The sequence below is a fragment of the Streptomyces sp. NPDC054834 genome, assembly GCF_053611185.1.
The window spans coordinates 1-111,950 of record NZ_JBSGZV010000009.1; the positions used below are offsets into that span (position 1 = coordinate 1).

Genomic DNA, 111,950 nt, shown 5'->3' on the forward strand with positions numbered 1-111,950 from the left:
GCTTCGACGGCACCCTCACCGCCTGCGTCTTCGCCTGGGAAGAGCGGGCCAAGGAGTCCTCCGTGTTCATGCGCGAAAAGATCAACGAGTACCTGGCCACCTGTTCGTGACGAGCCGCGGCTCCGTTCGGCGCACCCGATCGAGGCCGAACGTCCTTACAAACTATTGACATGACATTTAGCTCAGGGCATCGTAGGGTCCAGAGCGCGCTTAAAGCGCTTTATATCTCTCCTCACCACTCCCCGGAACCCCGGAGCGAAGGGAAACCAGCGTGATGTCGTTCGATGTGCTGACCATGGGCCGGGTGGGGGTGGATGTGTATCCGCTCCGGACGGGTGTGGGACTGGCGGAGGTCACCTCGTTCGGCAAGTACCTGGGCGGCAGCCCGACCAATGTGGCGGTGGCCGCCGCCCGTTACGGCCGTTCCGCCGCGGTGATCACGAAGACGGGCCGGGATCCGTTCGGCGACTTCGTGCGCTCGGCGCTGGAGGGGTACGGCGTCGACGCCCGGTTCGTGGGGACATCGGATGTCGCGCCGACGCCGGTGACGTTCTGCGAGATCTTCCCGCCGGACGACTTCCCGCTGTACTTCTACCGCCTGCCGAAGGCACCCGACCTGGACATCTCCCCCGCTGAGCTGGACCTGGCGGCGGTGCGCGAGGCGCGGATCTTCTGGGTGACGGGGACCGGGCTGAGCGAGGAGCCGAGCCGTGCGGCCACGCTCGCGGCGCTGGAGCACCGGGCGAAGGCGGGCACGACGGTCTTCGATCTGGACTGGCGGCCGACGTTCTGGAAAGGCACAGCCGGGGCCGACCCGGATCAGGCGCGTGCGTACTACGCCCAGGCGTTGCGGCATACGACGGTCGCGGTCGGCAATCTCGACGAGTGCGAGGTCGCCACGGGTGAGCGTGAGCCGTTGGCGGCGGCGAAGGCGCTGCTGGCCGCCGGGGTGGAACTGGCGGTGGTCAAGCAGGGGCCGAAGGGTGTGCTGGCGGTGGACCGGGACGGTTCCGCCGTCGAGATCCCGCCGGTCACGGTGGACGTGGTCAACGGACTCGGTGCCGGGGACGCGTTCGGCGGGGCGTTGTGCCACGGGCTGCTGTCCGGCTGGGACACCCGCCGCACCGTGTCCTTCGCCAACGCCGCCGGCGCGATCGTCGCGGGCCGGCTGGCCTGCTCCGACGCCATGCCGACCGAGGCCGAGGTCGACACCGAGCTCCACGAGGCGGCCCTTGCCTCTGCCGAACGAAAGGCGTGACGACGTGCTGTCCGACAACGTGAGCCGGATCGTGTCCGCCCGGGTGGGCGACCCCGGCGCCATCGCGGCCGCGGCCGCCCGCCGCGTGAAAGCCACGTCGCTGCTCGGCGAGCACGGCAAGGCGATGATCATCGCCGCGGACCACCCCGCGCGCGGCGCCAACGGCGTCGGCGGGAACCCCACCGCCATGGCCGACCGCTTCGAGCTGCTGGACCGTCTGTGCATCGCGCTGGAGCGCCCCGGCGTGACCGGTGTCCTCGGCACCGCCGACATCCTCGAAGACCTGCTGCTGCTCGGCGTCCTGGACGGCAAGAGCGTCTTCGGCTCCATGAACCGCGCCGGACTCGCGGGCTCGACCTTCGAGATCGACGACCGGTTCACCGGCTACGACGCCGAGACCATCGCCGCCATGGGCTTCGACGGCGGCAAGATGCTCACCCGCATCGCCCTCGACGACCCGGCCACCCCGTCCGCCCTGTCCGAGACGGCACGGGCCCTCAATGAACTGAACGACCGTCAGCTCATGGCCATGGTCGAGCCGTTCATCTCCGTGTGGCAGGACGGGAAGATCCGCAACGACCTCTCCACGGACGCCGTCGTCAAGTCGGTCAGCATCGCGTCGGGGCTGGGCCGCCGGAGCGCCTACACCTGGCTGAAGCTGCCGGTCGTCGAGGACATGGAGCGCGTACTGGCTTCCTCGACGCTGCCCGCGCTGCTGCTGGGCGGTGAGGTGAAGGATGCGGAGGCGGCGTTCACGTCCTGGGGCAAGGCACTGAAGCAGCCCACCGCGCAGGGCCTGGTCGTCGGCCGCTCCCTGCTCTACCCGTCCAACGGTGACGTGGCCGGTGCGGTGGACAAGGCGGTGAGCCTGCTGTGACGGACACCGGCAAGTACCACCTCCCTCACGGGACTGCCGCCGACGGCCCCTACGACCTCCTGGTCACGCCCGAGTCGGCGGGCTGGGGCTACTCCGGCCTCAGGATCCTGAACCTGAAGCCGGGCGAGGCGCACACCCTGTTCACCGGGGACTCCGAGTTCCTGGTCCTGCCCCTGGCCGGCGCGTGCACCGTCGCCGTCGACGGGCAGAGCTTCGAACTCTCCGGCCGGCCCGGAGTGTTCGCCTCGGTCACCGACTTCGCCTACCTCCCCCGCGAGTCGGAGGCCGTCATCAGCAGCGCGTCCGGGGGACGGTTCGCGCTGCCCTCCGCCCGTACCGGGCGAAGCGGCCTCCCGGCTCGGTACGGGCGCAAGGAGGACGTGCCCGTCGAGCTGCGCGGCGCGGGCGCGTGCTCCCGGCAGGTCAACAACTACTGCCTGCCCGGCACCTTCGACGCCGAGCAGCTGCTGGTGTGCGAAGTCCTCACGCCCGGCGGCAACTGGTCGTCGTATCCGCCGCACAAGCACGACGAGGCACGGCCGGGCGAAGAGTCGGAGCTGGAGGAGATCTACTACTTCCAGGTCCAGGGTGACGGCGGCTTCGCCTACCAGCGCGTGTACGGCACCTACGACCGGCCGATCGATGTGCTGGCCGAGGTCCGCTCCGGCGACACCGTCCTCATCCCGCACGGCTGGCACGGGCCCTCCATCGCCGCGCCCGGCTACGACCTGTACTACCTCAACGTCATGGCCGGCCCCGGCCAGGACCGAGCCTGGCTGATCTGCGACGACCCCGCCCACGGCTGGGTCCGCGGCAGCTGGGACTCCCAGGACGTCGACGACCGGCTGCCCTTCGGCGCCGGGGAGACCGAGTAATGGAAACGATCAGACTCACCACCGCCCAGGCCCTGGTCCGCTTCCTGGCCGGCCAGTACAGCGAGCGCGACGGCCAGGAACAGCGGCTGATCCCCGGCGTGTGGGGCATCTTCGGCCACGGCAACGTCGCCGGTATCGGCCAGGCCCTGTTGCAGGCCGCCACGACCGGCGAGGCCGACCTGCCCTACTACCTCGCCCGTAACGAGCAGGGCATGGTCCACGCCTCGGTGGCGTACGCCAAGATGCGGGACCGGCTGGCCACGTTCGCCTGCACGGCCTCGACCGGGCCGGGCTCCACCAACATGATCACCGGTGCGGCGCTGGCGACCACCAACCGGCTGCCCGTACTCCTGCTGCCCTCCGACATGTTCGCCACCCGCGCCGCCGACCCGGTGCTCCAGCAGCTGGAGGACACCCGGGGCGGGGACGTCACCGTCAACGACGCCTTCCGCGCCGTGTCGAAGTACTTCGACCGCGTCTCGCGTCCCGAACAGCTCATCCCCGCCGCGCTCGCGGCGATGCGGGTGCTGACCGACCCGGTCGAGACCGGCGCCGTCACCCTCGCCCTGCCCCAGGACGTGCAGGCCGAGGCCTACGACTGGCCCGTGTCCTTCTTCCGCCGCCGGGTCTGGCACGTGGGCCGCCCGGTGCCCGAACCAGCCGCCGTGGAGCGGGCCGCGCGACTGCTGCGCGGCGCGAGGAAGCCGCTGATCGTGGCGGGCGGGGGTGCCGTCTATTCAGGCGCCGAGACCGCGCTGCGGGCCTTCGCCGAAGCCACCGGAATCCCGGTCGCCGACACCCACGCCGGCAAGGGCGCCGTCCCCTGGGACCACCCGTACGCGGTCGGCGGGATCGGCTCGACCGGCTCCTACGCGGCCAACGAGCTGGCGAAGGACGCCGATGTCGTCCTGGGCATCGGCACCCGGTACAGCGATTTCACCACCGCCAGTCACACCGTTTTCGGCAACCCGGACGTCACCTTCGTCAATCTCAACGTCGCCCGCCTGGACGCCGTCAAGCACTCGGCGGAGCCGCTGGTGGCCGACGCCCGGCTCGGCGTCCAGGCTCTCGCCGGAGCGCTGACCGGCTGGGAGGTCGACCCGGCCCACCGGCAGCGCACGCGCGAACTGATCGCCCGGACAAGGGAGATCGAGGAGGCCTGCTTCAACGTCGGTCACGGTCCTCTGCCGGCGCAGACCGAGATCCTCGGTGCACTCAACAATGTCCTGGACGACCGGGCCGTGGTCATCAACGCGGCCGGTTCGATGCCCGGCGACCTGCAACAACTCTGGCGTGCCCGGGACCCGAAGGCCTACCACGTCGAGTACGCCTACTCCTGCATGGGCTACGAGGTCGCCGCCGGCGTCGGCGCCAAGATGGCCGACCCGAGTCGCGAGGTCGTCGTCCTCGTCGGCGACGGCTCCTACCTCATGATGGCCCAGGAGATCGTCACCATGGTCTCCGAGGGCCTGAAGGTCATCATCGTCCTGGTCCAGAACCACGGCTTCGCCTCCATCGGCGCCCTGTCGGAATCCCTCGGCTCCCAGCGCTTCGGCACCAAGTACCGCTTCCGCAACGACGACTCCGGCCTCCTCGACGGCGAGGTCCTGCCCGTCGACCTCGCCGCCAACGCCTCATCCCTCGGCGCCGACGTCCTGCACGCCACCTCCGTCGAGGAGTTCCGCGCGGCGATGGAGAAGGCCAGGGCCGCCACCCGCACCACCGTCGTCCACGTCGAGACCGACCTCTACGGACCCAACCCGCCCGGCCACGGCTGGTGGGACGTCCCCGTCAGCCAGACCTCCGCCCTCGACACCACCCAAGGCGCGTACGAGACGTACGCCGCCCACAAGCGCGCCCAGCGGCACTACCTCTGACAAGGAACCCTGACGTGACAACCATCCCCCACTGGATCAACGGCTCCCCGGTCACCGGCACCGACACCCAGCCCGTCCTCGACCCGGCCACCGGCGCCGAGCAGGCCCAGGTCGTCCTGGGCGGCAGCCCCGAAGTCGACGCCGCCGTCCAGGCCGCCGCCGCCGCGTTCGAGACCTGGTCGGAGTCGTCGCTGACGCAGCGCACCCAGGTGATGTTCGCCTTCCGCCAGTTGCTCGTGGAGCACGAGGAGGAGCTGGGCCGGATCATCTGCGCCGAGCACGGCAAGACCGTCGACGACGCCCGCGGCGAGATCACCCGCGGCCGGGAGGTCGTGGAGTTCGCCTGCGGCCTCGGCGACGTGCTCAAGGGGTCCTTCTCCGACCAGGTCTCCCGCGGCGTGGACGTGCACAACTTCCGCCAGCCCCTCGGCGTCGTCGCCGGCATCACCCCGTTCAACTTCCCCGCCATGGTCCCCCTGTGGATGCACCCGATCGCCATCGCCACCGGCAACACCTTCATCCTCAAGCCCAGCGAACGCGACCCCTCCGCCGCCAACTTCGTCGCCGGCCTCTACAAGAAGGCCGGACTCCCGGACGGCGTCTTCAACGTCGTCCACGGCGGCAAGGACGCCGTCGACGCGATCCTCACCCACCCCGGCATCGAGGCGGTCTCGTTCGTCGGCTCGACGCCGATCGCGAAGTACGTCCACGAACAGGCCACCACCCACGGCAAGCGCGTCCAGGCCCTCGGCGGCGCCAAGAACCACGCCGTCGTCCTGCCCGACGCCGACCTCGAATTCGCCGCCAACCACATCACCGCCGGCGCCTACGGCTCCGCGGGCGAACGCTGCATGGCCGTCTCCGTCGCGGTGGCCGTGGGTGCCGCGGCCGACGGTCTGGTGGAGGTGCTGGAGCGCAAGGCCCGCGAGGTGAAGGTGGGCCCCGGCGACCAGCCGGGCACGGAAATGGGCCCGCTGGTCACCAAGGCCGCCCAGGAACGGGTGGAGAACGCGGTCGGCACGGCCGCGGCACAGGGCGCCACGGTTGTCGTCGACGGCCGCGGCCTCAAGATCGACGGCCACGAAGAGGGCTTCTTCACCGGCCCCTCCCTCCTGGACCACGTCACCACCGAGATGGAGGCGTACAAGGAGGAGCTGTTCGGTCCGGTCCTGGCCATTCTCCGCGTGGACACCCTCGACGAGGCGATCGACGTGATCAACGCCAACCCCTACGGCAACGGCACCGCCCTGTTCACCGCCTCCGGCGAGGCCGCCCGCCGCTTCCAGCGGAAGATCAAGGTCGGCATGATCGGCATCAACGTGCCGGTGCCCGTCCCGATGTCCTACTACTCCTTCGGCGGCTGGAAGGACTCCCTCATCGGCGACAACCCCATCCACGGCCCCGAAGGCATCCGCTTCTACACCCGCCCCAAGGTCGTCACCAGCCGCTGGCCCGAGCCCACCCACCAGCACACCGCCGGCTTCAACTTCCCCACCTCCGACTGAACCCTGTCCCCCTCCCCGAAGGACACGTCATGGCAACGGCGCCAACTCCCCTGCGCACCACCATCGGCAACCTCTGCCTGGGCTCCGCCCCCGACTCCTGGGGCGTCTGGTTCCCCCAGGACGACCACCAAGTCCCCTTCACCAGCTTCCTCGACGAGCTCGCCGCGGCCGGCTACAAGTGGCTGGAACTCGGCCCCTACGGCTACCTCCCCACCGACCCCCAGCGGCTGAAGGAGGAACTGGACGCCCGCGGCCTACAGGTCTCCGGCGGCACCGCCTTCGGCGCCCTGCACCGCCCCGAAGCCTGGGCCGAGATGCTCGCCCACGTCCGCCAGGTCGCCACGCTCACCGCCGCCGCAGGCGCCCACCACCTCGTCCTCATCCCGCCCATGTACCGGGACGAGAAGAGCGGTGCGTTCACCGAGTCGCCGGTGCTGACGGCGGAGCAGTGGGCGGGCTTCGGCAAGGCGGCCGACCGGCTGGGCAAGCTGCTCCTGGACGAGTACGACGTACGCCTCGTCATCCACCCCCACGCCGACAGCCACATCCAGACCCAGCCCGAGATCGAGCGACTCCTCAACGAGTCCGACTCCCGCTACACCAACCTCTGTCTGGACACCGGACACGTCGCCTACGGCGGCGGCGACAACCTCGACCTCATCCGCCGCTACGGCGAACGCGTCGGCTACGTCCACATCAAGCAGATGGACCCGGCCGTACTCGCCCAAGTCGCCGCCGAAGACCTCTCCTTCGGCGAAGCCGTCAAGCGCGGCGTATGCGTGTCTCCCCCGGCCGGCGTGCCCAACCCCGCCGACGTCGTGGCCGAACTCGCCGACCTCGACGCCGAGTTGTTCGTGATCGTCGAGCAGGACCTCTACCCCTGCGCCCCCGACGTACCGCTGCCCATCGCCATCAGCACCCGCGAACACCTGGCCGGATGCGGCCTGACCGGAACCCGGCGCCCCAACGGCACCGCCTGACGGAGCCGCTTGTGTCGCCGTTGCCGGGTGCGGCTGGAGGCGACCTCGGAACCTACCCGCTCACCCTGACCGTCTCGGCCCTCGGCGCACCGGCCGAGGTGGTGGCCTCCGCGCAGCCGCACCCCGCGGGCGTCGCCGGCCAGGTCTGCGCGCTGCTCCGCGACGCCGAGGGCAACCAGGGCATCGTTCATACCACCCTGTTCAGCGACACTCCCACCACGGCCGTCATCGCCGGCACCCATGCCGCCCTGAGCCTGCCCGGGCATTTCTGCCGGCCCGGCGACATCGTCCTCACCCCGGCGGGGGACGGCACACCGCTGACGTACACCGAGCCGCGCACCGCGCACGACGCCCGCACTGCGAGGCCGCCGAGGCGGCCCGGTGCGTCGTCTCCGGCCGGCTCCGGACCCCGTACGCGAGCTCGACGCGGTGAGCGACGCAAGGGCCACGACCGGCCGGGCCGGCCTCAGGCCGCTGCGGCCGGCGGCGGCCCGCTGGTGCCCCGGACCACCAGCTTCGGATCCACGACCGCTTCCCGCGGTTCCAGGCCGGCGTCCTCCAGTCGCTGCACGGCGAACCGCACCGCGTGCTCCGCCATGAGCGCCGCGTCCTGGCGGACCGTGGTCAGGCCGATCGGCATGAGGTGGGAGAGGTGGCTGTCGTCGTATCCGACGACGGACAGGTCGCGCGGGACCTCGACACCGGCCCGGGTCAGGGACATCAACAGGCCCATCGCGCTGCGGTCGTTGCCCGCGAGGACCGCAGTCGGCAGTGGCCGCCCCTCCTCGCGCTCCGCGAGCAGGAGACGGCCGGTGTCGATGCCGGACTCCTCCGTGTGATCGCCGGGGATCACCCGGGCCTCGGATTCCAGTGCGTGGCGGCGCATGGCCGCGCGGTAGGCGCGCCGTCGCTCGGCCGAGCCGGGGCCGTGCCCGCCGTCGATGTGCACGATCCGGCGGTGCCCGAGCTCGACGAGGTGGTCCATCGCCTGCCGTACGCCCTTGCCCTCGGCGGAGTGCACGAAGTCCACGTGGGCGTGGGGGACGCGGCGGCTGACCGAGACGGCGACCGTGCGGCCTCCCAGTTCGTGGAGGAAGGCGGGCTCGGCGAAGGAGCCGAGCAGGATCACCGCCTCGCAGCGGTGGCTGAGCAGCGCCTCGACGGCCTTCTCCTCGCTGCGCCCCTGGGTGGCGCCGGACAGCAGGACCTCGTAGCCGAGCCGTTCGGCCTCCGGGTAGATGCCCTCGATGAGGTTGGTGTGGAAGGTCTGCTGCACGGTGAACATCACGCCCAGCGTGCGGCTGCGCCCGCGGGCCAGCAGCCGGGCCGCGCTGTCGGGACGGTATCCGATTTCGTCGGCGACCCGCAGGACCCGTTCCCGGGTCTCCTCGCTCGCCCCCGGCTGGTTGCGGAAGACGATCGAGACGAGCGCCCGGGAGACGCCCGCCTTCGCGGCGACGTCCGCCATCGTGGGCCGCTGCTTGCCCGATGCATCCACCTGTGGAACCCACCCTCCGAAGCGCCCGCCCTGACGGGCTCGCGAAACCGTCCGGCGACAGGCCAGGCCATTGACATGGCATTTCGACAGGGATCATCGTACTCGTACTGGAGCGCGGCAGTAGAGCGCGGAAGTCGTCACACTCCCGACAGACCGGTCAGCACCCGGTCCGGTGTGAGGGGCAGTTCGCGGAAGCGGATGCCGGTGGCGTGGTGGACGGCGTTGCCGATGGCCGCGGCGGTGCCGACGATGCCGATCTCGCCGATGCCCTTGCTGCCCATGGGGTTGAGGTGGGGGTCGTCCTCCTCGATCCAGTGCGCCTCGATGTCGGGGACGTCGGCGTGCGCGGGCACATGGTAGGAGGCGAGGTCGGACTCGGTGAAGTCGCCGAAGGCGGCGTCCATGGTGCTGCCCTCGGTGAGCGCCATGCCGAGTCCCATGGTCATGCCGCCGACGAACTGGGAGCGTGCGGTACGGGGGTTGAGGATCCGCCCGGCCGCGTACACGCCGAGCAGCCGGCGCACCCGGACCTCGCCGGTGACGGTGTCGACGGCCACCTCGGCGAAGTGGGCGCCGAAAGCGTGGCGCGCGTACCCCTCGTCCACGTCGACGCGTCCGGTGGTGTCCGCCCGTTCCACGAGGCCGGTGTCGGGCAGCGGCCCGGTATGACCGGCCAGGCGGTCGGCGAGCCGCGCGCACGCGGCATGCACGGCCCAGCCCCAGGAGGCGGTGCCGGAGGAGCCGCCGGCGAGCGAGGCGGACGGCAGGTCGCTGTTGCCGACCTCGGTCCGTACCCGCTCCAGCGGTACGCCGAGCGCGTCGGCCGCCACCTGCGCGAGCACGGTACGGGCGCCGGTGCCGATGTCGGCGGCGTTCACCCGCACCAGGAAGGTGCCGTCCGGCAGCGCGTGGGCCGCCGCGGTGGACGGAAAGACCAGGACGGGGTAGGTCGCCGAGGCCACGCCGGTGCCGATCAGCAGGGCCCCCTCGGAGCGGGCGTGGGGGCGCGGGGCGTGGTGCGCCCAGTCGAAGCGGCGGGCGCCCTCGCGCAGGCACTCCACGAGGTGGCGGCTGCTGAACGGCTTGCCGCTGTCGGGCTCGCTGTCGGGTTCGTTGAGGATCCGCAGCTCCACCGGGTCCTCGCCGAGCGCGTGGGCGAGTTCGTCCATCGCGGACTCCAGGGCGTACATGCCGGGCGCCTCGCCGGGGGCGCGCATCCAGGACGGGCTGGGCACGTCCAGCGGGACGACCCGGTGGACGGTCAGCAGGTGCGGGGCGGCGTACATGACCCGCGCCGGGACCGCCGCCTGCTCCACGAACTCCCGGACGTGGGAGGTGTGGGTGGTCACCTCGTGCATGAGGGTGGTCAGGCGGCCGTCGGCGGTGGCGCCGAGGCGCAGCCGGTGCAGGGTGGGGGCGCGGTGGCCGACCACCGCGGCCAGGTACTTGCGCGGCAGGTTGACGGTCACCGGCCGGCCGGTGTGGCGTGCGGCCATGGCGGCGAGGACGACGTCGGGGCGCGGGGTGCCCTTGGAGCCGAAGCCGCCGCCGACGTGTTCGGCGACGACGGTGACGTGGTCCTCGGGCATGTCGAACAGCCCGGCGAGCACGGAGCGGACGGTGGTGCCGCCCTGGCTGGAGGTGTGGAGGGTGAGCTTGTCGCGGGCCCGGTCCCAGTGCGCGGTGCTGGCGTGCGGCTCCATGGGGTGGTTGTGCAGGGGCGGCACCCGGTACTCGGTGTCGACGCGGACGGGTGCGGCGGCGAAGGCGCCGTCCGGGTGGCCGCGTTCGGTGCGGCCGGGGTAGCCGCCGTTGGCCTCCTCGGGTTCGTAGGCGTGGGGGTGTTCCGGCCGGAGCGTGACGTCGTGCTCCTCGGTGTCGTACGTGACCAGGACGGCCCGGGCGCCCGCGCGGGCCGCCTCGAGGGTGTCGGCGACGACCAGGGCGACGAACCAGCCCCGGTGCGGCACCCGGGGGTTCTGGAGCACGGCGAGGGTGGCGTCCTCCGGTTCGGTGAGCCGGGGGGCGTTCTCGTGGGTGAGCACGTCCAGGACGCCGGGGACCTCCCGGGCGGCGACCGTGTCGATCGCGATGATCCGGCCGCGGGCGACCGTGGCGGGCACGGGCCAGGCGTGGGCGCGGCCCGGCAGGGGGTGCTCGGCGGCGTAGCGGGCCTGGCCGGTGACTTTCTCCCGGCCTTCCCGGCGCTCGGCCGGGGCACCCAGAGCGGGGCCGGTGCGGGCCATGGTGTCCTCCTGTGGCATACCGTTCAGCTCCCCACGGGCGTCGGCGCGAGGCGGCCCAGGACCTCCAGGGCGAGGTTGTGGGCGAGCGGCACCTTGTAGGCGTTGTCGCGCAGAGGCTCGGCGGCGTCGAGTTCGAGGTCGACGGCGCCCTCGAAGGCGGGCGGGGTTGCGGCCGCGCCGAGCAGGGCCTCCTCCGCCAGCCGGGCCCGCCAGGGCCGGTGCGCCAGCCCGCCGAAGGCCAGGCCGATCTGGCTGACCTTGCCGTCCGCCACCCGCAGCAGCACGGCGACGGAGGCGAGCGCGAAGGCGTACGAGGCGCGGTCGCGGGCCTTGCGATAGGCGGAGGGCACTCCGGCGGTGGCGGCCGGGAGCACGACGGCGGTGATCAGTTCGCCGGGCCGGATCTCGGTGTCCCGCTCCGGGTGGTCACCGGGCAGCCGGTGGAAGTCGGCCACCGGCACGCTCCGGGCGCCGTCGGTGCCGTACAGCTCGACGCGGGCGTCGAGGGCGGACAGGGCGACGGCCATGTCGGAGGGGTTGGTGGCGATGCACTGCGGCGAGTGGCCGAGGACGGCGTGGTCGCGGTGCACGCCGTCGCGGGCGCCGCAGCCGGAGCCGGGGTCGCGTTTGTTGCACGGTTTGGACAGGTCCTGGAAGTAGGGGCAGCGGGTGCGCTGGAGCAGGTTGCCGCCGGTGGTGGCGGCGTTGCGCAGCTGGCCGGAGGCGCCCGCGAGCAGGGCCTGGGACAGGGCGGGGTAGCGGTCGCGGACCAGCGGGTGGGCGGCGAGGTCGCTGTTGCGGACCGTGGCGCCGACGCGCAGTGAGCCGTCGTCGAGCTCCTCCACCGTGTCCAGGGGCAGGCGGCCGACGTCGACGAGGGTGGCGGGCCGGGCCACGCCGAGTTTCATCAGGTCGACGAGGTTGGTGCCGCCGCCGAGGTACTGGGCGCCCGGGTGCGCGGCGTACGCCTCGACCGCCTCCTCGACGCTGCGGGCCCGTACGTAGGCGAAGGGCTTCACTGGTTCACGTCCTCCACGGCGTCGACGATGCGCGGATAGGCCCCGCAGCGGCAGAGGTTGCCGCTGAGCCGCTCACGGATCTCGGGCCGGTCCAGTGGCACGGGCCGGCCGGAGGGGGCCGACGGGTCGGTGACGTGCGAGGGATGGCCGGCGCCGGCCTCGGCCAGGACACCCACGGCCGAGCAGATCTGCCCCGGTGTGCAGTACCCGCACTGGAAGGCGTCGCGGTCCAGGAAGGCCCGCTGGAGGGGGTGCGGTTCCTCGCCGTCGCCGGCGAGGCCCTCGACGGTGGTGACCTCGCTGCCGTCGAGGGCCACGGCGAGCAGCAGGCAGCTGTTGACCCGGCGCCCGTCGACCAGGACCGTGCAGGCCCCGCACTGGCCGTGGTCGCAGCCCTTCTTGGCGCCGGTGAGGTCGAGGTCCTCGCGCAGCAGGTCGAGCAGGGCGCGCCGGTGGTCGACGAGGAGGGTGTGGGGTTTCCCGTTGACGCGGAGGGTGACTTCCGAGCGGTACGGGGCCGGGGGCGCGGGGCCCGTCCCGGCGTCGGGGGTCTCGCCGTGACCCGTGTCCTGCTTCTCGACTTGTTCGTCGCCGTACGTGTCGCTGCCCATGGCGTGGATGACCTTCCGGACGCGCCGTGCTGCCGTGGTTGACCGCGTATCCAGGCTGCGGCAGCTGACACGTTCCGGCACCCCGGGGACGCCCGGGCCGGGGTCAGCCGCTCTGCGCGGACCCGCCGGACTTCGTCAGCCGGCCGGTGACGTCCGCGGTGTCCGAGGCGGGCGGCGCCGCGACGTCCACCTTCGTACCGAAGTCGGCGAACTTCAGGACGGTGCTGCTCACCACCTGGGTGTCGCGCTGCCCGGGCGCCCGGTCCTTGAGCGGGTGCAGGGCGAGGCGGACGCTCTCCTGGCGCAGACGGCCCTGCCCGTCGACCCACGCGTCCACCGGCAGGGAGGACGTGCCCAGCTGGCGGCGGAGTTCGGCGGCCTGGCCGGCGTTGCCGGACGCCAGTGCCGACACGGGCACCGCCACGCGGTAGTGGGTGGTGGCGGTGCCGTCGACGGTCTCGGTGCCGACGCGGGTGACGTTGTCGGAGCCGACGCCCTTGAGGTAGCGCAGCGGCTGGGCGGGGTCGCTGAACCGGGACCCGCCGGCGGATCCGGACCGGGCCAGCCGGGCGAGGTCGATCTTCATCCAGGTCTTGCCGTCCGGCACCGTGCCCTTCCGCGCGCCGGACGGCTTCTGGTAGACGACCCCGTCGACGACGCGCTGCTCGATCTCGGTGCCCTGTGAGGTGAGCGTCATCCGGCTGGCGCCCTCCCCCAGTTTGACCAGTCCGGTGCCGTGCGCGGTGACGGCCTGCCCGTCGGCGACCGCCTTGGTGCTCACCGTCATCCGCGCGGTGTCCGCGGCCACGGTCTTGCGGTAGGCGTCCCGGACTGCCTCGGCCCTGGGCGTCGCGCTCGCGCCGCCCTTGGCGTCGCCGCCCGCCGCGGAGCCGTCGTCGCTGCCGCAGGCCGCCAATCCGGCGGCCAGGACGAGCGTGGCCACGGCACTTCCGATCTGCGCTTTCGACACGGTCTCTGCCTCCCGGGCGGGGTCGTTCCGCAGGTACTGGACGCCTCCTCGGGTGCCCTGCCGGCCGCCGGTCACGCCCCGGCTGCCACCTCGGTGGCCGCCTCGGTCGCGGTCGCGGTCGCCGTCCCGGTCGCGGTGTGGGCGTCCCGCTTCTCGAACTGGGTGCGGTACAGCTGCGCGTATCGCCCGCCGGCCGCCAGGAGTTCGTCGTGCGTGCCCCGTTCCACGATGCCGCCGGCCTCGACGACGAGGATCAGGTCGGCGGCGCGGACGGTGGACAGGCGGTGGGCGATCACGAGCGCGGTGCGGTCCCTGAGTGCTTCCGTCAGGGCCTCCTGCACGGCGGCCTCGGAGGTGTTGTCCAGGTGGGCGGTGGCCTCGTCGAGGATGACGACGCGCTGCCGGGCCAGCAGCAGCCGGGCGATGGTCATCCGCTGCCGCTCGCCGCCGGAGAGGCGGTAGCCGCGCTCGCCGACCACGGTGTCCAGGCCGTCGGGCAGGGACCGTACGACGTCGTCGAGGCGGGCGCGGCCGAGCGCGTCCCACAGTTCGTCGTCGCTCGCCCCGGGGCGGGCCAGCAGCAGGTTGGCCCGGACGGTGTCGTGGAAGAGGTGGCCGTCCTGGGTGACCATGCCGAGGGCGGCCCTGAGGGAGGCCGCGGTCAGATCCCGTACGTCGACGCCGCCGACCCGGACGGCGCCCTCGTCGACGTCGTACAGGCGCGGCAGCAGCTGGGCGATGGTCGACTTGCCGGCGCCGGAGGAGCCGACGAGGGCGACGGTCTGCCCCGGTTCGGCGCGGAAGGTGACGCCGCGCAGGACCTCACCGCCGCCGCGGCCGTCGAGGGCGGCGACCTCCTCCAGGGAGGCGAGGGAGACCTTGTCGGCGGAGGGGTAGCCGAAGCGGACGCCGTCGAACTCGACCGCCACCGGGCCCTCGGGCAGCTCACGGGCGTCCGGCTTCTCCTGGATGAGCGGCTCGAGGTCGAGCACCTCGAAGACCCGTTCGAAGCTGACGAGTGCGCTCATCACCTCGACACGGGCCCCGGCGAGCGCGGTGAGCGGGGCGTACAGCCGGGTCAGCAGCAGCGCCAGCGACACGACCGCGCCGGGCTCCATGTGGCCGCGCAGCGCGAACCAGCCGCCGAGGCCGTAGACCAGGGCGAGGGCCAGGGACGACACCAGCGTCAGGGCGGTGATGAACGCCGACTGGGCGGTCGCCGTGCGGACACCGATGTCCCGCACCCGGGCGGCGCGGGCCGTGAACTCCGCCGACTCCTCCTCCGGCCGGCCGAACAGCTTGACCAGGGTGGCGCCGGGGGCGGAGAAACGCTCGGTCATCCGGGTGCCCATCGCCGCGTTGAGGGCGGCCGCCTCCCGCTGCATCCGGGCCATCCGGCTGCCCATGCGGCGGGCGGGCACCACGAACACCGGCAGCAGCACCAGTGCGAGCAGGGTGATCTGCCAGGACAGGGTGAGCATGACGGCGAGGGTGAGCAGCAGCGTGACGATGTTGCTGACGACGCCGGACAGGGTGTTGCTGAAGGCCCGCTGGGCGCCGATGACGTCGTTGTTGAGTCGGGAGACGAGCGCTCCCGTACGAGTACGTGTGAAGAACGCGACCGGCATGCGCTGCACATGATCAAACACAGCCGTTCTCAGATCGAGGATGAGCGCTTCCCCGAGCGTCGACGAGAGCCGTCTGCCGAGGATCCCGAGGGCGGCCTCGGCGACGGCGATCAGCGCGATGAGCACGGCCAGGCGTACGACCGTGCCCTCGTCGCCGTGCGACACGATCGCGTCGACGACGCGGCCGGCGAGCACGGGGGTCGCGACGGCGAGCAGCGCGGTCACCACCCCGAGCAGCACGAACCAGACGATGCGGCGGCGGTGCGGGCGGGCGAAGGCGGCGATGCGGCGCAGTGTCCTACGGTCGAAGGGGCGACGCTCCGCTTGCGCGTTCATCACGCTGTGCAACTGTGTCCACGCTGTGGTCTCCATGCTCATGGGAGAGAACGTAGAACCTCAAGCATCGTTGAGGTCAATACCCGCCCGCCGTCCCCTCGCACGAAGGACCCGATGAGCCCTCCCCCGCGCCTTCTCCCTCACCCGCTTCCCGTCCGTAAGCCGCCGGTCCCGATTCCGCCACTCGCCGTTGGCACGGCGCGGAAAGCCTCTTGCGATGTGACAGCGGTACAACTCCCCGAACTCCGCCAGGGACGACTCCCCCGACGCGTCCCCGTCCGCCAGGCCCTGTGCCTGGTCCCGCTCCTGCTCGTCACCGTGGCCGCGGTGCGGCACCGCTCCGTGCTCGCCGCGGGCTTCGGTCATCTGCGCACGGCGTCCTGGCCGTGGCTGCTGGCGGCGGCCGGCGCCACCTGTCTGACCTGGGTCGCCGCCGCCTTCACCCGGCAGGGTGCCGTCGTGCAGCCGCTGCCCAGACGGCGGCTGCTGGCCACCCAGTTCGCGGCCGGAGCGGCCAATCACCTGCTGCCGACCGGGCTCGGCGCGAGCGCCGTCAACCTGCGCTTCATGACCATGTGCGGGGTGCCGCTCGCCCGCTCCTCGGCGGCCCTCGCGCTGTACCTGCTCGCGGAGTGCGTGGGCCGGCTGGTCCTGCTCACCGCGCTGCTGATCGCCTTCCCGGACGCGCTGCGGCTCGGCAGCCTGCTGCCCGGCGGTGCGCTGGGCCCGCTGCTGCTGGGCATCGGTGCCGTGCTGCTGCCGGCGGTGGCCGCGCTGCTGCTCGTACGACGGCTGCGCACGGCAGCGTTCTCCTTCCTGCGGACCGCGCTGGGCGAGGCGCGGTCGGTGCACGCCCGCCCGGCCCGGGCGCTGGCCCTGTGGGGTGGATCGCTGGCGTTCCCCGCGCTCCAGGCGGCCGGGCTGGCCGCGGTGGGCCAGTCGCTGGGGCTGCCGGTGCCGGCCGCGTACATGGCTCTGGCCTACCTGGCGGCGACGGTAGCGGTGGCGCTCGTGCCGACGCCGGGCGGGCTCGGCTCCGTGGAGGCGGCGCTGATCGTGGCCCTGGTCGCGGTGGGCGGCCCGGCGGCCGTCGCCACCGCGGTCGTCCTCGCCTACCGGATCATCACGGTATGGGTGCCGCTGGTGCCCGGCGCGCTGACGCTGGGCGCGCTGGTGCGGCTGAAGGTGATCTGAGGCGGGCGCCCGACCACAGTCGCCGGGACCCGCCTGAGTCCCCCGGACGCCACCGGGGCCGTGCCCGCTCCCGGCCCACCCGCGCGATCACTCCCGTGGCAAGCCCCACCTGATGCCCGGTGCTCCGACGCTGACGGCGCTGTCGCCGCTGACGGTGATCCGAGGGGCGGATCCCCAACGGGCCCTGGGACCGGGCATGCTGGGCTGCCGGTGCACCCCCGGTCAGCGAAGGAGTCCCCGTGTCGGTCCGCGTGGAACGCCAGGAACACGTCACCACCGTCGTCCTCTCCCGCCCGGAGGTCCGCAACGCCGTCGACGGTCCCACCGCGGCCGGGCTCGTGGCGGCGTTCCGGGCGTTCGAGGCCGACGACGAGGCGCGGGTGGCCGTGCTGTGGGGCGAGGGCGGCACCTTCTGCGCGGGTGCGGACCTGAAGGCGATGGGTACGGAGCGCGGCAACCGGGTCGCCGAGGACGGGGACGGCCCGATGGGCCCGACCAGGCTGCGGCTGTCCAAGCCGGTGATCGCCGCGGTCGCCGGACACGCCGTCGCCGGAGGCCTGGAGCTCGCCCTGTGGTGCGATCTCAGGGTCGCCGAGGAGGATGCCGTCTTCGGCGTGTTCTGCCGCCGCTGGGGCGTTCCGCTCGTGGACGGCGGCACGGTGCGGCTGCCCCGGCTGATCGGCACGAGCCGCGCCCTGGACATGATCCTCACCGGCCGCCCGGTGCCGGCCCGCGAGGCCTACGAGACGGGCCTGGCCAACCGCCTGGTCCCCACGGGCCGGGCCCGCGCGGAGGCGGAGGAACTCGCGGCGGCCATCGCCCGTTTCCCGCAGGCCTGCCTGCGCGCCGACCGGGCGTCGGCGCTGGAGCAGGAGGGGCTGGACGAGGAGAGCGCGCTGCGCGGTGAACTCCGGCACGGGGTGGGCGTGCTGACGGAGGCACTCCAGGGCGCGGCGCGGTTCGCCGGAGGTGAGGGACGACACGGCTCGTTCTCGCGCTGAGGGGCCGCAGGCGTGCGAACTGCCGTTCCCGATACGGCAGGATGAAAAGTCGCGCCGACCGCCGGCGTCCGACCGGCCGGCGCGACCGCACATCCCTGAAACGAGCAGGTGACAACGTGACGATTCTTCACACCGGTGTTCACACTGGGCCGTCGGCGACGCCGTTCGCCGCAGCCTCCCGCCCCGGAGGTGACCGGTGAACCGCGCGCTGACCCTGGACGACCTGATCCTCGCGGGCATCGCCCTGGCGGCGGGCCTGCTGGTGGCCTTCTCCTCCCGCACCCTGCTGCGCTGGCTGGCCAAGCACGCCAAGCGCACCAAGTGGAGCGGCGACGACGTGATCGTGGACGCGCTGCGCACGGTGGTGCCGTGGGCGGCGATCGCGGCCGGCGCGGCCGGTGCGGGGGCGGCGCTGCCGCTGACCCGGTCCGTCCAGCACCACACCAACCAGAGCCTCAAGGTGCTGCTCATCTTCGTGGTGACCCTGTCCGCGGCCCGGGTGATCGCCGGGCTGGTGCAGAGCGTCACCCAGTCCCGCTCCGGTGTCGCCGGGTCGGCCACCATCTTCGTCAACATCACCCGGGTGCTGGTCCTGGCGATCGGCTTCCTGGTGGTGCTCCAGACGCTGGGCATCTCGATAGCGCCCCTGCTCACCGCCCTCGGCGTGGGCGGTCTGGCGGTCGCCCTGGCCCTCCAGGACACCCTCGCCAACCTCTTCGCGGGCATCCACATCCTCGCCTCCAAGACCGTGCAGCCCGGCGACTACATCCGGTTGAGCACCGGCGAGGAGGGCTATGTCGTCGACATCAACTGGCGCCAGACGACGGTCCGCCAGCTCTCCAACAACCTGGTCGTCGTCCCCAACGGGGAGCTGGCGAAGAGCAACATGACCAACTACACCCGTCCCGAGCAGCAGCTGACCATCCTGGTGCAGGTGGGGGTGAGCTACGACAGCGACCTCGACCACGTCGAGCGCGTCACCACGGAGGTCATCGCCGAGACGATGACCGAGATCACCGGCGCCGTCCCGGACCACGAGCCCGCCATCCGCTTCCACACCTTCGGCGACTCCCGCATCGGCTTCACGGTCATCCTGGGCGTCGGCGAGTTCAGCGACCAGTACCGGATCAAGCACGAGTTCATCAAGCGTCTGCACCGCCGCTACCGCGAGGAGGGCATCCGCATCCCCGCGCCCGCCCGCACGGTCGCGCTCCAGCAGGGCTCGGTGGTGATCCCGCAGCAGCGCAGCGCCGAGGACGTGCCGTCGGGCCCCGGCATCGTCGGCTGACACGTCCGGCGGGTACCGGCACCCGCCGAGGCACCTGGCAGGCGTTTCCCGCCCGCACCACCGGACCGCGCACCCCGGCCGGGTGACCGGGGTGCGCGGCGGGGCCGGACGGCGTCCCGGCGGCCACCGGCACGGCCGCCGTATGCTCGACGCAACATGGCCTCTCCCACGGACTCACCGATTCCCGATCCGCCGGCCCGCGTGCTCGACCAGCGGCTCGACGCGATCGCGCGGCAGCCGTTCCGCGCCAAGTTCCGCCTGCGCGGGCGGGACCGGGCCACCGCGGAGCTGGGTGGCCCGGCCACGATGCGGTGGCACGCCTACGACCTGATCGCCAAGCGGCTGGCGCCGGCCGAGCCGTACAAGGACGGCAAGCAGACGCCGTACCGCGGTCACCCGGTCTTCGTCGCCCAGCACGCCACCGCGACCTGCTGCCGCGGCTGTCTCCAGCGCTGGCACCAGATCCCCAAGGGGCGGGAGCTGAGCCGCGCGGAGCGCGCCTACGTGGTGGCCGTCGTCTGCCGCTGGATCGAGCGGGAGCTGACCGGCTAGAGCGTCGCCGAGTTGTCGTGGTGGTGGCCGCCGCGCAGGCTGTGCGGGGTCGCGAGGGACGGGGTCACCGGGGAGACCGCCCAGTCCGGGTGGCCGGGCATGCGCGGCGTCGTCGTGCCGTACAGCCAGTCGCGCAGGAAGCCGGACTGGTCCTGCCCGGAGACCTCCGAGGCGACGGCGATGTAGTCCTCCGTGGAGGCGGAGGAGTTCCGGAAGCAGGTGAGGAAGGTGCGCTCCACGGCGCGGAAGACGTCCTCGCCGACCAGCTGCCGGAAGGCGTACAGGACGAGGACGCCGCCCAGGTAACGCTGGCTGTCGAAGAGATTGACGGCGTTCGGGGCGGCGACCGGGCCGGAGTCGTGGCGCCACTGGTCGCCGCGGGCGTAGGTGTCCTTCATCCGGGCCTCCATGGTGGTGAGGCCGAGGGAGTCGGGCCAGCCGCGCTCGTAGCGGTACAGCAGCCCGTAGAAGTCGGCGTGGCCCTCGTTCAGCCACAGATCGGCCCAGGTGGCGGGGCTGACCAGGTTGCCGAACCAGGAGTGGACCAGCTCGTGCATCATGTGCGAGCCGATCTTCTTCTCCTCCTGGAGCAGGAAGTTCGGCTTGTACAGGGTGAGGGTCTGGGTCTCCAGGCCGGTGAAGTCGAAGGCGTTCGGGTCGTCGGAGTTGCAGGGCAGCAGGCCGTACGTCTCGAAGGGGTAGGCGCCGAGTCGGGCCTCCAGCCACTCCACCAGGCCGGGGGTGAGGGAGAGGGCCGGTTCCAGGGCGGCGGCGCGGGCGGTCGGTACGACGTCGCGCAGGGGCAGCCCGTGCGGGCCCTGCCGGTCCTTGACGACGTAGTCGCCGACGCTGATCTGGACCAGCTCGGTCGCCATCGGGGAGCGGGAGCGGTACGAGTACGCCGTGCGGCCGTCGGCCAGGGTCTCCGTGCGGGTGAGCATGCCGTTCGCCACGCCGCGCAGGCCGCTCGGGACCGTGATGCGGAAGGTGAAGTCCGCCTTGTCCGAGGGGTGGTCGTTGCAGGGGAGGACGGTGTGCGCCGAGTTCGGCTGGCCGCACACCGCGAACCCGTCAGGGGTGACGACCCAGCCGGTGTGCGGCAGGGCGCGGTGCGGGTCGGCGGAGTAGGCCACGCACACCGTGACCCGGTCCTCGGCCCGCAGGGCCTCGGCGGGGGTGATCCGCAGCTTTTCGTCCGCCTGCTCGAAGTCGGCCTTGCGGCCGTCGACGTGTATGGAGCGTATGTCCAGGCCGAGGCAGTCGAGGGAGAACCGGGTGAGGCGCCGGTCGGTGCGGAGTGTCAGGGCCGCGGTCGCCTCGACCAGCCCGGTCGCGGGGTCGTACGCGAGGTCGAGGTCGTACGAGGAGACGCGGTAGCCGTTGTTGCCGAGGGCCGGGAAGACCGGGTCGCCGAGGGTCTCCGGGCCCGGGGTCCCCGGGTCGCCGCCGGTGCGGGGGGCGGCGTGGGCGGCGGAGCCCACGGTCAGTGCGGTCGCCGTGCCGATCAGGGCGGCCGCGGGGGCCGTCACTCTGGTGCGATATCTCATGGTCCGCTTTCGCTCGGGCGGCCGGGGTGGTCGGGCCCGGCCGTCGGTGAATGGGCGATCTACTTGCTGGACCGCAGAATCGAGCCCCTCGGTTGCCCCCGGACGACACCGATGTGGTCCGGGCCTGAGGGCGGACCCCTGTCGAGTGGACGGCGGTCACGAGATATCTTGATGTCGAGCAATGTTGCAGACGTGGAGCGGAGCACCCGGTGACTGACTCGACCATCATCTACACCTACACAGACGAGGCCCCGGCCCTGGCGACGCATTCGTTCCTGCCGGTGATCCAGGCCTACGCCTCGCAGGCCGGTGTCGACGTGGAGACTCGCGACATCTCGCTGGCCGGGCGCATCATCGCCCACTTCCCGGAGTACCTGAACGATGACCAGCGCGTCCCGGACGCGCTGGCCGAGCTCGGCGAGCTGGCCAAGACGCCCGAGGCCAACATCGTCAAGCTGCCGAACATCTCGGCGTCGATCCCGCAGCTCAAGGCCGCGGTGGCCGAGCTCCAGGGCAAGGGCTACGCGCTGCCGGACTACCCGGACGACCCCAAGACCGACGAGGAGCGCGAGATCCGCTCCCGCTACGACAAGGTCAAGGGCTCCGCCGTGAACCCGGTGCTGCGCGAGGGCAACTCCGACCGCCGCGCCCCGGCCTCGGTGAAGAACTACGCCAAGACCCACCCGCACCGCATGGGCGCCTGGAGCCCCGAGTCCAAGACCAACGTCGCGACGATGGGCGTCGACGACTTCCGTTCCACGGAGAAGTCCGTGGTGATCTCCGAGGCCGGTTCGCTGCGCATCGAGCTCAAGGGTGACGACGGCTCCACCACCGTCCTGCGCGAGTCCGTGCCGGTCCTCGAGGGCGAGGTCGTCGACGCCTCCGTGATGCGCGTCGCCGCCCTGCGCGAGTTCCTGACCGCCCAGGTCGCCCGCGCCAAGGAGGAGGGCGTGCTCTTCTCCGTGCACCTGAAGGCCACGATGATGAAGGTCTCCGACCCGATCGTCTTCGGGCACGTGGTGCGCGCCTTCTTCCCGAAGACGTTCGCGAAGTACGGCGAGACGTTCGCCGCGGCCGGCCTGACCCCGAACGACGGTCTGGGCGGCATCCTCAAGGGCATCGAGTCGCTGCCCGAGGGCGCGGAGATCAAGGCCTCCTTCGACGCCGAGCTCGCCGAGGGCCCGGCGCTGGCCATGGTCGACTCCGACAAGGGCATCACCAACCTGCACGTCCCGTCCGACGTCATCGTCGACGCGTCCATGCCGGCCATGATCCGCACCTCCGGCCACATGTGGGGGCCGGACGGCCAGGAGGCCGACACCCTCGCGGTCCTGCCGGACTCCTCGTACGCCGGCGTCTACCAGGCCGTCCTCGACGACTGCCGCGCCCACGGCGCCTACGACCCGGCGACCATGGGCTCCGTCCCGAACGTCGGTCTCATGGCGCAGAAGGCCGAGGAGTACGGCAGCCACGACAAGACCTTCGAGATCCCGGTCACCGGCACGGTCCGCCTGGTCGACCAGGCCGGCAACGCCGTGATCGAGCAGACGGTCTCCGCCGGCGACATCTTCCGCGCCTGCCAGACCAAGGACGCGCCGATCAAGGACTGGGTGAAGCTCGCCGTCACCCGCGCCCGCGCCACCGGCGACCCGGCCGTGTTCTGGCTGGACGCCACCCGCGCCCACGACGCCAACCTGATCGCCAAGGTCGAGCAGTACCTGCCGGAGCACGACACCGAGGGCCTGGACATCAGGGTCCTCTCCCCCATCGAGGCGACCAAGCTGTCGGTGGAGCGCATCCGCCGCGGCGAGAACACCATCTCGGTCACCGGCAACGTGCTGCGCGACTACCTCACCGACCTCTTCCCCATCCTGGAGCTGGGCACCAGCGCCAAGATGCTGTCGGTCGTCCCGCTGATGGCGGGCGGCGGTCTGTTCGAGACCGGCGCCGGCGGCTCCGCGCCGAAGCACGTCCAGCAGCTGGTCAAGGAGAACTACCTGCGCTGGGACTCGCTCGGTGAGTTCTTCGCGCTCGTCCCCGCCTTCGAGCAGTACGCGGCGGCCACCGGCAACACCCGCGCCAAGGTCCTCGCCGACACCCTCGACCGGGCCACGGCGACCTTCCTCAACGAGGACAAGTCCCCGACCCGCCGCGTCGGCGGCATCGACAACCGCGGCAGCCACTTCTACCTCTCCCTGTACTGGGCGCAGGAGCTGGCCAAGCAGACCGACGACGCCGACCTGGCCAAGGCGTTCGCCCCGCTCGCCGAGACGCTCTCCGCGGGCGAGCAGCGCATCGTCGACGAGCTGAACGCCGTCCAGGGCTCCCCCGCCGACATCGGCGGCTACTACCAGCCCGACAAGGCCAAGGCGGACGCGGTCATGCGCCCGTCGGCCACCTGGAACGAGGCCCTCGCGTCCCTGAGCTGACGCAACACGGCCCGAGCGCCGTCCAGCTGACCGACTCCGCCCCGTCCGGCACCGCCCGGCCGGGGCGCAGTCGTGCCGGGCGGCGACCGGAACACGCACCCTGCCCACCCACGACAACGCCCTTGGAGCCGCCCGTGTCCCGTCCCCTGCCCTCCTACGAGCTCCTGCCCGGTGCCGAGGACTCGCCCGTGATCCTGCATGTGCCGCACTCCGCGCGGGAGATACCGGAATCCGTGCGGGCCGGGATCGTGCTGGACGACGCCGCGCTGGAGCGGGAGCTGGACCACATCACCGACGCGCACACGGCCGAGATCACCGAGGCCGCGGCCGGGCTGGCCGGGGTGACGCCCTGGCGGTTCGTCAACCGGCTGTCGCGGCTGGTCGTCGACCCGGAGCGGTTCCCGGACGAGCGGGAGGAGATGCTCGCCGTGGGGATGGGCGCGGTGTACACGCGGACCACGCACCGGGCCGAGCTGCGGCCCGCCGGCACCGACCCGGAGCCGTTGGTCGAGCGGTACTTCCGGCCGTACGCCCACGCCATGACGCGGGCGGTGGCCGACCGGCTGGCCGCGACCGGGCGGGCCGTCGTGATCGACGTGCACTCCTATCCCACCGAGGCGCTGCCCTACGAGCTGCACGGAACGGGGCCCCGCCCGCCGGTCTGCGTGGGCACCGACGCCTTCCACACGCCGCCCGAACTGGCGGAGCTGGCCCGGAAGGTGTTCGCGCGGTGCGGGGAGACGGGGCTGGACAGCCCGTTCAGCGGTGCGTACGTACCGCTCGAGTTCTACGGCACGGACCGGCGCGTCGGCGCCCTGATGGTGGAGATCCGCCGGGACACCTACATGACCGAGCCCGGCGGACCCACCGTGGAACCGGGACTGTCCCGGCTGGCCTCGGCCCTGGCCACCCTCGTGGACGGCGCCTCCCGCTAGGGCTCGGAACAGGCCCTAAAGCCCGCGGTCAGGCCCGCAGCCACTCCGTGACGATCACGTCCCCGCCGGTCCGCAGCCGCAGCGCGAACGGGCCCCTGGGCAGCGCCGCACTGGTGAAGCGGCCCAGGGCGTCCGCCGCGACCGGGACCGCCGTCTGCGGGCCGCCGAGCACCTCGACGCGCGCCGACTGCGGGGGCAGCACCTGCCCCATCAGCCCGTCCTCGCCGACCTCGACGTCCACGGTCAGCCCGCCCGCGCGAAAGGTCAGCATCCGGGGCGGGTCCGGCGCGCCCCGGACCGGGAGGGCATCGACCAGGGAGTCGAAGGTCAGCTCGGCGACGCGAGCCTCCAGATCGTGCAACGCGTAGGCGTCGACCGCCAGTTGGCGCAGCTCGGCGGGAACGGGGTCGAGGATGGCGGCGGCCTGGCGCAGTTCCTCCTCCAGGAACCCGGCGCCGAAGTCCTCGCCGAACGCGTCCCGGTCGCGGAAGTCGTCCTCGTGCATCGCGCTCACACCGCCCCTCGTGCGTCCAGCCGCGCCCGCAGCCTGCGCAGACATCGCTGGCGCAGCGGTCCGATGCTGCCCACCGCGATACCGAGGGCGGCGGACACCTCCAGATAGCTGGGCGGCGGCGAGGCCATCAGGACGCGCAGCAACTGGCGGCAGCGGTCGCCCAGTTCCTCGAACTCCTGCCACAGCCGCCGGATCCGCTCGGCCTCGGCGGCCGCCTCCTCCGAGTCGAGCAGCGACTGCTCGGGCGTACGGTCCTCACTGACCCGGTCCAGGACCTGCGGATCGTCCGTCGGCATCAGCCGGGTCAGGCCCTTGATCACCTTCAGGCACTCGTGCCGGGCCGTGCTCGCCAGCCAGGACCCCGCCTTCTCCGGCTCGCGGATGCGGCCGAGGTGCTGGGCGAATCGGAACCACACGGTCTGGTAGACCTCCGAGCCGTCGGCGTCGGAGAGCCGGTGCGCGCGCACGACGGACCACACCAGCGGACTCAGCCCTTCCACGAGCGCCTTCCAGGCCGCCGCGTCGCCTTCGACGGCCGACCGGACCAGCGCCCCGACATCTGCTCGGTCCACGGTCCCACCCCTCGTGTACGGCAAGTCATCGTACGCCGCGGAGGGGACGCATCCGGTCCTCATGCGCCGGGAACCAGTCGCACGACGGGGACCGGGCGCCAGGTGGGTGGCTTCAGCGCCGGTACGTGCGCCCCGCGTACTTCGGCGTACTCGGTGTTGGAGTCGAGCAACTGCCTGCGTGCGGCGCGCGGGTCGCGCTCCTTGTGCGCGGTCATGTGGGCGGCGACCAGTCCGGCGGCGACCGGGGTGGCGAACGAGGTCCCGCTCCACTGCGCGAACCCTTCGAACATGACCTGGTCCGCCTTGACCGAGGTGCCCTGCCGTTCCTCGCTCAGCACGCCGGTGTGGCGCGGGTACTGGCAGGTGCAGGCGTACGCGAAGCCGAACCGGCAGGAGTCGTACGTGGAGTGCTGGTAGGCGTACGGCACGGGCCGGTCGAAGCCGGTCAGGGCGCTGGTGAGTCGCTCGCCGGGCGCGTACGCCCGTACCCAGGAACCGTGGTTGGTGAAGCAGGCGCCGAACTCGCCGTCGCCGCGCAGCGCGCCGACCGACAGCACGGCGTCCTCGTAGTCGGGCAGCGAGGCGTAGGCGGCGGGCCAGAAGGGTGTGGCGCTGGCGTTGTTGCCGGCCGCCGCGACCAGCAGGGTGTGCTGCTCGCGCAGTTCGCGCATGAAGGCGTCCACGCCGAGCAGGCCGTCGGTGCGGCCGTTGGGGGTGCCGGCGGAGAGGCTGATGATGTCGGGCCAGCCGCCCCGGTCCACGGCCTCGAAGAGCCTGGCGCCGAAATCGGACTCCAGGATCGCGCCCGCGTCGTCGAGCGTGTTGCGAACGGTGAGGTCGGTGTTGGGCGCGACGGCGGCGAGCAGTCCGGCGATGAACGTGCCGTGGCCGACGTACTGCCTGAGGACACCGTCGTCGCCGGTCTCCTTGAGCTGCGCGTCCCCCTCGGTGCGGGCGAGCAGCGGGTAGGACCGGTAGTCGTGCATGAGGCCGTTGTCGATGACGAGGACGGCGACGGCGGTGTCCACGTCGTACGGCGTCCCGTCCGCCGCCGGGTTGCACGGCCCGGTGAGAGGGGCCGGCACGGGCTCGTCGCCGGGGCAGGCGTTGACCGACGCGATCGACACCACATGGTTGCGGCTGACCAGCCGGCGGCCCTGGCGGCCCTCGTGCTCGCGCATCGCCCGCAGCGCGTGGGCCACGGAGCGGTCGCCGCTGCGGTCGCCGTGGCCCGGGTCGCCGACCCGGATGCGGGTGACGCCGGTCCGGTTCGTCTCCGGGCTCTCCCGGCGCACGTGGTCGGCGACCAGCCCGGTGGCTTCGGCGAAGTGGCCGCGGACCGTGTCCTCGACGAGCCGGGCCTCCTCGCCGTCGCGGGCGAGGACGACGCCCTTCTCGTAGAAGAACTCGGCGGAGTCGTCCGGTCCCATCGCCAGCGGGACGTCCGGCATCGACCGCTGGACCTGTTCGAACTGTTCATGGAAGCGCTGAGGTGCCATGGCGTGTCCTCCCCCTGAGGCCGGTTTCGTCAGTCTGAGCCCGCAGGCCGCCGATTGATACAGGCCCGGACCATGACGGGTCGTGACGGGACCACTACCATCCGAGGAGTGACAGCGACAGACGCGTCGGTCCTTCAGTTGCTGCCGATGGTGTTCGCCGCCCCCAACGAGGCCCTCGCCGGGGCGCAGCGGGTGCTGGACGCCGATCCGCCGCCGTTGCACGCCTCGGTCGCCCACCAGGTCATCGGCATCTGGCACCGGGACTTCGGCGACATCCGGATCGCCCTCGGTCATCTGCGGCGCGCCCGCGACCTCGCGGCCCGGGCCGAGTCCGCCGACCGGGAGGCGGACGTCCTGGCCACGCTCGGGGTCGCGTTGGTGCACGCGGGGCGCACGCGGCAGGGGCTCACTTCATTCGAGCGTGGGGTCGCGCGGGGCACCGGGCACACCCGGGCGCGGGTGCTGTTCCGCCGGGCCTACGTCTGGTGGGTGCTGGGCCGGCACCGGGAGGCACTGGGGGACGTGCGCCGGGCGATACCGGTGCTGCGGCAGGCCGACGACGTGATCTGGACGGCCCGGGCGCTGACCCTGCGGGCGACCGTGCACCTGGCGCTGGGCGCGGTGGACCGCGCGGACGCCGACTTCACGGCGGCCGAGCGGCTGTGGGAGACGACCGGCCAGGAGCACGACAAGGCAGACGCGGTGGAGAGCCGGGGCCTGGCCGCGTTCCGCTCCGGTGACATCCCGGCGGCGCTCAGGCTGCTCGACGAGGCCGAGGAGCGGTACGCCAAGCTCGGCACACCCACGTTCATGCTGTGCGTCCGGCGCTGCGAGGTGCTGATGGCCGCCGGGCTCGCCCCGGAGGCCCTCGCCGAGGCGGACGCGGCGATCGCGGCGCTCGACGAGATCGGCGGGCAGTCCACCCGCAAGGCCGAACTGCTGCTGGCCGCCGCCCGTGCGGCCCGCTCGGCCGGGGACCCGCACACGGCGATCGCGCGGGCCGCCGTCGCCGTACGGCTGTTCGCCGGTCAGCGGCGCTCCTGGTGGGAGACGCATGCCCGGCTGGTGCTGATCGAAGCGCGGGTGGCGGCGGGGCGCCGGTCGGGGCGGATGGTCGCGGACGCGGCCCGGGTGGCGGAGCGGCTGGCCTCGTTCGGCTCGCCGGCCGCGCCGGAGGCCTCGCTGCTCGCGGGCCGGATCGCGCTCGCCCTGGGCTGGACGGCGGACGCGGAACGGCATCTGGCGGTGGCCGCCCGCAGCAGACGGGCCGGGCCGCCGCTGGCCCGGATGACGGGCTGGGCGGCGCAGGCGCTCAGGGCGCGGGCGGCAGGTTCGGGACGGGGCGTGCTGGAGGCGTGCCGGCGCGGTCTGGACGTGCTCGACGACCACCGGATGACGCTGGGCGCCTCGGAACTGCGGGCCCGGGCCACCGCGCAGGGCGCGGAACTCGCGGCGCTGGCCCAGGAGGCCGGCCTCGCCCGGGGCGGGCCGCGGCGGCTGCTGGAGTGGAGCGAGCGGTGGCGGGCCACGATACTGTCCGCGCCGCCCACCCGGCCGCCCGCCGATCCCGCGCTGCTCAGCGGCCTGACCGCGTTCCGGGAGATCGCCGCCCGCGCGGAGGCCGCCCGGACGGACGGCCGCCCGGTGCCCGCCCTGGAGCGCGAACAGCGGCGCCTGGAGCGGGAGATCCGCTCCCGCACCCTGCACATGCGCGGCGCCGCCCCCGGATACGGGGACCGCTTCGACCCAAGGCGGCTGCTGGACCGGCTCGGTGACACGCGGCTCGTCGAACTGGCCGTACTGGACGGGCGGGTGCACGTGCTGCTGTGCGGGCAGGGGCGGGTGCGGCGGTTCGAGGGCGGGGCACTGGCGGAGGCGGTGGCCGAGGCGGAACACGTCCAGGCCGGGTTGCGGCGGCTCGCCCACCCGGGGGCGGAAGCCAGGCTGCCGGTGGTGGAGGCCGCGGGCCACCGGCTTCAGGAGCTGCTGCTCGCCGGGGCGGTACGGCACCTGGGGTCCGGGCCGGTCGTGGTGGTGCCGCCGGGCGCGCTGCACCGGGTGCCGTGGGCGCTGCTGCCGTCGCTCGGGGAGCGGGTGCTGAGTGTGTCGCCGTCGGCGGGCAGCTGGCTGCGGGCCCGGGACACCGAGCCGCCGCCGGGCGGCCGGCAGGTGCTGGTGCGCGGCCCGGGGCTGGCGACGGGCGGCGCCGAAGTGCCGGAACTCGCGGGCCGCTACGGCACGGCGACGGTCCTGGAGGGCGACGACGCGCAGGTCCCCCGGGTGCTGGACGAACTCGACGGCGCCACGCTCGCCCATCTGGCGGCGCACGGCACGTTCCGCGCGGACAGCCCCTTGTTCTCGTCGCTGCGGATGGCCGACGGACCGCTCATCGTGCACGACTTCGAACGCCTGGACCGCAGCCCGTACCGGATCATCCTCTCCAGCTGCGACACCGCCCGGCTCGCCTCGGTCGGCGCCGACGAGCTGCTGGGCCTGGTGACCGCGCTGCTGCCGCTGGGCACCGCCGGGGTGGTGGCGAGCAGCGCGCCGGTCAGCGACGCGGCCGTGGTGCCGCTGATGCTCGCGCTGCACAAGGGCCTGGACGCGGGCCTGTCCCTCGCCGAGGCGCTCCGCGACGCCCGGGCCGCGCTGCCCGGGGACGCGGTGCACCAGGCGACCGGGTGGGCGTTCGCGGCGTTCGGGGCGGCCTGACGTCGCATCACGCCGGCTGCTCGACCGGCGGTTCCGCCAGCCCCGGCAGCTGCGCCCGGTCACTCGCCCCGAGCCGCGTGTAGGCGCTGTACAGGTGGTTGCCGACGGTACGCACCGACAGCGTGAGCCGCTCCGCGATCTGCCGGTTGCTCAGCCCGGTCGCCGCGAGGGCGACGATCTGCCGTTGCCGGGCGGTGAGTTCGCCCAGGACAAGACCGGACAGGGCCGGGGTGCGGGCGCCCTGGCAGCGGCGGGCCAGGGCGAGCGCGCGGGTGCGGGAGGTGCGGGCGGCGCCCGGGTCGCGATGCGCGTGGGCGGCCTGTGCGTACGCCTCGGCCGCGAACAGCAGGAAGCCGCGCTGCCGCAGCGCCTCGGCCGCCCGGTCCAGCGCGGGTCCGTCGCCGCGGGCGAGCGCGTCGGTGTGCCGGGCGAACACGCCCCCTGCCGGGAGGTCCCCGGCGGCCTGCTCGGGAGTACCGAGGCGTACGGCCTCGTAGCGGGCGTACATGTCGCCGTCACCGCACCCGCCCGCGAACTCGCTTTGGGCAACGGCTAGTTCCTTCCGGCAGGCCGGGTCGTCCGGTACGTCCCGCAGCCCTTCGCGCGCCCAGGCCGCCGCCTCGCGCACCTCGCCGCGCAGCCGCGCGAACCGGGCGCGTACGGCGGCGTACCCGGCCGGTACCCGGGCGCCCTCCGCCACCAGCCACTCCCCCACCGGTGCCGGCACGGCCCGGACGTCCGCGGCCGCGATCCGGCGGGCCAGGGTGTCCCGTTCGGCCGCCAGGGCGGGGCCGCGGCCGTCCGGTGTGCGGGCCGTCCGCCGGGCCCGCAGCTTCCCGGCGGTGGCCCGCAGCGCCGGGCCGTGCAGCGGGTGGGTGAGGCGGACGCCGCCCTGGTCGTCGGCGTGGACGAGACCGTCGGCCTCGAGGCGTTCGAGGGCGTCCAGGTGGAGATCGTCCGGGTCGAGCTCGTCCAGGTGCAGGGGCAGCGGCTCGGCGAAGGCGAGGCGCTGAAGGATCTCGCGCTCACCGGGGCCCGGGCGGTCCAGGACGTGGGCGACGCGTTCGCGTACGGCGGCGGTCACCGGCACCGGGCCGCGCCAGGCCCATTCGCCGCCGCCCGCCACGGGGGTGAGCAGGCCGCCCTCGCGCAGGGCTCCCACCAGTTCGCGCAGCAGCCTCAGGTCGCCCCCGCACAGCCGGTGCAGCCGGCCCACGGTGAGCGGTTCCAGGGTGCGGCCCGCGCCCGCGGTGAGCAGCCTCGCGGTGTCCTCGCGCGGCAGCGGCTCCAGGGCCAGGCGGGGCAGCAGCTCCCCGGTCCACAGCCGGGACACGGCGGCGGGCACCTGTGCGCCGTCGTCCGCCGCGATCACCACGAGGCGGGTACGCCCGTGCACGGCGAGCTGGTGGACCAGGGCGGCGGAGGCGTCGTCGAGGAGGTGCGCGTCGTCGACCACGAGCAGGCGCACGGCGGACAGCAGCCGCAGCGCGCGGTGCAGCGAGACCGCCCCGGGCAGCAGGTGCGCGAACGCGGCGAAGTCGAGCCGGCGTGTCTCGGGCGTCCCGGTCACCCGGGCGCGGTCGGTGCCCCGGACGGCCTCGGTGACCAGCCGCGTCTTGCCGCGGCCGGACGGTCCGGTCACGACGACGCCGTGCCGGGCGCCGGTCAGGGACCGGCGGATCAGGTCCAGTTCGTCCTCCCGGCCGGTGAACGGCCAGGGCGGTTCGAGTGTCCGCGCGTCCGGTTCGTAGGTCGTCACATCAGTGAGAGGCGAGATACTCACGTCTGATACAGGGGGACTTGAGTAGGCCTCGACTCAGGCGCCCGGCGGGGGGGCGGCGGCAGGCTGGGCCCATGACCGCTCGCTACTGCTCGCTCCCGCAGCAGTCGGCCCCCTCGTTCGCACCGGGGCTGACCGCCGAGCGGCTGAGCGCGCTGACCGGCGGGCGGCGGATGTGGGTCAACGGCACGGTCCTGCACTACCACTTCTTCGACGCCGACACCGACGCGTCGGTGATCCCCGTCCCGGGGACCGGGGAGACCCGCCGGGTGTCGTGGGTCGGGGCCGGAGAGCAGCGGGACGCGGTGCGCGAGGGCTTCCGGCGGTGGCAGGACCTCGGCATCGGTGTGACCTTCGCCGAGGTCGGCGACCGCCGGGAGGCGGAACTGCGCATCGGCTTCCAGGCCGGTGACGGCTCGTGGTCGGCGGTCGGCCGGGAAGCGCTGACGGTCGGCCGGGGCGAACGCACCATGAACTTCGGCTGGGACCTGACCGTGCCCGGGGAGCGTGGGACGGCGCTGCACGAGATCGGGCACGCGCTCGGCATGCTGCACGAGCACCAGAGCCCGGTCGCCGGGATCCACTGGGACGACGAGGCCGTGTACGCCGATCTGGCGGGCCCGCCGAACTTCTGGAGCCGGGACACGACGTACACCAGCGTCCTGCGCAGGCTGGACCCGTCCGAGGCCAACGGGTCCGTGTGGGACCCGCAGTCGGTCATGGAGTTCCCCTTCGGGCCGGGGCTGGTCCTGGAGCCTGAGCAGTACCGCGCGGGCCTGCACCCGCCGGGTTCCCTGTCCCCGGCGGACAAGGAGTTCGTGCTCCGCTGGTATCCGCCCGCCGAGCCGTCCCGGCCGCCCGCGCTGGTGCCGTTCCGCTCGGCGCCGCTCGGCCTCGGCCCGGGCGGACAGGCCGACTTCACCGTCGAGCCGCCGGAGACCCGCGCGTACACCGTGGGCACCTTCGGGGACGCCGACAGTGTGCTCGTGGTCTTCGAGGAACGCGACGGGGAGCCGCGTTACCTCGCCGGCCGGGACGACGGGGGCACACCGCTCAACGCCACCGTCCAGGTCCGGCTCGTCAAGGGCCGCCGCTACTTCGTCCGCGTCCGCCTGTACTCCACCTGGGGTTCGGGCGAGACGGCCGTCATGTGCTGGTGACAGCACAGGCCGCGACGCGGGCGCCCGGACCACGGTCCGGCACCGGGGGAGCGGCCGCGGACGTCACCTTCGGGGGAGGGAGACGTCCGCGGCCACGCCGATCGGCTCGACCGCCAGGAGTGACCCCACCGCGCCCGGTTCACCTCCGGCGCCACTCCTCGGCCAGCAGTTCGTAGGAGCGGACCCGGTCGGCGTGGTCGTGGGTGATCGTCGTGATGAGCAACTCGTCGGCGCCCGTGGCTTCCTGGAGTTGTTCCAGCTGGTCGGCGACCCGGCCGGGCGAGCCGACGAACTGGGTGTCGACGCGGTCCTGGACGAGGGTCCGGTCCTCGTCGGTCCAGGTGTGCGCCCGGGCCTCGTCCGGTGCCGGGAACGCGATGGCGCCCTCCGCGGTGCGGATGCTGCGCACCCACAGGCCGTAGCCGGTGGCGAGTTCCCGGGCCGTCGCGTCGTCCTCGGCGACCACGACGTCCGCGGAGACGCTGACGTACGGCTTGTCGAGGGCGTCCGAGGGCTGGAAGAAGGACCGGTAGCCGTCCACCGCCTCCAGGACGGTGGCCGGGCTGACGTGGTAGTTCGCCGCGAACCGCAGGCCACGGGCGCCCGCCGCCTCGGCGCTCTGCCCGCCGCTGCTGCCCAGGATCCACACCTCGACGTCGGCCCCCTCGCCCGGCACCACGTGCGCCTCGGCGCCCTCGGGGGAGCGGTAGGTGCCGGCCAGCAGGGCGAGGATGTCGTCGATCTGCTCGGCGTAGTCCTGGGATTCGGCGCCCGGCAGCAGGAGCAGCCTGCGCTGGAGGGCGATGCGGGGTGAGCCGAGGAGGTGGGTGAAGGAGAACCGGGGCGGGATCCGCAGGCCGTTCGGGGCTCGGCCGTCGACGACCGGGGTGGCCGTGGCCGGCGCGGCGGCCTTCTCGCCGGGCGGCCCGCCGCCGGAGCGGCCGAGGCCCAGGTCGAAGCGGCCGGGGTGCAGCGCGTCGAGCAGGCCGAACTCCTCGACCGTGCTCAGCGCGGTGCGGTGCCCGAGCTGGACGGCACCCGAGCCGAGCCGGATGGTGGAGGTGGCGTCGGCCGTCAGCGCGAGCAGCACCGCCGGGGACGTACCCGCGACGCCCGGGTTGAGATGGTGCTCGGCGAACCAGTGGCGGGCGTAGCCGAAGCGCTCGGCCTGCCGGGCCAGGTCGATGGAGTTGCGCAGGGCGTCGGCGGCCGTCGATCCGGAGGAGACCGGGACCAGGTCGAGGACGCCGAGCGGGATGTCAGACATGGGCAGGTTCCTCGCCGGCCGACGGTGCCGCAAGGACCGGGGCCCAGTCGAAGGGCGGGTCGGGGATGTCCCTCCGCAGCACCGGGGCCACCGCCGACTGGAAGAGCTCCAGCGAGTCGCGGTGCTGGGTGTCGGTGAGGCCGCTCGCGTCCGCGGGCACATGGATCAGGGTGTGCCCGAACTGCTCGTGGTAGCGGTGCACCTTGTCGATGACCTGCTGCGGGCTGCCGATCAGGGCCGAGCTGCGCTCGACGTAGTCCTCCAGGGTCTCGAAAACCACGGGGAGGCCCGCCTGTCTGAAGAAGGCCAGGTTGGCCTCGAAGATCGGCCGGTACACCGCCAGCGCCTCCTGGGAGGTGGGAGCGACGTAGAGCCCCGCCGTACCGGCGCCGATCGCGATGTCGGCCGGGTCATGGCCGTAGTACTCCCAGCGTTCACGGTAGTAGCGGATCAATGCGGCGTAGGGCTCCATGGGGTTGGTGACGTTCGCCGAGACCAGCGGGTCGCCGTAACGGGCGGCCAGATCCACCGACTCCTTGCTGGTGGCGCTGCCGTGCCAGACCCGGATCGGCTGCTGGTACGGCCTCGGCCACACCTCCGCGTCCTTCAGCTCCGGCCGGAAACGGGTCGCCGCGGTGACCTTGTCCTGCCGCCAGATCCGCCGGAACACCTCGTAGCTCTCGGCGTTGCGGTCCCACTGGTCCTCGGGCGTGACGTGGAACAGCTCCCGCTGGGCGGCTCCGTTGCCCTTGCCGATGATCAGGTCGAGGCGGCCGCCGGAGAGGTGGTCGAGGGTGGCGTAGTCCTCGTAGGCGCGCACCGGGTCCAGCAGACTGAGGGTGGTGACGCCGGTGAACAGCCGTATCCGCTTGGTCAGCGCGGCGATGTGGCTGAGCACGACGGGCGGCGAGGAGGAGATGAACGGCCGCTCGTGCCGCTCCCCCACGCCGAAGCCGTCGAAGCCCAGCTCCTCGGCGAGCAACGCGTTGTCGAGCACCTCACGGAACCGGTCGTGCGTCGGCTTCTGGACGCCGGTCACCGGGTCCGGGCGGTGCACGATCAGCGTGAGGGCGATGAACCTCACGACGCCACCCGCTCGCCGGGCACCTCGTCGATGGGGGTCCCCCCGCTCGAGCGAAGCCGAGGGTGGGGGAGGGCGAGCCCGAGGTGGTCGCGCAGGGTGGTGCCCTCGTAGTCGGTACGGAAGACGCCCTGTTCCTGGAGGAGCGGGACGACCTTGTCGGCGAACGGGTCGAGGCCGCCCGGGGTGATGTGCGGTACGAGGATGAAGCCGTCGGACGCGTCGGCCTGGACGAAGTCGTTGATGGTCCGGGCGACGGTCTCCGGTGAGCCGACGAAGGTCTGCCGGTTGCCGGTGTTGATGACCAGGTCGCGGATGGACCAGTTGTTGGCCTCGGCGAGCTCGCGCCACTCGCGGGCGATGGCGATCGGGTCGCGGTACATCCGCACCTGGGCGCGGCCGCGGGAGATGTGCTCCTCACTGACCAGCGGGGCGACGTCGGGCAGCGGGCCCTCCGGGTCGTACGCCGACAGGTCCCGGTTCCAGACGAACTCCAGGTGCTTGATGGCGGTGGCCCCGCTGACCTGCTGCCGGCGCACCTCGCGCGCCAGTTCCTCGGCCTCGGCGTCGGTGTCGCCGAGGACGAAGGTCGCGGCGGGCAGGATGAGCAACTGGTCGTGGCGCCGGCCGTACTTGGCGAGGCGGCCCTTGACGTCGGTGTAGAAGGCCTGCCCCTGCTCCAGGGTGGCGTGCCGGCTGAAGATCGCGTCGGCGGTGGAGGCGGCGAACTCCCGGCCTTCCTCCGAGTCGCCCGCCTGGAAGATCACCGGGCGGCCCTGCGGGGAGCGCGGGACGTTGAAGCGGCCGTGGATGTCGAACTGCTCGCCCCGGTGCACGAAGGCACCGGCCTTCGCGTCGCTCAGGAAGGTACCGGTGGCCTGGTCGGCGAGGATCTCGTCGCCGTGCCAGGAGTCGAACAGTTCGTTCGCGGTGGCCAGGAACTCCTTGGCCCGGGAGTAGCGCTCCCCCTGCGGCAGGAAGCCGCCGCGGCGGAAGTTCTCGCCGGTGAAGGCGTCCCAGGAGGTGACGACGTTCCAGGCGGAGCGGCCGCCGGAGAGGTGGTCGAGGCTGGCGAACTGGCGGGCCACCTCGTAGGGCTCGTTGAAGGTGGAGTTGATGGTGCCGGTCAGGCCGAGCCGGTCGGTGACGGCGGCGAGCGCGGCCAGCACCGTGAAGGTGTCGGGGCGGCCGACCACGTCCAAGTCGTAGATCTGCCCGCCCTGTTCGCGCAGCCTGAGGCCCTCGGCGAGGAACAGGAAGTCGAACTTGGCGCGTTCGGCGGTGCGTGCGAAGTGCGCGAAGGAACTGAACTCGATGTGGCTGCCGGCGGCCGGGTCGCTCCACACGGTGGTGTTGTTGACGCCGGGGAAGTGGGCGGCGAGGTGGATCTGCTTCAGCGGCTTGCTCATGATCGTGGGTTCCTCCGGCTCAGGCGGTGGCTGCGGCGAAGCGGTTGGCGGGGCGGGCGAGCCCGAGGAGGCCGCGCAGGGTTCCGGCCTCGTAGGCGCTGCGGAACAGGCCCCGGCGCTGGAGTTCGGGCACGAGCCCGCGCGTGATGCCTGGCAGGTCGTGGCCGAGCACGGCCGGCCGCAGCCGGAAGCCGGTCAGCCCGGCGCCCTGCAACTCCTCAAGGAGGTTGGCGAGTTGGCCGGGGGTGCCGGTGAAGATCCGGGCGTCGCTGGTGTACGGGGTGCCCGCGAGGGCGTCGAGGCGTTCGCGGCGGGCCGCGGCCTGCGCCGGGTCCTCGTCCAGGAAGACCACCAGGTCGCCGAAGACGTGCAGGGGGTCCTCGGCGCGCCCGGCCGCCTCCTGCTCGGCGCGGATCTCGGCGACGATGGCACGGGCCTGGGCGGCGTCGTGCGGGGTGACGTAGCCGACGTCGGCCTGCCGGGCCACGAGCCGGTACGGCACCGTCTGGTGGGCGAGCGCGGTGACCAGCGGCTGTCCCTGGGGCGGACGGGGCGTGATCGACGGGCCCTTGACGCTGAAGCGGCGGCCCTCGAAGTCGATGTAGTGCAGCTTGTCGCGGTCGATGAACCGGCCGGTGGCCGCGTCCCGGATCTCCGCGTCGTCCTCCCAGCTGTCCCAGAGGCGGCGGACGACCTCCACGTAGTCGGCGGCCTCGTCGAACAGGTCCGTGACCAGTTCCTGCGCGGCCGGACTGTCATAGGCGTCGATCAGGGGAACGGTGCGGCGGCCGAAGTGCGCGGCCTCGTCCGGCCGGGCGGTGATCTGCACGCGCAGGCCCGCGCGGCCGGTGCTGACGTAGTCGAGGGTGGCGATCGCCTTGGAGATGTGGAACGGCTCCGTGTGGGTGGCCACCACGGTCGGCACCAGGCCGATGTGCCGGGTGAGCGGGGCGATCCGGGAGGCGATGAGCACGGCGTCGAGCCGGCCGCGTACCTGGTCGGTGCGTTCGTCCGGCTCCAGGAAGTGCGAGGACTGCGGGCCGAGGCCGTCCTCGATGGTCACGAAGTCGAGGAGACCGGCCTCCGCCTCGGCGACCAGGTCGGCCCAGTAACCGGCGGTCAGCAGGTCCCGGGGCCGGGCCACCGGCTCGCGCCAGGACGCCGGGTGCCAGCCGGTGCCGTCGAGGGCGACGGCGAGGTGCAGGGGGGAAACGGGGGTCGATGACACGAGTGGGTGCCTTCCTGGAGGTCCGTTCGAGGGCGCCGGCCCGCACGGGAGCGGGGCTCCGGCGAGGAGGGTGAGGACGGGTCAGGAGCAACAGAGGGCGCCGGCCACGCGCTGGAGGTCGATGTGGGGCCGGGAGTGCAGCACGACGGAGCGGTTCGGCTTCAGAGCTCGGGGGCGGACGACACGTGTCATGTCCGCCACCTCCGTACGCCGGGGCTCGGCGGGCCGTGCGTGCGGCGCCGAGCGCATCTCGTCCTCAGTCGCAACAGCCGGCTCCCGCGCGGTGTTCCCGAAGCTGCGGACCTGGACGATCGGCGACCGGCGGCGCAGCGTGAAGCCGATCGACTCGTACAGCCGGATCGCCCGCGCGCTGTCCGCGGCGGCGTGCAGGAACGGGACGTCCCCGCGCTCCCGGATGCCGGCGGCCACCGCGCGCACCAGCCGGGTGGTCGGCCCCCGGCCCCGGTGCGCCAGCTCGGTGCACACCGCGCTGGTCTCGGTCCAGCCGGGCAGCCGCAACCTCTCGCCCGCCATGGCGATCAGCCGTCCCCGGTGCCGGATGCCGAGACAGGTGCCCATCTCCACGGTCCGCTCGAGGAACGGACCGGGCCGGGTACGGGCGACCAGGCCGAGGATCTCGGGGACGTCGGCGGCTCCCAGCCGTACCGCCTCCGGGGCGGGCTCGGCGCGCAGCGCCGTGTCGACGAGCTGGACGCCCTCCCCGCCGCCGAGGACCTCCCATCCCTCGGGAACACGCTCGACGGGCTTGATCCGTACGGTGGTTCCCGGGCCGACGAGCGTGTGCGGGTCGGCCCAGGCGCCCGGGTCCGCGGGGTCGGCGAGGGCGGCGAAGGCGTAGACGCCGACCTGGTAACGGGCGGCACGGCCCACCCTCCCCCAGCCTCCGGCCGGGGGGACCCCCGTCTCGCTTCGCTCGGCGAGGTGGGCGTGCGGGCCGTCGAGGGCGGCAGGCCGAGCGCGGCCGCCGCCTCGTGCTGGCCCTGGTCGACGGAGAGGATCCCGCCACGCACCACCTCGGCCGCGTACGCCGCCTCGTTGAGGCTCAGACCGATGACGGCGACCGTCATGTCGGTGGCGAGTTTCGACTCGTCGAAGGTGACGAAGGCCGGCCCGAAGGGGACGCCGAGGCTCAACGTCTTGTACAGGGCGCTGAAGTTGTAGAGGAAGATCAGGACGACGATCAGCGGGACCGAGCGGAACAGCCAGGTGTAGGTCCAGCTCACCGCCCGCAGCACCGGGCTGCCGGAGAGCCGGCCGAGGGCCAGCAGGATGCCGCCGAGCAGTCCCAGCACCGCGCTGAACGCGGTCACTTCGAGGGTGACGCCGAGCCCGTCGAGGATGGTGGGGCGCAGGAACCAGTAGCGGAAGCGGTCCCACTGGTAGAAGGGGTTGGTGGCCAGTCCGTGCAGGATCTGCGCGACGAACACGAGGACGACGGCGGTGACGATCCACCGGCCGGGCCGGCGCAGTGGCTGAACACGCTGCGCTCTGAAGGACCTTGACGGGATGTCGGCGGGCGGTGCCTCGGCGAGGGACACGGCGGCGCCTGGGGGTTCACTCATTGACGGGCTCCAGCGAAGTCGGACACCCCGGGGGCGGCGGTCCGGCGCGGCTACGGTGCTACGGCGGCAGGGCGGGAACCGCACTGCGACACGGCGGGCAGCGGCACACGGCGACGTACGGGGCGGGCGGGGCCTGGACGGACGACGGCACGGCGGGCGTGCGAGAGGCGTCGGGGCTGACGCGGGGCCGCGCGGCGGGGGAAGGAGAGGAAGCGGTCAGCCCCGGCGGCGGGCACGGCCCGGCGCGGTACACAGTGCGCTGTTGACGCGGAGCAGATCGACGGCACGGTCGGCGACCAAGGGGTTCGCGTACGGCTGCACGCAGCTCAGGGGGCGGGAGGCCGCCGTCCTGAAAGCTGCGTACATGTCCGTCACCTGTCGCCGTGCCGGCCCGGACGGGCCGTGCGCTTGCCAGAGCCGTAAGTAAGGCAGTCGGGCCGGAAGGATGTCAACGCCCGTCCACGTACTGGACTTGCTCAGGCGCCGCTGACCTGCGCACCGGCACCCGATGAGTCCGCGGCATGACCCCTCCAGTCCAGGATCTGGACGGCGGCTCCGGCGGCCTCGAGGCCATGGCAGCGGCCGTGGTGGCGGCGGGCGATGCCGTCGAGGTCGAGGTGGGCCCCGAAGGCGGGGTGGGCGGCCAGGCGCCGGGCGTAGGCCCACAGCACCGGGTGGCCGGCGATGCGGTGCACGGCGGAGGCGTCGAGGTGGCAGCGGTGCACGGTGTCCAACTGCACCAGCGCGGCCCACAGTTCGACGTCGGCGGCGGTGAGCCGGCCGCCGACGAGGTACTCCTCGCCGTCCAGGTACCGCTCCAGCCTGCCCAGCGTGTCCAGCAGCGACTCCAGTGCGGCGGCGCGCTCGGCGGGGCCGGCGTCGGCCTGTCCGGCGTGCTGCGCGGCCTCCTGGATGCCCTCGGCGCAGAGCCGTTCGACGGCCTCGATCTCGCTCTCGGCGCCGCACGGGTACAGCGAGGCGCGTCCGTCCCGGGGGAAGCGGTCCAGGTCGCGCAGTATGTCCGGGGCGTGAGTGCTGACGATGCGTCCGGACCAGTCGTCGCTGAGCACCGGCGCGAGGGCCGGCCCGGCGTAGTGGTGTGCGCTCGCCTCGTACAGCGGGCGCAGGGCCGAGTGGCCGCCGCCGGGACAGTCCGGTTCGGCGGGCAGGAAGGTGACCCGACAGCTGCTGTCGAGGCCCAGCAGGCTGTGCCCGATGGCGAGGCGCAGGCCGTCGGGGCAGGCGGTCGAGAGATGGATCCGGTAGCGGTGCGGCACGGCGTGGTGGCCGCTGCGCGCGTCCTGGCCGAGGCGGCCCCGGAAGGCGGGGGCGGTCCGGCGGGCGGACGGGACGGCGGCGAGCGGAGTGATGGACATGCGTCTCCCCGGATACGGGCGCGCGGACGTACGCGCGGCGGAAGCGTCGTCGGACAGTGGGCGCCGGACAGTGGGCGCCGAGGCGTGCCGGACAGGTCCGGGGTTCCCGGATCGGCTCAGACCGGCCAGGAGGCTGATCGTGCGCTGCAGACGCGCAGCAGGTCGATGTGCCGGCGGGAGGTGAGCAGGGGTGAGGCCGGTGTACGGCTCACGCGGCCGGTGACCGTCCCGAGGCGCCTCATGTTTCCCTACCTGTTCACTAGGATTCCCATGGCGAGTGTCGATCCGGCTCGCGGCGGCGTCAAGTGGGCGTCCACGCCTGGGACACCCGGGGGCCGCGGCATGGCGGGCCGGGCGTTCGAGTTGCCGGGCGGCGGTCGGCGCGGTGGTCTGGAAGCAGGCCCTGGGACTGGCCGGGTCTGTGGGACCGGGCGGGCCTGGTGGAAGGGGGCCGGATGCGATGGCCGAGGAGCCGCGCCGCGTGACCGGGGAGGTTCCCGGAGCCGTGCCCGAGACGTTCGTGTTCGTGTGCGCCGGCTGCGGTCACGTCTGGCAGGCCGTCTTCCAGGTGGTGTTCTTCACCGACCCGGTCTCCGTGTACACCCAGGAGTACGTGGACGAGGCCGGGCGGGCCCTGCGGTCGCCCCTCGCCGACGCGGTTTGCCCCCGCTGCGGCGGACGGCAGGTCCGCGTGACCACACCTGAACGCGCCGCCCGAGCCTCGCACCCGCCCCGGGCGGGCGGCGGCTCCGGATGAGCGCGGCGCGGCCTTACTCGCCCGAACGGCGCCGCGCGGATGCCGGGACCGCGGTGCAGCAGGGCCCCCAGCACCTGAAGGACGTCCTGGCCGGGAAGACGCCGGCCGCCACGCCGAGCCTGTCCCGCTGACCGCCACCCCGAGCCCGTCCGGCTGACCGCCGCCCGGACGGCCCCGCCGAACCCTCCCCAGCAGCTGCGGTATGTGACATAGTACTGACGTGGCGAAGCGACTGACCTGCGATGTCGTGGTGGTCGGCGCGGGGATGACGGGCGCGGCCTGTGCCCTGTACGCGGCACGGGCGGGCCTGGACGTCCTCCTCGTCGACCGGGGCCCGGTGGCCGGCGGCACCACCGGAGCGGGCGAGGGCAACCTGCTCGTCTCCGACAAGGAGCCCGGCCCGGAGCTCGCGCTCGCCCTGCTCTCCGCCCGGTTGTGGTCGGACCTGGCCGGCGAGGACGGCGCGGCGTACGAGTACGAGCCCAAGGGCGGCGTCGTGGTGGCCACCACCCCCGAGGACCTCGCCGCCCTGGCAGGCTTCGCCGCCGGTCAGCGGGCCGCCGGGGTCACCGCGGCGCCCGTGGACGCGGACCGGCTCGCCGACCTCGAACCGCATCTGGCGCCCGGCCTGGCGGGCGCCGTGCACTATCCGCAGGACGCCCAGGTCATGCCGGCGCTGGCCGCCGCCCGCCTGATCCACGCCTCGGGCGCCCGCCTGTGCACGGGCTGGACGGTGACCGGTGTGCTGCGCACGGCCGGCGGCGCGGTGCGCGGCGTACGCACCGACCGCGGCGACGTCCACGCGCCGGCCGTGGTGAACGCCGCCGGGACCTGGGGCGGCGACCTGGCCCGTCTGGCCGGCGTGCGCCTTCCCGTCCGGCCGAGGCGCGGCTTCGTCCTGGTGACCGAGCCGCTGCCCCGGCTGGTGCGGCACAAGGTGTACGCCGCGGACTACGTGGCCGACGTGGCCAGCGACTCGGCCGCGCTCCAGACCTCACCGGTCGTCGAGGGCACGGCCGCCGGACCCGTGCTCATCGGCGCCAGCCGCGAACGGGTCGGCTTCGACCGCTCGTTCTCGCTGCCCGTCGTACGGGCCCTGGCAGCCGGGGCGACACGGCTGTTCCCGTTCCTGGAGCGGGTCCGCGCGATGCGGACGTACCTGGGCTTCCGGCCGTACCTGCCCGATCACCTGCCCGCGATCGGCCCCGATGCGCGCGTGCCCGGGCTGCTGCACGCCTGCGGGCACGAGGGCGCGGGCATCGGACTGGCCACCGGAACAGGCCACTTGATCGCCCAGGCATTGACCGGGACACCGCCGGAACTGGACCTCGCGCCCTTCCGGCCGGAGCGGTTCGCGACGAACGGGGTGAACACCGCGTGAATCCACTGGAGTTGGCCGGGGCACGGCCCGGCCCCGCGTTCACGGTCACCTTCGACGGCCGCCCGGTCGAGGCGCTCCCCGGCCAGACGGTAGCCGCCATGCTCTGGGCGGCGGGCGTGACCGCGTGGCGCACCACCCGGCGCGAGGGCCGCCCCCGCGGCGTCTTCTGCGGCATCGGGGTCTGCTTCGACTGCCTGGTGACGGTCAACGGCAGCCCGAACCAACGGGCTTGCCTGGTGCCCGTACGGCCGGGCGACGTCATCCGCACGCAGGAGGGGACGGGGCACGATGGCCACGACGGCTGAGCGGGTGCGCCTCGCCGTGATCGGCGCGGGCCCGGCGGGGCTCGCCGCGACCCTGGCCGCGGCGGCACGCGGGGTGCACGTCGCCCTCGTGGACGCCGGTCCGGAGGCGGGCGGCCAGTTCTACCGGCAGCCCGCCACCGCCCTCGGCGCGCGCCGCGCCCGCGCGCTGCACCACCAGTGGCGCACCTGGGAGCGGCTGCGGGACGGACTCGACGGGCATCGCACGGCGGGACGCGTCATCCACCTGACGGATCATCATGTCTGGTGCGTTGAGCGGCAGTCGGCCGGCTTCATCGTGCACGCGCTGCGCGGCCCCGCGCAGGAGGAACCCGCGGCGGTGCGCGCCGAAGCGGTGCTCCTGGCCACCGGCGGTTACGAGGTCGCACTGCCCTTCCCCGGCTGGACGCTGCCCGGCGTCGTCACCGCGGGCGGTGCGCAGGCCATGCTCAAGGGCGGGCTGGTGCTGCCGGGGCGGACGGCCGTGGTCGCCGGGACCGGGCCGCTGCTGCTGCCGGTCGCCACCGGCCTCGCGGCGGCGGGCGCGCGCGTCACCGCGCTCGTGGAGTCGGCCGACCCGAAGGCCCTGGCCCGCCGCCCGGCGGCGCTGGCCGCGCAGCCCGGCAAGCTCGCCGAGGGCGCCGGGTACGCGGTACGGCTCCTGCGGCACCGCACACGCCTCCTGTCCCGCCACGCGATCGTCGAGGCGCACGGCACGGACCGGCTGGAGGCGGTGACCGTCGCCGCCCTGGACGCCTCCGGCCGGGTCAGGCCCGGCAGTGCGCGCCGCCTGACCTGCGACGCCCTCGCGGTCGGCCACGGCATGCTGCCGCACACCGACCTCGCCGAGACGCTGGGCTGCGCCCTGGACGGGCAGCGGGTGCACGTCGACGACGAGCAGCGCACCGACGTCCCCGGCGTCTGGGCGGCCGGCGAGGCAACCGGCATCGGCGGCGCGGCCCTCGCCCTCGCCGAGGGGCACATCGCCGGCCGCTCCATCGCCGCCCGGCTGCACGGCCGGGATCCCGACCCCGCGGCCTGGTCGGCGGCGGCCCGGGCCCGTACGCGCCTGAGGGCGTTCTTCACGGCCGTCGACGCGGTGTACGCGCCCGACGCCCGCTGGCCGGACCGCGTCCCGGACGACACCGTGGCCTGCCGCTGCGAGGAGGTCACCGCCGGTGAGGTCCGCGCGGCCGTGCGCGAGCTCGGCGCGGGCGATCCGCGCACCGTGAAGCTGCTCACCCGGGCCGGGATGGGCTGGTGCCAGGGCCGGATGTGCGGACCGGCGGTGGCGGGCCTCGCCGGATGCGAACTCACCTCCGTGCGGCGGCCGTTCGCCCGCCCCGTACCCCTGGGCGTGCTGGCCGGAGGTTTCGAAGACCCCACCGAGGAAGACCCCACCGAGGAAGGACCTTGATGACCGACCACCGCCCCTGGCACGGCGTCCTCGTCGCCACCGCCCTCCCGCTCGACGACGACCTCACCGTGAACTACGACAGGTACGCCGAGCACTGCGCCTGGCTCGTCGACAACGGCTGTGACGGCGTCGTGCCGAACGGCTCGCTCGGCGAGTACCAGGTGCTCACCCCCGCCGAGCGCGCCAAGGTCGTCGAGACGGCCGTCGCCGCGGTCGGCGGGCGGCGCGTGATGCCGGGCGTCGCCGCCTACGGCTCGGCCGAGGCCCGCCGCTGGGCCGAACAGGCCCGGGAGGCGGGCTGCGGCGCGGTGATGTTGCTGCCGCCCAACGCCTACCGTGCCGACGAGCGTTCCGTGCTCGCCCACTACGCGGAGGTCGCGAAGGCGGGCCTGCCGGTGGTGGCGTACAACAACCCGATCGACACCAAGGTCGACCTCGTGCCCGAACTCCTGGCCCAGCTGCACGACGAGGGCCTGATCCACGGGGTGAAGGAGTTCTCGGGCGACGTCCGCCGCGCCTACCGTATCGCCGAACTCGCCCCGGAACTGGACCTGTTGATCGGCGCCGACGACGTGCTGCTGGAGCTGGCGATCGCCGGGGCCAGGGGCTGGGTGGCCGGCTACCCGAACGCGCTGCCCACCGCCTGCGTCGAGCTCTACCACGCGGCCACCGGCGGCGACCTGGTCACGGCCGAGCGGCTCTACCGGCAGCTGCACCCGCTGCTGCGCTGGGACTCGCGCACGGAGTTCGTGCAGGCGATCAAGCTGTCCATGGACGTCGTGGGACGGTACGGCGGTCCCGTACGGCCGCCGCGCATGCCGCTGGCATCCGAGCAGGAGGCCGCCGTCCGGGCGGCCACCGGGAAGGCCGTCGCGGCGGGCCTGGCCTAGGAGGAGTGGGATCATGCGCAGCAAGCTCGTCCTGCACGCCGTCGACTCGCACACCGAGGGCATGCCCACCCGGGTGATCACCGGCGGGATCGGCACCGTCCCCGGCGCGACGATGAACGAGCGCCGGCTGTACTTCCGTGAACACCGCGACGACATCAAGCAGTTGCTGATGAACGAGCCGCGCGGGCACTCCGCGATGAGCGGCGCGATCCTCCAGCCGCCGACCCGGCCCGACTGCGACTGGGGGGTGGTCTACATCGAGGTCTCCGGCTATCTGCCGATGTGCGGGCACGGCACCATCGGCGTGGCGACCGTGCTGGTGGAGACCGGCATGGTGGAGGTCGTCGAGCCGGTCACCACCATCCGCCTGGACACCCCGGCCGGGCTCGTCGTCGCCGAGGTGGCGGTCGAGGACGGTGCCGCCCGGAACGTCACGTTGCGCAATGTGCCGTCCTTCTCCGTCGGCCTGGACCGCAAGGCCGTGCTCGACGGCGGGCGGACGGTGACCTACGACCTCGCCTACGGCGGCAACTTCTACGCCATCCTGCCGCTGGAGGAGTTCGGCCTGCCCTTCGACCGCGCCCGCAAGGACGAGATCCTCTCCGCCGGCCTGTCCCTGATGGAGGCCATCAACAGCGCGGAGGAGCCGGTCCACCCCGAGGACCCGTCCATCCGGGGCTGCCACCACGTCCACCTGTACGCACCCGGCGCCACCGCCCGCCACTCCCGGCACGCGATGGCCATCCACCCCGGCTGGTTCGACCGCTCGCCCTGTGGCACCGGGACGAGCGCGCGCATGGCGCAACTGCACGCGCGGGGCGAACTGCCGTTGCACACCGAGTTCGTGAACGAGTCCTTCATCGGCACCCGGTTCACCGGCCGGCTGCTCGGCACGACCGAGGTCGCCGGGATCCCGGCCGTGCTGCCGAGCTTCACGGGCCGCGCCTGGATCACGGGCACGGCCCAGTACCTCCTCGACCCCACGGACCCGTTCCCCGCGGGCTTCGTCCTCTAGGCTCCTCTAGACTCCCCCGGTGATGCGTGACATGGCACAGCAGCCGCAGCAGCCGGCCCCGGCCGCCGAGGCCCCCGTACTCCCCCGGCTGGGCGGCAGGCGCAGCAGCTACCGGGAGCGGGTCGCCGACGCGCTGCGGGCCGCGCTGATCGCGGGGGAACTGCGGCCCGGCGAGGTCTATTCGGCTCCCTCCCTGGCCGCCCGCTTCGGCGTCTCCGCGACACCGGTGCGGGAGGCGATGCTCGACCTGGCCAAGGAGGGCCTGGTCGACGCGGTCCCCAACAAGGGCTTCCGGGTCACCGCCGTCTCCGACCGGCAGCTCGACGAGTACACGCACGTCCGCGCGCTCATCGAGATCCCCACCGTGGTCGCCCTGACCGGCACCGCGGACCGCGCCCGTCTGGAGGCGCTGCGCCCGGCCGCCCGGGAGATCGTCACCGCCGCGGCGGCGGGCGACCTCATCGCGTACGTCGAGGCCGACACCCGCTTCCACCTCGGCCTGCTCGCCCTGGCCGGCAACACCCACCTGGTCGAGGTGGTCGCCGACCTGCGCGGACGCTCCCGCCTCTACGGTCTCACCGCACTGCTGGAGGCGGGCCGCCTGCTGGCCTCCGCCGAGGAACACCTGGAACTCCTCGACGCGTTGCTGGCCCGCGACGAGACGGCGGTGCGCGAGGTCATGACCCGGCACCTGGGGCATGTGCGGGGGCTGTGGGCGGCGCGGGAGTGACGACTCCCGGGACGCTCGGGACGTACGGTGACCGCCTCACGATCGGCCGCCAGTGCCTCCGGAGCATTCCCGGCCCGGCTGACGAGCGGACGGGCAGTAACAGGCCCGGAGGAGCGAGGGACGAGCCGACGCCGTGGCGGTGCCCGCCCGGACCGCTGATGTCGATGCGGAAGCCGGGGTGCGGGGGCCAGGCGCGGGTCCACCCGGCCTGACAACTCGGGCTGAGGCGGGCGTGACGCGTGGAAGACCGCCATGATCAGGCACCGGAAACGCCGTCACCCACCATGGAGAGTGGATCGACAACGGCGTCGAACGTTTTTTCGTCGACGTGACCGCTTGCCAGCGCGGCCTCTTTGAGGGTCTGGTTGTTGGCGAGCGCGGACTCAGCAATGTGCGCGGCCTTCTGGTAACCGATGACGGGGCTCAGCGCCGTGACCAGCATGAGGCTCTCGTTCACGTATTGCGCTATTTTCGCTCGGTTGAGCTCGGTGCCTTCGACGGAGAACGTTCGGAACTTCTCCATCCCGTCGGCGAGGATGCGCGCGGAGTGCAGGAAATTCTTGATGATCATTGGGCGCATCGCGTTCAGTTCGAAGTTGCCCTGGCTTCCGGCGAACGCCACCGCGGAGTCGTTGCCGAGCACCTGGATCGCGATCATCACGATGGCTTCGCACTGGGTCGGGTTGACTTTGCCGGGCATGATCGAAGAGCCGGGTTCGTTCTGGGGAAGCAGCAGCTCGGCGAAGCCGGTGCGTGGGCCTGAGGCCAGCCATCGCATGTCATTCGCGATCTTCATCACGGCGACGGCCAGTCCGCGAAGTGCTCCGTGTGCCCGCACCATGGGGTCCAGCGACCCCTGCGCCATGAACTTGTTTTCCGCGGTGACGAACGGCTTGCCGGTCAGTTCGGCGATCTGCGCCGCGATGTCACGGCTGAAGTTCTTCGGCGCGTTCAATCCTGTTCCCACGGCGGTGCCGCCCAGGGCCAGCTCGAGCAGCCCCCTGCGGGTGTGCTCGATCTCCTCGGTGCAGGCGCGTAGTTGGGCGGCGTAACCTGACCACTCTTGTCCCACGGTAAGGGGGACGGCGTCTTCGAGGTGCGTGCGGCCGATCTTCACGACCGTGGCCCACTCTTCGGCCTTTGCCTCGAGGACCGCGGCAAGGTCTCGCGCCTTAGGCAGTAGATGGTCGTCGATTTCCTGCACTGCGGCGATGTGCATCGCGGACGCGAAGCTGTCGTTACTGGACTGCCCCATGTTGACGTCGTCGTTCGGGCCGACCGGCTTCTGGCTCCCGAGCGTGCCGCCGAGCAACTGCGACGCACGGTTGGAGATGACCTCGTTGACGTTCATGTTGCTTTGGGTGCCTGACCCTGTCTGCCAGACGAAGAGGGGGAAGTGCTCGTCGAGCTCGCCCTCGACGACTTCCTCCGCAGCTCGTACGACCGCCTGTTTCTTCCATTCGGGCAGCCGGTCGGCGGCGGCGTTCACCAGCGCTGCCGCTTTCTTCACATAGCCGTAGGCGTGGTAGACCTCCTTGGGCATCCGGTCGCCACCGATGGAGAAGTGGATCAGCGACCGTTGCGTCTGCGCACCCCAGTAGCGGTCCGCCGGCACCTCGACCGTGCCCATACTGTCAAATTCTTCGCGCTGTCCATCGGCCTGGATCCCGATCGGCATTTCCTGCATCTCGGGGACCGACTGGTCGTCCTGGCTCACTTCGCGTGCTCCACATCGCCCAGGGGATAGACCGGCTGCCACATCGCGTCCTGGACCGCTTGAATGAGGTTTTCGTGCGTCTTCGTGGCGACTCCATCCTGTGCCGCGGCGCGGGCGACGGCGACGGCGACTGTGGCCGAGGACGCCCTGAGGTTCGCAACCGGCGGCAGGAGGGAGGCCCCCGGACGGGACACATCGACCTGGCCGGCCACGGCTTCGGCAGCGGCGAGCAGCATGCTGTCGGTCACGTGACGGGCACCCGAAACGATCGTGCCGAGCCCGAGCCCTGGATAAAGGAGCGCGTTGTTGGCTTGTCCGATCTCGTATGAGATGCCGTCGTAGTCCACCGGTCCGACCGGGATGCCGACCGCCATCAGCGCTTTGCCCTCCGACCAGACAATCGCGTCAGAAGGCATGACCTCGATGCGACTCGTCGGATTTGACAGGGGCAGGAGAATCGGACGGTCCACTCCCTCGGCCAGGGCGCGCACGACGTCCTCAGTGAAGGCGTCATGGACGGTCGACGTGCCGATGAGGATGGTGGGTTTGACATGCTTGATGGTGGTCAACAGGTCGATCTCACCGTCTGCCCACGCGCTCACCTCGGATTTCGGCCTCGCGTACGCCCGCTGGTAGTCGGGCAGGTCCGCCATGTCGTCGGTCACGAGGCCGTGGACGTCGATGAGCCAGATGTTGCTCTTGGCCTCTGCGGGTGTGGCACCGTCACGCACCATCGCAGCGTGGATCTGGTCGGCCATGCCGGTGCCGGCGGTTCCCGCTCCGAAGACCACCAGCCGCTGCTCGGACCAGCGTGCCCCTGTGACCTTCAGGGCAGAGAACACCGACGCCATGACGATCGCCCCGGTGCCCTGCATGTCGTCATTGAAGACCCGGTACCTGTCCGCGTTCTCCACCAAGATCCGCCGGGCGTTCGAGGGCCCGAAGTCCTCGAAGTGCAGCAGCGCGTTCGGGAACAGCTCGGACACGGTCTGGAGATAGAGGGTGATGAAGTCGTCGTACCGCTTACCGGTCACCCGCGCATGCCGGTTGCCCAGGTAGGGCGGGCTGTTGAGCAGTTGCTGGTTGTCTGTCCCGACATCGAGGTTCACGGCGATGACCCGGTTGGGGTCGATGCCGGCTGCGGCCGTATAGACGGCGAGCTTACCGACGGAAATGTCGGTCCCGTTGACACCCCAGTCCCCGATTCCCAAAATCTCCTGAGCATCGGAGACGACGATCAGATCGACCTCGTCCGCACCAAGGCCGAGGGATTCGAATGACGCTTTCACGTCCTCGGGACGGTTGATTGACAGGTACACCGCGCGTGAGTCGCGATAGTCGACGGACCATTGCTGGATCGCGTCTCCCACGGTCGGGTCGTACACAACGGGCAGCAGCTCGTCGAGGTGGTCGGCGAGTAGCTTGAAGTACAGAACCTGGTTACGGTCGTGAATCTCATTGAGGTAGATGTACTTCTGCAGATCGGACGATTTCTGCTTGAGCTGTGCGTAGGCCCGGTCGGCCTGTCCCTCGAGGGTCTCGACGGCCGCCGGCAGCCGCCCGGTGATCCCGAGCTTCGCCCGCTCCTCCAGTGTGTAAGCGGTGCCGCGGTTTCGGTATCGATCCTGCAGGACGGTCGGTTCGACAGGCATGGATGCCCCTTCAGCAGGGTTTCGGGCATTGACGCTGTGCGCCAGCCCGGGCATAACTCCGCAAATCCCCCCGCTTATTCGCAGCGTAGTGTCTTCACCTCGCCGCGTCCAACGCGGGTCTTCGAAGTCGAGCGATGCGTCTCGTAAGGCACGCCTACCATTCGTCGCGGTGGGTCATGTGCATGGCGGGACTGGGGCCCCTGGACGCGGGACGCCCGTGGTCCTGGTTGATCATTTCTGTTCTCTGCGCAGAAGGATCAGTCACCCACGGGCCGGCTCCGATGCGGGCACGGTCGGCGAGGGCTGGGACGCCGTGGCGTTCGCAGGTCCGGATGATGCGGTGGACGCGGGCCGCGGTCAGATCGTGGGCGCGGCCGGGCAGTGTGGGTGACGTTCACCGAGCCACGGCCATCCAGGCCGCCCGCGACCTGTATGTGTCCTGGCCGACGGTGATGAGCGCCTTCCGTGCATCCGCACGCGCGGTCGTCGACGCCCCGCTGCCCGAGGTGAAGGTGCCGGGCATGGACATGTCGGCCAGCTACCGCGCCACGATCCGCACCGGCCTGCCCGACGCCATTGTCATGGTCGACCACCTCCACGTCGTGCAGCTCGCCGACAAGATGCTCTCCGTGGTCCGGCGCCGCACCACCGCCGAGGTCCGCCAACGGCGTGGACGCGCGGGTGGCCCGGAGTGGAAGGGCCGCCGATGCCTGCTCCGCAACCGCGAGGACCTCACCGGCGAACAGTTCACGATCATGCGGAACAAGGAGAACCTGCGCAACCTTCTCGCACCGGCGCCGACCGCCACCAAGTCGGCCAGGCCCGGTGGAAGTTCCTCACGTGGTTCGCGGATTCCGACTTCCCCGAAGTGCGACAACTCGCCACCGCCGTCGACCGCTGGTGGCCCGAGATCGCCGCGTTCCTCGACACCGGCGCGTCGGGCGGGCGCCCGGGTTCCATTGCCCGGAAATCAAGAGCCCTGTTTCGCTGATGCGAAACAGGGCTCTGACATGCGACTACGAAGCAATCTTCGAGTCGGGACGACAGGATTTGAACCTGCGACCCCTTGACCCCCAGTCAAGTGCGCTACCAAGCTGCGCCACGTCCCGGTGCGCTGCCACGCGGGTGTGCCGCGTGATCGCGCAGGTCAACCCTACCGCACCCGTACAGGTGCTGCGGTCAGGGCAGGTCGAGCGGGTGGCCCGGCGCCAGGGCGGACGCGATGCGGTCGGTGACCGTCTGGGCCGTGTTGCCCTGGGGTGCCTTCTGCCCCACGGTCGTGGACACGGCGATGGCGAGCTTCTCGTCGGGCTCGTACGCCTGCACCGCCGCGAAACCGGCGAAGGACGGGTTCTGCACGACCCAGCCGTTCTTGACGATGACGCCCACCCCGAAGTGGAAGTCCTCGGTCTGCTTCAGGCACACGGTGACGGGGCAGCCCGCGGTCGGGGTGCCGAGGCCGGGGGTGCCGGGGTCGAGCTGCCCTTGGTGGGCGTGCCGGGAGAGGAGTTCGCCCGAGCCGATGCCCTGGGCCGAGCGCGCCAGGTCGCAGATGTCGCTGGTGAGGACGGCGCCCGGGACGGTGGTCCAGGACGGGTTCCAGAAGGTGGACTCCTCGTACCTGCCGCGTTCGCCGTCGTAGGCGTGCAGCACGGGCGACGGGATCTCCGGGGTGAAGTCGTTGACGGTCCCGCTCAGCCCCAGCGGGTCCAGGACGCGCTCGCGCAGCAGCCTGTCCAGCGGGGTGCCGGTGATCTTCTCCAGGGCCTGGCCGAGGAGGACGAAGTTGGCGTGCGAGTAGCTCCAGTTCGAGCCCGGCTCGTACCACAGGGGGTGGGTGAGGGAGAACCCGAGCAGCTCGCGCGGGGCCCACTGGCGGAAGGGGTCGGCGTAGAACCGCTTCACGAACGCCGGGTCGGTGACGTAGTCGTGGAGGCCCGAGGTGGAGTCACCGAGCATCCGCAGCGTGATCTCGTCGCCGTGCGGCAGGTCGGGCAGCCAGCGGGAGACCGGTTCGTCGAGGCCCACCCGGCCTTCGTCGACGAGCTGGAGCAGCACGGTTCCGAGGTAGGCGAAAGCGACCGCACCGGAGCGGAAGTGCATGTCCGGCGTGGCCGGGACACCGGCCATCGACTCACCGGCCGCGTCGGTGACCAGCTCGGCGCCGTCCACCGTGACCCGTACCAGTACGGCCTTGAGATCGAGCTCCCGCTGGGCCTTCCGCACGATGTCGCTCACCCGCCGCGCCCGGTCGTCGGTGCTCCGCCCGCCGGGGACGCAGCCCTGGCCGGGGCGCTCGGCGGCCGGCACCGCCGGCGTCTGGAGGGCCACGGCGAGAAGGGCGGCGGCACACAGCGAAATCGCACGGGCACCGGCCATACGGGCCATAAGCACCATATTGACACGAGCGGCCGCTACTTGATGAGCGCGTTGGCCACCACCACGAACACCCCGATCAACGCGTCCCCCAGCCCGGTGGCCACCGCGACGGCCCATCTGCGGCCCGCGGACCTCGCCGAGGCCAGGCCCAGGCAGAACAGCAGGACGATGTTGAAGGAGAACGCCGTGTACTCGACGCTCCTCGTCGGCCACCAGCCCCAGCCCGCGCCCGCGAGGATCAGGGCACTGGGCAGCATGGCGACGACCAGTGGCCACTCGGCGGCGAGCGCGCGCAGGGCCTCCCCGCGCAGACGGGGCCCGCGCTCGGCGATGTAGTGGGCGTAGCCGTGCGCCAGGGCGGAGGCCAGGGCGGTCACCAGCAGCCACGCGGCGTCGTAGCGCCGGTCGGCCCGGGAGAAGCGCCCGTACTCGGTGAGCGCCGCCACCACGGCGCTGGCCACCACGGCGCCGTAGACCCCGCCGAAGAGCAGCATGGACCGGCGGTCGTGCGCCGGCCGCCGGGGCACGGCCTCCGCGGGGTCCGTCATGGGCTGCTCTCTTCGCGGGCTCACAAGGGCGGTGCTTCCAACGATCACCCGCTCCCACGCGTCGCGCCACTTCACCGCGGCCGCGACGAAGCGTCTCCCGAGCCGCGCCGATACCCCACACTGTGTCCACGCCCGGGCGTCGTACCCCCCGGCTAGGGTCGCCGGCATGACCCACAGTTTCGCCCTGCACGTCCCCGACGCCGAGCTCGAACCCGAGCCGCTCGACCCGGAGCAGATCCTCTCCGGCACGCCCGAGGTGACCGGAAAGGTGGTCTGGGAATCGGCGGACGGCAAGCAGGTCCGCGGCATCTGGCAGATCACTCCGGGCGTGGTCACGGACACCGAGGCGGACGAACTGTTCGTGGTGCTCGGCGGCTCGGCCACGATCGAGGTCGAGGGCGCGCCCACGCTCCGGGTCGGGCCCGGCGACATGGCGGTGCTGCGCGCGGGCGACCGTACGACGTGGACGGTCCACGAGACGTTGCGGAAGGTGTACGCGATCAACCTGTGACGGCCGGGGGCGCCGCCGTCGTCCCCCGGATCCGGAGCGCCCCCGGATCCGGAACGCCGGCGCTGAAACGCGGGAGAGGCCCGCTCAGGGGGACCTGGACAGAAAATGGAGCGGTCCGAAAAATCTGGGTTGAGGTCCGTTCGCGAGGCTCGGAGAGGGGCTGTCATGGTGGAGACGCTGGGGGTCGCCGTCGTCGGGTTCGGCTGGATGGGCCGGGTGCACACCCAGGCATACGCCCGCCTCCCGCACCACTACCCGCAACTGCCCCTGCGGACGGAGCTGGTGACGGTCGCCGAGGAAGTGCCCGGCCGCGCCGAGGAAGCCGCCGCCCAGTACGGGTTCGCCTCGGCCACCCGCGACTGGCGGGAGGTGGCCGCCGACCCCCGCGTGCAGGCGGTCAGCATCACCGCCCCCAACTTCCTGCACCGACAGATCGGCGTCGCGATGGCCGAGGCCGGCAAGCACATCTGGATCGAGAAACCGGTGGGCCTGACCGCCCACGACGCCCGCGCGGTCGCCGACGCGGCCGCCAAGGCGGGCGTGCACAGCACCGTCGGCTTCAACTACCGCAACGCGCCCGCCGTCGAGACCGCCCGCGACCTGATCACCTCCGGCCAGATCGGCACCGTCACCCACGCCCGCATCCGCCTCCTGAGCGACTACGCGGCCCACCCCGACGGCGCACTCACCTGGCGGTACGAGCGGGAGCGGGGCGGCAGCGGAGTCCTCGGCGACCTCGCCTCACACGGCATCGACCTCGCCCGGTACCTCCTCGGCGACATCGCGTCCCTCACCGCAGACACCGCAACCTTCATCCCCGAGCGGGCCCGCCCCACCGGCGCCACCGCCGGCCACACCCGGGCCACCGGCGGCGAACCCGGCCCCGTCGAGAACGAGGACTACGTCAACTGCCTGCTCCGCTTCACCTCCGGCGCCCGCGGCACCCTCGAAGCCTGCCGCGTCTCCGTCGGCGAGCAGAACAACTACGGCTTCGAAGTCCACGGCACCCAGGGAGCGGTGCACTGGGACTTCCGCCGCATGGGCGAACTCGGTGTCAGCCGCGGCACGCAATACCAGGACCAGCCCGTCAGCACCCTCTACGTCGGCCCCGGCGACGGCGACTTCCGCGCGTTCCAGCCCGGCGCGGCCAACGCCATGGGCTACGACGACCTGAAGGTCATCGAGGCGCACCGCTTCCTGCGCTCGATCGCCGAGGACAAGCCGTACGGCGCGACGCTCACGGACGCCGTGCGCGGCGCGGAGGCGCTGGACGCCATGGTGCGGTCGGCTCAGAGCGGCTCCTGGGTGGAGGTGGCCGGTTCCTGACCGTCCGGGTCGGCGGTGAGGCGGCCGACACCGGCGACCAGCGCCTCGATCACCGGCGGCGGGGGTTCGTCGGGGACGCCGTCCTGTCTGGCCGGGCCGCTGGTGCGGGCCAGGAGCGGCAGTTCCACCTGGACCCCTGCCCGGCGGGTGAGGTTGACCGGGTTCCTGGGATGCAGTCCGCGCAGGGCGGCCGGTATCTCCGGGACGTGCGTGACGACCCGGAACCCGGGGGCCAGGGCACTCAGTTCCCGGGCGAGGACGAGCGCCGCGTCCCGGTTGCCGCCGCCCAGGAAGACGGTGCGGGGAGCCTCGGGGCGCATGTGGCCGTGCAGGGAGACCGTGAGGGAGACCCGGGACAGGAACGCGCGCAGGAGCGCGCAGTGCTCCACGGCCATGCGCGGGGACGGGATGTGCACGGGCCGCCGGGTCTCCGGCTGGGTGAAGACCAGACTGGTGGCGCCGCAGCGGCGGGCCACGATGCGCGCGAGTTCGGCCGTGCCGCCCTCGTTGCTGCCGTGCAGGGCCAGCAGTCCTATGTCGCCGCCCCGCACGAGGGTCGCGACCAGGGGGACGCCCTCGATCTCCAGGTGTTCGGTCTGCTCGGCGCGCGTCACTCCGCCTCCTTCAACTCGCTGTCTGCACGGGCATGTTGTACGGCGTGACGACCTGGATCGCCGACGGCAGGGTCGGCCCCGCCGGGGGCAGGGCGCCGTGGGCGCGCATCACCAGGTGGCAGGCCTCGCGCAGGTCGTGGCGCAGGTCGTGGTGCAGCACGGCGGACAGGCGGTGCTCGCGCAGCAGACGGGTGTTGTCCTGGTCGAGGTCGTGCGCGACGAACACGGCGCACGGGCGGCCGAGGTCCGCGAAGGCCCGCAGCGTGGCGATGTTGCCGCCGCCGATCGAGTACACCGCGCGGATCTCCGGGTCCCGTTCCAGGGCGGCCCGCACCAGGTCGTACTGGGTGGCGTCCAGCCCCTGCCCCTCGGCGATCTCCACCAGCGCGCGCTCGGGGTACCGGGCCCGCATGGCGCTGCGGAAGCCCATCTCCCGCTCCTCCTCGTTGCGGAAGAACCCGCTGCTGAGGCTGGTGAGGACGTTGCCGGGCCGGTCGCCGAGCCACTGGCCCATCAGGTAGGCGGCGGTGGACCCGGCCGCCCGGTTGTCGATGCCGACGTAGCCGAGCCGGCCGGTGGCGGGCAGGTCGGTGACCAGGGTGACGACCGGGATCCCGGCCGCGGCCAGCCGTCCGACGGCGGCGCTGACCTCGGGGACGTCGGGGGCCTTGAGGATCACGCCCTGCGAGCCGCGCCGCGCGATCCGGTCCAGGGTGCCGGCCAGTTCCCGCACCGGCCCGGTCTCCCGGAAGTGGAAGCGGGAGCGGAGCACCGCCGGGTGCAGTGCCGGCAGTTCGGCCTCCAGAGCGGCGCGCACGGCCGTGCTGAAGCGCTCGGGTGACTGCATCACGATGTCGACCATGAAGGTCCTGCCGACCAGCCGGACCTGGGTGCGCTGCCGGTCCAGGTCCGCGATGGCCCGGTGCACCTCCTGCGCGGTGCTCTGCCGCACACCTCCCCTGCCGTTCAGCACACGGTCCACTGTGGCCTCGCTGAGACCGGCCTGACGTGCGATCTCACGTATCGGGAAGGGATGGCCCATGACGGGGACTCCTCGGCGCCTTGAGGGGTTTTTGATGGCCTCGTGCTGGTTGTTCGAGGGGTTTGTACTGACAAGAATGACAGAGCCGCGTCGCTCCCGGAGCCAGCTCGCTCCCGTGACCGAAAGGCCGACTCGCTCCGTCGACCGAAGGAAGGACACCGATGTCCCTCGCCTCCGCAACAGGCCCCATCTGGCTGTCCGAGCAGGACTGCGATCTCGACGCCTTCCGCGCACTCGTCGAGCGGACCACCGACCCAGCCGACTACCCGCACGCCTCGAAGGTGGAGCGGAACGTCCTCGTCTACGACAGCGAGCGGCTGCGGACGGCCGGGGACCGCCACGCCGTCCAGGCCGAGCTGGTCCGCGCGCTCACCGACGGCCCCGGAATCATGGTCTTCGAGGGCGCCTTCCCGGATCCGGCCGTCGTCGACCGGGCCACGGCCGTGTTCGACGCGCTGATCGCCGAACAGCGGGCCTCGGGCGCGAGCGCCGGGGACCACTTCGCCCGGCCGGGCGCCAACGACCGGGTGTGGAACGCGCTGGAGAAGGCGGCGCTGTACGACCCCGGGGCGTTCGCCGACTACTACGCCAACGACATCCTGGCCCTGGTGTCGAGAGCCTGGCTGGGCCCCGGCTACCAGGTCACCTCCCAGGTCAACGTGGTCAACCCCGGCGGCGCCGCCCAGACCGTGCACCGCGACTACCACCTGGGCTTCCTCACGGCCGAGGCCGCCGCCGCGTACCCGGCGCACGTGCACCGCCTCTCCCCGGTGCTCACCCTTCAGGGCGCCGTCGCCCACTGCGACATGCCGGTCGAGTCCGGGCCTACGCTGTACCTGCCCTACTCGCAGCAGTACGAGCCCGGCTACCTGGCCTGGCGGCTGCCCGGATTCCAGGCCTACTTCGAGACGCACCACGTCCAGCTGCCCCTGGCCAAGGGCGACGCGGCCTTCTTCAACCCGGCGCTCTTCCACGCGGCCGGCACGAACCGCACCTCGGACATCCGGCGCACGGCCAACCTCCTCCAGGTGTCCTCGGCCTTCGGACGCGCGATGGAGACCGTGGACCGGGAGGCGGTGGTGAACGCGCTGTATCCGGTGCTGCTGAAGCGGAAGGCGGAGGGCGTCGGCGCGGCCTGGCTGGAGCATGTCGTCGCGGCGAGCGCCGAGGGCTACCCCTTCCCCACCAACCTCGACAGCGACCCGCCGGTGGACGGCCTGGCCCCGCCCTCGCAGGCGGACCTCGTCCGGCGGGCGCTCAGTGAGGAATGGACGCCACAGGTGCTCCGCACGGAGCTGCGCGCCGGTACCGGGCGACGCGAGAGCTGAGGACACACATGGGACTTCTCGACGGCAAGGTCGTCCTGGTCAACGGGGGCAGCCAGGGGGTGGGCGCCGCGATCGCGCGGGCCGCGGTCCGCGAGGGGGCGGTCGTGGCCGTCACCGGGCGGCGCCCCGAGCCGGGCGAGGCCCTGGTGGCCGAACTGGCGGCGGCCGGTGCCAAGGCCCTGTACGTACGTGCCGACCTCGCGGACGCCGAGCAGGCCAAGGCCGCCGTGGCGGAGGTCGTCGACGCCTGCGGCCGGGTGGACTGCCTGGTCAACTCGGCGGGCCTGACCTCCCGGGGCACCCTGCTGGACACCACGCCCGAGCTGTTCGACCAGCACATCGCGATCAACCTCAAGGGACCGTTCTTCGCCATGCAGGCGGCCGTCGCCGACATGGTGGCCCGCAAGGCGCCCGGCACGATCGTCAACATCATCACCTCCTCGGCGCACGGCGGGCAGCCCTTCCTCGCGCCGTATGTCGCCGCCAAGGCCGGCCTGGCCGGCCTGACCCGTAACGCGGCGCACGCCCACCGCTGGGACCGGATCCGGATCAACGGCCTGAACATCGGCTGGACCGCCACCGAGGGCGAGGACGCGACGCAGCGGGCCTTCCACGGCGCCGGGGACGACTGGCGGGAACAGGCCGCGGCCCGGCTGCCGATGGGCAGGCTCGGCCGGCCGGACGAGATCGCCGACTTCGTGGTCCTCCTGCTGTCCGACCGGTCCGGCGTGGTCACCGGTTCGGTGATCGACTGGGACCAGAACGTACTGGGCGGTCTCGACTAGCCCCCTCCGCACCAACGCACTTTAGGAGCTGCACCGGCATGCGTATTGGAATCCTCGGCCTCGGCCGCATCGGCGCCTTCCACGCCGAGACCCTCTCCGGGCTCGACGTCGTCGAGTCCCTCGTCGTCGCCGACCCGTTCGCGGACGCGGCCAAGGCCGCCGCCGAGCGGTTCGGGGCCGAGGTCGCGGATTCGTCCGAGGCGGTCCTGGCCGCCGGGGTGGACGCTCTCGTGGTGGCCGCGGCCACCGACGCCCACCCCGCCCTGATCGTGGCCGGCGTAGAGGCCGGTGTTCCCGTCTTCTGCGAGAAGCCCGTCGCCCGCACCATGCGGGAGGGCGTCGAGGTCCTCAAGGCCGTCGAGGGCAGCGATGTACCGGTCCAGATCGGCTACAACCGCCGCTTCGACGCCGGCTTCGTGGCCGCGCGGGCCGCCGTACAGGCCGGTGAGCTGGGCAAGCTGCACACGGTCCGCTCGACGACGCTGGATCCGGCCCCACCCCCGGCCGCGTACATCGCCGCCTCCGGCGGTATCTTCCGCGACTGTTCCGTGCACGACTTCGACATCATCCGCTGGGTGACCGGCCGCGAGGTGACCGAGGTGTACGCGGTCGGCGGCAACCGGGGCGCCGACCACATCAAGGAGGCGGGCGACGCCGACACCACCGGCGCGCTCCTCACCCTCGACGACGGCACGATCGCGGTGATCTCCAACAGCCGTCACAACGCCCGCGGTTACGACGTCCGGATGGAGCTGCACGGCTTCACGGACTCCATCGCCGTCGGTCTGGACGACAAGCTCCCGCTGCGCTCCGTCGAGCCCGGCGTGACCTTCCCCTCCGGCACCCCGCACGACTTCTTCATGGACCGCTTCACCGACGCCTACCGCGCCGAACTCACCGCGTTCACCGAGGTCGTCGCCGGCACCCGCCCCTCCCCCTGCACGATCGCGGACGCCCTGGAGGCCGGCTGGATCGCGGAGGCCTGCACCCTGTCGCTGCACGAGCACCGGCCGGTGACCATCGCGGAGGTCCGCGGCACCTGAGCGGCCCTCACAGGCAGTAACGCACCAGCCACTCGTTCGGATCGTAGGCGTCGCGCGCCGGGTCCGGCCGGGTGGCCGGCCGTTCCTCCACCGTGTCCGCCAGCCGCACCGGCTCCGGCAGCGTCCCGAACCGGGACCGGCGCGCGGCGGCCTCGGTGGTGTCCTGTGTGCCCTGTGTGCCCTCGTCCTTCGATTCGCCGTTCATCCGGTCCTCCCCGTCACGGTGGCCACACCCCGTCACCCTCTTGAACGTTCTCACCGCGCCGCCGGTTCCGCGGGCAGGTCGAAGACGTGGTCCGGGGAGACGATCTTGGTGATGGCGTCTCCGAAGAGGGTGCTGGGCTCGGTCCCCTGGTGGTCGATGTCGGTGTTCAGCAGCACGACGAGGGTCGCCCGGGCCGATGGGAGGTAGATGGTGAGGGACTCGTAGCCGGGCAGGGAGCCGTTGTGGCCGATCCAGCCCTGGACGTCGAAGACCCCCAGGCCGTATCCGGCGCCCGGGATGGGGGTCGGGGGTGTGGTGAGCCGCTGCTTCTGGGTGGCGGGGCTGATCAGGGTGCGGCCGTCGGGCAGTTGTCCCGTGGCGACCGTGCGCGCCCAGATCCGCAGGTCGTCCAGGTCGGAGATCATCGCGCCGGCCGCCCAGCCCCAGGACGGGTTCCAGTCCGCCGAGTCCTCGACCCTGCCGGTCGCGGTCTGGTTCGTGTACCCCTGCGCGTGCGGTGCCGGGAACTCGTCGCCGGCGGGGAAGAGGGTGTGGTCGAGGCCGGCGGGGCCCAGGACGTTCCGGTGGATGTAGTCCGCGAGCGACCGGCCGCTCAGCCGCTCGACGACCAGGCCGAGCAGGATCAGGTTGGTGTTGCTGTAGTCGAACTTCGCCCCCGGCGGGAACAGCACGGGATGCCTGAAGGCGTAGTCGAGCAGCTGCCGCGGGGTGAACGGCCGTCGCGGATCCGAGGTCAGCGCCTTGAAGAAGTCGTCGTCCTCGGAGTAGTTGAACAGTCCGCTGCGCATGCCGGCCAGCTCGCGCAGGGTGATCCGGTCACCGTTCGGCACCCCGTCGACGTACTTGTCGATCGTGTCGTCCAGCCCCACCCTGCCCTGGTCGACCAGTTTCAGCAGCGCCGTCACGGTGAACGTCTTGGTCTCGCTGCCGATCCGCATGTACAGGTCGGAGGACATCCGCCGGCCGGTCGCCTTGTCGGCGACGCCGAAGGACCTCACGTACCGGCCCTTGTCGGGTGTCCACAGTCCGACGGTGACCCCGGGGACGTTCGCCTCGCGCATCACGCCCTGCACGGCCGCGTCGAGCTGACGCTGCACGGCGGGCGTGAGCTCGCGGACCTCGTCACCCGGGACGGAGGGCGACGGCGGTGCCGGGGCGGTGGAGGCGGCCGACGGCGGCGGCACGGCGGCGGCCCAGCCCACGGCCGGCGTCACCAGCGCCCCCACCGCGGCGGCGGTGACCGCCCCCCTGCGCAGTCGTGCTGCCCTGTGCGACATGGGCGTGCTCCCGACGTCGGCTGCCCCCCAGGAGTCGTCATTCCACGATAGGAGCGCCCGCGCGCCGCCGCCTGTCGGCGGTGACGCGCGGGCGTCGCGGGACCCGGACGGTGCGGGCACCGGCCGGGGCCCCCGGTGTCAGGCCCCGCAGGAGCGCAGGAACTGCCGGGTGCGCACCGCGATGGGCAGCGGCTTGTCCGGCTCGCACGGGTACATGTCCTGCTCGACGATGGCGAACAGTTCCACGCCGAGCCGCTGCGCCGCGGCCAGCACGGGCTCCAACTCGGGCACCCCGGCGGGCGGTTCGCACATCACCCCGCGCTGGACCGCCGGGCCGAACGGCACCTCGTTCTTGACGACGTCGGCCAGGATGTCCGGGTCGACCTGCTTGAGGTGCAGATAGCCGATGCGCTCGCCGTAGGTCTCGATCAGCTTGACGCTGTCGCCGCCGCAGTAGGCGTAGTGACCGGTGTCCAGGCAGAGGTTGACCAGTTCGGAGTCGGTGGAGTCGAGGAACCGCTCGACATGGTCCTCGGTGTCGATGTGCGTGTCGGCGTGCGGGTGGACGACGAGGTCGAGGCCGTAGACCTCCTGAACCTCGTGACCGAGCCGCTCCATGCCCTTGGTGAGATGGGCCCACTGCTCGGCCGTCAGCTCCGGCGGCTCGAGGATCTCGGCGGTCTTGTCGTCCCGCCAGAAGGAGGGGATGACGACGAGGTGCTTCGCCCCCATGTCGCGGGTGAGCGCGGCGACCTGGCTGACGTGCTCCCAGGTGGCCTCCCAGACGGACGGGCCACGGTGCATGCCGGTGAAGACCGTGCCCGCCGACACCTTCAGGTTCCGCTGCTGCAACTCGTCGGTGAGACGGGCCGGGTCGGTGGGCAGATAGCCGTACGGGCCCAGCTCGATCCAGGAGTAGCCGGCCTCGGCGACCTCGTCCAGGAAGCGCCGCCAGGGCACCTGTCGCGGATCGTCGGGGAACCAGACGCCCCAGGAATCGGGGGCCGAGCCCACCCGGATGCGGTCGAGGGCGTCGGCCATGGTCAGGAGGTCCCTTCCGGAGAGGTCGCCACGGGCGCGGTGAGGTCTTCCTCCTCGGGGAGTTCTTCGACGTCGACGCCGCGGACCTGGGCCAGTTCGTGTTTGAGGGCGGCGAGTTCGGTGCCGCCGGCCATGTGGTTGGTCAGTTCCTCCAGGCTGACTTCGCTGCGGTGGGCGGACAGTTCCAGGGTGCCCAGGCGCAGGACGCTGAAGTGGTCGCCGACCATGTAGGCGTGGTGGGGGTTGTGGGTGATGAAGATGACGCCGAGGCCACGGTCGCGGGCGGCGGCGATGTACTTGAGGACCACGCCGGACTGTTTGACGCCGAGGGCGGCGGTGGGTTCGTCGAGGATGAGGACGCGGGCGCCGAAGTAGACGGCGCGGGCGATGGCGACGCACTGGCGCTGGCCGCCGGAGAGGGTGCCGATGGGCTGTTCGAGGTCGTCGAGGATGATGCCCATGTTGCGCAGTTCCTCGTCGGCCGTGGCCTTCATGCGGGCGATGTCGAGGCGGCGCACGGGCCAGGGACCCTTGGTCATCTCGGAGCCGAGGAAGAAGTTGCGCCACACCGGCATCAGCGGGACGGTGGCGAGGTCCTGGTAGACGGTGGCGATGCCGCGGTCGAGGGCCTCGCGCGGGGTGGAGAAGCGTACGGGGGTGCCGTCGACGAGGAAGTCGCCCTCGGTGTGCTGGTGCAACCCCGAGATGATCTTGATGAGGGTGGACTTCCCCGCACCGTTGTCACCGAGGACGCAGGTCACCCGGCTGGGGTGGACCTTGAGGTCGACGCCGTGCAGGGCGCGGATGTTGCCGTACGACTTTCCCGCGTTGCGCAGTTCGACGATCGCCCCGTCCTCGGGAGGCACCGTGTCCTCCAGGACGGCACCGTGGGTTCCGGTTCCGTTGGTCGTCATCGGGTCACCTCCTGGTCGCGGTGCGCTGGACCCACAGATTGATCAGCACGGCGCCGAGCAGCATCACGCCGAGGAACGCCTTGAACCAGTCGGGGTTCCAGCCGGCGTAGACGATGCCCTGGTTCACCATGCCGAACATGAAGGCACCGAAGACCGGACCGATCGCGGAGCCGTAGCCGCCGGTCAGCAGACAGCCGCCGATCACCGCAGCGGCGATGTAGATCAGCTCCTGGCCGACGCCCTCGCCGGACTGCACCGTATTGAAGGAGAACAGCTGGTGCATGCCCACGAACCAGGCGCCGAAGCCCACGGTCATGAACAGCGTGATCTTGGTGAAGTTCACCGGGACGCCGACGGCCCGCGCACTGTCCTTGTTGCCGCCGACGGCGAAGATCCAGTTGCCGTACTTGGTGCGCAGCAGCACCCAGGTGGCGACGGCCGCGAAGACCAGCCACCACACCACGGTGATCTTCACCTGCACCCCGCCGACGTCGAACGAGGAGGCGAAGATCTTCTTCGCCTGGTCGAAGCCGTCCATGTCGCTGATGTCGTCGGTGGCCACGTTGCTGGTGATCAGCTTGGTGACCGCGAGGTTGACGCCCTGGAGGATCAGGAAGGTGCCCAGGGTGACCAGGAAGCTGGGCAGTCCGGTGCGGACCACCATCCAGCCGTTGAAGGCGCCGATGCCGAGCGAGACGAACAGCGCGACGATCACGCCCACCCACACGTTCATGGTCAGCTGGTAGCTGAGCATGCTCGCGGTCAGCGCCGAGGTGATCACGGCGACACCGGCCGACAGGTCGAACTCGCCGCCGATCATCAGCAGGGCCACCGGCAGCGCCATGATCCCGATGGTCGACGACTGGTAGAGGACCGTGGCCATCGAGCTGCCCTGACGGACCGTGGGCGCCGCGATCAGGAAGAAGACCAGGACGGCGACGGCGCCGAGGAAGACGCCCACTTCGGGGCGGGCCAGCAGCCGGAGCACCAGGGGCCGTTCGGCGGTGCGCCCGTCGGTCTTCCTGGGGCCGGCACCCGGCGGCGCGCCCACCGCCGGTTCAGCGTGCTGGGTCATGCTCATCACCGGGTGCCCTTCGCGGCGAACTCGGCGATGGTGTCGACGTTGGACTTGTCGACGAAGGCCGGTCCGGTCAGCACCGGCTGCTCGCCACCGCCGCTGTAGTTGCCATTGTTCTTGTAGAGCCAGAGGGAGTCGACCGCCAGGTAGCCCTGAAGGTAGGGCTGCTGGTCCACGGCGAACTGGATGGTGCCCTTCTTGATGGCGTTGGTCAGGTCCTTGTTCAGGTCGAAGGTGGCGACCTTGGCCTTGCTGCCCGCCTCGCCCACCGACTGCACCGCGGTCAGCGCGTAGGGGGCGCCGAGGGCGACGACGTAGTCGATGGCCGAGTCCTGCTTGAGCTTGGCGGTGATCGTCGACTGCACGGACGGCATGTCGGTGCCGTTCACGTACAGCGTCTCAGTCGTGCCGGAGAACGTCTTCTTCACACCGTCGCAGCGCTGGGTGAGGCCGACGTTGCCCTGCTCCTGGACCACGCAGACGGCCTTCTTGGCGCCCTCCTGGTTCAGCCGCTTGCCGAGCGCCTCGCCGGCGACGCTCTCGTCCTGCCCGAAGAACTCCATCAGGCCCAGCTTCTTCCAGTCGCTGACGCCGGAGTTGAGGCCGACCACGGGTATCTTCGCGGCCGTCGCCTTGCTGACGACGTCCTTCATGGCGTCGGGCTTGGCGAGGGTGACGGCGATGCCGTCGACCTTCTGGTCGATGGCGTTCTGCACCAGGCTGGCCTGGTTGCCCGCGTTCGGGTCGTGGGAGTAGACGAGCTTGATGTTGTCCTTGGCGGCGGCGGCCTCGGCGCCCTTGCGGACGATGTCCCAGAAGGTGTCGCCGGGCGCCTGGTGGGTGACGAGGGCGACCGTCATGCGGGGGGTCGTGGCCTTGCCCGCGGACGCGTTCGTCCCCCCTTCCTCGGCCTTCTTCCCTCCCGAACTGCTGGAGCAGCCTGCGAGGGTCAGTGCTGCCGCGGCTGCCACGGCCACGACGGGGGCCAGTCTGCGGGAGCGGGAGAGAGAAGAGCGGTCCATTTGTCCTGCACCTCACTGTGCGACGGGGGAAAGGACGCTGTTGCGCTGGGACGCGATCCAAGTCCCTGCCACGCCTGCTGTCAATACTTTGTTAAGACATCATTTCAGAAGCAGGTCAGAATGTAAGTACAAATCATTGACAGTGCCGCCGTCCGCACCTACACCTGAGAGGCATGAGCCACTCGAGTCAGTCAACCCGCCGCCTGACCGTCGCGCAGGCGCTGGTGCGGTTCCTCTCCGTCCAGTACACCGAACGCGACGGCGTCCGGCACCGGCTGATCGCCGGCACCTGGGGGATCTTCGGCCACGGCAACGTCGCCGGAATCGGGCAGGCCCTCCTGGAACACCCCGGCCTGATGCCCTTCCACCAGGGTCGCAACGAGCAGGCCATGGTGCACGCGGCCGTCGGACACGCCCGGCACCTCGACCGGCTGTCCGCGCAGGCGGTGACGACGTCCATCGGCCCGGGCGCGACCAACCTGGTCACGGGCGCGGCCCTGGCCACGATCAACCGCCTGCCCGTGCTGCTCCTGCCGGGCGACGGCTTCGCCACGCGCCCCGCCGATCCCCTGCTCCAGCAGCTGGAGCACCCGACCGAGGCCGACGTGTCCGTGAACGACACCCTGCGCCCGGTCTGCCGTTACTTCGACCGCGTCACCCGCCCGGCGGCCCTGATCCCGTCCGCGCTGAACGCCATGCGCGTGCTGGCGGACCCGGCGGAGACCGGCGCCGTCACGCTCGCGCTGCCGCAGGACGTACAGGCGGAGGCCTTCGACTGGCCGGAGGAGTTCTTCGCCGAGCGCGTCTGGCACGTACGCCGGCCCGCCCCGGACCCGGCCGAACTCGCCGCCGCCGTATGGGCCGTCCGCGCCGCCGAGCGGCCGCTGATCGTCGCGGGCGGCGGAGTCCACCACAGCCGCGCCGAGGAGGCGCTCAGGGCGCTGGTGGACGCCACCGGCATCCCGGTCGCCTCGACACAGGCGGGCAAGGGCTCCCTCAGGTACGACCATCCCGCCGACGTGGGCGGCATCGGCCACACCGGCACGGCGGTCGCCGACGACCTCGCCCGTACCGCCGACCTGGTCATCGGGGTCGGCACCCGGTACACCGACTTCACCACCGCCTCCGGCACGCTGTTCCAGAACCCGGGCGTCCGCTTCCTGGGCGTCAACATCACCGGTTTCGACGCCCACAAGCTGGCCGCCCGGACCGTGGTGGCCGACGCCCGGGCCGCCCTGGAGGCGCTCGGCGGGGAGCTGACCGGGTTCCGGGTGGACCCGGCGTACGAGGCGGAGTACCGCGCGGGCAAGGAGCGCTGGGAGCGGGTCGTGACGGCCGCCTACCGGGCCGACGACGAGGACGCCGTACCGACCCAGACACAGGTGCTGGGCGCCCTGGACGCGGTGGCCGGCGACGAGGACGTGGTGATCAACGCGGCGGGCTCGCTCCCCGGCGACCTGCACAAGCTGTGGCGGGCCCGCAGCCCGCGCCAGTACCACCTGGAGTACGGCTACTCGTGCATGGGCTACGAGATCCCTGCGGGCATCGGCGTCCAGCAGGCGGCCCCGGACGCCGTGGTCTGGTCGCTGGTCGGGGACGGCACGTATCTGATGATGCCGACCGAGATCGTCACCGCCGTCCAGGAACGGCTGCCCGTCAAGCTGGTGCTGATCCAGAACCACGGGTACGCCTCCATCGGCGGCCTGTCCGAGTCGGTGGGCGGCGAGCGGTTCGGCACCGCCTACCGCCACCGGGGCGCCGACGGGACCTTCACGGGCGCCCCGCTGCCCGTGGACCTGGCCGCCAACGCGGCCAGCCTCGGCATGGACGTGCTGCGCGCCAAAACGGTCCGGGAGCTGCGTGAGGCGCTCGCCACGGCCCGCGCCGCCGACCGGCCGACCTGTGTGTACGTCGAGACAGACCTCGACGATCCCGCCCCCACCGCTCCCCCGGCCGAGGCCTGGTGGGACGTACCCGTCGCCGAGGCGGCCTCGCGCGAGGCCGCCGTACGGGCCCGCGAGGACTACGACCGGCAGGTCGCGGCCCGCCGCCGGCACCTCTGAACTTCCCCCCGCCCCAAGGAGTGTCCCGATGCCGAGGACCGGTGCCCGCACCCGCCCCGTGACTGTTTCCGCGCTCGACTCCCTCGACTTCACCCTGGACCGCACCAGTCCGGTCCCGCTGTACTACCAGCTCGCCCAGCAGCTGGAGGCGGCGATCGAACACGGGATCCTGGCTCCCGGCAATCTGCTGGGCAACGAGATCGACCTGTCCGTACGCCTGGGCCTGTCCCGGCCGACGGTGCGGCAGGCGATCCAGTCCCTGGTGGACAAGGGGCTGCTGGTACGCCGCCGGGGCGTCGGCACGCAGGTCGTGCACAGCCAGGTCAAGCGGCCCCTGGAGCTCAGCAGCCTCTACGACGACCTGGAGTCGGCCGGGCAGGGCCCGACGACGCGGGTGCTGCGCCACGAGCGCGTCCCGGCGGCCACCGACGTGGCCGCCGCGCTCGGCATGGCAAAGGGCGGCGAGGTCGCGGTCCTGGAGCGGCTGCGCTTCACCCACGGCCGGCCCGTGGCGTTCCTGTGCAACTACCTGCCCGCCGCCCTGCTCGAACTCGACGAGGCCCGGCTGGAGTCGACCGGTCTGTACCGGATGATGCGCTCCGCCGGGATCACCCTGCACAGCGCCCGGCAGACCGTCGGCGCCCGCTCGGCCACCGCCGAGGAGGCCGCCCGCCTCGACGAGGAGGAGGGCTCCGCCCTGCTCACGATGCAGCGCACGGCGTACGACGACGCGGGCCGCCCGGTCGAGTACGGGACCCACATCTACCGGGCGTCCCGGTACGCCTTCGACTTCCAGCTGCTGGTCAGACCGTGACTGTCACTTTGTGAACGAACTCGCTGGTGGCCGTGTCGATTACGTTTCGGGCAAGAGACGCATGAGACGGACGGAAGGTATTGACGCATGAGCGGACATGCGGCTGTTATTACGCCCACGATGTTCGGTCGAGTTGGTTTCTGATCGGTTTCGAGGACCTTTCGGAGGCCGGCTCCCCCTTGTCCGAACCCTGCCTTTCAGGAGCCGCCATGCGCCTCTCGCCCTCCGGCCTGTCCGTCCCGGGCCCCAGCCGCCGTTCCCTGCTCCGCGGAGCGGGCGGGGCCGCCCTCGTCGCCGGCGCCGGCATACCCCTGCTGTCCGCCTGCGGCGGCAGCGGCTCGTCCTCCGACCCGAAGACCGTCAGCCTGGGCTCCAACTCCTCGGACGCGGTGCCGAAGAAGGCGTTCGCCGAGATCTACGCGGCCTTCACGAAGAAGTCCGGCATCAAGGTCGACGTGAACACGAAGGACCACAACACCTTCCAGGAGCAGATCAACTCCTACCTCCAGGGCACGCCGGACGACGTGTTCACCTGGTTCGCCGGCTACCGCATGCAGTTCTTCGCGGCCAAGAAGCTGGCCTCGCCGATCGACGACGTGTGGGCGAAGATCGGGGACAACTTTCCCGACGCGATGAAGCAGCTCAGCAAGGGCGAGGACGGCAAGTACTACTTCGTGCCGCTGTACACCTACCCGTGGGGGCTCTTCTACCGCAAGAGCGTGTTCAAGCAGCACGGCTACGAGATCCCCACCACCTGGGACAAGCTCGTCGCCCTGTGCAAGCAGATGAAGAAGGACGGCCTGGTCCCGATCGCCTTCGGCGACAAGGACGCCTGGCCGGCGATGGGCACCTTCGACCAGATCAACTTCCGCCTCAACGGCTACGACTTCCACAAGTCCCTGATGGCGGGCAAGGAGTCGTGGACCGACGCCAAGGTCAAGGCGGTCTTCGACCACTGGGCCGAGCTCCTGCCCTACCACCAGGACGGCTTCATGGGCCGCACCTGGCAGGACGCCGCCCAGACGCTGGTGTCGAAGAAGGCCGGCATGTACCTCCTGGGCTCGTTCGTGGCACAGCAGTTCACCAACAAGGCCGACGTCGAGGACCTCGACTTCTTCGCCTTCCCGGAGATCAACTCCGCGTACGGCCAGGACACCGTCGAGGCGCCCACCGACGGCTTCATGGTCAGCAAGTCCCCGAAGAACCACGCGGGCGTGGTGAAGCTGATGGAGTTCCTGGGCACCCCGGAGGCCGAGGCGGTCTACCTCAAGGCCGACTCCAGCGTGGTGGCCGCCTCCAGCAAGGCCGACACCTCCTCGTACACCGCGCTCCAGAAGAAGGCGTACACGATGATCAGTGAGGCCAAGAGCCTCACCCAGTTCATGGACCGCGACTCCCGGCCGGACTTCACCTCCACGGTGATGCAGCCCGGGCTCCAGAAGTTCCTCCAGAACCCCAAGGGCGTCGACAGCCTGCTGTCCTCGATCGAGCGCCAGAAGAAGACGATTTTCGCCTCCGCATGAGCACCGACATCACCCCGAAGAGCCCGGAGGCGGCAGCCGTGCCGCCTCCGGGCCCCGCGCCTGCCAAGAAGCGGGTCCCGCAGGGCCACAAGCGCCTGCTGACCCGCCGTGACCGCATCACGCTCGCCTTCATGGCGGGCGTGCCGACCGCTTTGCACGTGGCCCTCGTCTGGGTCACCGCCCTCGCCTCGATCGCGCTGGCCTTCACCTCCTGGGACGGCATCGGCTTCGACTCGATCAAGTGGGTGGGCCTGGACAACTTCAAGCAGTTGTTCACGGACAACCCGCAGTTCTGGCCCGCCGTCCAGCACAACATCATCTGGTTCGTCGTACTCATCCTGATCCCGACGCCGATGGGTCTCTTCCTGGCCGTCCAGCTGGACAAGAAGATCCGGTTCAGCCGCGTCTACCAGACCGCGTTCTTCCTGCCGGTCGTGGTGTCGCTGGCCGTCACCGGGTTCGTCTGGCAGCTCGTCTACAACCCCGACACGGGCCTGATCAACAGCCTCATCGGGGCCAACAAGCCCGGCCACTACATCGACTGGATCGGCGACCCGCACCTCAACCTGTGGGCCGTCCTGGTCGCCGCCTCCTGGCGGCACACCGGCTACATGATGATCCTCTACCTGGCCGGTCTCAAGGGCGTCGACCCGTCGCTGCGCGAGGCCTCCTCGCTGGACGGCGCGAACGAGTGGCAGACGTTCAAGAACGTCATCTTCCCGACCCTGCGCCCGACCAACACGGTCGTCCTGGTCGTCACCATCATCGAGGCGCTACGCGCCTTCGACCTGGTGTTCGTCTTCAACAAGGGCGCCCAGGGCACCGAGTTGCTGTCGATCCTGATCACCAACAACATCATCGGCGAGTCCAGCCGGATCGGATACGGGTCGGCGATCGCCGTCGTCCTGCTGGTCATCTCCCTCGCGGTCATCATCCCGTATCTGATCGCGACCTTCCGGAAGGAGCGGCGCGCATGAGCACCCCCACCGCCGCGCTCGGCCGGCAGCGCACCCCGGTCCGCCCGGCCCGGGTCCTGCTGCACGTGTTCCTCGTCGTCACCTCGCTGGCCTGGCTCGCCCCGCTGCTGTGGGCGGTCTTCGCGGCCCTGCGCCCGTACTCGGAGACCAGCACCAAGGGCTACGTCTCCTGGCCGGACAAGCTGAGCTTCGACAACTTCACGAACGCGTTCGAGCAGTCCGACATGATGCACTACTTCGGCAACACGCTGGTCATCGCGGTCCCGGCCGTGCTGGTGACGCTGCTGCTGTCGTCGATGGTCGCCTTCTACGTCAGCCGCTTCGACTTCCGGCTCAACATCTTCCTGCTGCTGGTGTTCACGGCCGGCAACCTGCTGCCGCAGCAGGTCATCATCACCCCGCTGTACCGCATGTACCTGCTCATCGACCTGCCCGGTATCACGATGAGCGGCAAGCTGTACGACTCCGCGCTCGGCCTGGTGCTGATCCACGTGGCGTTCCAGTCCGGCTTCTGCGCGTTCGTGCTGAGCAACTACATGCGCATGCTGCCGCACGAGCTCACCGAGGCCGCCCTCGTCGACGGCGCGTCGGTGTGGCGGATGTACTGGCAGATCGTGCTGCCGCTGTGCAAGCCCGCGATGGCCGCCCTGGCGACGTTGTTGTCCATCTGGATCTACAACGACTTCTTCTGGGCCATCGTGCTGATCTCGACCGGCGAGAACATGCCGATCACCTCGGCGCTGAACAACCTCTCCGGGCAGTACTTCACCGATCCCAACCTGGTCGCCGCCGGCGCCCTGCTCACCGCGATCCCGACGCTGATCGTGTACTTCGCGCTGCAACGGCAGTTCGTGAGCGGTCTGACGCTGGGTGCGAACAAGGGCTGAGGCCCCTTCGCCGAGGCCCCTTCTTCCGTGAAAGAGATCCCCGTGCACCACCCCTTCACCCCGGTCGCCTCGGTCCTCGTGGACCCGCGCCGCGCGCGCGTCCACGAGGAGGGCTGGCAGTCCTGGAGCCCCAGCGGCGCCTACGCCCTCGACCGGACGCCGTACCGCCCGGCGAACGACAACTGGGCGACCGTCTGCTACCGGCCGGGCGTCACCGTCCCCGCCGGTACCTTCCAGGGCGAGGGCCTGCTCGCCCTCGACCCCGGCGACGGCTCCCCGGCACGGCTGTGGGCGGCGGCCGACCCGACCCGGGAAGTGCCGTCCGTACGCCTCACCGTCACCGGCGACCAAGCCGAGGTGGAGGCCGACGGCCCGGTGAAGGAGTGGACCGGCACGGACATCCCGTCGGTGCTGGGCGACTGGGCCGGCAGCCTCGCGCTGCCCGCCCCGCGCCCGGCCCCGACGGTCTGGTGCTCCTGGTACGAGTACTTCACCCAGGTCACCGAGGACGACATCCACGAGAACCTGCGCGCGATGGACACCCTCGACCTGCCGATCGACGTCGTCCAGATCGACGACGGCTACCAGCGTGCGCTGGGCGACTGGCTCACCCTCTCCGGGCGCTTCCGCTCCCGCGAGGGCATCGCGGACGCCATCCGGGCACGCGGCCGCCGGGCGGGCATCTGGACGGCGCCGTTCCTGGTGGACCCGGCGAGCGACCTGGCCGCCGAGCACCCCGGCTGGCTGGTCCGCGACGCCGCGGGCGGCTTCGCGCACGCCGGCCGCAACTGGGGCCACGACCTGTGCGTCCTGGACACCACCCACCCCGAGGCGGCCGCCTACCTGGCCGGCGTCTTCCGGACGCTGCGCGCCGAGGGCTACGACTACTTCAAGGCCGACTTCCTGTACGCGGGCGCGCTGGAGGGCGTGCGGCACGGGGACCACGAGGACATGGACGCGCTGTCCGCCTACCGGGCCGGCATCGCCGTCATCCGCGAAGCCATCGGACCCGACGCCTACCTGCTGGGCTGCGGCGCCCCGATGCTGCCCTCCCTCGGCCTGTTCGACGCGATGCGGGTCAGCCCCGACACGGCCCCGCACCGCCGCCCCGAGGCCGGCGACTACAGCCAGCCCGGGCAGGACCCGGCCGAGTTCACCGGCGCCGGCCGCCAGTGGCAGCACGGCCGGCTCTGGATCAACGACCCCGACTGCCTGATGGCCCGCCCGGCCGTGGAGACCCGCGAACGCTGGGCCGCACACGTGGAGGCCACCGGCGGCCTGATGGCCTCCAGCGACCGTCTGCTGTCCCTCGACCGGTGGGGCGTGGAGACCACGCGCCGCCTCCTCACGAAAGACGCCCGATGAAGCGCACCCTGTCCGTCCCCGGCATCGCCTACGGCGGCGACTACAACCCCGAGCAGTGGCCCGAGGAGGTGTGGGCCGAGGACGTGCGCCTGATGCGCGAGGCCGGGGTGACCATGGTCAGCGTCGGCATCTTCTCCTGGGCGCTGATGGAGCCCGCCGAGGGCGTGTACGACTTCTCGCGCATGGACCGGATCCTCGGCCTGCTGCACGAGAACGGCATCGCCGCCGACCTCGCCACACCGACCGCGGCCCCGCCCGCCTGGTTCTTCCGCGCCCACCCCGAGGCCCTGCCGGTGGACCGGGACGGCCGCACGCTGTCGTACGGCAGCCGCCAGACGTTCTGCCCGTCCAGCCCCGCCTACCGCAGGGCGGCCCTGCGCATCGCGGACCAGCTGGCGCGGCGGTACGCCGACCACCCGGCGGTCGCGATGTGGCACGTGCACAACGAGTACGGCTGCCACAACGCGGCCTGCTACTGCGACACCAGCGCCCAGGCGTTCCGCGGCTGGCTGCGGGCCCGGTACCGGGACCTCGATGCCCTCAACGACGCCTGGGGCACCACCTTCTGGAGCCAGTGGTACTACGGCTGGGACGAGATCCTCCCGCCCCGCGCCACCGGCGCCGTGCCCAACCCCACGCACCAGCTGGACTGGCGGCGCTTCTGCTCCGACGAGCTGCTGTCGCTGTACACGGCGGAACGGGACGTGCTGAGCGTCGCGGCCCCGGACACGCCCGCCACCACCAACTTCATGGTGAACTTCAGCTTCGAGGCGCTGGACTACTGGCGTTGGGCGCCGGAGCTGGACATCGTCTCCAACGACCACTATCTCCGGTCCACGGACACCGAATCGCACATCGACATCGCGCTCAGCGGCGATCTGACGCGCTCGCTCGCGGGCGGCCCCTGGCTGCTGATGGAGCACTCCACGGGCGCCGTGAACTGGCAGCCGGTCAACCGGGCCAAGGGCCCGGGCGAGCTGCGCCGCAACGCCCTCGCCCACGTGGCGCACGGCGCGGACGGCATCGCCTACTTCCAGTGGCGGGCGGCGAAGGCGGGCGCCGAGCAGTGGCACTCGGCGATGCTGCCGCACGCCGGGACGGACAGCCAGATCTGGCGGGACGTGGTGCGGCTCGGCGCCGACCTGAAGGCGCTGGCCGAGGTGCGCGGCAGCACGGGCACGGCCGAGGTCGCGATCGTCTGGGACTGGGACGCCCGCTGGGCCCTCGAGCTGCCCTCACAGCCGAGCGGCGAGCTGCGCTACCTGGATCTGGTGCGCACCTGGTACGAACCGCTGTGGCGGGCCGGGGTGGCCGTGGACTTCGTCCGCCCGGACGCGGACCTCTCCGGGTACCGGCTGGTCCTGGCCCCCACCCTCTATCTGGTCGACGACGCGGGCGCCGCGAACCTCACCTCGTACGCCGAGCGCGGCGGCACCCTCGCCGTGGGCTTCCACAGCGGCATGGTGGACGAGAACTGCCATGTGCGGCTGGGCGGTTACCCGGGCGCCTTCCGCGAGGCGCTGGGCGTGCGCTCCGACGAGCCGTTCCCGCTGCTGACCGGCGAGCGGGTCGGCCTGGGCGGGGACGTGCCGGGAGAGGCCACGGGCACGCTGTGGTCGGAGCGGCTGCGCCTGGCGGGCGCCGAGGCGGTCGCCTCGTACACGGACGGACCTCCCCCAGCCTCCGGCCGGGGGTACCCCCACCTCGCTTCGCTCGCGGGCGTACCGGCCGTCACCCGGCACACGCACGGCACGGGCACGACCTGGTACCTGGCCACGCTCCCGGACCCGGACACCCTCGGCGCGCTCCTCGACCGGGTGCGTGCCGAGGCGGGTGTGGAGCCGGTCCGCACGGTGCCCGCGGGCGTCGAGGTGGTCCGGCGGCGCGGCACGGACGCGGACTACGTGTTCCTGATCGACCACTCCGGGAAGGGTGCCGAGATCGCGGTCCCGGCGGGCGCCACGGAACTGCTCACCGGCAAGGAGACCGCCGGCTCGGTCACGCTGGCCCCCGGTGACGTGGCCGTCGTACGGGAGCCGCGCGCGGACGCCTAGACCGTGCTCGCCCGGCGTCCGCCGGCCTCGGGCCCGCTGTGCAGGGCCCAGGTGAACAGGGTGACGGGGCGTTTGCGGTGATCGCCGTCCACCGTGATGTCGACTGCCTCGTTGTAGAAGGCGAGGAGCCCCCTGACCGGGCCCACCGCGGGCAGGGGGTCCGGGTAGCTCCACAGGACGTTCGACGGCACGTCCGCGTCGCCCCGCCAGGACCAGTACTCGGCGACGCCCTTGTACGGGCACCTGCTGCTGTGGTCGGTGGGTTCGAACAGGTCGAGGCGGACGTCCTCGCGGGGGATGTAGAACCGCGTGGGCAGGCCCGTCTCGAACAGCAGCACGGGGCGCCGGGTGTCCGCCGCCACCGTGCCGTCGATCTCGACGACGACATGGCGGCTGCTGGGCAGGGCGTCGACGCGTTTGTGCGGGTCACGCGGGTGGACGAAGATCTCTTCCTCCTCCTCGTACCAGTGGTCGAGGCCCGGGTCCCGGTGCTGGAACCAGGCGAAGGTGATGTGCCCGGCGAGATCGCGGCCGGGGTAGGTCCAGGCCGCGTTCCGCAGCGGCTCGCCGCCGGTGTCGAGGTCGTAGAAGATCCGCGACCCGGCGTGCGCGCCGGTCGGGGGGTGCGCCGCCGGGCGCAGGAGGTCCCCGCGGACCTCATCGCGCGGGAAGGCGTACTGGGGTACGGGCAGTCCGGGCTCCCACACCAGCAGGGGATGCCGGCTGTCCACGACGGTGACCTCGCCCTTCACCCCGCGCACCCAGCGGTCGCTGGGCTCCCACAGGAAGCCCTCCGGGGTGATGCGGACGGAATGGGCGGTGGGAAGTGTGGTCATGACCCGCTCCTTGGGCTCATGAAGGAGCGTACGTCGACGACGGACGGGCGGCGCGCTCAGTCCGCGGCGGGTCGCCGGGCCGGTACCCGTGCGGGTCAGGCCGGGGACAGGACGTAGCAGCCCTTGGCCTGTGCCTTCTGGCTCTCGCTGCCCGGCACGTCGTCACGGAAGTCGTGGAACTGGTACTGGCCGGCGCCGGCCAGGTCGCGGCGGCGCTCCTGGACACCATCACGCAGAAGGCCTCTCGCAGGGGCGTCTGCCCGCCGGCGCGCCGCAGCACCAGGGAGCCGTCGTAGCGGCCCTCGGCGAAGCCCCAGCCGAGCGCGTTGAACGGCAGCAGCGGCTGCTGAGGTGTGCCCTGGCTGACCAGGAACGCACTGGGATCGGCCACCCGTTGGCAGGTGAGACGGTGCGACGCGACGCTGTAGGAGAAGGAGCCGGTCTCGTCCCAGAAGAAGACGGGCGCCCTGGTGTGCGCGGTGGCCGGCCGCAACCGCAGTTCGACCTGGGTGATGACCTCGACGCGCTCCGCCTTGACCCGCGCGGAGAGTGTGGGCTGGAAGTAGAGCCAGGTGTCCTCGCCCTGGGCGATACGGGCGATGTGCGGGAGCGAGACGTCGACGACCGGCTCCTGCCGGAGGGCCAGCAGGTTGTACACCGAGAGCCCGAATGCCGCCACGCCCACCAGCGTGCCCATCCACGCCTGCGCCGGCTCGAACCGTCTCCTCATGACCCCAGCGTCGATCAGCCCCGCCGCCCGGCAAAGGCGCCACGCCACAGAAACGATCAAGGGCCGACAGGCTGTGGCGGCCTCTTCGTCAGTTGGCGATGCCGATGGTCTGTCTGATCGTTCCGGGTTGGTCGAGCACCCGCAGCATGTGATGGGCGACGTCGGCGCGTGAGGCCTTCGAGCCGCCCCGGATGTTCTGCCCGTACGCCGTCCGGTAGATGCCGGTGAGGGGCTTGTCGGTCAGCTGCGGCGGTCGTGAGACGGTCCAGTCCAGATCGCTGTCCCGAAGGATGTCCTCCATCAGAGCGAGGTCGGCGTAGTGCGCGCTGAACATGGCTCGCGCGAACCGGCTGCCCAGGTGGCGCATGAAGAACCCGTCGCCCGCATCGTGTTTCGGCGGGTTCGGCCGACCCGGTGACGGCACGGTGCCGATCGGTGCGGCGCTGACCACCACAAGGCGCTTCACGCCGGTCGCCCGCATCGCGGCCACGATGGCCTTCGTGCCCCGCGAGGTGACTCCCGCCTCGGACCTCGGCCTGCGCGGTCCGAGCCCGGAGAGGACGGCGTTCCTGCCGACGACGGCGGACGCGAGCACGTCCGTGTCCGGCGCGGCCAGGTCGGCCGTGACGACCCGCGCCCGTCCTTCCCACTCGGTCAGGCTGTGTGGGTCGCGTACGACCGCGGTGACGTCGTGACCCGCGGCAACGGCCTGTTCGAGAAGGTGGCGGCCGATGCCACCGGTCGCTGCGAAGATCGTGAGCTTCATCCGTTGTCTCTTCTCTCTCGTCTCTCTCGTCGGTCGCCGCTGGTCCGGTCAGGGGCGGCCCGGCGTGAACTCCCGGATCACCTGGGCGAGTCCGGCCGGCTGGTCCAGCGGGATGAGGGTGTAGCTGTCGTCCATCTCGACCAGCCGTCCGTGCGGGAGGAGTTCGGCCAGGCGCCGGCCGTGTGCGGGCGGCATGACGCGGTCGCGGCTCGCCCACACCACGAGGGCGGGACGTTCGAAGCTGGGCAGGCGTTCGGCGGCGGCCACCAGGAGGCCGGTGTCCGCGGCAGCGGCCCGCAGTGTTCGCACGGCGTCGTGACGGATCTCGGGCCGCTTCATGACCGGCCGCATCCACCGGGCGGTGGCGGCGTCCCCTCGCAGGGTCAGCCATCCGAACGCGATCGGGAGCCGGCGGATCATCCGCAGCCGCATCTGCTGCATGAACAGCCCGAACAGCCGGGGCGGGAGCTTGCCGGCAAGCACCAGCGTCCTGCCCGTCAGCCCTGGCGGGAAGTTGTCGAACGCATCGCACGAGGCGAGCACGGCCCGTCCCACGCGCGCGGCGCCGTCGCACATGAGCAGCTGGACGATCGCACCGCCGGTGTCATTGCCGACGAGGGTGACGTCCGTCAGATCCAGGCGGTCGAGCAACTCCGCGACCAGCCGGGCCGTCCCGGGCAGCGACAGGTCGGCATCCGCACGCATCGCGTGCCGATGCGCGCCGAGGGGCAGCGTCGGTGCCACGCATCTGTGATCCGCGGACAGATCACTGATCGTCCCGGCCCACAGCGAGGCATCCATCATGAACCCGTGCAACAGCACGACCGTAGGACCGTCACCGCCGGTGTCCTCGTATTCGATGGTCCCGGCGGACAGTTCGATCTCTTTCATTCCCGTCCTCTTCACCTCTCGGCCGACGGTGCCTGTGCGGCCTCAGGTGAGACCTGCGAGTTTTTCGGGATTGGTGACGAAGTAGATGCCGCGGACCTGTCGGCCGTCCGGGACCAGGTCGAGGACCAGTACGGCGAACGGCGAGTCGTCCCTGAACAGCAGCGCCGAGGGATCTCCGTTGACCCGCCGGTAGCGGATGTCCAGGCCACCGCGGGCGCGGGTGGCCCCATCGGCCAGCAGCCGGGCGACCTTGTCGCGGCCGTGTACCGGGCGCGGGCCCGCGGCGGTGGCCTTGCCTCCGCCATCGGCCCACAAGGTCACATCCGGTGCCAGGAGCGTCAGCAGCGTCCGCAGGTCGCCGCCGGACACCGCGGCCGTGAACCGCTCGGTCACCTGTTGACGCACGCGCGGGTCGGTCCGGTAGCGGGGGCGCCGCGCGTGCACATGCTCGCGTGCGCGGTGGGCGAGTTGGCGTACCGCCGCGGGAGTGCGGCCGAGGATGTCGGCGGTCTCGGTATGGGCATAGCCGAACACCTCGTGCAGGACGAACACCGCGCGTTCCAGCGGGGTGAGGGTCTCCAGTACGACCAGCAGCGCCATGGACACCGACTGGAAGCGCTCGGCCGTGGCGGCGGCGTCCGCGGCATCGCCGTGAGCGCGGCCGTCGGCGAGGGAGGTGACGAGCGGTTCTGGCAGCCACGGACCCACATAGGTCTCGCGACGGCGGCTGATGGCGGCCTGGCGGGCGAGGGCTTTGTTCACCGCGATCCGCACCAGATAGGCGCGTGGGTTGTCGATCCGCTCCACGCCCGGTGCCCCGCCTCTGGACGCCCATGACAGCCAGGTCTCCTGGAGCACGTCCTCGGTGTCGGCGACGCTGCTGAGCATGTTGTAGACGACGGAGAACAACAACTCACGGTGCTCGACGAACACCCGCGTAGCCGTGTCCACCGCGCTCTCCCGGGCACCCCCGGCCGACGAGGTGTCGGACATCATCGGACCTCCTGCCGTGTCTGCCTACTGAGAGCCGCTGGAGGGCCCGGAGCGTGACATCCAGACGAAGCATGTGACCCACGCCTCATTTCGGCATGTCATGACCATGACGTCACCGAGCTCGTCCTGAGACGTGGGCCACAGTCGCCCGGCCGGATGTCACACTCCCGCACCAGCCGCGGATCTCAGATGCGACGGCCCACGAGGGCCACGACCTTCACACAGGAATGACCATGGATACGAACAAGCAGAACGTGCTGGCCTTCTACGAAGCCGCCCTCAACCAGAAAGACTTTGACGCCGCGTCACAGTTCATCGGTGATCGCTACGTACAGCACAACCCATTGATCGCCGACGGTATCGACGGATTCGAGGAATTCCTCCGTTACTTGCGGGAGACGTTCCCCGAGCTGCGCGCCGAGGTCAAGAGGATCTTCACGGATGGCGACTTCGTCATCGCGCACATTCACGGGGTGCGCGTCCCCGGACAGCTCGGCTCGGCCATTGTCGACATCTTCAGAATGGACGACGGAAAGATCGTCGAGCATTGGGACGTCATACAGCCGATTCCGGAGGAAGCGGTGAACCCGAACGGCATGTTCTGACCCATTGACGCCAGGATCATCGACACCGACTGGAGTGAAAGTCATGGTCAATGCGGGATTGTTCGTGCGAGCGCACGGACGTCATCGCGGCCAAGATCCCCTCAGCAGGGGGAGCCTGAGCGCGCAGGAAGCCGGGCCTGTAACGAACGGTCCCCAGGAATGAGCAAGAGGCCGCATCGGTGTGTCCCGATACGGCCTCTGACCTGCTACTTCGCAAGTCGGGACGACAGGATTTGAACCTGCGACCCCTTGACCCCCAGTCAAGTGCGCTACCAAGCTGCGCCACGTCCCGGTGCGCTCGCCCACGGTGTGCCGTGTGATCGCGCGGACAGCACTTTACCGTACGCCGGGGGGTTGGCCGAAGGGGGCGCCCGGGCCGGGGAACGCGGACCGGGGGAGAATCGGGCGTATGGGCAGCGGGCGGGACCGGGACGGTGAGGGGCGGGCGCGGAACGCGCGGCCGCGGGACGGGCTGGGGCGGCCTCTGCCGTACGGGGCGCAGGGGGTGGCACGGCAGCCGGAGGGTGTCGTGCGGACCCCGGAGGAGACCGTCGGTGAGGCGCAGGCGCTGCTGGCGGAGGGGAAGCCGTTCCACGCGCACGAGGTTTTCGAGGACGCCTGGAAGTCGGGCCCGGATTCCGAGCGCGCGCTGTGGCGGGGGCTGGCGCAGCTGGCCGTGGGGCTGACGCATGCCGCGCGGGGGAACGTCACCGGCGGGGCGCGGCTGCTGCGGCGCGGGGCGGGTGCCGTCGAGGAGTGGGCGGACAGCCGCGGGGAACGGCAGCCGCACGGAATCGATCTCGCCGGGGTCGCCGCCTGGGCGCGAGAGCTGGCCGAGGCCGTGGAGCGGGGCGGCGAGCCGGTCGACGCGAGGACCCGGGCGCCCCGCCTCCGGGTGTCGTAGCGGGGGGGCGGGGTCCCGGTGCGGTGGCGGTGCGCGCACTGTCAGTGGCATGCGGCAGACTCGGGGCGTGCGAAAGATTCATGTCATCGGTATCGGCGCGGGCGACCCCGACCAGCTGACCCTTCAGGCGGTCAAGGCCCTGCGCGGCACGGACGTGTTCTTCCTTCTCGAGAAGGGGGAGGTGAAGTCGGACCTCACCCGGCTCCGCCGGGACATGCTCGACGCGCACCTGCCGGAGGGGACGTACCGGCTGGTCGAGGCCCGGGACCCGGAGCGGGACCGGAGCGCCGGCGGCGCCGCCTACTCCCCCGCCGTCGGGGACTGGCGCAGCGCCCGCGCCGGCATCTACGAGCGGCTGATCGCCGAGGAACTGGGCGAGGACGAGAGCGGCGCCTTCCTGGTGTGGGGGGATCCGGCGCTGTACGACAGCACGCTCGGGATCCTCGAGGAGGTGCTGGAGCGGGGCGCCGTGGCCTTCGAGTACGACGTCGTGCCCGGCATCAGCAGCGTCTCCGCGCTCGCCGCCCGGCACCGCACGGGGCTGAACCGGGTAGCCCGCCCGGTGCAGATCACCACCGGGCGGCGGCTGGCCGAGGGCTTCCCCCAGGACGTGGACGACCTGGTCGTGATGCTGGACGCCCAGCAGACCTTCCGGCAGTACGCGGGCGACGACATCGACATCTACTGGGGCGCCTACATAGGCACCCCGGACGAGATCCTCGTCTCCGGGCCGATCACCGAGGCCGCCCCCCGTATCGAGCGGCTGCGCGCCGAGGCCCGGGAGCGCAAGGGCTGGATCATGGACACGTATCTGCTGCGCCGGCGCCCGAAGGACGCCTGAGGCCGGCCAGTCGAAATCCGGGTGCCCGAAAGGGGCGGCGGTCGCCATACTCCCGGCATGTCTCCCGCACCCGTCCGCTTCCACGATCCCGGCCTCACGGCCTGCCGGTTCCGGTCCCCCATGCTGGTCCACTGCCCGCGCTGTGCGCGGATCGCCCACGCGGAGCAGCGGCCGGACCTCGCCGAGGACACGCGATACCGCCTGATCTGCCGGTCCTGCGGTCTGTCCCGGACCTCGTGGCTCGTCGACGGGCACTGGCCGGCGCTGTGGCTGCGGACCACCACCCGGCACGGCGAGATCTGGGCGTACAACCTCGAACACCTGGACCTGCTCCGGCGGTTCGTGGCCGCTTCGCTGCGGGAGCGGGCCCCCTGGTACGAGCACGGGCGGAAGATGACGTACGTGGGCCGGCTGCCCGCGTGGATCAAGGCCGCCAAGAACCGTGACGAGGTGCTGCGCGCGATCGACCGGCTGCGGGCCTCGGTCACGGCCGGTTGAGGCCGAGCCGCTGAAGCTTCTCCAGCCGTGCCAGTACGGCCGCCTCGTCGGGCAGCGCCGTCACGCCCTCCGGCAGCGGGGGTCGTCGTACGACCACCACGGGCAGCCCGAGTTCACGGGCGGCGGTCAGCTTGGCGGCGGTCGCCTCGCCCCCGCTGTCCTTGGTCACCAGCACGTCGATGCGGTGGGCGCGCAGCAGCTCGAGTTCGCCGGCGACGGTGAAGGGGCCACGTGCCAGGAGGACGTCGAGACCGGGCGGCGTCGGCGGCTCGGGCGGCTCCACCGACCGTACGACGAAGTGCAGGTCGCTCAGGTGCGCGAAGGCCGACAGGCCCAGGCGGCCGGTGGTGAGGAACACCCGGCGGCCGAGGGCGGGCAGCGCGTCGGCCGCCGCGCCGAGCGAGGGGACCGCGTGCCAGCGGTCACCGGGGGTGGGCCGCCATCCCGGGCGCCGCAGGACCAGCAGCGGCAGCCCGGTCGCCGTCGCGGCCCGCGCCGCGTTGGCGGTGATCCCGGCGGCGAAGGGATGGGTGGCGTCGACGACCACGTCCACCTGCTGCGCCCGCAGCCACTCCGCCAGCCCCTCCGCCCCGCCGAACCCGCCGGTCCGGACCTCCCCCTCCAGTGCCCCGGGGCGGGCCACCCGTCCGGCCAGGGAGGTCGTGACCCGGACACCCCCGCGCGCGGTCAGCCCGGCGGCCAGTCGCCGGGCCTCCGTGGTGCCGCCGAGGACGAGGACGTGCGGGGTGGTGAGGTGCGGGGACATGGCGTCAGCGTACGGGCCGATCCGCGGGCCGGATCGCTATCGTCCAGGCATGGAATCCGTGCGTGGCGTGCTGATCGACATCGACGGAGTGCTCACCGTGTCGTGGGAGCCGCTGCCGGGTGCGGTGGCGGCGCTGCGCGAGATCCGCGAGGCGGGCCTCGCCGTGGCGCTGGTGACGAACACGACGTCCCGGACCCGGGCGTCGATCGCCGAGACGCTGTCGGGAGCCGGTTTCCCCGTCACCGCCGAGGACGTCCTCACCGCCCCCGCGGTGACCGCCGCCCATCTCGCCGAGCGTTTTCCGGGCGCCCGCTGTGCTCTCCTCAACAGCGGGGACATCGAGGAGGACCTCGGCGGCATCACCCTCGTCGGCGCGGACGAGGACGAGGATGTCGGCGAGGGCGATGGCGAGGGCGAGGGCGATGACACCGTGCCCGACGTGGTGGTCGTCGGCGGCGCCGGTCCCGAGTTCGGCTACGCGGCGCTCAACCGGGCCTTCGGGCACCTCCAGCGCGGGGCCCGGCTGGTGGCCATGCACCGCAATCTGTACTGGCGCACCGACACCGGGCTGCGACTGGACACGGGCGCGTTCCTCATCGGGCTGGAGAAGGCCGCAGGGGTCGAGGCGGAGGTCACCGGCAAACCGTCGCCTGCCTTCTTCGCGGCCGCGCTGGCCCGGCTGGGGGTGGGCGCGGACCGGGCGCTGATGGTGGGCGACGACATCGAGTCGGACGTGCTCGCGGCCCAGCGTGCCGGGATCACCGGGGTGCTGGTGAAGACCGGCAAGTACCTGCCCGAGACGCACCAGAAGGCCGGCGGCACCCCGGACCACGTCCTGGACTCGTTCGCCGACCTCCCCGCGCTGCTCGGGCTGCGGGAGGGCTCAGCGCAGTAGCAGCTGGGCCCCGCCCACGACCGTCGCCGCGATCACCAGTTGCTCGAACAGCCGCTGGTTGATCCCGTTCACAGCCCATTTGCCGATCAACGCCCCCGGCACGACGAACACCGCGAGGGCGGCGTCGAGCAGCAGTGAGCGGCCGTCGATCAGGCCCAGGCCGACGCTGAAGGGCACCTTGGACACGTTCACGATCAGGAAGAAGAAGGCCGAGGTGCCCAGGAAGCCCAGTTTCCGGAAGCCCGCGGACAGCAGGTACAGCGACATCACCGGACCGCCCGCGTTGGCGACCATCGTGGTGAAGCCGCCCAGCACACCGTACGAACGCGCCTTGACCCGGCCCGCCCGGCTGCCGACCGGCTCCGGCTCCCCCTCCGTGTCGGCCCGCCGCCGCCACACCGTGACGGCCGCCATCAGCAGCAGGATCGCGCCGATCGAGGTCCGTACGACGCCGTCGTCGGCCCACGTCAGGAACAGCGTGCCGACGACCACTCCGGCCGCCACCGCCGGAAACAGCCGCCACAGCGTGGGCCAGTGGGCGTGCCGCCGGTAGGTGAGCACGGCCAGCACGTCGCCCACGATGAGCAGGGGCAGCAGCACCCCGGTGGAGGCCCGGGCGGGCAGCACCGCGGCGAATACGGCGAGGCTGACGGTGTTGGCCCCGCTGACGGCGGTCTTGGAGAAGCCGACGAGCAGCGCCGCGAAGGCGAGCGCGGTGAATCCCCAGCCGGATATGTGCCATAGCGTCATCGTGTTCATGCCGGGCCGATGCTATGCGCATGCATCTTGCGGCGTAAGCGCCGTCTCGCCAGTCGGCCAGGTACGCCGAGGAGCCCGGGTGACGCGTGCCGCCCGTGCCGCTGGGTGCCGCCCGTGCCGCTAGTGCCGCTCCACCAGGACCGCGCTCCCCTGCCCCACCCCCACGCACATCGTGGCCAGCCCCCGCGCCGCGCCCGTACGGCGCATGCGGTGCAGCAGTGTGGTGAGGATGCGGGCGCCGGAGCAGCCGAGGGGGTGGCCGAGGGCGATCGCGCCACCGCTGGGGTTCACCAGGTCGGGGTCGATGCCGAGCAGGTCGACGCAGGCCAGGGCCTGGGCGGCGAAGGCCTCGTTGAACTCGGCCTCCTGGATGTCGGCGATCTCCCAGCCGGCCCGGGCGAGCACCTTGCGGGTGGCGGGCACCGGGCCGGTGCCCATCACGTCCGGGTGCACGCCCGCCGAGGCGCCGGCGACATAGCGGCCCAGAGACTCCAGGCCCAGCTCGTTCAGGGCCTCTTCGCTGACCAGCAGCACCGCGGCGGCGCCGTCGTTCATCGGGGAGGCGTTGCCCGCGGTGACCGTGCCGCCCTCGCGGAAGACCGGCTTCAGCCGCGCCAGCTTCTCGACGGAGGTGTCCTCGCGGACGCACTCGTCGGTGTCGACGACCACGCCGTCCGGGCGCTCGACGGGCAGGAGTTCGTCGTCGAAGTGGCCGTCCTTGCGAGCGGCGGCGGCCCGTTGGTGGCTGCGCAGCGCGAACTCGTCCTGGCGTTCGCGCGGGATGCCGTACCGTTCGGCGACCTCCTCGGCGGTCTCGCCCATGGACAGCAGGCCGTGCAGGTCCTTCATCGCCGGGTTGACCAGCCGCCAGCCGAGGCGGGTGTCGGCGGTCTCGATGCGGTGCGGCAGGGCCTCGTCGGGGCGGGGCAGTACGAAGGGGGCGCGGCTCATCGACTCCGAGCCGCCCGCGAGCACGATGTCGGCCTCGCCGGCGGCGACGGTGCGGGCGGCGAGGGTGACCGCCTCCAGGCCCGAGGCGCACAGCCGGTTGACCGTGGCGCCGGGCACCGTCTCGGGCAGGCCCGCGAGCAGGGCGGCCATGCGGGCGACGTTGCGGTTGTCCTCGCCGGCCTGGTTGGCGGCGCCCCAGTAGACGTCGTCGATCCGGGCGGGGTCGAGCGAGGGCACATCGGCCACGAGGTGGCGGATCACGGTCGCCGCGAGGTCGTCCGGGCGCACCGGGGACAGGGCTCCGCGCAGCTTGCCGATGGGGGTGCGGCGGGCGGCCGCGAAGTGGACGGGACGCAACGGAAGGACTCCTGACCGACGACGCTGTGGATCAGCACTCAGTTGATCGGCACCGCTATTAATTAGCACCGCTAGTTTTGGACTATAGACCGCCGGCCCGCCCCCTGGGAAGATCCCCAGGTACCTTCACCGACGCAGCCGGAGGAGTCATGGCCGACGCCCGCGAGCACGTCCTCACCGGGACACGGGGCACGATCATCACCCGCGTGTGGCAGCACCCCGAGCCGCGGTACGTCGCCCTCGTCGTGCACGGCTACGGCGAGCACTCCGGCCGGTACGAGGGGCTGGCGGACGCCCTCACCGGACACGGCGCTGCCGTCTACGCGCCCGACCACATGGGTCACGGCAGGTCGGCCGGTGAACGCGTGGTGATCGAGGACTTCGAGGACGTCGTCACCGACGTGCACGGCGTGGCCGCCCTCGCCCGCACCGCGCACCCCGGCCTGCCGCTCGTCCTGGTCGGCCACTCCATGGGCGGCCTGATCGCGGCCCGGCACGCCCAGCGGTACGGCGACGAGCTCACCGCGCTCGTCCTTTCGGGGCCGGTGATCGGCGCCTGGGAGCTGCCCGGACGGCTTCTCGCCCTGGCCGAGATCCCGGACCGGCCGATCAGCCCGGCCTCGCTCTCCCGCGACCCGGCGGTGGGGGCCGCGTACGCCGCCGACCCGCTGGTGTGGCACGGCCCGATGAAGCGGCCGACGCTGGAGGCGTTTGTGCGGACCCTGGCGACTGTCGGCGAGAGCGGCGAGGTCGGCCCGCTCCCGGTGCTGTGGCTGCACGGCGAGGACGACCGGCTGGTCCCGCTGCCCGGCAGCCGGACCGGCGTGGAGCGGCTGACCGGGAGCCGGGCGGCCGAGCGGATCTACGCCGGGGCCCGGCACGAGGTGTTCCACGAGACGAACCGGGCGGAGGTCTTCGCGGACGTGACCCGTTTCCTCGACGGAGTACCCGGGCTCTAGCCCGACCCGGTTCCGGCCCGCTCAGCACCGCGTTTGCGGGTGTGCACCGGGGGCACTCGCGCCCCCATGGAGTGGTTGCGTGCTGCCGCCTGTGTGGGTGAGGACCCCGAACTGTTCTTCCCGGTGGGCACGACCGGGCCGGCGCTGCGGGACATCGATGCCGCCAAGCGCGTATGTGCCCGTTGCCCGGTGACGACCCAGTGTCTGACGTACGCACTGGCGTACGGCCAGACCTCGGGTGTCTGGGGTGGGACCTGCGAGGAGGAGCGCGACGCACTGCTCCGTGCGTCCAGGGACACGTCGAGCGACGTGTCGAGCGACGTGTCGAGGGACGAAAGACAGCTTGAGAAAGGGAGAAGCGTTCTATGACCGTGGTGAAGAGCACGCTGCCCGACGAGGCGCTCCGCGTCACCGGTGGTGCCCTCCAGGAGACCCTCGTGGACCTGCTGGGTCTGTCGCTGGTCGGGAAGCAGGCGCACTGGAACATCGTGGGCCCGCGCTTCAGGTCCATCCACCTCCAGCTCGACGAGGTGGTGGACGCGGCGCGCGCCTACGCCGACACGGTAGCCGAGCGTGCCGCGGCGCTGGGCGTGGCGCCGGACGGCCGGCCGGAGACCATCGCGTCGACCTTCGCGCTGCCGGGCACCAAGGACGGCTGGCTGCGTGACACGGAGGTCGTGCGGCTGCTGGTGGAGTCGCTCGAGGCGGCGATCGGGCGGCTGCGTGAGCGGATCGACGCGACCGAGAAGGCGGACCCGGTCACCCAGGACCTGCTGATCGGCATCACCGCCGACCTGGAGAAGCAGCGCTGGATGTTCGAGGCCGAGAACTGGCCGCGCGAGGACAAGTGACCGGCGCGCGACCGGCCCGCGCTGAAGCACACGTACGCAAGGAAGGGGACACGGCATGGCCGACGCCCTCGAAATGGACGCGCTGTGGGAGGACTTCCACCGCGTGGTGAACATGACCTCGGCGGAGCTCGCCGCCTGGCTGCGGGTACGCGACGCCGACGAGGACGCGGAGCCGCTGCCGGAGGAGGCGGGCACGCCCACCGGGCAGCATGTCCTCGCGATCCTCCAGAAGCGGCGCACGGACCTCACCGACGACGACATCCGCGTGATGTACAAGGTCGTGGACCGGGTCAGCGACCTGGCGGACGTGGAGAACGAGCCGGAGCCGGAGACCTCGCCCGAGGACACGCGCCGCCGGCACCAGCTGATGACCCTCGGTCACGACCCGCTCAAGCCGTAGCCATGAGCCGCGCCGGCAAGGCCGAGAAGGCCGACAGGACGGAGCGGCCCGGACGGATCCTCTCCGAGCTGGTCTCCGCGTACGGGCGGACGTACGCGGAGGAGGCGGGCATCCGGCTGAAGGACACCCCGCAGCCTCTGTACCGGCTGCTGGTCCTCGCCGTCCTGCTCAGCGCCCGGATCCGTGCCTCGGTCGCGGTGGCCGCCGCCCGCGCGCTGCACGAGTCGGGTCTCGACACGGCGCGCCGTACGGCCGAGGCCGACTGGCAGGACCGGGTGGACGCGCTCGGCCGGGGCGGCTACCGGCGCTACGACGAGCGCACCGCCACGCAGCTCGGGGACGGCGCCGAGCTGCTGGCCGAGCGGTGGGGCGGCGATCTGCGGCGGATGCGCGCGGAGGCGGACGGCGACGTGGACGCGCTCCGGCGGCTGCTGCGGGAGGTGCCGGGGCTGGGTCCGGCGGGCGCCGACATCTTCCTTCGCGAGGTGCAGCGGGTGTGGCCGGAGGTGGCGCCGTACCTGGACGGCAAGGCGCTGTCGGGCGCGGAGCGGCTGGGCCTGCCGAAGGACCCCGGCCGGCTGCTCGATCTCGCCGGTGACACCGAACCGGCCGTGCTCGCCGCCGCGTTGGTGCGCGCGGCCCTGGACAAACAGGTGACCGAAGACAGTCTCCGCCGCGCCGCGTGATCGTGCCAGACTGCTCGACGGCCCCGCCGAAAGCGGCGGGGCCGTCGAGCGGAGGAGCGCCGTGTGACCGGGACCGAGCCGGCCCTGAACGAGATCGACACGACCCGGCCGCATCCGGCCCGGGTGTACGACTGGTTCCTCGGCGGGAAGGACAACTACCCGGTCGACGAGCAGCTCGGGCGGCAGATCATGGCGATCGAGGCCGGGGCCCCGCGGGCCGCCCGGGCCAACCGCGCGTTCATGCGCCGGGCCACCCGGCTGCTGGCCGAGGAGGCGGGAATCCGCCAGTTCCTCGACATAGGCACCGGCATCCCCACCGAGCCCAACCTCCATCAGGTCGCCCAGTCCGTGGCGGTGGACGCCCGTGTCGTCTACGTCGACAACGACCCGATCGTGCTGGCCCACGCGGGAGCCCTGCTGCGCGGCACCCCCGAGGGCGTCACGGAGTACCTCCAGGCCGACGCCCGGGAGCCCGGCAAGATCCTCGAACTGGCCTCGCGTGTCCTGGACTTCGACCGGCCGGTCGCGCTGTCCCTGATCGCCCTGCTGCACTTCGTCGCGGACGAGGACGGCGCCCACGACATGGTGGCCACCCTGCTCGGCGCCCTGGCCCCGGGCAGCTGCCTGGTCCTGTCGGCGATGACGGCCGACTTCGAGCCCGAGAACGTCCGGCGGGGCATCGCGGCCTACGCGGCGGGCGGAGTGACTCTCGTCGCCCGTTCACAGGCCGAAGTCGCCCGTTTCTTCAGCGGACTGGAGCTGACGGACCCCGGTGTCGTCGCCGTCTCCGACTGGCGCCCCGACAACGGACCGGACGGGGAGCCGCCGGTGTCGCTGTACGGCGGGGTGGGGCTCAAGACGGCCGGCTGAACCGGCCGGACAGACTCTGTGCCCCGCCCATGCCGAGCACGTGGGCGATGGTGCGCAGCACCCCGTTGTCGTTGTTGGACGGGGCGAGATGGCGGGCCCGGCGGACGACCTCCGGGTGGGCGCCCGCCATGGCGAAGGACCAGTCGGCGGCGTCCAGCATCTCCAGGTCGTTGAGGTAGTCGCCGAACACCATGGTCTGCGCGGGCGTGATGCCCAGCTCCCGCTGGAGGCCGCGCAGGGCGGTGCCCTTGTTGGCGGTGGTGTTCATGACGTCGACCCAGTGCTCGCCGGAGACGACGACCTGGTGGGTGGCGGTGAAGGCCTTGAGGGCGGGGGCGGTGGTCCGCTCGGCCGGGCCGAAGTCGAACAGGGCCACCTTGATCACTTCGTCGTCGACGGAGGTGACGTCCTCGACGATCCGGTGCTCCACGTAGTACTTGCGGACCTCGGCGAGGAAGGCCTCGTCGGTCCGCTCGACGTAGGCGGACCGCTTGCCGCAGACCACGGCGCCCACGTCCACGCCATCGGCCACCAGCCCCCGCACGGTCCGCGCGAGAGAGGCCACGACCGGCCCGTCGAGCGGGTCCGAGCTGAGTTCCACGCCGTCGCGGACGACATAGGTGCCGTTCTCCGCGATGAACACCATGCCGTCGGCCACCTCGGCGAACTGCCGGGCCAGCGTGGCGTACTGGCGGCCGCTCGCCGGGCTGAACAGCACACCGCGCCGGCGCAGTTCGGCCAGCATCGGCCACAGTCCCTCCGGGATCCGCTTGTCGTCGTCGAGGAGCGTGCCGTCCATGTCGGTGACGACGAGCCGGATGTCGGCGGAGCCGGCCGGGAGGCCGGGGGTGGTGAGGAGGGACGCGGGCGTGGCGGGCATGTCCTGCTTCCGGTCGGGGTGGGCGTACGGAGTCCAGTGTTCCTCATGGGGCGGGCGGGCCCGGATCCCGGCCGGTCCGCCGAATCCCGGGACAGCGCGATCACCGGACGGCACAATGGCCGCGGACAGTCACAGGGGACGGTCACACGCGGGCGGCCGCAGGGGGCGGAGGACGGCGACGTGAGCGAGGGCGGGCCGGCGGCGGTGACCACGACGGTGGCGCACGCCGCGCGGGTGTGGAACTACTGGATCGGCGGCCGCGACAACTACGCGGTCGACCAGCGGGTCGGCGAACAGGTCGCCGGGATGCTGCCGGTGATCCGGGACGTGGCACGCGCGGACCGGGAGTTCCTGGGGCGGGCGGTGCGGTTCCTGGCCGGGGACCGCGGAGTGCGGCAGTTCCTGGACATCGGCACCGGGCTGCCCACGGTGGAGAACACCCACGAGATCGCCCAGGGCATCGCTCCGGAGTCGCGGATCGTGTACGTGGACAACGACCCGATCGTGCTCATGTACGCGCGCACCCTGCTGACCAGCGCCCCCGAGGGCGTCACCGACTACGTCGACGCCGATGTCCACGACCCGGACACCCTGGTCCGGCGGGCCGCCGAGACCCTCGACCTGACGCGGCCGGTCGCGGTGATGATGCTGGGCATCCTCAACTTCGTCCTGGACGACGACACGGCTCGGGAGGCCGTACGCCGGGTCATGGCGGCGGTCCCCTCCGGCAGCCACCTCGTGCTCACGCACCCCACCTGCGACTCCGAACTGGGCGGCGCGGGCAACGAGGCGGCGATGCGGTACTGGAACGAGCACGCCACCCCGCCGGTCACCGCCCGCGACCGGGCGCGGATCGCGGCCTTCTTCGACGGGCTTCAACTGCTCGAACCCGGGCTGGTGCCCTGCTCCCGGTGGCGCTGCGGGCCCGACCGGCCCGCCGTGGTACCGCAGTTCGGCGGGGTGGCCGTGAAACCCTGATCCCGACCAGGCACGGCCCCGCCCGTCGAGGAGGAGCGCGGATGACCACCCTTGCCGACCCGGTGCCCGGCGGGCGTCCCGGCGACGTCCAGCGGGCCACCGCGCTGGCCGCCGAACTGACCGGACGGGGCGTGCACGGTGTCGTGCTGGCCTATGTCGACACCGCGGGCATCGGCCGGGTGAAGACCGTCCCGGCGGCGCGGCTGCCCCGGGCCGCGGCCTGGGGCGTGGGGATGTCCCCGGTGTTCGACACCTTCCTGGCCGACGACTCCATCGTCACCACCGACGTCCTCGGCTCCCCGGACGGCGACCTGCGCCTGTACCCGGACCTCGACCACCTGGTGGTTCTGGCCGGGCAGCCCGGCTGGGCCTGGGCCCCGGTCGACCGGATCACACAGGAGGGTGAGCGGCACCCCGGGTGCTCCCGCACGTTCCTGCGCCGGATCGTCACGGAGGCCGCCGAACGGCACGGCATCACCTTCCGAGCGGCCGTCGAGGTCGAGTGGGCCCTCGGCCTCGGCTCGGCGCCCGACGGGGAGTTCGTGCCGGCGGTGTCCGGGCCCGCGTACGGTGCCGTCCGACAGGCGGAGCTGAGCGACTACGGCGCCGATCTGCTCGCGGCCTGCGCGGCGCAGGGCATCGACGTCGACCAGTTCCACCCGGAGTACGCGGCCGGGCAGTTCGAGCTGTCGGTGGGTGCGCTGGACCCGGTGGCGGCGGCCGACCGGAGCGTGCTGGTCCGGCAGACCGTCCGTGCGGTGGCGCAGCGGCACGGCCTGCGGGTCTCCTTCGCCCCGGCCGTGTCCGCCGAGGGCGTCGGCAACGGCGGCCACCTGCACCTGTCCGGCTGGCGCGACGGCCGCAACCTGCACACCGGAGGGCCCGGGCCGTACGGCATGACGGATCGGGCCGAGTCCTTCGCGGCCGGGATCCTCGCGCACCTGCCCGCCCTGACGGCCGTGACAGCTCCCAGCCCGGCCAGCTACCTCCGCCTGAAACCCTCCCGGTGGGCGGGGGTGTTCACCGCCTGGGGCCGCGAGCGGCGTGAGGCCGCGGTGCGTGTCGTCACCGGCACGACGGGCCACCGGGAGCAGGCGGCGAACCTCGAGGTCAAACCGGTGGACCTGGCCGCCAACCCGTATCTCGCGTTCGGCTGCGTCATCGCCGCCGGACTCGACGGCATCGCGTCGGCGGCGGCCCTGCCCGAGGAGATCACCGGTGACCCGGCCCGGCTCGGTGCCGGTGAGGCGGCGGCACGGGGCGTGCGCCGGCTGCCCACCTCGCTGCCGGAGGCCGTCGCCGAGTTCGGCGCGGACGAGGTGCTGCGGGCCGCGCTGGGCGAGGTGCTGGCCGACGCGGTGACCGCCGTACGCCTCGGGGAGGCCGCGGCCGTGGACGGGCTGGACGACGCCCGGGTCGCGGCGGCCTACCGCTGGAGGTACTGACCGTGCGCGGCCCCGTGTCCGGACCGGTCCAGGAGGCCCTCGCCGCGCTGCCCCTGGTCGACCACCACTGCCACGGCGCCGTGACCGCCGATCCCGGCCCCGAGGAGTTCGCCTTCCTGCTCACCGAGGGCCGGCCCCGGCCGGGCAGCGGCCTCTCCCCCTTCGACACCCCGGCCGGTGTGGCCGTGCGCCGGCACTGCGCGCCCCTGCTGGACCTGCCCCGGCACGCACCGGCCGCCGACTACGCGGCGCGGCGGGCGGCCCTGGGATGGCGCGAGGTCAACCGGCGGTTCCTCACGGCGGCGGGGGCTGAGGCGTTCTGCGTGGACACCGGCTACGCCCCGCATCCCGTCACCTCCCCGGCGGAGCTCGCGGACGCCTCGGGCGGTACCGCGTACGAAGTGGTACGGCTGGAGGGCGTGGCGGAGTCGGTGGCCGCGCGGGGCGTGGAGGCGGGCGAGTACGCGCACGCCTTCCGGACGGCCGCTCAGGCAGCGGTGCGCCGGCCGGGCGTGGTCGGGGTGAAGTCCGTGGCCGCCTACCGCACCGGCTTCGCCCTGGACCCGGCGCGGCCTGCCGACGCCGAGGTCACCGAGGCGGCCCGGCACTGGCTCGCCGGGGGCGGCCGGCTGGCCGACCCGGTCCTCCTGCGCCACCTGCTGTGGACCGCCGTCGACCTCGGCCTGCCGCTGCAACTGCACACCGGCTTCGGCGACGACGACATCAGGCTGCACCGGGCCGATCCCGCCCTGCTGACGGACTGGCTGCACCTGACCCGTGGCACCGTCCCGGTCCTGCTGCTGCACTGCTGGCCCTACCAGCGCCAAGCCGCTTATCTGGCGGCCGTGTTCGAGCAGGTCCACCTCGACGTCGGACTCGCCCTGCACCACGCCGGTCCGGCCCGGTCCCGGGCGATCCTCGAAGAGGCCCTGGAGATCACACCGTTCCGCAAACTCCTGTACAGCTCCGACGCGTACGGTGTGGCCGAGTTCCACCACCTCGGCGCGCTGTGCTTCCGCCAGGGCCTGGCCGCGCTGCTCCAGGACCGGGTGGACGCCGACGAGCTGAGCCTGCCCGACGCCCTGCGGATCGCCGCCTGGACGGGGCGCGACAACGCCCGCCGGGTGTACGGGCTGCCCGCCCGCGAACCGTCGCCGCCCGAGCTCCTGTGACCGATGACACGCCGTTTCCGATGCCCGGAAAGTATGATCAAGCAATGTCTGACATGACCGAAACCACGCCCGGCTGGCTCTCTCCCGACGAACTGGAGATGGCACGTGCCCGCATGCCGATCCTGTACGTCGAGGCCGTGCCGGTGCGCGTCGACGACAGCGGCGAAGTCACCAGCATCGGGCTGCTGCTCCGCATAGGGCCGGACGGAACGGTCAGCCGCACCCTGGTCTCCGGCCGTGTCCTGCACCACGAGCGGGTCCGCGACGCCCTGCTGCGCCACCTGGAGAAGGACCTCGGCCCGGTGGCGCTGCCCCGGGTTCCGGCCTCCTTGCAGCCGTTCACGGTCGCCGAGTACTTCCCCACCGCGGGCGTCACGCCGTACCACGACCCGCGGCAGCACGCGGTGTCCCTCGCCTACATCGTCCCGGTGACCGGGGACTGCCGGCCCCGGCAGGACGCGCTGGACCTGGTGTGGTTCAGCCCGCAGGAGGCCGCGTCGGCGGCCCTGCAGAGCGAGATGCCGGGCGGGCACGGGGTGCTGCTGAAGCAGGCCATGGCCCATGTGGGTCACGTGGCCTGAGGCGGCGGCCCGCGTCACACCTTCGCCCGCGTCCGGTCGCCGGACCCGGTGTGGACGGTGCGCGAGTCACGGCCGACGTGCGCGTTCATCGCCGACCACAGCCGGTGCCGGAAGGTGAACCCGGGGGCCGGTCCGGCCTTGGCGGAGCGCTCCCGGACGTCGGCCTTCGTGCACAGCACGTCCCACACCCGGTCCGGGCACTCCCCGCGCTTCCACAGGAAGTCGCAGTACGGGATGTGCGCGATCTCCAGGTTGAGCCAGCCGTCCTTGGTCAGCGCACCGTTCCACTCGGACGCCCGGAGTTTCAGGTAGCCCCGCGATCTGCCGGACTTGTCGATACTGGTGACGCAGAGCACGCGGACGAATTCAGGGGTGTGCTCCAGCACCACCACCGGGCGCTCCTTGTACGTGTCGTCGTCATGGGTGAGCTCGGCCATCCATACGTAGCCCACCCCCGGCGGCCAGGACGACGTGACACCCGGCGGTGCCGGACAGGCCGGTGGGCCGGATTTCAGCCAGCGGACCAGCCGTACGACCGCGGCCACCGCGCAGCCGGCGGACAGCGCGGGCAGGGACCACCACAGGACGGCGAGCAGCAGGGTCCCGGCGGTGGCGTCGTCCGGGTCGGGGACGAGGGTGCCGCCGGTGTGGTGGATCCAGTACCCGGTCACGGCGGCCAGGAATGCCCTCCACAGTGCCGTCGACAGCAGGACCAGCGGGAAATAGCCGTAATCCACGGTCCGCATGAGGCCCAGTACCGTCGCGATCGTCGCGTACACCACGGTCATCCCGGCCATGGGCTGCTTGTCGACCTGCGCGTCCAGTGGCGCCATGACGGCCGCCAGGACGCAGCACAGGCCCACCGCGCGTGCCGCCACCAGCAGCCGGTTCCCCTTGAGCCGCTCGGGCGCCGCCATGCGGACCATGGGCCGGGCGACCAGCACACAGAGCGCGAGCAGCGCCGCGCAGATCCAGGTGTTCCGCCTGCCGGTGAAGCCGATGTGGACCACCGGGTACATCAGCAGCCACATGGCCCAGGAGCCGAGCCCCACCGCGAACGGCGCCCCGAGCGAGAATTCGGGCACCATCCGCTTCGACCTCATCCGAGGCCGCTGCGTCCCTGCTATCAGCGGCGTGCTCAGACACACCAGTAGTACGGCCCCCGCCAGGAATGCCTGCACGTGCCCCCGCTCCCCCGCTCTCGTCGCTGGGAGCAGCATGGCCCCGGGCCGGCGTGCCCGGCGCCGATTCGGTCGTCCGGGCCCGCGCGGCCGGTCAGTCTGGTAGGGCGCCCAGGTCGGCCCGCGCGGGGGTGTCGTCGAGGAAGCCGCCCGACTGGTGCTGCCACAGCCTGGCGTAGGCGCCCTCCGAGGCGAGCAGTTCCTGGTGGGTGCCCTGCTCGACGATCCGCCCGCGGTCGAGGACCACGAGGCGGTCCATGCCGGCGACCGTGCTGAGCCGGTGCGCCACCACGAGTGCCGTCCGCCCCTCCATGAGCCGCCACAGCGCCTCCTGGACAAGGATCTCGCTCTCGGAGTCCAGGGCGCTGGTCGCCTCGTCGAGCAGCAGGATCGGCGCGTCGCGCAGGATGGCCCTGGCCAGCGCGACCCGCTGGCGCTGACCGCCGGACAGCTTGATCCCGCGTTCGCCGACCATGGTGGCGAAGCCGTTCGGCAGCGCGTCGGCGAACTCCGTGACGTGTGCGGCCTCGGCCGCGCGGCGGATCTCGGCGTCGGTGGCGTCCGGCCGGGCGAACGCGATGTTGTCCCGCAGGGTGCGGTGGAACATCGCCGGGTCCTGCGGCACATAGGAGATCAGGCCGCGCAGGTCGGCCTGGCGCAGTCTGCTGATGTCCTGGCCGCCGATCAGGATCCGGCCGGCGTCGATGTCCGTCATCCGCAGCAGCAGCCGGGTGAGCGTGGTCTTGCCGCCGCCGGACCGGCCGACGAGGCCGATCTTCGCTCCGTCGGACACCGCCAGGTCGAGGCCCTCGAAGAGCGGCTCCGCGCCGCCGTGGGCGAAGGTCACCCGCTCGAAGCGGATGTCGGCGGCCCCGGGCACCAGCGGCTCCGGCACGGCCGGGTCGAGCACGGTCGGTGGTTCCAGCAGCAGTTCGGTGTACTGCGCGGCCTCCGTCATCGAGCTCTCCAGACGGCGGTAGATCTGGTTGAACTCGAACATGATCCGTGTCGCGTTGCTGTAGTAGGTGAAGGCGACCACGACCGCCTCCACACCGTGCTCCCCGCCGCCGAGCGCGACCGCGAGCAGCAGGCCCAGCGCGTTGGTCAGTACGGACAGCGGCGCGACCAGGGTGTCGATGCGCAGATTGCCGTAGTCCCACGACCGCAGGGTGAGCCGCCGCGAGACCGCGACGCGGGCGCGGTGTTCGGCGGCCTCGCGTTCCTCGGCGGCGAACGCCCGGACCGTGTCCATGTTCATCAGGCTGTCGGCGACGTGCCCGGACACCCGGGCGATCGCTTCCTCCCGGCGGCGGACCAGCGCCTGGCGGCGCCGGACGAGGGGTGCCACGCACAGCGCGGTCAGCGCGATCATCGTCAGGAGCCCGACGACGAGCAGCGGGTCGTAGCGCCACAGCACCACCGAGCCGAACAGCAGCGGCACGAGGCTGCCCGCGATGTTGAACGTCAGCGTGTCGACGAACTCCTCGAAGCGGGTGGCGAAGCTCAGCACCCGCTTGGTCAGCGACCCGGCGAAGTTGTCGTGGAAGAACACCGCGTCCTTGGCGAACAGCTCGTCCATCCCGATCACGTACAGGTGCTCGATGCCGAGCGCGTCGACGCGGTTCAGGCAGTGCAGGCCGATGCGCCACAGCGTCTCCGCGAGGAGCAGCACACCGGCGAAGCCGAGGACGTACGGCAGGGTCGCGCTGATGCCGGTACCGGCGTCGCCCGCGATTCTTCCGACGAGCTTCGCGACGACCAGCGGCGCCAGGTAGTTGATGCCGATGTTGCCGAGTGCCGGCAGCAGCAGCGCCGGCAGTGCCAGCCGCCTCAGCCGTGACAGCTCTCGTCCGTAGTAACGAAGAGCGAGGAGCACCGAGCCCCTGCCCAGCGGAATTCCGCGCGATTCAGGCGATTCCATCCCACCCCCCGGGAATCGCAGTGTCCCGCAGCGGCGACCGCGCAGTCCAAGCGTTTTCTGCCCATGAGCCGCGGCCGACCTCGGACACGCCGGAGGCCGTCTCCTCGTTGTCGAGGAAACGGCCTCCTACGGGTCCAGGAACGCCTCACGACGAGGGACGACCTGCTCCCGTACACGGAACACCGTGCGTCGGCGCTGGCGTACGTCCCCCCGACCCCGGCGCCCGGCGAGTACGTGGGGAAGCGGTTCCTGGACTCATGAGGCTGGGACGCGCCCGCCCGGACGGGCGGTGGTGGCGAGCGCGCCCAGGGCCTCCTTACTCCGGCAGGGCCCCGTCGCGGTCGCGGCTCAGGACGTCAGGCCGGGTCCGCACCGGCCCCCGCCGTGAGCTTCGGCCGGACGTCGGGCGCCGTCGTGTGCCGGATGTCGGCGCCCAGCTTCACCAGGTCCTCGACCAGGTCGCGGTAACCGCGGGCCAGGTGGTGGTGGTTGCGCAGCGTGGTCCGGCCCGGTACCGCGAGCGCGGCGAGCAGCAGGACCGCGGCGGCGCGCAGGTCGGTGGCGTGGAGGTCGGTGCCGGGCCGGTACGGCGGGCAGGGGCCGTCGACGCGCAGGACCGTGTCGTCGACCGCCGTCCGCATGCCGAGCGCCTCCAGCTCCGGGGCGAAGCCGAAGCGGTGCTCCCAGACGGCCTCCCTGATGTGGGTGGGGCCTTCGGCGTACGCCGCCAGCAGGGCGAAGAAGGGCTGGCTGTCGCTGAACACGCCGCGCGACATGGCGGTGAACTCCACCGGCCGCAACGGCTTCGCCAGCGGGTGCGCGGTCACCTCGTCGGCGCCGACGTCGACGCGCACCCCCATGCGGTCCAGCAGGTCGAACTCGGGCGCGAGCGCGTGGACCGCGCGGTCGATGCCCGGGCCGGTGATCCGCAGCGGCTCGTCCGCCAGCAGGACGCCGGCGCAGATCCAGGTGACCACCTCGATCAGGTCGGGGATCAGCGTGACGTCGGCGGGCCGGTCCAGCGCCTGAGGGCCCCGCCCGTGGATCACCCACGTCTCGGGCCCGGCGAACTCGATGTCGGCGCCGAGGTCACGGAGCACGGTGACCATGTCGGTCACGTCGGGCTTGAGGTACGGGTGGTGCAGCGTGGTCGTCCCCTGCGTGACCGCGCCCATCAGCAGCGCGGTCTTGACCGCACCGCTGTAGCAGGGCCCGCTCATGAGCGCCTTGTTGCGCGTGTAGTCGAGCATGTCGATGGTGCACGGCGTGAGCCGCTGCGCGGTGAGGTCCACGGAGCCGTCCGCCGTCAGCCGGGTGGTGACCCCGAACCGCCCCATCACGTCCAGCATGTGCTCGACTGGCCTGCCGCGCGGGCCTTCGCCGATCGTGCAGCCGCCGCTCGCGGGCAGCCGGGCCACGCCGTTGCGCGAGACGAGGGCGGGCAGCAAGTAGAGCGAGCCGTGGATGCGGCCGACGAGATCGGCCGGCAGCTCCGCGCGGTCCCAGGCGGACGCGTCGACGGTGAACGTCTCGGCCGGCCCGTCGTAGTGCGCGTGCGCGCCCGCCGCGCGGAAGATCTCGCCCAGCACCGTCGTCTCGACGATGTCCGGGCAGTTTCCGATGCGCACCGGCGCGCTCGCGGTGGCCGCGGCGGCCACCGTGGTGACCAGGGAGTGCTTGAACCCGGAGGTGCGGACGGACCCGGAGAGCCGGTTCCCGCCGTGGATCTCCAGCAGCGGCTCGCCCGGGGGAGCGGGTTCTCGCCGACGGTCCTGCATGGGGGTACCTCCTGCGCTGAGTGGTGACGGGGCGGGCGAAAGGGGCCGGTGCTCGATCGAACGCAGCCACTGCCGCGCTTGACTCGCACTGGTCAGGTGGACGACGGCGAGGCCGGGGTGCAGGCCGAGGAAAGCGGCCGTCTCGGCCCGCCGGGTGGCGTGCTGGGACCAGGCCCAGCGCAGCGGGTGGCGCGGGTTGCGCAGCATCGACCGCCAGGTCTCCCGGTTGCCGTGCCACAGCTCGCGGCCGGTGGCGGCCCGGACCACCGAGCGCCGCAGCACGCGGCTCATGACGGTCCGGCGGGGCAGGTCGAGCCAGACGAACGTGTCGGCGCGCTCGCCGAGCAGGTCGCCGACGACCCAGTGGTACTGGGCATCGCAGATCCACGCCGGTGTTCGCGTGGCGCGCTCCACGTCGTCCGCGAACTCCGCCCGGTGGGTCCACCCGGGCCCGTGGTAGAGCGCGTCCATCTCGATGTGCCGGATGTCCAGCGCCCCGGCGAGGGCGGCGGCCAGCGTGGTCTTGCCCGCGCCGGAGATCCCGCCGACGACGATCCGCCGCAGCGGCGCGGGTGCGGGCGCCGCTACCGGCCGGGTGGGCCGCGTGAGGAACCCGACCGACAGGGCCGTCCCCGCGCAGACGACGGCCAGGCCGAGCCACAGGACGGTGTTCCCGTGGGCCAGCAGCGCCGTCCCGGCCGCCGGGGCGACGGCGCCCGCGATCCCGAAGGACGTCTGGAAGGTCGCGTTGTAGCGGCCCTCCAGACCGGGCGGCGCGGCGGCGTTCGCCGTCGTGGTGACGACCGGGGCGAACAGCGCGTCGCCGAGCGTGCCGATCAGCGCCGCGCACAGGACGACCGCGGTGGTGGCAGGCCCCGCCCAGCCGGACGGCGCCATGACGAGGACCGCCAGGGTGAGGAAGCAGCACGCCAGGCGCAGCACCCGCGGGGCGGGGACACGCCGCGCGTAGGCGACCGCGGGGCGCCGGGCCACGGCCATCGACACGCAGGCGACGGCGATCACCACCCCGGGCACCCACGACGGCTGCCCGAGCACCACGATGGCGACCACCGGGAGCATCGCCGTCAGGCAGTCGGAGACGAACGCCAGCAACAGCGTCAGCAGGCACAGCCGCAGGAAGCCGGGGTCGTCACGCAGGTCGCGCCACCGCCACGCCCGCCCGTCGGCCGGAGGCTCGGCCGCGGGGGAGGGCCGGACGTGCCGACGCACCGTGAGCACCAGGACCATGGCCGCCGCGTAGGTGAGGCCGTTGGCGTAGGCGACCAGGTGCAGTCCCGTACCGCTGTCGATCAGCAGACCCCCGGCGGTCGCGCCGATCGCGCCGCCCGCCGCCCACCCGCTGACTTTCAGCACGCTCGCCGTGCTCAGCACGCCGATGAGCGCCTCGGCCGGGACCAGCCGGGCCAGCAGCGGTGTGCTGGCCGTCCAGAACAGCCGGTCCGCGGCGGCCGCGACGACGGCGAGCGCGCCGACCTGCCACGTGGCGGAGACGAAGGGGAACAGCGCGAACGCCCCGGTGCGCACGGCGTAGCTCAGGGCCGCCCCGTTCGCCGGACCCCACCGGTCCACCAGCAGGCCGTTCACCGGTCCCGCCAGCAGGCCGAGGAGCCCGCCGACCGTCAGCGCGGCACCGACGTGCGCCAGGGGGAGGTGCTGCCCCCGGGTGAAGAAGATCAGCGCGACCGGCGTCCACAGGCCGTTGCCCACGCAGTCGACGGTCAGCGCCACCAGGTAGGTGCGCTTCCCGGGCGTCTCCCGCCCCCGGCCGATCCGGAACGGGGTCACGGGCGGACGAAGTGCACGAGCAGCGCCCGCCGGTCCACGGGGCAGGTGTCGGCGACCGGCGGGACGCCGTGCCAGGACCGGTCCGAGCGGACGAGCACGACGGACGTCCCGGTGGTCGGCGCCACCCGCTTCGCGCAGTCGTCCATGTCGGCGCTGCGCAGCAGCCGCAGGTCACCGCTCCACTCCGGGTCCCACCCGTCGTTGAAGTAGAAGAGGTGGGTCACCGCCTTGTCCGGGCGGTCGGTGTGCGGCTCGATCCAGCAGCCCTGGGCGTAGCGGGTCATGCGGGCCTCGACCAGGCACCGCTCCAGGTCCACGCCGGTGAGCGCGGACAGCGCCTCGCGGTAGGGCTGGGAGACGACGTCCGCGACGAGCTGCTGCCAGTTCGCGGGGAGCGTGCGCACCTGGTCCTCGTCGACCGCACCGGCGGTGACGAGGTTGCGGTTGAACATCCGGTACTGCTTGTCGGACCGGTTCAGGTCCGTGCGCTCGGACTCCTCGAAGCCGGCGTCACTGAACTCGCCGCGCAGGTTCTCGGCGACGGCGTCCGTGACGAACGAGCGGGGGATCACGGCGTGGCCGAACGGGTCCTGTTCCAGCTCGGCCCGGCTGATGGTCTCGATGTCGACGAGGGACACGTCTTCTTCCTTACAGGTGGACGGGGTGGGTGAACGCGCCGGCGACCGTGCGCAGCCGGGTCTCCTCCCGGAGGCCGTGGAGCGTGAGCAGCCGGGCGACGCTGCCGTGTTCCGCTTCGATCCCGGCGATCAGTGAGCGCATCGTCGCCGCCGGCGTGGAGGTCCGCAGCCGCAGCTGCGCGAGGGTGTCCTCGCGGGTCCAGCCCGGGCGGGCGTCACCGCTGCGCAGGGCGCGGTAGGCGCGGGCGGTCAGGGCGTAGTCCCGGGCGACGTCCGCCGTCCGCACCCCGAGCGCCCGCAGGACCAAGGCGCTGACGACGCCGGTGCGGTCCTTGCCCATCGCGCAGCAGATGTAGACGGGGACCTCCGCCCCGTCGGCGAGCAGGTCCACGATCTCCGCTGCGACCGGCGCCGCCCTGGCCAGCATGTCGCGGTAGTTCGCGAGGTAGTCGCTGGGCAGGGGCCGCACGTTGCCCCGGATGCGGCTCATGTCGCCGGCCACGGGCCGGGGCAGCACCCTCGCGCCGGTGCACTCGGGCCCCCGGTACTGCCGGCGTTCGTCCTCCAGGCGGAGGTCGACGATGGTCCGGATGCCCAGGCCGCCGAGCGCCGGCGCCGTCTCCGGTGACGGCGCCGGCCCCCGGACGAGGAGTCCCCGCCGCAGGTACCCCCCGCCGGGACCGCGCAGCCCGCCCAGGTCGCGCACGTTGGGCAGGCCCGGGACCATGATCCTGCGGGTGTTCATGCCACCCCTTCGCGGTACCGGTCGCTCAGGGCGGCGACGACCTGACGGACGACGGCCTCGTTCGCGACCGCGATACGGACGGCGGCCGGCAGCCCCGGCGCGCCCGACAGGTCCCGTACGACGATCCCCCGCTCCAGGAGGTGCCGGCTCGCGGCCTCGGCGGCCGCCGGGCCGGGGACGTCCCAGGTCACGAAGTTCCCGCCGCTCGGCCGGGGGTGCCAGCCGGGCACCGCGCGCTCGACCTCGGCCGCGAACCGCTCCCGCAGCCGCCGGACATCGGCCCAGATCCCGGTGAAGACGGCCTGCTCCTCCAGCGACCGCCGCAGCAGCGCGACCGCCAGAGCGGAGACCGAGCCCTCCGGGTCCAGGTCGAACAGGTGGCGGGCGGTCGCCGGGTGCGCGACCGTCACCGCGATCCGGGCGCCCGACAGGCCGTAGCACTTGGAGAACGTGTTGACGCGGACGACGTGCCGCAGACCGGCGAGCCCGCGCACCAGCTCCTCGCCGCTCTCGGTGAACGCCAGGTAGGCGGTGTCCACGACCAGGAGACTGCCGTGCTCCGCCACGGCGTCCGCCAGCTCGGCCAGCTCCTGTGCCCCGTGCACCTGCCCGGTGAAGCTGTGCGGGGTGGTGACGACGACGAACGCCGGCGCTCCCGCCCGCAGCCGCCGCGCCAGGTCACGGAGGTCGAACAGCCCCGTCCCCGGGTCCGGGGCGACCGGGTCGAGGACACAGCCCGAGATCGCCGCGAACTTCGCCCAGCCGTCGAAGTTCGGCTGGTGCAGGACGATCCGCGACACCTCCGGGAACGCCCGGGTCAGCAGGTTCAGCCCGGGATCGCTGCCCGCGGTGAGGACGAGGGAGTCGACGTCGACCCCGAACCGGTCGGCCAGCATCCCGTAGACCGGCCCCAGGATGGGGTAGGTCAGCACGTCGTCCGGGTCGAACTCGGCCAGCGTGCCCCGGTGCACCGCCGCCGCCCGGCTGTCGAGCAGCCCGCAGTTCTTGAGGTTGATCTCGTCGGGGACCCGGACACGCCGGTTGCGGAACCGGCCGGCGCTCTCCCGCAGGAAGGGGGAGCCCGTCCCTTCCCGCGCCGTCACGAGCGTCTCGTCCCTCATACCGGGCGCAGGGCCGGGTCGGCGGCGCGGGCGGGGATGTTCTCGAACACCTGCGTGACGTCCGGCTGGCTGCCGAAGATGATGTCGTAGCCGCGGGCCAGCTCGTCGTCGGTCAGCGCGTGGGTGCCCGGCACGAACAACTGCCGGTTGAACGCGGCCATCTCGTGGTCGAGAAGGTCGGGGCCCGCGAGCTCCCAGGGGGCGTACACGGTCGGCCGGGCCCGGCCGCCGCGCTCCTGGACGGCCTCGATGGTCCGCTCGGCACCCTCGATCGTGGTGCCGGGCAGCCCGACGATGACGAAGCAGTTCAGCTCGATGCCCGATTCCTTGCACCAGGCCGAGAGCCGGTCGAGGTCCATCGCGGACTTCTGCTTCGGCCGGGGCAGCAACGCGCCTTCCTTTGGGTCGAGCGTCTCCAGACCGACGCTGATCCGGACGCAGCCGGCCGCCCCCATCGACCGGATCATCCCCTCGCTGAGGTGGTGGATCGTCGTCGCGCACTTCCACGGGTACGGGGACCCCCGGCCGGTCAGCTCCCGGCAGAGCTCCTCCATCCACTTCTTGTCCAGCGTGAAGGTCGGCGCGTAGAACGCCACGTACTCGAACGGCGCCGCGGCGAACGACTCATCGATGTACTGGAGCGTCCGCTCGACCGTGAGCCGCCGTTCCTTCCGCGTGTAGATCAGCGGCACCTCGCAGTAGGAGCAGCCGACCGGGCACCCGCGAGCCGCCGGTACGACCAGTTCGCGGCGGCGCGGGATGCCGCAGAACTTGTTCGTGTCGTCGAAGTAGAGGGCGTCGTAGTGCGCGTACGGGATCTCGTCGGGCGTCGGCAGGTACCAGTCCTCCGCCGGGAGCAGATCACCGCGGCGCTTCGGGGCGGCCCAGGAGCCGTCGCGTCGCAGGTGCACCCCCGCCGCGTCGGCCGCACGGCCGCGGAAGGTCTCGATCGCGGCGCCGACGCCGGTCTCGAAGTCGCCGTTCTCCACGATCGCGTCGATGTCGAAGCGCTCGAAGAAACGGGGGTTGACCCCGGACAGCCGGCCGAACGTGACGATCGGGGCGTCCGGGTTCAGCGCCCGCGCGTAGGAGACGAACCGGCGGAATCCGTCGATGCCGTCGAACTCGTTCATCACGGCGATCACGTCGTACCGCTCCTGGAAGAGCCTGCTGCCGAGGTCCTTCCACGTCAGCCGCTCGACGCTGGCGTCGATCGCGGTGACCTGGGCACCCGGGTAGGCGGCGCGCAGGTGGCCGGCGACCTGGTAGAGCGCGAGGTGGTGCCCCGCGTTGAAGTAACTGAGCACCTGCGGGGGCCAGATCACGAGGATCTTCCCGGGCTCGTCCACGATCTTTCCCATGGGGGTCCTTTCGGTTCCGGCACGGTGGGCGCCGGGCGCCGGACGGTCAGTTCTGCGGCCGGTACGCGGAGCCGGCGAGCCCGGTGGTCAGCCAGTACTCGATCTGGACCGTGATCCGCTCGGTCCCCTCCGGGTGCTCGATCTTCGAGACCGCGTGCCACGACTTGTCGGTGGGCGGGAAGGCAAGCAGCTGGCCGCCGACCGGGCTGATCTCCTCCGTCGGGCCCGCCTTGGGGGACGCGAAGATCTGGAACTGCCCGCCCGCCTCGATGGGCCAGTCACGGTTCAGGTAGAGGATCACGGTGATCGCCTTGGTCGGCTTGTCCTTGTGCACCGACAGGTAGTCGCCGTTGCGGTGGGTGTAGAGGCCGATGCTGCGCTGCAGGCCGGCCAGTTCGATCCCGGTCGACTTCTCCAGCCAGGCAGTGAACTCGGTGCCGCGCAGGTCCTCCACGAGGTCGCGCCAGATCGCGGGCAGCCGAGGGAAGACCGGGGCTTCCTTTTCGAGGACGACGAGGTCCACGAGGTTCATCCGGTACTGCTTCTCGTGCTTCGGGTCCTCGACCGCGATCTTCGCGACGTCGGCGGTCGGCATGGTGGCGAGCAACTCCTTCAGTTGCCCGTCGTCGAGCAGGTCACGGCCGCGGAAGAGCTGGAACGGCTGAGTACGTTCCTCCAGCGCCGAGTCGAGCGTCAGCACCACGGTGCCTCCTTGGGGTCGATGCGGGGGTCCCCGGACGGCCGGGACCCGACCTGGCCACAGCCTGTCCGCGGGCCCCTGCCGACCCCTTGTCGGTTCGCTGCCCGGCCGCTGCCGGGGATCGGCAAGGTCTTCGCAAACCGGCGCGCCATCGCACGGCAAGCGGGACGGTGACACTGGCGGGGCAGCCCTGATACCCGAACCGGTGCACACGCCGGCCGCTGAGAGGTGCGAGTCTTGATCAACCTGGACGTCCGGCTCGAAACGTGGGACCACCCCTTCCGGCACTTCCGCGGCACCGGTCTGCTCTCCGCGCGCGACCTGGCCGACCTCGGCGCCACCGCGCCGGACGCGGGCCTGTTCCAGCGGATCGACACCTCGACCGGTGACGTACGGCGCCGCTACCGCTCGTCCGTCCTGCCGTTCTCCGACAACAAGACCGGCCTCACCCCCGATGACATCCCCCTGTCGGCGCCGTGGCGGGAACTGGTCACCGACCTGCTGTCCGAGGAGTTCGCCGACTGGCTCCGCCGCGAGACCGGGGTGGACACCACCGGGCTCCACCGCCGGGCCGAGATCTACCACCACGTCGACGGCGACTTCGAGGACCTCAACACCGGCAAACAGCACAAGAGACTCGCCTTCGAACTGCACACCAACGAGCACTGGCCGGCCGACGGCGGCGGAGAACAGGAGTACTGGTCCGGCCCGGACAGGTCGGCCGGCCCCGCCTCGACGATGCCCCCGACGGGAGGCACCGCCTGGTTCTACTCGGCGTCGCCCTCGTCCTGGCACCAGATGGCGCCGGTCACCGCGGGGCGGGGCCTGGTGCGGCGGTCGGTCACCATGAGCTTCTTCGAGTAGCCGACGAACCCCGGCCGGACACCGACAGCCGAACACCGACGGAAGCCGCCGCCCGAGCTGTCTCGGACGGCGGCTTCCGTCGGTGGAGCCCCTCGCTCCTCCCGTCGCTCCTCCCGGTCACTCCTCGTCGATCCGGAGGGCCGACGACGGGCACAGGTGGACCGCCTGACGGACGGCCGGCCCGTCCGCCCCGGCCGGATCCACCGTCAGCGGCGCGACCAGCCCCTCCTCGTCCTGGTCGAAGACGGCGGGCGCCGCCAGGACGCACTGGGCGGCGCCGACGCACCGCTCCCTGTCCGCGGTGATGTGCACGGGCGTGCCCCTCTCCTCAGCAGTTCACCGGCACCCGGTAGATGCCGTAGATCCCGGCGTCGTCCTTGTACGGCAGCTCCTCGGCCGGCACGGCCAGCGACAGGCCCGGCACCCGGCGCAGCAGCGTCTCGAACACGACCTCCAGCTCCACCCGGGCCAGGTTCTGCCCGAGGCACTGGTGGACCCCGTACCCGAAGGCGACGTGGTGGCGCGCGCCGCGCTCGAAGTCGAGCCGGTCCGGGTGCTCGAAGACCTCGTCGTCCCAGTCGGCGGCGAGCCCGGACACGACGATGCCCTCGTCCTTGCGGATCGTGACGCCGCCGATCTCGATGTCCTCGGTGGCGACCCGGGCGGGCGCGTTCTCCACGACGCTGAAGTAGCGCAGCATCTCCTCGATCGCCGGGGACAGCAGCGCGGGGTCGGCCGCGATCCGCGCCTTGTGCTCCGGGTTCTCCAGCAGCGCGACCACGCCCAGCGAGATCATGTTCGCGGTGGTCTGGTGCCCGGCGATCAGCAGCATGACGGCGGTGCCGACGATCTCGTCGTGCGTCATCACCGGCGTCTGCCGGTTGCGCGCGATGAGCCGGCCGATCAGGTCGTCGGTGGGCTCGCCCCGCTCCTTCTCGGTGACGAGGTCCTCCAGGAAGTCGTTGAGCGCGTCGGAGGCCGCGGCGCGCTCCCGTATCGAGACGGACCGGCTGACCAGCATGCCCGCCCACTCGTGGAAGTCGCGGCGCTGCTCGTGGGGCACGCCCAGCAGCTCGCAGATCACCAGCGACGGCACCGCCTGCGACACGTGCTCGACGAGGTCGGCCGGCTGCGGCGCGGCCAGCATCTCGTCGATGCTCCGGTCGACGATCTCCTGGACACGCGGGCGCAGCGCGGCGATCCGGCGCAGCGAGAACTCGCCGGTCAGGATCTTGCGGTGGGCCCCGTGCTCGGCCCCGTCCAGGTGGATCATGGACCGCCGGGTGCTGAGCCGGCGGACGCGCTCGGTTGCCGCGCGCTGCTCGGCGGTCAGCCGTCCCGGGAACGCCGGGTGCAGGCGGTCGGCGCTGACCCGCGGGTCGGCGAGCAGCTTGCGGGCCAGCTCGTGCTTGGTGACCAGCCAGGCCACCTGGCCGTCGGGCATCCGGACCCGGCTGACCGGCTCCCGCCCGCGCAGCTCCCGGTACTCGGCGGGCGGGTGCATGGGGCACGCGCGGGCCATCGGGAACGACGGAATGTCGTGGTCGAGCGTCTCGGTCATGGGATGGGTTCCCGTTCCTCTCGGGCCTGCCGGTCCGCTGCCGCCGCGCGGAGCGCGACCCGGTTGATCTTGCCGACGCCGATCATCGGGAGGGCGTCCACCACCCTTAATTCCTCGGGCAGTTTGTACGTGGCGACTCCGTGCTCGGTAAGGAAGCGGCGCAGGCCGAGCAGCGTCGGCTGCTGCTCCGGGTCGCAGGGGACGGCGAAGACGCAGACCGTCTGCCCCCACACCGGGTGCGGCATCGCGACCGCCGCGACCGCCCGCAGCAAGGGGTGCTCGGCGAGCAGCGATTCGATCTCCCCGGCGGAGATCTTCTCCCCGCCGCGGTTGATGACGTCGCCGATCCGGCCCTCCACCACCAGCCCGCCCGACGGGTGGAGGCGTGCCAGGTCGCCGGTGCGGTAGAAGCCGTCGTCGGTGAAGGCGCGCGCGTCGGCCTCCGGCGCCGCGTAGTACCCGGCGACCGTGTACGGGCCCCTGGTCAGCAGCTCTCCCGTCGCGCCGGGTGCCACCACGGTGCCGTCCTCGTTCACGATGCGGATCTCGTCGCCGGGTGAGGCCGGCCGCCCCTGGGTGTGGGCGATGACGTCACCGGGGTCGTCCAGCGCGGTGTAGGTCAGCAGCCCTTCGCTCATGCCGTAGCACTGCTGCACGGTGCAGCCGAGCAGCTTGTGCGCCTCGGCCGCCGGGGCGGGCTCCAGACGGGCGCCGCCGGCCTGGAGCACGCGCAGCGACGTCGGCCCGCGGCCCCGCTGCCCGACCTCGCTGAGCCACTGGGTGACCAGCGCGGGCACCAGCGTCGTGTGCGTCACCCCCTCCCGGTCGATGAGGTCGAGCGCCGCCCCGGGGTCTCCCGGCGAGCCCAGGACCACCCGGCCGCCGAAGGCCAGGACGCCGAACATGCCGGGGCAGTTGAGGACGAACCCGTGCGCCCCCGACATGACGGCGAGGTACACCGTGTCCGGCGACAGCCCGGCCCACCGGGCGGCCGTCCGGATCATGTAGCCGTAGCCCTCGTGGGCGCGCGCGATCGCCTTCGGTGGGCCGGTGGTCCCGCTGGACAGCAGGAAGACGGCGGGCTCGTCGGCCAGCGGCGGCCCCAGATCGGGCAGGGGCCTCGCCCCGGGATCGGGACGGCACAGCTCGACCAGGTCCTCGGTGCCTTCGGGAACGGCGTCCGACGTGCGGTCGGCGACCAGGATGCGCCGGATACTCGGGCAGCTCTCCCGCAGTTCCCTCGCCAGCGCGACATGGTCGAAGCGCTGCCAGCGGCGCGGTACGGCCACGGCCGTGGGCCGGGTGGCCGCCACGACCGCCAGCAGCTCGCGGCGGCGCAGCGTGGGCACCGCCATCACCGGGTGGGCGCCCAGCCGCATCAGCGCCAGCGGCAGGACGACCAGCTCCAGGTCGTTCGGGAGCTGGACCAGGACCCGGTCCCCGCGCGCGATCCCGAGGCCGGCCAGCCGGGCGGCGGCGCCGGCGACCGCGTCCGCCAGCTCGCGCCGGGTCAGCCGGCCGCCGGGGCCGCGGACGGCCTCCTTCTCGGGATCCTCGTCCACGTGCCGCAGCACCAGCCGGTCGACCCGCTCGGGACGCCACCACCCGCGGTCGCGGTACTCCCGCGCGCGATCCGGCGGAATCCTCGGGAGGCCGGGATCCTCGGGACGAAATGAACTCACGCCCTGTCACCTTCCTTTCTCGCTGCCACGTCAGAGAGCCGACTGCGGGGCGAGCCGTGAGATGTCGTACGCGGTGGAGTCCTCCACGGCCAGGTCGGCGCAGATCCGGCCGAACAGCGGGACGAACTTGAACGCCCAGCCCGCCCCGTAGACGACGAGCTTCTCCCCGTGCGTCATCAGGTCCCGCGCGGTGCCGAGGAAGAACTGCCGTTCGGGGTCCGTGGGCAGTACGGCCAGGCAGGTCGAGGTCCGCACCGGGTCGGGGTCGACCGTGGGCAGGTGGTCCCTCAGCCAGCCCGAGAGCCGGTCCATCTGGCGCCGGTCGGCGACGCCGGTGGCCGCCGACGGGTGGTCGAGCGGGTCCACCTCGAAGATCGGCCCGCAGCGCACGAACTCCCCGGGCGCCCACGGGTTGTGGCCGAACCCGTAGAACAGGTTGGTGTCCTCCCGCGTCGGCTGCTGGAAGGCGAACCAGAACGGCGCCTCGTCCACCGGCTGGGCCTGCCGGTAGGCCGCGATGGCCATCTCGTACACCGAGTACGCGAGGCGCGCGCCCAGCGGTTCCAGCAGGTCGTTGGTGTAGGGGCCGCAGGCCAGCACCACCTTGCCGGCCCGGTAGGTGCCCCGGTCGGTGGTGACGCTCACCCCGTCCGCGTCCGGCACGAGTTCCGTCACCGTCTCACCGGCGCGCAGGGCGCTGCCGGCCGCCTGGGCGAGCGTGAAGAGCGCCGCCAGCGTCCCCCTGACGTCGATCGTCCCGCCGTCGGGCTGGAGGAACCCCTCGTAGTCCCGGGGCAGGCCGCGGAACCCGAACCGCCGCTCGATGTCGGTGGCCTTGAGCCACTCGTAGCGCACCGAGAGCTTGTCCATCATCGCGGCGGTCCCCGAGATCTGGCCCTCGTTGGTGACCACGTCGGTGTCCCCGAACCAGAGGCTGCCGATCTCGTGGATGAGGCGGCGCTCGCAGCGGCTCTCCAGCGCGCGCCACAGCGGAAGGGTCTCCAGCGTCAGGCGGAACAGGTCCTCCTGGGTGTACTGGAGCCGCCAGTGCCGCTCGGCGCCGCTGGTGCCCCCGCTCTCGTTGAAGAACGTGTGCCGCTCCAGGACCAGCACCCGGTGGCCGCGCTCGGCGACCTGCCAGGCGGTGGCCAGGCCCACGGGCCCGCCTCCCACGACCACCACGTCATAGGACTCCGTCATGCCCGGGCCTCCTCGTAACTCGACGTGCCGCCCTTGCCGGTGTCCCGCCGTCCGGTGAGCGCGGACTTCAGGGCCAGCACCAAGTGCTCGACCTGGCCGTCGGTCATCGACGGGTAGCAGGGCAGGTTGACCTGCTCGTGGAACCAGAGCCGCTCGGTGACCGGACACTCGCCGAGCCGGTGGCCCCGGCCCCGCCACTCGGGGCGCAGGTGCAGGGGGAAATAGCGCACCTGCACCTGGACCCCGGCATCTTCGAGGGCGTGGATCACCTCGTCGCGGCTCACCCCTTGCCC

Annotated in this window: 104 protein-coding genes, 2 tRNA genes and 2 pseudogenes (1 of these 108 running past the window's edge); 52 read left to right on the plus strand and 56 right to left on the minus strand. The window is 72.2% G+C overall.

The features are described 5' to 3' along the window. The 7 genes and pseudogenes from ACWGJM_RS14545 to ACWGJM_RS14575 all read left to right on the plus strand — a co-directional run. Positions 1–110, plus strand: a pseudogene (locus ACWGJM_RS14545) (sugar phosphate isomerase/epimerase); the annotation flags it as partial. A gap of 164 nt (positions 111–274) precedes the next feature. Next, on the plus strand, positions 275–1,258 hold the full coding sequence (gene iolC / locus ACWGJM_RS14550) for a 5-dehydro-2-deoxygluconokinase (protein WP_453412238.1): 984 nt from the start codon (positions 275–277) through the stop codon (positions 1,256–1,258). A gap of 4 nt (positions 1,259–1,262) precedes the next feature. Continuing rightward, positions 1,263–2,135 carry a Cgl0159 family (beta/alpha)8-fold protein gene (locus ACWGJM_RS14555; RefSeq protein WP_453412015.1) on the plus strand — a complete coding sequence of 291 codons (873 nt, stop codon included), beginning with the start codon at positions 1,263–1,265 and terminating at the stop codon, positions 2,133–2,135. Next, positions 2,132–3,010 (plus strand): 5-deoxy-glucuronate isomerase, encoded by an 879-nt coding sequence (iolB, locus tag ACWGJM_RS14560; RefSeq protein WP_453412016.1) that lies wholly within the window; start codon positions 2,132–2,134, stop codon positions 3,008–3,010. Before ACWGJM_RS14555 ends, iolB begins: the two co-directional genes overlap by 4 nt. Further along, positions 3,010–4,887 carry a 3D-(3,5/4)-trihydroxycyclohexane-1,2-dione acylhydrolase (decyclizing) gene (gene iolD, locus ACWGJM_RS14565; protein WP_453412017.1) on the plus strand — a complete coding sequence of 626 codons (1,878 nt, stop codon included), beginning with the start codon at positions 3,010–3,012 and terminating at the stop codon, positions 4,885–4,887. The genes iolB and iolD (ACWGJM_RS14565) overlap by 1 nt, the downstream gene beginning before the upstream one ends. A gap of 14 nt (positions 4,888–4,901) precedes the next feature. Next, positions 4,902–6,392, plus strand: coding sequence for a CoA-acylating methylmalonate-semialdehyde dehydrogenase (locus tag ACWGJM_RS14570; protein ID WP_453412018.1), 1,491 nt, complete (start codon positions 4,902–4,904; stop codon positions 6,390–6,392). A 29-nt stretch (positions 6,393–6,421) separates the two neighbouring features. After that, positions 6,422–7,372 (plus strand): TIM barrel protein, encoded by a 951-nt coding sequence (locus ACWGJM_RS14575; RefSeq protein ID WP_453412019.1) that lies wholly within the window; start codon positions 6,422–6,424, stop codon positions 7,370–7,372. Positions 7,373–7,838: 466 nt separating this feature from the next. Here the strand turns inward: ACWGJM_RS14575 and ACWGJM_RS14580 are convergent, their stop codons facing one another. From ACWGJM_RS14580 to ACWGJM_RS14605, 6 genes are all read right to left on the minus strand, one after another. Next, a complete protein-coding gene (locus tag ACWGJM_RS14580) occupies positions 7,839–8,840 on the minus strand; it encodes a LacI family DNA-binding transcriptional regulator (protein WP_453412239.1) in 1,002 nt (333 codons plus the stop codon). 167 nt (positions 8,841–9,007) lie between these two features. Continuing rightward, a complete protein-coding gene (locus ACWGJM_RS14585; RefSeq protein WP_453412020.1) occupies positions 9,008–11,134 on the minus strand; it encodes a xanthine dehydrogenase family protein molybdopterin-binding subunit in 2,127 nt (708 codons plus the stop codon). Between the two features lie 5 nt (positions 11,135–11,139). Next, positions 11,140–12,135: an FAD binding domain-containing protein gene (locus ACWGJM_RS14590; protein WP_453412021.1), complete on the minus strand. Its 996-nt coding sequence runs from the start codon at positions 12,133–12,135 to the stop codon at positions 11,140–11,142. Then, positions 12,132–12,746, minus strand: a complete 615-nt coding sequence (locus tag ACWGJM_RS14595; RefSeq protein WP_453412022.1) for a 2Fe-2S iron-sulfur cluster-binding protein — start codon at positions 12,744–12,746, stop codon at positions 12,132–12,134. The genes ACWGJM_RS14590 and ACWGJM_RS14595 overlap by 4 nt, the downstream gene beginning before the upstream one ends. A gap of 103 nt (positions 12,747–12,849) precedes the next feature. Next, complete coding sequence (locus ACWGJM_RS14600) at positions 12,850–13,791, minus strand: hypothetical protein (protein WP_453412023.1); 942 nt, start codon at positions 13,789–13,791, stop codon at positions 12,850–12,852. Then, complete coding sequence (locus tag ACWGJM_RS14605; RefSeq protein ID WP_453412240.1) at positions 13,788–15,716, minus strand: ABC transporter ATP-binding protein; 1,929 nt, start codon at positions 15,714–15,716, stop codon at positions 13,788–13,790. The genes ACWGJM_RS14600 and ACWGJM_RS14605 overlap by 4 nt, the downstream gene beginning before the upstream one ends. A 183-nt stretch (positions 15,717–15,899) precedes the next feature. Between ACWGJM_RS14605 and ACWGJM_RS14610 the strand changes: the two genes are divergently transcribed. The 4 genes from ACWGJM_RS14610 (at position 15,900) to ACWGJM_RS14625 (ending at position 19,715) form a co-directional block, all read left to right on the plus strand. Next, entirely contained in the window at positions 15,900–16,874 is a 975-nt protein-coding gene (locus ACWGJM_RS14610; protein ID WP_453412024.1) for a lysylphosphatidylglycerol synthase transmembrane domain-containing protein, read from the plus strand. Positions 16,875–17,113: 239 nt separating this feature from the next. Further along, a complete protein-coding gene (locus ACWGJM_RS14615; protein WP_453412025.1) occupies positions 17,114–17,875 on the plus strand; it encodes a crotonase/enoyl-CoA hydratase family protein in 762 nt (253 codons plus the stop codon). 196 nt (positions 17,876–18,071) lie between these two features. Then, complete coding sequence (locus ACWGJM_RS14620) at positions 18,072–19,163, plus strand: mechanosensitive ion channel family protein (protein WP_453412026.1); 1,092 nt, start codon at positions 18,072–18,074, stop codon at positions 19,161–19,163. A 156-nt stretch (positions 19,164–19,319) separates the two neighbouring features. Next, positions 19,320–19,715, plus strand: coding sequence for a DUF4186 domain-containing protein (locus ACWGJM_RS14625; RefSeq protein WP_453412027.1), 396 nt, complete (start codon positions 19,320–19,322; stop codon positions 19,713–19,715). On the opposite strand, the gene ACWGJM_RS14630 is transcribed toward ACWGJM_RS14625, so the two are convergent. Further along, complete coding sequence (locus tag ACWGJM_RS14630; protein ID WP_453412028.1) at positions 19,712–21,262, minus strand: M1 family metallopeptidase; 1,551 nt, start codon at positions 21,260–21,262, stop codon at positions 19,712–19,714. The genes ACWGJM_RS14625 and ACWGJM_RS14630 overlap by 4 nt on opposite strands. Before the next feature lie 209 nt (positions 21,263–21,471). On the opposite strand from ACWGJM_RS14630, the gene ACWGJM_RS14635 reads away from it, so the two are divergent. Both ACWGJM_RS14635 and ACWGJM_RS14640 read left to right on the plus strand, forming a co-directional pair. Continuing rightward, complete coding sequence (locus ACWGJM_RS14635) at positions 21,472–23,691, plus strand: NADP-dependent isocitrate dehydrogenase (RefSeq protein ID WP_453412029.1); 2,220 nt, start codon at positions 21,472–21,474, stop codon at positions 23,689–23,691. Positions 23,692–23,825: 134 nt separating this feature from the next. Next, positions 23,826–24,626 carry an N-formylglutamate amidohydrolase gene (locus ACWGJM_RS14640; RefSeq protein ID WP_453412030.1) on the plus strand — a complete coding sequence of 267 codons (801 nt, stop codon included), beginning with the start codon at positions 23,826–23,828 and terminating at the stop codon, positions 24,624–24,626. Between the two features lie 28 nt (positions 24,627–24,654). On the opposite strand, the gene ACWGJM_RS14645 is transcribed toward ACWGJM_RS14640, so the two are convergent. From ACWGJM_RS14645 to ACWGJM_RS14655, 3 genes are read right to left on the minus strand one after another with little or no spacing between them, the layout of a single operon-like run. After that, positions 24,655–25,131 (minus strand): hypothetical protein, encoded by a 477-nt coding sequence (locus tag ACWGJM_RS14645; RefSeq protein ID WP_453412241.1) that lies wholly within the window; start codon positions 25,129–25,131, stop codon positions 24,655–24,657. 5 nt (positions 25,132–25,136) lie between these two features. Next, positions 25,137–25,775, minus strand: a complete 639-nt coding sequence (locus ACWGJM_RS14650) for an RNA polymerase sigma factor (protein WP_453412031.1) — start codon at positions 25,773–25,775, stop codon at positions 25,137–25,139. Continuing rightward, positions 25,772–27,211, minus strand: coding sequence for a S8/S53 family peptidase (locus ACWGJM_RS14655; protein ID WP_453412032.1), 1,440 nt, complete (start codon positions 27,209–27,211; stop codon positions 25,772–25,774). Before ACWGJM_RS14655 ends, ACWGJM_RS14650 begins: the two co-directional genes overlap by 4 nt. A 147-nt stretch (positions 27,212–27,358) precedes the next feature. Between ACWGJM_RS14655 and ACWGJM_RS14660 the strand changes: the two genes are divergently transcribed. Continuing rightward, complete coding sequence (locus tag ACWGJM_RS14660; protein WP_453412242.1) at positions 27,359–29,923, plus strand: CHAT domain-containing protein; 2,565 nt, start codon at positions 27,359–27,361, stop codon at positions 29,921–29,923. 7 nt (positions 29,924–29,930) lie between these two features. On the opposite strand, the gene ACWGJM_RS14665 is transcribed toward ACWGJM_RS14660, so the two are convergent. Then, the gene (locus ACWGJM_RS14665; RefSeq protein ID WP_453412243.1) at positions 29,931–31,682 is read right to left on the minus strand and encodes a LuxR family transcriptional regulator AbsR2; all 1,752 of its coding nucleotides are present in this window, start codon (positions 31,680–31,682) and stop codon (positions 29,931–29,933) included. 95 nt (positions 31,683–31,777) lie between these two features. Between ACWGJM_RS14665 and absR1 the strand changes: the two genes are divergently transcribed. Next, positions 31,778–32,863 carry a beta-glucuronidase AbsR1 gene (gene absR1 / locus ACWGJM_RS14670; protein ID WP_453412033.1) on the plus strand — a complete coding sequence of 362 codons (1,086 nt, stop codon included), beginning with the start codon at positions 31,778–31,780 and terminating at the stop codon, positions 32,861–32,863. A 139-nt stretch (positions 32,864–33,002) separates the two neighbouring features. Here absR1 and ACWGJM_RS14675 read toward each other — a convergent pair whose 3' ends face one another. The 8 genes from ACWGJM_RS14675 to ACWGJM_RS14710 form a co-directional block, all read right to left on the minus strand. Further along, on the minus strand, positions 33,003–34,130 hold the full coding sequence (locus ACWGJM_RS14675; RefSeq protein ID WP_453412034.1) for an LLM class flavin-dependent oxidoreductase: 1,128 nt from the start codon (positions 34,128–34,130) through the stop codon (positions 33,003–33,005). Next, positions 34,123–35,214 carry an LLM class flavin-dependent oxidoreductase gene (locus tag ACWGJM_RS14680; protein ID WP_453412035.1) on the minus strand — a complete coding sequence of 364 codons (1,092 nt, stop codon included), beginning with the start codon at positions 35,212–35,214 and terminating at the stop codon, positions 34,123–34,125. Before ACWGJM_RS14680 ends, ACWGJM_RS14675 begins: the two co-directional genes overlap by 8 nt. Further along, a complete protein-coding gene (locus ACWGJM_RS14685; protein WP_453412036.1) occupies positions 35,211–36,620 on the minus strand; it encodes an NtaA/DmoA family FMN-dependent monooxygenase in 1,410 nt (469 codons plus the stop codon). The genes ACWGJM_RS14680 and ACWGJM_RS14685 overlap by 4 nt, the downstream gene beginning before the upstream one ends. 19 nt (positions 36,621–36,639) lie before the next feature. Next, positions 36,640–37,848 (minus strand): LLM class flavin-dependent oxidoreductase, encoded by a 1,209-nt coding sequence (locus ACWGJM_RS14690; protein WP_453412037.1) that lies wholly within the window; start codon positions 37,846–37,848, stop codon positions 36,640–36,642. Positions 37,849–37,929: 81 nt separating this feature from the next. Continuing rightward, positions 37,930–38,427, minus strand: coding sequence for a GNAT family N-acetyltransferase (locus ACWGJM_RS14695; protein WP_453412038.1), 498 nt, complete (start codon positions 38,425–38,427; stop codon positions 37,930–37,932). Next, the gene (locus ACWGJM_RS14700) at positions 38,388–39,431 is read right to left on the minus strand and encodes an ABC transporter permease subunit (protein WP_453412039.1); all 1,044 of its coding nucleotides are present in this window, start codon (positions 39,429–39,431) and stop codon (positions 38,388–38,390) included. The genes ACWGJM_RS14695 and ACWGJM_RS14700 overlap by 40 nt, the downstream gene beginning before the upstream one ends. Positions 39,432–39,647: 216 nt before the next feature. After that, positions 39,648–39,797 carry a hypothetical protein gene (locus ACWGJM_RS14705; RefSeq protein WP_453412040.1) on the minus strand — a complete coding sequence of 50 codons (150 nt, stop codon included), beginning with the start codon at positions 39,795–39,797 and terminating at the stop codon, positions 39,648–39,650. A gap of 110 nt (positions 39,798–39,907) precedes the next feature. Continuing rightward, positions 39,908–40,807: a glutathione S-transferase C-terminal domain-containing protein gene (locus ACWGJM_RS14710; RefSeq protein WP_453412041.1), complete on the minus strand. Its 900-nt coding sequence runs from the start codon at positions 40,805–40,807 to the stop codon at positions 39,908–39,910. Positions 40,808–41,288: 481 nt separating this feature from the next. Between ACWGJM_RS14710 and ACWGJM_RS14715 the strand changes: the two genes are divergently transcribed. From ACWGJM_RS14715 to ACWGJM_RS14750, 8 genes are all read left to right on the plus strand, one after another. Next, positions 41,289–41,564: a hypothetical protein gene (locus ACWGJM_RS14715; RefSeq protein ID WP_453412042.1), complete on the plus strand. Its 276-nt coding sequence runs from the start codon at positions 41,289–41,291 to the stop codon at positions 41,562–41,564. Further along, on the plus strand, positions 41,561–41,695 hold the full coding sequence (locus tag ACWGJM_RS14720) for a hypothetical protein (protein ID WP_453412043.1): 135 nt from the start codon (positions 41,561–41,563) through the stop codon (positions 41,693–41,695). The genes ACWGJM_RS14715 and ACWGJM_RS14720 overlap by 4 nt, the downstream gene beginning before the upstream one ends. Positions 41,696–41,784: 89 nt before the next feature. Continuing rightward, a complete protein-coding gene (locus ACWGJM_RS14725) occupies positions 41,785–42,945 on the plus strand; it encodes an NAD(P)/FAD-dependent oxidoreductase (protein WP_453412044.1) in 1,161 nt (386 codons plus the stop codon). Further along, entirely contained in the window at positions 42,942–43,250 is a 309-nt protein-coding gene (locus tag ACWGJM_RS14730; RefSeq protein WP_453412045.1) for a (2Fe-2S)-binding protein, read from the plus strand. The genes ACWGJM_RS14725 and ACWGJM_RS14730 overlap by 4 nt, the downstream gene beginning before the upstream one ends. Further along, positions 43,234–44,664, plus strand: coding sequence for an FAD-dependent oxidoreductase (locus tag ACWGJM_RS14735; RefSeq protein WP_453412046.1), 1,431 nt, complete (start codon positions 43,234–43,236; stop codon positions 44,662–44,664). Before ACWGJM_RS14730 ends, ACWGJM_RS14735 begins: the two co-directional genes overlap by 17 nt. After that, positions 44,664–45,554, plus strand: a complete 891-nt coding sequence (locus tag ACWGJM_RS14740; RefSeq protein WP_453412047.1) for a dihydrodipicolinate synthase family protein — start codon at positions 44,664–44,666, stop codon at positions 45,552–45,554. The genes ACWGJM_RS14735 and ACWGJM_RS14740 overlap by 1 nt, the downstream gene beginning before the upstream one ends. A 13-nt stretch (positions 45,555–45,567) precedes the next feature. Further along, positions 45,568–46,569, plus strand: coding sequence for a proline racemase family protein (locus ACWGJM_RS14745; protein ID WP_453412048.1), 1,002 nt, complete (start codon positions 45,568–45,570; stop codon positions 46,567–46,569). A gap of 22 nt (positions 46,570–46,591) precedes the next feature. After that, positions 46,592–47,299 (plus strand): GntR family transcriptional regulator, encoded by a 708-nt coding sequence (locus tag ACWGJM_RS14750; RefSeq protein WP_453412049.1) that lies wholly within the window; start codon positions 46,592–46,594, stop codon positions 47,297–47,299. A gap of 256 nt (positions 47,300–47,555) precedes the next feature. Here the strand turns inward: ACWGJM_RS14750 and fumC are convergent, their stop codons facing one another. From fumC to ACWGJM_RS14765, 3 genes and pseudogenes are all read right to left on the minus strand, one after another. Then, positions 47,556–48,977 (minus strand): class II fumarate hydratase, encoded by a 1,422-nt coding sequence (gene fumC / locus ACWGJM_RS14755; RefSeq protein ID WP_453412244.1) that lies wholly within the window; start codon positions 48,975–48,977, stop codon positions 47,556–47,558. Between the two features lie 35 nt (positions 48,978–49,012). Further along, positions 49,013–50,668, minus strand: coding sequence for an NAD-dependent malic enzyme (locus ACWGJM_RS14760; RefSeq protein ID WP_453412050.1), 1,656 nt, complete (start codon positions 50,666–50,668; stop codon positions 49,013–49,015). Between the two features lie 259 nt (positions 50,669–50,927). Continuing rightward, positions 50,928–51,059, minus strand: a pseudogene (locus ACWGJM_RS14765) (IS5/IS1182 family transposase); the annotation flags it as partial. Between the two features lie 61 nt (positions 51,060–51,120). On the opposite strand from ACWGJM_RS14765, the gene ACWGJM_RS14770 reads away from it, so the two are divergent. Further along, positions 51,121–51,738, plus strand: coding sequence for a transposase (locus ACWGJM_RS14770; RefSeq protein ID WP_453412051.1), 618 nt, complete (start codon positions 51,121–51,123; stop codon positions 51,736–51,738). Here the strand turns inward: ACWGJM_RS14770 and ACWGJM_RS14775 are convergent. The 3 genes from ACWGJM_RS14775 to ACWGJM_RS14785 form a co-directional block, all read right to left on the minus strand. Next, positions 51,704–51,777, minus strand: a tRNA-Pro gene (locus tag ACWGJM_RS14775). The genes ACWGJM_RS14770 and ACWGJM_RS14775 overlap by 35 nt on opposite strands. 70 nt (positions 51,778–51,847) lie before the next feature. Next, a complete protein-coding gene (locus ACWGJM_RS14780) occupies positions 51,848–53,056 on the minus strand; it encodes a serine hydrolase domain-containing protein (protein WP_453412052.1) in 1,209 nt (402 codons plus the stop codon). 26 nt (positions 53,057–53,082) lie between these two features. Next, on the minus strand, positions 53,083–53,595 hold the full coding sequence (locus ACWGJM_RS14785) for a hypothetical protein (RefSeq protein ID WP_453412053.1): 513 nt from the start codon (positions 53,593–53,595) through the stop codon (positions 53,083–53,085). A gap of 166 nt (positions 53,596–53,761) precedes the next feature. Between ACWGJM_RS14785 and ACWGJM_RS14790 the strand changes: the two genes are divergently transcribed. Both ACWGJM_RS14790 and ACWGJM_RS14795 read left to right on the plus strand, forming a co-directional pair. Next, complete coding sequence (locus ACWGJM_RS14790) at positions 53,762–54,106, plus strand: cupin domain-containing protein (protein WP_453412054.1); 345 nt, start codon at positions 53,762–53,764, stop codon at positions 54,104–54,106. A 165-nt stretch (positions 54,107–54,271) separates the two neighbouring features. Further along, positions 54,272–55,432, plus strand: coding sequence for a Gfo/Idh/MocA family protein (locus ACWGJM_RS14795; protein WP_453412055.1), 1,161 nt, complete (start codon positions 54,272–54,274; stop codon positions 55,430–55,432). Here ACWGJM_RS14795 and ACWGJM_RS14800 read toward each other — a convergent pair. Next, entirely contained in the window at positions 55,396–56,046 is a 651-nt protein-coding gene (locus ACWGJM_RS14800) for a poly-gamma-glutamate hydrolase family protein (protein ID WP_453412056.1), read from the minus strand. The two genes, ACWGJM_RS14795 and ACWGJM_RS14800, sit on opposite strands and share 37 nt — an antisense overlap. 10 nt (positions 56,047–56,056) lie before the next feature. Then, positions 56,057–57,088, minus strand: coding sequence for a LacI family DNA-binding transcriptional regulator (locus ACWGJM_RS14805; protein ID WP_453412057.1), 1,032 nt, complete (start codon positions 57,086–57,088; stop codon positions 56,057–56,059). Between the two features lie 161 nt (positions 57,089–57,249). Between ACWGJM_RS14805 and ACWGJM_RS14810 the strand changes: the two genes are divergently transcribed. The 3 genes from ACWGJM_RS14810 to ACWGJM_RS14820 are packed head-to-tail and all read left to right on the plus strand — an operon-like array spanning position 57,250 to position 60,244. After that, positions 57,250–58,416 (plus strand): phytanoyl-CoA dioxygenase family protein, encoded by a 1,167-nt coding sequence (locus ACWGJM_RS14810; RefSeq protein WP_453412058.1) that lies wholly within the window; start codon positions 57,250–57,252, stop codon positions 58,414–58,416. Between the two features lie 8 nt (positions 58,417–58,424). Next, positions 58,425–59,201, plus strand: a complete 777-nt coding sequence (locus ACWGJM_RS14815; protein ID WP_453412059.1) for an SDR family oxidoreductase — start codon at positions 58,425–58,427, stop codon at positions 59,199–59,201. A gap of 38 nt (positions 59,202–59,239) precedes the next feature. Next, entirely contained in the window at positions 59,240–60,244 is a 1,005-nt protein-coding gene (locus ACWGJM_RS14820; protein ID WP_453412060.1) for a Gfo/Idh/MocA family protein, read from the plus strand. Between the two features lie 7 nt (positions 60,245–60,251). Here the strand turns inward: ACWGJM_RS14820 and ACWGJM_RS14825 are convergent, their stop codons facing one another. From ACWGJM_RS14825 to ACWGJM_RS14850, 6 genes are all read right to left on the minus strand, one after another. Next, positions 60,252–60,449, minus strand: a complete 198-nt coding sequence (locus tag ACWGJM_RS14825; protein ID WP_453412061.1) for a hypothetical protein — start codon at positions 60,447–60,449, stop codon at positions 60,252–60,254. A 50-nt stretch (positions 60,450–60,499) separates the two neighbouring features. After that, positions 60,500–61,747 (minus strand): serine hydrolase domain-containing protein, encoded by a 1,248-nt coding sequence (locus ACWGJM_RS14830; RefSeq protein ID WP_453412062.1) that lies wholly within the window; start codon positions 61,745–61,747, stop codon positions 60,500–60,502. A gap of 138 nt (positions 61,748–61,885) precedes the next feature. Then, on the minus strand, positions 61,886–62,788 hold the full coding sequence (locus ACWGJM_RS14835) for a sugar phosphate isomerase/epimerase family protein (RefSeq protein ID WP_453412063.1): 903 nt from the start codon (positions 62,786–62,788) through the stop codon (positions 61,886–61,888). Between the two features lie 2 nt (positions 62,789–62,790). After that, entirely contained in the window at positions 62,791–63,702 is a 912-nt protein-coding gene (locus ACWGJM_RS14840) for an ATP-binding cassette domain-containing protein (protein ID WP_453412064.1), read from the minus strand. 4 nt (positions 63,703–63,706) lie between these two features. Next, on the minus strand, positions 63,707–64,783 hold the full coding sequence (locus ACWGJM_RS14845) for an ABC transporter permease (protein WP_453412065.1): 1,077 nt from the start codon (positions 64,781–64,783) through the stop codon (positions 63,707–63,709). Continuing rightward, positions 64,783–65,802, minus strand: coding sequence for a sugar ABC transporter substrate-binding protein (locus ACWGJM_RS14850; RefSeq protein WP_453412066.1), 1,020 nt, complete (start codon positions 65,800–65,802; stop codon positions 64,783–64,785). The genes ACWGJM_RS14845 and ACWGJM_RS14850 overlap by 1 nt, the downstream gene beginning before the upstream one ends. 173 nt (positions 65,803–65,975) lie before the next feature. Between ACWGJM_RS14850 and iolD (ACWGJM_RS14855) the strand changes: the two genes are divergently transcribed. From iolD (ACWGJM_RS14855) to ACWGJM_RS14885, 7 genes are all read left to right on the plus strand, one after another. Further along, complete coding sequence (iolD, locus tag ACWGJM_RS14855; RefSeq protein ID WP_453412067.1) at positions 65,976–67,865, plus strand: 3D-(3,5/4)-trihydroxycyclohexane-1,2-dione acylhydrolase (decyclizing); 1,890 nt, start codon at positions 65,976–65,978, stop codon at positions 67,863–67,865. A 28-nt stretch (positions 67,866–67,893) separates the two neighbouring features. Continuing rightward, positions 67,894–68,679 carry a GntR family transcriptional regulator gene (locus tag ACWGJM_RS14860; protein ID WP_453412068.1) on the plus strand — a complete coding sequence of 262 codons (786 nt, stop codon included), beginning with the start codon at positions 67,894–67,896 and terminating at the stop codon, positions 68,677–68,679. A 209-nt stretch (positions 68,680–68,888) separates the two neighbouring features. Beyond that, positions 68,889–70,202, plus strand: a complete 1,314-nt coding sequence (locus ACWGJM_RS14865; protein ID WP_453412069.1) for an ABC transporter substrate-binding protein — start codon at positions 68,889–68,891, stop codon at positions 70,200–70,202. Further along, a complete protein-coding gene (locus tag ACWGJM_RS14870) occupies positions 70,199–71,179 on the plus strand; it encodes a carbohydrate ABC transporter permease (RefSeq protein WP_453412070.1) in 981 nt (326 codons plus the stop codon). Before ACWGJM_RS14865 ends, ACWGJM_RS14870 begins: the two co-directional genes overlap by 4 nt. Continuing rightward, complete coding sequence (locus ACWGJM_RS14875; RefSeq protein WP_453412071.1) at positions 71,176–72,066, plus strand: carbohydrate ABC transporter permease; 891 nt, start codon at positions 71,176–71,178, stop codon at positions 72,064–72,066. The genes ACWGJM_RS14870 and ACWGJM_RS14875 overlap by 4 nt, the downstream gene beginning before the upstream one ends. A gap of 42 nt (positions 72,067–72,108) precedes the next feature. Continuing rightward, entirely contained in the window at positions 72,109–73,431 is a 1,323-nt protein-coding gene (locus ACWGJM_RS14880; RefSeq protein WP_453412245.1) for a glycoside hydrolase family 36 protein, read from the plus strand. Continuing rightward, positions 73,428–75,485, plus strand: a complete 2,058-nt coding sequence (locus tag ACWGJM_RS14885; protein WP_453412072.1) for a beta-galactosidase — start codon at positions 73,428–73,430, stop codon at positions 75,483–75,485. The genes ACWGJM_RS14880 and ACWGJM_RS14885 overlap by 4 nt, the downstream gene beginning before the upstream one ends. Here the strand turns inward: ACWGJM_RS14885 and ACWGJM_RS14890 are convergent. From ACWGJM_RS14890 to ACWGJM_RS14910, 5 genes are all read right to left on the minus strand, one after another. Further along, positions 75,482–76,321 (minus strand): DUF427 domain-containing protein, encoded by an 840-nt coding sequence (locus ACWGJM_RS14890; protein ID WP_453412073.1) that lies wholly within the window; start codon positions 76,319–76,321, stop codon positions 75,482–75,484. The genes ACWGJM_RS14885 and ACWGJM_RS14890 overlap by 4 nt on opposite strands. 16 nt (positions 76,322–76,337) lie before the next feature. After that, entirely contained in the window at positions 76,338–77,051 is a 714-nt protein-coding gene (locus ACWGJM_RS14895) for a hypothetical protein (RefSeq protein ID WP_453412074.1), read from the minus strand. A gap of 88 nt (positions 77,052–77,139) precedes the next feature. Then, positions 77,140–77,817: an NAD(P)-dependent oxidoreductase gene (locus ACWGJM_RS14900; protein WP_453412075.1), complete on the minus strand. Its 678-nt coding sequence runs from the start codon at positions 77,815–77,817 to the stop codon at positions 77,140–77,142. A 48-nt stretch (positions 77,818–77,865) separates the two neighbouring features. Further along, positions 77,866–78,708, minus strand: a complete 843-nt coding sequence (locus tag ACWGJM_RS14905; RefSeq protein WP_453412076.1) for an alpha/beta fold hydrolase — start codon at positions 78,706–78,708, stop codon at positions 77,866–77,868. A gap of 42 nt (positions 78,709–78,750) precedes the next feature. Then, entirely contained in the window at positions 78,751–79,701 is a 951-nt protein-coding gene (locus ACWGJM_RS14910; protein ID WP_453412246.1) for a sigma-70 family RNA polymerase sigma factor, read from the minus strand. 233 nt (positions 79,702–79,934) lie between these two features. On the opposite strand from ACWGJM_RS14910, the gene ACWGJM_RS14915 reads away from it, so the two are divergent. After that, positions 79,935–80,306 carry a nuclear transport factor 2 family protein gene (locus ACWGJM_RS14915; protein ID WP_453412077.1) on the plus strand — a complete coding sequence of 124 codons (372 nt, stop codon included), beginning with the start codon at positions 79,935–79,937 and terminating at the stop codon, positions 80,304–80,306. A gap of 218 nt (positions 80,307–80,524) precedes the next feature. On the opposite strand, the gene ACWGJM_RS14920 is transcribed toward ACWGJM_RS14915, so the two are convergent. Then, positions 80,525–80,598 (minus strand) — tRNA-Pro (locus ACWGJM_RS14920). Positions 80,599–80,715: 117 nt separating this feature from the next. Here ACWGJM_RS14920 and ACWGJM_RS14925 point away from each other — a divergent pair. The 3 genes from ACWGJM_RS14925 to ACWGJM_RS14935 all read left to right on the plus strand — a co-directional run bounded on the left by ACWGJM_RS14925 (position 80,716) and on the right by ACWGJM_RS14935 (position 82,549). Then, positions 80,716–81,210 (plus strand): DUF309 domain-containing protein, encoded by a 495-nt coding sequence (locus ACWGJM_RS14925; RefSeq protein WP_453412078.1) that lies wholly within the window; start codon positions 80,716–80,718, stop codon positions 81,208–81,210. 67 nt (positions 81,211–81,277) lie between these two features. Then, positions 81,278–82,051 (plus strand): precorrin-6A synthase (deacetylating), encoded by a 774-nt coding sequence (cobF, locus tag ACWGJM_RS14930; protein WP_453412079.1) that lies wholly within the window; start codon positions 81,278–81,280, stop codon positions 82,049–82,051. 57 nt (positions 82,052–82,108) lie between these two features. Beyond that, a complete protein-coding gene (locus ACWGJM_RS14935) occupies positions 82,109–82,549 on the plus strand; it encodes a hypothetical protein (RefSeq protein WP_453412080.1) in 441 nt (146 codons plus the stop codon). Here the strand turns inward: ACWGJM_RS14935 and ACWGJM_RS14940 are convergent. Next, the gene (locus tag ACWGJM_RS14940; protein ID WP_453412081.1) at positions 82,536–83,315 is read right to left on the minus strand and encodes a cobalt-precorrin-6A reductase; all 780 of its coding nucleotides are present in this window, start codon (positions 83,313–83,315) and stop codon (positions 82,536–82,538) included. The genes ACWGJM_RS14935 and ACWGJM_RS14940 overlap by 14 nt on opposite strands. A gap of 49 nt (positions 83,316–83,364) precedes the next feature. Here ACWGJM_RS14940 and ACWGJM_RS14945 point away from each other — a divergent pair, with 49 nt between their 5' ends. Continuing rightward, a complete protein-coding gene (locus ACWGJM_RS14945) occupies positions 83,365–84,210 on the plus strand; it encodes an HAD-IIA family hydrolase (RefSeq protein ID WP_453412082.1) in 846 nt (281 codons plus the stop codon). Here the strand turns inward: ACWGJM_RS14945 and ACWGJM_RS14950 are convergent. Further along, positions 84,199–84,969 carry a sulfite exporter TauE/SafE family protein gene (locus ACWGJM_RS14950; protein WP_453412083.1) on the minus strand — a complete coding sequence of 257 codons (771 nt, stop codon included), beginning with the start codon at positions 84,967–84,969 and terminating at the stop codon, positions 84,199–84,201. The genes ACWGJM_RS14945 and ACWGJM_RS14950 overlap by 12 nt on opposite strands. A 120-nt stretch (positions 84,970–85,089) precedes the next feature. Further along, the gene (locus ACWGJM_RS14955; protein ID WP_453412084.1) at positions 85,090–86,277 is read right to left on the minus strand and encodes a thiolase family protein; all 1,188 of its coding nucleotides are present in this window, start codon (positions 86,275–86,277) and stop codon (positions 85,090–85,092) included. A gap of 149 nt (positions 86,278–86,426) precedes the next feature. Between ACWGJM_RS14955 and ACWGJM_RS14960 the strand changes: the two genes are divergently transcribed. From ACWGJM_RS14960 to ACWGJM_RS14985, 6 genes are all read left to right on the plus strand, one after another. After that, positions 86,427–87,236, plus strand: a complete 810-nt coding sequence (locus ACWGJM_RS14960; RefSeq protein WP_453412085.1) for an alpha/beta hydrolase — start codon at positions 86,427–86,429, stop codon at positions 87,234–87,236. A gap of 66 nt (positions 87,237–87,302) precedes the next feature. Continuing rightward, complete coding sequence (locus tag ACWGJM_RS14965; RefSeq protein WP_453412086.1) at positions 87,303–87,605, plus strand: WhiB family transcriptional regulator; 303 nt, start codon at positions 87,303–87,305, stop codon at positions 87,603–87,605. Then, positions 87,602–88,087, plus strand: coding sequence for a Dps family protein (locus tag ACWGJM_RS14970; RefSeq protein ID WP_453412087.1), 486 nt, complete (start codon positions 87,602–87,604; stop codon positions 88,085–88,087). Before ACWGJM_RS14965 ends, ACWGJM_RS14970 begins: the two co-directional genes overlap by 4 nt. A gap of 55 nt (positions 88,088–88,142) precedes the next feature. Next, positions 88,143–88,487 carry a DUF3140 domain-containing protein gene (locus tag ACWGJM_RS14975; RefSeq protein WP_453412088.1) on the plus strand — a complete coding sequence of 115 codons (345 nt, stop codon included), beginning with the start codon at positions 88,143–88,145 and terminating at the stop codon, positions 88,485–88,487. Positions 88,488–88,489: 2 nt separating this feature from the next. After that, complete coding sequence (locus ACWGJM_RS14980) at positions 88,490–89,173, plus strand: endonuclease (RefSeq protein WP_453412089.1); 684 nt, start codon at positions 88,490–88,492, stop codon at positions 89,171–89,173. A 63-nt stretch (positions 89,174–89,236) separates the two neighbouring features. Beyond that, entirely contained in the window at positions 89,237–90,043 is an 807-nt protein-coding gene (locus ACWGJM_RS14985; RefSeq protein ID WP_453412090.1) for an SAM-dependent methyltransferase, read from the plus strand. On the opposite strand, the gene ACWGJM_RS14990 is transcribed toward ACWGJM_RS14985, so the two are convergent. Then, positions 90,027–90,923: a Cof-type HAD-IIB family hydrolase gene (locus ACWGJM_RS14990; protein ID WP_453412091.1), complete on the minus strand. Its 897-nt coding sequence runs from the start codon at positions 90,921–90,923 to the stop codon at positions 90,027–90,029. The two genes, ACWGJM_RS14985 and ACWGJM_RS14990, sit on opposite strands and share 17 nt — an antisense overlap. 180 nt (positions 90,924–91,103) lie before the next feature. On the opposite strand from ACWGJM_RS14990, the gene ACWGJM_RS14995 reads away from it, so the two are divergent. Genes ACWGJM_RS14995 through ACWGJM_RS15010 form a run of 4 tightly spaced genes read left to right on the plus strand, consistent with a single transcriptional unit; the run spans position 91,104 to position 95,099 of the window. Beyond that, positions 91,104–91,901: an SAM-dependent methyltransferase gene (locus ACWGJM_RS14995; protein ID WP_453412092.1), complete on the plus strand. Its 798-nt coding sequence runs from the start codon at positions 91,104–91,106 to the stop codon at positions 91,899–91,901. 41 nt (positions 91,902–91,942) lie between these two features. Beyond that, on the plus strand, positions 91,943–93,346 hold the full coding sequence (locus ACWGJM_RS15000; RefSeq protein ID WP_453412093.1) for a glutamine synthetase: 1,404 nt from the start codon (positions 91,943–91,945) through the stop codon (positions 93,344–93,346). Positions 93,347–93,348: 2 nt separating this feature from the next. Continuing rightward, positions 93,349–94,518, plus strand: a complete 1,170-nt coding sequence (locus ACWGJM_RS15005) for an amidohydrolase family protein (RefSeq protein ID WP_453412094.1) — start codon at positions 93,349–93,351, stop codon at positions 94,516–94,518. A gap of 53 nt (positions 94,519–94,571) precedes the next feature. Continuing rightward, the gene (locus ACWGJM_RS15010) at positions 94,572–95,099 is read left to right on the plus strand and encodes an NUDIX hydrolase family protein (protein ID WP_453412247.1); all 528 of its coding nucleotides are present in this window, start codon (positions 94,572–94,574) and stop codon (positions 95,097–95,099) included. 14 nt (positions 95,100–95,113) lie between these two features. On the opposite strand, the gene ACWGJM_RS15015 is transcribed toward ACWGJM_RS15010, so the two are convergent. The 8 genes from ACWGJM_RS15015 to ACWGJM_RS15050 form a co-directional block, all read right to left on the minus strand. Then, positions 95,114–96,187 (minus strand): hypothetical protein, encoded by a 1,074-nt coding sequence (locus tag ACWGJM_RS15015; RefSeq protein WP_453412095.1) that lies wholly within the window; start codon positions 96,185–96,187, stop codon positions 95,114–95,116. Between the two features lie 187 nt (positions 96,188–96,374). Next, entirely contained in the window at positions 96,375–98,201 is a 1,827-nt protein-coding gene (locus ACWGJM_RS15020; protein ID WP_453412096.1) for an ABC transporter ATP-binding protein, read from the minus strand. A 356-nt stretch (positions 98,202–98,557) separates the two neighbouring features. Beyond that, on the minus strand, positions 98,558–101,785 hold the full coding sequence (locus ACWGJM_RS15025) for an MFS transporter (RefSeq protein ID WP_453412097.1): 3,228 nt from the start codon (positions 101,783–101,785) through the stop codon (positions 98,558–98,560). Beyond that, the gene (locus ACWGJM_RS15030; protein WP_453412098.1) at positions 101,782–102,423 is read right to left on the minus strand and encodes a prolyl hydroxylase family protein; all 642 of its coding nucleotides are present in this window, start codon (positions 102,421–102,423) and stop codon (positions 101,782–101,784) included. The genes ACWGJM_RS15025 and ACWGJM_RS15030 overlap by 4 nt, the downstream gene beginning before the upstream one ends. A 10-nt stretch (positions 102,424–102,433) precedes the next feature. After that, positions 102,434–103,168 carry a tyrosine-protein phosphatase gene (locus ACWGJM_RS15035; protein ID WP_453412099.1) on the minus strand — a complete coding sequence of 245 codons (735 nt, stop codon included), beginning with the start codon at positions 103,166–103,168 and terminating at the stop codon, positions 102,434–102,436. Then, positions 103,165–104,271, minus strand: a complete 1,107-nt coding sequence (locus ACWGJM_RS15040; RefSeq protein ID WP_453412100.1) for an aminotransferase class I/II-fold pyridoxal phosphate-dependent enzyme — start codon at positions 104,269–104,271, stop codon at positions 103,165–103,167. Before ACWGJM_RS15040 ends, ACWGJM_RS15035 begins: the two co-directional genes overlap by 4 nt. 14 nt (positions 104,272–104,285) lie before the next feature. Continuing rightward, a complete protein-coding gene (locus tag ACWGJM_RS15045; RefSeq protein ID WP_453412101.1) occupies positions 104,286–105,650 on the minus strand; it encodes a B12-binding domain-containing radical SAM protein in 1,365 nt (454 codons plus the stop codon). A 46-nt stretch (positions 105,651–105,696) separates the two neighbouring features. Continuing rightward, positions 105,697–106,353 carry a 2OG-Fe(II) oxygenase gene (locus tag ACWGJM_RS15050; protein WP_453412102.1) on the minus strand — a complete coding sequence of 219 codons (657 nt, stop codon included), beginning with the start codon at positions 106,351–106,353 and terminating at the stop codon, positions 105,697–105,699. Positions 106,354–106,587: 234 nt separating this feature from the next. Between ACWGJM_RS15050 and ACWGJM_RS15055 the strand changes: the two genes are divergently transcribed. Beyond that, complete coding sequence (locus tag ACWGJM_RS15055; protein ID WP_453412103.1) at positions 106,588–107,214, plus strand: 2OG-Fe(II) oxygenase; 627 nt, start codon at positions 106,588–106,590, stop codon at positions 107,212–107,214. A gap of 117 nt (positions 107,215–107,331) precedes the next feature. Here the strand turns inward: ACWGJM_RS15055 and ACWGJM_RS15060 are convergent, their stop codons facing one another. The 5 genes in view from ACWGJM_RS15060 to ACWGJM_RS15080 are tightly spaced (at most 30 nt apart) and all read right to left on the minus strand, a layout consistent with a single transcriptional unit that may run on beyond the window. Next, positions 107,332–107,526, minus strand: coding sequence for a ferredoxin (locus tag ACWGJM_RS15060; protein ID WP_030313923.1), 195 nt, complete (start codon positions 107,524–107,526; stop codon positions 107,332–107,334). Between the two features lie 16 nt (positions 107,527–107,542). Continuing rightward, positions 107,543–108,775, minus strand: coding sequence for a cytochrome P450 (locus ACWGJM_RS15065; RefSeq protein WP_453412104.1), 1,233 nt, complete (start codon positions 108,773–108,775; stop codon positions 107,543–107,545). Continuing rightward, positions 108,772–110,457 (minus strand): AMP-binding protein, encoded by a 1,686-nt coding sequence (locus tag ACWGJM_RS15070; RefSeq protein WP_453412105.1) that lies wholly within the window; start codon positions 110,455–110,457, stop codon positions 108,772–108,774. Before ACWGJM_RS15070 ends, ACWGJM_RS15065 begins: the two co-directional genes overlap by 4 nt. 30 nt (positions 110,458–110,487) lie before the next feature. Beyond that, positions 110,488–111,657 carry an FAD-dependent oxidoreductase gene (locus ACWGJM_RS15075; protein WP_453412106.1) on the minus strand — a complete coding sequence of 390 codons (1,170 nt, stop codon included), beginning with the start codon at positions 111,655–111,657 and terminating at the stop codon, positions 110,488–110,490. Continuing rightward, positions 111,654–111,950, minus strand: the 3' portion of a protein-coding gene (locus ACWGJM_RS15080; protein WP_453412107.1) for a DegT/DnrJ/EryC1/StrS aminotransferase family protein. Its footprint extends 984 nt past the window's final position; the window shows 297 of its 1,281 coding nt (coding positions 985–1,281); its start codon lies off the right edge, out of view — the gene reads right to left on this strand; its stop codon occupies positions 111,654–111,656. Before ACWGJM_RS15080 ends, ACWGJM_RS15075 begins: the two co-directional genes overlap by 4 nt.

What these genes read in the sequence shown, in the direction of transcription:
- ACWGJM_RS14815 (WP_453412059.1), top strand. Translation starts at nt 58,425, where the DNA reads ATGGGACTTCTCGACGGCAAGGTCGTCCTGGTCAACGGGGGCAGCCAG.
- ACWGJM_RS14875 (WP_453412071.1), top strand. Translation starts at nt 71,176, where the DNA reads ATGAGCACCCCCACCGCCGCGCTCGGCCGGCAGCGCACCCCGGTCCGC.
- ACWGJM_RS14905 (WP_453412076.1), bottom strand. Translation starts at nt 78,708, where the DNA reads ATGAAAGAGATCGAACTGTCCGCCGGGACCATCGAATACGAGGACACC.
- ACWGJM_RS15065 (WP_453412104.1), bottom strand. Translation starts at nt 108,775, where the DNA reads ATGACCGAGACGCTCGACCACGACATTCCGTCGTTCCCGATGGCCCGC.
- ACWGJM_RS15075 (WP_453412106.1), bottom strand. Translation starts at nt 111,657, where the DNA reads ATGACGGAGTCCTATGACGTGGTGGTCGTGGGAGGCGGGCCCGTGGGC.
- ACWGJM_RS14850 (WP_453412066.1), bottom strand. Translation starts at nt 65,802, where the DNA reads ATGGACCGCTCTTCTCTCTCCCGCTCCCGCAGACTGGCCCCCGTCGTG.
- ACWGJM_RS14735 (WP_453412046.1), top strand. Translation starts at nt 43,234, where the DNA reads ATGGCCACGACGGCTGAGCGGGTGCGCCTCGCCGTGATCGGCGCGGGC.
- ACWGJM_RS14785 (WP_453412053.1), bottom strand. Translation starts at nt 53,595, where the DNA reads ATGACGGACCCCGCGGAGGCCGTGCCCCGGCGGCCGGCGCACGACCGC.
- ACWGJM_RS14965 (WP_453412086.1), top strand. Translation starts at nt 87,303, where the DNA reads ATGGAGTGGTTGCGTGCTGCCGCCTGTGTGGGTGAGGACCCCGAACTG.
- ACWGJM_RS15045 (WP_453412101.1), bottom strand. Translation starts at nt 105,650, where the DNA reads ATGGGAAAGATCGTGGACGAGCCCGGGAAGATCCTCGTGATCTGGCCC.
- ACWGJM_RS14910 (WP_453412246.1), bottom strand. Translation starts at nt 79,701, where the DNA reads ATGTCCGACACCTCGTCGGCCGGGGGTGCCCGGGAGAGCGCGGTGGAC.
- ACWGJM_RS14830 (WP_453412062.1), bottom strand. Translation starts at nt 61,747, where the DNA reads ATGTCGCACAGGGCAGCACGACTGCGCAGGGGGGCGGTCACCGCCGCC.
- ACWGJM_RS14890 (WP_453412073.1), bottom strand. Translation starts at nt 76,321, where the DNA reads ATGACCACACTTCCCACCGCCCATTCCGTCCGCATCACCCCGGAGGGC.
- ACWGJM_RS15010 (WP_453412247.1), top strand. Translation starts at nt 94,572, where the DNA reads ATGACCGAAACCACGCCCGGCTGGCTCTCTCCCGACGAACTGGAGATG.
- ACWGJM_RS14780 (WP_453412052.1), bottom strand. Translation starts at nt 53,056, where the DNA reads ATGGCCCGTATGGCCGGTGCCCGTGCGATTTCGCTGTGTGCCGCCGCC.
- ACWGJM_RS14645 (WP_453412241.1), bottom strand. Translation starts at nt 25,131, where the DNA reads ATGCACGAGGACGACTTCCGCGACCGGGACGCGTTCGGCGAGGACTTC.
- ACWGJM_RS14940 (WP_453412081.1), bottom strand. Translation starts at nt 83,315, where the DNA reads ATGTCCCCGCACCTCACCACCCCGCACGTCCTCGTCCTCGGCGGCACC.
- ACWGJM_RS14925 (WP_453412078.1), top strand. Translation starts at nt 80,716, where the DNA reads ATGGGCAGCGGGCGGGACCGGGACGGTGAGGGGCGGGCGCGGAACGCG.
- iolD (WP_453412017.1), top strand. Translation starts at nt 3,010, where the DNA reads ATGGAAACGATCAGACTCACCACCGCCCAGGCCCTGGTCCGCTTCCTG.
- ACWGJM_RS14960 (WP_453412085.1), top strand. Translation starts at nt 86,427, where the DNA reads ATGGCCGACGCCCGCGAGCACGTCCTCACCGGGACACGGGGCACGATC.
- ACWGJM_RS14700 (WP_453412039.1), bottom strand. Translation starts at nt 39,431, where the DNA reads ATGAGTGAACCCCCAGGCGCCGCCGTGTCCCTCGCCGAGGCACCGCCC.
- ACWGJM_RS14760 (WP_453412050.1), bottom strand. Translation starts at nt 50,668, where the DNA reads ATGCCTGTCGAACCGACCGTCCTGCAGGATCGATACCGAAACCGCGGC.
- ACWGJM_RS14915 (WP_453412077.1), top strand. Translation starts at nt 79,935, where the DNA reads ATGGATACGAACAAGCAGAACGTGCTGGCCTTCTACGAAGCCGCCCTC.
- ACWGJM_RS14750 (WP_453412049.1), top strand. Translation starts at nt 46,592, where the DNA reads ATGCGTGACATGGCACAGCAGCCGCAGCAGCCGGCCCCGGCCGCCGAG.
- ACWGJM_RS14810 (WP_453412058.1), top strand. Translation starts at nt 57,250, where the DNA reads ATGTCCCTCGCCTCCGCAACAGGCCCCATCTGGCTGTCCGAGCAGGAC.
- ACWGJM_RS14820 (WP_453412060.1), top strand. Translation starts at nt 59,240, where the DNA reads ATGCGTATTGGAATCCTCGGCCTCGGCCGCATCGGCGCCTTCCACGCC.
- ACWGJM_RS14865 (WP_453412069.1), top strand. Translation starts at nt 68,889, where the DNA reads ATGCGCCTCTCGCCCTCCGGCCTGTCCGTCCCGGGCCCCAGCCGCCGT.
- ACWGJM_RS14710 (WP_453412041.1), bottom strand. Translation starts at nt 40,807, where the DNA reads ATGTCCATCACTCCGCTCGCCGCCGTCCCGTCCGCCCGCCGGACCGCC.
- ACWGJM_RS14885 (WP_453412072.1), top strand. Translation starts at nt 73,428, where the DNA reads ATGAAGCGCACCCTGTCCGTCCCCGGCATCGCCTACGGCGGCGACTAC.
- ACWGJM_RS14740 (WP_453412047.1), top strand. Translation starts at nt 44,664, where the DNA reads ATGACCGACCACCGCCCCTGGCACGGCGTCCTCGTCGCCACCGCCCTC.
- ACWGJM_RS14860 (WP_453412068.1), top strand. Translation starts at nt 67,894, where the DNA reads ATGCCGAGGACCGGTGCCCGCACCCGCCCCGTGACTGTTTCCGCGCTC.
- ACWGJM_RS15000 (WP_453412093.1), top strand. Translation starts at nt 91,943, where the DNA reads ATGACCACCCTTGCCGACCCGGTGCCCGGCGGGCGTCCCGGCGACGTC.
- ACWGJM_RS14870 (WP_453412070.1), top strand. Translation starts at nt 70,199, where the DNA reads ATGAGCACCGACATCACCCCGAAGAGCCCGGAGGCGGCAGCCGTGCCG.
- ACWGJM_RS14845 (WP_453412065.1), bottom strand. Translation starts at nt 64,783, where the DNA reads ATGAGCATGACCCAGCACGCTGAACCGGCGGTGGGCGCGCCGCCGGGT.
- ACWGJM_RS14835 (WP_453412063.1), bottom strand. Translation starts at nt 62,788, where the DNA reads ATGGCCGACGCCCTCGACCGCATCCGGGTGGGCTCGGCCCCCGATTCC.
- ACWGJM_RS14950 (WP_453412083.1), bottom strand. Translation starts at nt 84,969, where the DNA reads ATGAACACGATGACGCTATGGCACATATCCGGCTGGGGATTCACCGCG.
- ACWGJM_RS14970 (WP_453412087.1), top strand. Translation starts at nt 87,602, where the DNA reads ATGACCGTGGTGAAGAGCACGCTGCCCGACGAGGCGCTCCGCGTCACC.
- ACWGJM_RS14840 (WP_453412064.1), bottom strand. Translation starts at nt 63,702, where the DNA reads ATGACGACCAACGGAACCGGAACCCACGGTGCCGTCCTGGAGGACACG.
- ACWGJM_RS15035 (WP_453412099.1), bottom strand. Translation starts at nt 103,168, where the DNA reads ATGAACACCCGCAGGATCATGGTCCCGGGCCTGCCCAACGTGCGCGAC.
- ACWGJM_RS14580 (WP_453412239.1), bottom strand. Translation starts at nt 8,840, where the DNA reads ATGGCGGACGTCGCCGCGAAGGCGGGCGTCTCCCGGGCGCTCGTCTCG.
- ACWGJM_RS14895 (WP_453412074.1), bottom strand. Translation starts at nt 77,051, where the DNA reads ATGAGGAGACGGTTCGAGCCGGCGCAGGCGTGGATGGGCACGCTGGTG.
- ACWGJM_RS14795 (WP_453412055.1), top strand. Translation starts at nt 54,272, where the DNA reads ATGGTGGAGACGCTGGGGGTCGCCGTCGTCGGGTTCGGCTGGATGGGC.
- ACWGJM_RS14790 (WP_453412054.1), top strand. Translation starts at nt 53,762, where the DNA reads ATGACCCACAGTTTCGCCCTGCACGTCCCCGACGCCGAGCTCGAACCC.
- iolD (WP_453412067.1), top strand. Translation starts at nt 65,976, where the DNA reads ATGAGCCACTCGAGTCAGTCAACCCGCCGCCTGACCGTCGCGCAGGCG.
- ACWGJM_RS14650 (WP_453412031.1), bottom strand. Translation starts at nt 25,775, where the DNA reads ATGAGGACCGGATGCGTCCCCTCCGCGGCGTACGATGACTTGCCGTAC.
- ACWGJM_RS14805 (WP_453412057.1), bottom strand. Translation starts at nt 57,088, where the DNA reads ATGGGCCATCCCTTCCCGATACGTGAGATCGCACGTCAGGCCGGTCTC.
- ACWGJM_RS14945 (WP_453412082.1), top strand. Translation starts at nt 83,365, where the DNA reads ATGGAATCCGTGCGTGGCGTGCTGATCGACATCGACGGAGTGCTCACC.
- ACWGJM_RS14660 (WP_453412242.1), top strand. Translation starts at nt 27,359, where the DNA reads ATGGTGTTCGCCGCCCCCAACGAGGCCCTCGCCGGGGCGCAGCGGGTG.
- ACWGJM_RS14825 (WP_453412061.1), bottom strand. Translation starts at nt 60,449, where the DNA reads ATGAACGGCGAATCGAAGGACGAGGGCACACAGGGCACACAGGACACC.
- ACWGJM_RS14675 (WP_453412034.1), bottom strand. Translation starts at nt 34,130, where the DNA reads ATGTCTGACATCCCGCTCGGCGTCCTCGACCTGGTCCCGGTCTCCTCC.
- iolC (WP_453412238.1), top strand. Translation starts at nt 275, where the DNA reads ATGTCGTTCGATGTGCTGACCATGGGCCGGGTGGGGGTGGATGTGTAT.
- ACWGJM_RS15015 (WP_453412095.1), bottom strand. Translation starts at nt 96,187, where the DNA reads ATGGTGCCCGAATTCTCGCTCGGGGCGCCGTTCGCGGTGGGGCTCGGC.
- ACWGJM_RS14625 (WP_453412027.1), top strand. Translation starts at nt 19,320, where the DNA reads ATGGCCTCTCCCACGGACTCACCGATTCCCGATCCGCCGGCCCGCGTG.
- ACWGJM_RS14900 (WP_453412075.1), bottom strand. Translation starts at nt 77,817, where the DNA reads ATGAAGCTCACGATCTTCGCAGCGACCGGTGGCATCGGCCGCCACCTT.
- ACWGJM_RS14705 (WP_453412040.1), bottom strand. Translation starts at nt 39,797, where the DNA reads ATGTACGCAGCTTTCAGGACGGCGGCCTCCCGCCCCCTGAGCTGCGTG.
- ACWGJM_RS14745 (WP_453412048.1), top strand. Translation starts at nt 45,568, where the DNA reads ATGCGCAGCAAGCTCGTCCTGCACGCCGTCGACTCGCACACCGAGGGC.
- fumC (WP_453412244.1), bottom strand. Translation starts at nt 48,977, where the DNA reads ATGCCGATCGGGATCCAGGCCGATGGACAGCGCGAAGAATTTGACAGT.
- ACWGJM_RS14695 (WP_453412038.1), bottom strand. Translation starts at nt 38,427, where the DNA reads ATGGGCACCTGTCTCGGCATCCGGCACCGGGGACGGCTGATCGCCATG.
- ACWGJM_RS14630 (WP_453412028.1), bottom strand. Translation starts at nt 21,262, where the DNA reads ATGAGATATCGCACCAGAGTGACGGCCCCCGCGGCCGCCCTGATCGGC.
- ACWGJM_RS15020 (WP_453412096.1), bottom strand. Translation starts at nt 98,201, where the DNA reads ATGGAATCGCCTGAATCGCGCGGAATTCCGCTGGGCAGGGGCTCGGTG.
- ACWGJM_RS14980 (WP_453412089.1), top strand. Translation starts at nt 88,490, where the DNA reads ATGAGCCGCGCCGGCAAGGCCGAGAAGGCCGACAGGACGGAGCGGCCC.
- ACWGJM_RS14655 (WP_453412032.1), bottom strand. Translation starts at nt 27,211, where the DNA reads ATGGCACCTCAGCGCTTCCATGAACAGTTCGAACAGGTCCAGCGGTCG.
- absR1 (WP_453412033.1), top strand. Translation starts at nt 31,778, where the DNA reads ATGACCGCTCGCTACTGCTCGCTCCCGCAGCAGTCGGCCCCCTCGTTC.
- ACWGJM_RS14595 (WP_453412022.1), bottom strand. Translation starts at nt 12,746, where the DNA reads ATGGGCAGCGACACGTACGGCGACGAACAAGTCGAGAAGCAGGACACG.
- ACWGJM_RS14720 (WP_453412043.1), top strand. Translation starts at nt 41,561, where the DNA reads ATGAGCGCGGCGCGGCCTTACTCGCCCGAACGGCGCCGCGCGGATGCC.
- ACWGJM_RS14605 (WP_453412240.1), bottom strand. Translation starts at nt 15,716, where the DNA reads ATGGAGACCACAGCGTGGACACAGTTGCACAGCGTGATGAACGCGCAA.
- ACWGJM_RS14770 (WP_453412051.1), top strand. Translation starts at nt 51,121, where the DNA reads ATGAGCGCCTTCCGTGCATCCGCACGCGCGGTCGTCGACGCCCCGCTG.
- ACWGJM_RS14685 (WP_453412036.1), bottom strand. Translation starts at nt 36,620, where the DNA reads ATGAGCAAGCCGCTGAAGCAGATCCACCTCGCCGCCCACTTCCCCGGC.
- ACWGJM_RS14575 (WP_453412019.1), top strand. Translation starts at nt 6,422, where the DNA reads ATGGCAACGGCGCCAACTCCCCTGCGCACCACCATCGGCAACCTCTGC.
- ACWGJM_RS14975 (WP_453412088.1), top strand. Translation starts at nt 88,143, where the DNA reads ATGGCCGACGCCCTCGAAATGGACGCGCTGTGGGAGGACTTCCACCGC.
- ACWGJM_RS14935 (WP_453412080.1), top strand. Translation starts at nt 82,109, where the DNA reads ATGTCTCCCGCACCCGTCCGCTTCCACGATCCCGGCCTCACGGCCTGC.
- ACWGJM_RS14585 (WP_453412020.1), bottom strand. Translation starts at nt 11,134, where the DNA reads ATGCCACAGGAGGACACCATGGCCCGCACCGGCCCCGCTCTGGGTGCC.
- ACWGJM_RS14990 (WP_453412091.1), bottom strand. Translation starts at nt 90,923, where the DNA reads ATGCCCGCCACGCCCGCGTCCCTCCTCACCACCCCCGGCCTCCCGGCC.